The sequence below is a fragment of the Mesorhizobium sp. M0778 genome, from assembly GCF_040320105.1.
Classification (GTDB): domain Bacteria; phylum Pseudomonadota; class Alphaproteobacteria; order Rhizobiales; family Rhizobiaceae; genus Mesorhizobium.
In genome coordinates, this window is sequence record NZ_JAMYPA010000019.1 from 1 (window position 1) to 113324 (window position 113324).

Genomic DNA, 113324 nt, shown 5'->3' on the forward strand with positions numbered 1-113324 from the left:
CGAACCGTGCACTAGATAATCAGCAGACGCACGAGATGAAGGGCGCGCGTGCGAGGGAGAACTGGCCGGAGATCAGTGTCGTGCCTTGGTAGGAAATGTCGGCAGGACAGAGGGGGGTGCCTCGCGCCAATATCTCGCAATTATTTGCATTGCGGTGCGACCGAAAACGGGGCGCCGAAACGCCCCGTTTCGATTACGCCGTCGATCGCCGTTCAACCGTTGACCAGGGCCAGCAGCTCCTCGGTATAGCGCTTGCCGACCACCTTTTCCGGCGACAGCGCGTCGCCGATGGACGCCACTTCGGCCTGGCTCAGCACAATATCGGCTGCCGCCGTATTCTGCTCCAGATGGCGGATTTTTCGCGCGCCGGGGATCGGGACAATGAAGTCGCCCTGATGCAGCACCCAGGCGAGCGCCAGCTGCGCCGGCGTCACGCCCTTCTCGGCGGCCATCTTTTCCAGCACGGCGACGACCGCCGCATTGGCCGCCATGGCGTCGGCCTGGAAGCGCGGCAACCCGCGGCGCCAGTCGTCGGCGCCGAGAACATCGGGCTTGGCGATCGTGCCGGTGAGCAGGCCGCGGCCGAGCGGGCTATAGGGGACAAAGCCGATGCCGAGCTCGCGACAGACGGCAAACACCTCCTCCTCCGGATCGCGGCTCCACAGCGAATATTCGCTCTGCACCGCGGCGATCGGATGCACCGCATGCGCCCGGCGGATGGTCGCCGCACTCGCCTCCGACAGGCCGAGCGCCCGCACCTTGCCCTCGCGCACCAGCTCGGCCATGGCGCCGACCGTATCCTCGATCGGCACGTTGGGATCGACGCGGTGCTGGTAATAGAGGTCGATGACCTCCGTATCCAGCCGCTTCAACGACGCTTCGGCAACCGCCTTGACGTGTTCCGGGCGGCTGTCGACGCCGGCCATGCGCTCCATGCCGCTGCCTTCTTCCAGGATTTTGAAGCCGAATTTCGTCGCAATCGTCACCTTGTCACGCACCGGCTTCAGCGCCTTGCCAACCAGGATTTCGTTCTCGTAGGGGCCATAGACTTCGGCCGTGTCGAAGAAATTGACGCCGATGTCGACAGCGTGGCGCAGCGTGGCGATCGCGTCCGCCTCCGGCTGGCCACCATAGGCAAAGCTCATCCCCATGCAGCCGAGGCCGACCGGGTAGACGTCAAGTTCATTGCCGAGCTTGCGGGTTTGCATCACGTATCTCCTTGTTGTGATGGTTGTGATGCCGCAGAGATAGCGTCTTGCGCTGCGTTCGATAATCGGCTCTAATTTGCACAGGCTGTTCCAAAAAATAGATCAATGAAGCGAACCCATCTTTCACAGCTCGCTGTACTGGCAACGGTCGCCCAATGCGGCAGTTTTCGCGGCGCGGCCAAGGAACTGGCAATCGCGCCATCGGCGGTCAGCCACGCGGTTTCCAGCCTCGAAGCGCGCCTCGGCGTGCGCCTTCTGGCGCGCAGCACGCGCAGCGTCGCTCCGACCGAGGAGGGCGCGCAGCTGCTCGAGCGCCTCAGGCCGGCGCTGTCGGAGATCGACCTGGCGCTGGAATCGGCGATCGAGGCGCGCGACCGGCCGGCCGGCAATCTCAGGCTGACCGTGCCGCGCACCGCGGCCCACCTGACGCTGACGCCAAGGCTCGGCGCCTTTGCCGCTGCCTATCCCGACATCGTGCTGGAGATCGTCATCGAGGACCGCTTCACCGATGTGGTCGAGGGCGGCTTCGATGCCGGCGTGCGGCTGGGCGAGAGCCTGCAGCGCGACATGATCGCCGTGCGCATCGGGCCGGACCTTCGCGGCGCAGTCGTCGGCGCGCCATCCTATTTCGAGACCATGCCCAAGCCGCAGCATCCGCGCGATCTTGCCGGTCACCGCTGCATCCGCTTCCGCTTCTCCAGCGGCATTCTCTATCGCTGGGAATTCGAGAAGAACGGCGAGGAGATCGAAATCCCGGTGAAAGGGCCGCTGATCCTCGACGAGGACCATCTGATTGCCAACGCCGCGGTCGACGGCGCCGGGCTCGCCTTCGTGTTCGAGGACTATGTCCGCGACGCGCTCGCCGCCGGCAAGCTTGTTCGCGTGCTGGAGGACTGGTGCCCGCTTTTCGACGGCTTCTTCGTCTATTACCCAAGCCGCCGCCAGATGCGGCCGGCGCTCAGGGCCTTTGTCGATTTCTTCAAGGTCGGCGAGTAAGCCAACCCTCCCCATAAGGGAGAGGTGGAAGAAAGGCGACCTGGCATTCGTTCACCGACCATGTCAGCACTGCCCAAAAACCAGGCCACCGGCTACGGCTGGACGGCGATCATCCTTCACTGGCTGATCGCGGCGCTCTTTATCGGCCAGTTCGTGCTCGGCTTCGTCATGGTGCGACTGTCCAGCCAGCGCACCGCCTTCGAACTGATCCAGCTGCATAAATCCTTCGGCTTCCTGCTGCTTGGGCTGGTCATCCTGCGCATCGCCTGGCGCCTTGGCAGACCGGCCCCGCCGCTGCCGCGCTCGGTCGGCCCGTTCGAGCGCCGCATCGCGCCACTTGTCCATCTTGCGCTTTATGCGTTTCAGCTCGCTCTGCCGCTGTCCGGCTGGGCGCTGGTCTCGGTCTCGGTGCTGGAGATCCCGAGCGTGCCGTTCAATCTGTTTGTTATGCCCAATCTGCCGCTTGGCGAATCGGACGTGGCTGAAAGCTTCTGGGCAGCGACGCACTGGTATCTCGCCTATGCCGGCATCGGACTTGTCGCTTTGCATCTGGCCGCGGCGCTGCGTCATCATTTCTGGCTGAGGGATACCGTGCTGATGCGCATGATCACGGCTTCGTCACATCGCGACACGGAATAGAGCGGGCGGCTCATTCGTTCATGGGGCGAGGACGCAAGAAAGCGTTGCCTGCCAAGAGGACCATTTCCATGTACGCGCGCATCTTCGGATTTGCGGCAGCCGCCGCTTGTTTTGCTATGCCTGTTTTCGCCGCCGTCGCCCTTGGCGACGCGGCCGGCAGCTACACCATCAGCCCGGGGAGTTCCAGCATCCACTTCTCGATCGGCAAGCTCGGCGGCGGAGGGCTCGACGGTGCTTTCTCCCGCTTCAAGGGCAGTATCCTCATCGACAACAGCGATGTCGGCCGGTCCCAGGTCAATTTCACCATCTTCCCCGAAAGCGTCGGTACCGGCCAAAGTCGCATCGACGCCTTTCTTCGCTCGGACGCGGTTTTCGACGCGGCCAACAATCCGGAGATCCAGTTCCGTTCGACCAGCGTCAAACGCACCGGCGCCACGTCAGCCCTTGTCACCGGCCGGCTGACGGCGCGCGGCAAGACCTTTCAGGAAAAGTTCACGGCCGAGCTCGGCGGCCTCAGGGCGGGCACGATAAAATTCCATGTCACCGGCAAGGTGCTGCGGTCGCGCTACGGCATGGATGTCGGCACGCCGATCTATTCCAACGTCGTCGACTTCGACATGACGCTGACCGGCAAGCGGGGATAGCTTGACTTCGCGATTGGCAGAGACACGTCTCGCATCGTCAAGCCCGAGGATGACGAAAGCCCGGTTCGAAGGACCAGTCCAAGTGCCCAATTGGCTTTTCTCTTGAATTAGGGCAAACCTCCAGGCCTGCAATCGAGAGGAGAAATCTGATGTTCCGATGGGGTGTTTTGTCGACGGCCAAGATCGGCCGCGAGCAGCTTTTGCCGGCAATCGTCGAGGCGGAGAACGGCGTGCTGTCGGCGATCGCCAGCCGCGATCTGTCGAAAGCCCGGGCACTGGGCGAACGCTTCGGCGCGCGCCACGCTTTCGGCTCCTATGAGGAGCTGCTCGCCTCCAGCGACATCGACGGCGTCTACATTCCGCTGCCGACCTCGCAGCATGTCGAATGGACGGCCAAGGCGATCGAGGCCGGCAAGCATGTTCTGGTCGAAAAGCCGCTGGCGCTCGATGCCAAGGACATTCCGCCGCTGATCAAGCTGCGCGATGCCAAGAAGGTGCTGGTCTGCGAAGCCTTCATGGTCGTCTACCATCCGCAATGGATCAAGGTGCGTGAGCTGATCGCCAACGGCGCCATCGGCCGACTGCGCCATGTCCAGGGCGCATTCTCCTACTACAATGTCGATCCCAACAACATGCGCAACAAGCTCGATCTCGGCGGCGGCGCGCTGCCCGACATCGGCGTCTACCCGACGGTGTCGACACGCTTTTCGACGGGCAAGGAGCCGCTGCGCGTCCAGGCGACGATCGAGCGCGACAAGACATTCGGCACCGACATCTATTCCTCGATCCGCGCCGATTTCGGCGATTTCGAGCTGTCGTTTTACCTGTCGACGCAGATGGCGGCACGCCAGGTGATGGTGTTCCACGGCGAGAAGGGATTCATCGAGGTGTTCTCACCGTTCAACGCCGGGCTCTATGACCATCACCGCGTCGAGCTGCACAACCAGAACCACAGCGAGGCGCAGGTATTCCGCTTTCCCGGCACGCAGCAATACCGGCTGGAAGTCGAGGCCTTCGCGCGGGCGGCACAGGGCGGCAAGGACCGCGTTTTCACCCTGGAAGAATCGGTGCTCAACCAGAAGGTCATCGATGCCATCTTCCGCGCCGGCGAGAAGGAAGGCTGGGAGACAGTCTAGGCCGGCCATGATCCCAAAAAATGAGGGACCGGTTTTTGGACGAGATCATGGCCAAATAGATGCCAAACGACGCGGATGTGATCATTGTCGGCGCCGGCCTTGCCGGTCTTGTCGCGGCGGCCGAACTGACTGAGGCCGGCAAGAAGACAATCATCGTCGAGCAGGAGCCGGAGCAGTCGCTTGGCGGCCAGGCGTTCTGGTCGCTCGGCGGCATCTTCCTTGTCGATTCGCCCGAACAGCGGCGCATGCGCATCCGCGATTCGTATGAGCTGGCGCTCGAGGATTGGCTGGGCACTGCAGCCTTCGACCGCACGGAAGATCTCTGGCCGCGCCGCTGGGCTGAGGCCTATGTCGGCTTCGCCGCCGGCGAGAAGCGCTCCTGGCTCATGCAGCGCGGCCTGAAATTCTTTCCGGTGGTCGGCTGGGCCGAACGCGGCGGCGGCAACGCCGTCGGCCACGGCAATTCGGTGCCGCGCTTCCATGTCACCTGGGGCACCGGGCCTGGTGTGCTCGAACCGTTCGTGCAGCGCGTGCGCGAGGCCGAGAAGCGCGGGCTGATCAGCTTCAGGTTCCGTCACCGGGTCAACGAATTGAGCCGGACGGGTGCTGCCGTCGACGGCGTGCGCGGCGACATATTGGCGGCGAGTGATGCCGAGCGCGGCCGCAAGAGCTCGCGCGAGATCACAGCCGATTTCGAGTTGAAGGCGCAGGCCGTCATCGTCGCCTCCGGCGGCATCGGCGCCAATCACCAGCTGGTCCGGGAGAATTGGCCGCAGCGGCTGGGTGCGCCGCCGAAACGCATGATCACCGGCGTTCCCGACCATGTCGACGGCCGCATGCTGGCGATCGCCGAGGCTGCCGGCGGCAGGCTCATCAACCGCGACCGCATGTGGCACTATGTTGAGGGCGTCAGGAACTGGGCACCGATCTGGACCGATCATGCGATCCGCATTCTGCCCGGCCCGTCATCGCTGTGGCTCGATGCGCGCGGCAAACGCCTGCCGGTGCCGCTCTATCCCGGCTTCGACACGTTGGCCACGCTCAGCCACATCATGAGCACCGGATACGACTATTCCTGGTTCATCCTGACCAAAAAGATCATCCAGAAGGAGGTCGCGCTGTCCGGCTCCGAGCAGAACCCCGATCTGACGGGGAAAAGCTGGCGCCAGGTGCTTGGCCGTGCCACCAGCGGCGTGCCCGCGCCGGTCAAGGCGTTCATGGAGAAGGGTGAGGATTTCATCGTCGAGCCCGAACTGCCGGCGCTGGTCGCCCGCATGAACGCACTGGCCGGAGGCGAGCCGCTGCTCGAACTGGCGCAGGTCGAGCGCGAAATCCGCGCCCGCGACCGGCAGCTCGACAATCCGTTCTCCAAGGACATGCAGATCACCGCGCTGCGCGGCGCGCGAGCCTATCTCGGAGACCGGCTGATCCGTACCGCAAGACCGCACAAGCTGCTCGATCCCGCCAATGGCCCGCTGATCGCCGTCAGGCTCGGCATCCTGACCCGCAAGACGCTCGGCGGGCTTGAGACGGACCTCGACAGCCGCGTGCTGGGCGCCGGCGGCCAACCGGTCGAAGGGCTGTACGCGGTGGGCGAGGCAGCCGGTTTCGGCGGCGGCGGCATGCACGGCTATGCAGCGCTCGAAGGTACGTTTCTCGGCGGCTGCATCTTTTCCGGCCGCAGTGCCGGACGGGCAGCGGCGCGAGCGGTGGGGTGAAACAAGGCGCTTTAGGCGAAGGGTTGCAAATTGACGTCTTGAAGCTTGGAACCGGCAAGCAAAGTCTCGAGCACCTGCTTCTTGAGGAACAGGCACTGCGCACGGGCAAGTTTCACGATGGCGGAAACGTCGCCTGCCTCGCAGGCAAGAACCAGTTCCTTTTGCTGGGCGATGATCAACTGGGTGAAGTCGCGCGACTTGAAGCCGAGGTGGAGAACCCGCGCCGACTGGTCGAGTATCTGGTCCAGGAGATGCGCCAGCCGCAAATTTCCCGAGAGCTCCGCAAGAGCCAGGCGAAAAGCACGATCGGCTGCAAGGAAGGCAATGTGGCTGCGTAGCGTCTCCGGCTTCAGCACTTTTTGCGCTGCCAGCCTAATATCCTCGAGCCCGCGCTCGGTCATGTTCGATGCCGCCGCCCTGAACACTTCCGGTTCGATCAAGCTGCGGACATCGAAGATCTCGTTGACGTCGCGCAGGCTGAGCGTCGCAACGACGTAGCCGCGGCGCGGCTCGCTCCTGACCAGCCCTTCCTGCATCAGGCGGGCCAACGCCGCGCGGATGGTAGCCTTTTTGATCAGGTATCGATCGCCGATCTGTTTCTCGGTGAGCGCTTCGCCGGGGCGCAGCACACAGGCTATGATGTCGTTCCTCAGCTGCTCATATGCCTGTTCCCTGCGAAGGACGTCAGCGGCTGACAGTGCTGTCGCCTCGGCCGTGGCCGGCCCTGCCGGTTCGGCGGTCAACTTCGTCGTTTTCATATTCTGTCCGTCTGGCTGTCCCGTTGACGCTGGCCTCAGCATTCGCTAGCGTGAGCACCTCAGATTGATAATCTGAGCATCTCAGGGAGGATAACTGATATGCCTTTAGCCGCCAACTCACCTCTCTACGCCGTTGCCGATGATATCGTCAATGCCGCGAGAGGCCCAGATCCCCTCGAAGCGGTAAGGACGGTCCTGGGCGACTACACGAACCGTTTTCACGCATCGGGAACACTCGCTCACGAAGAAGACGACGACGAGGTGCTTCTGCATGCGAGCCCGAACCTGACGATCTATCACATCACGCTGTCGCCCGGCCTGCAGTACCCGCCTCATAACCACCTGATGGATGCCTTGATCGGCATCTACAAGGGCAGCGAGACGAACTTCATCTATCCTGTTGCCGGCAGCGAACTCGATGTCCCGGAAAGGCAGGACATCGCAGCGCCTGCCGTGGTGCACATGGCGTCAAATACCGTGCATGCGGTTGCGAATACCGGCAGCGCGCGATCGGGTGCGCTGCATGTCTATCTCGGCGATCTCACACGAACCCACCGGCAGCTGTGGAGCCCGGAAAGCAACCAGGCCGAGCCGTTTGACAATGACCGCTACCTGGCCGGCGCACGGCCCATTCGGCAGTCCGGGCGCGAATGAGCGGGGCGTCGCGGGCGGCGAAATTGGCCGTGATCAGCGAACCCGTCGGAATCGCGTCACACTTGTCACTCTCGCCAATCCGCTATCAGCCCTATCCTATCTCACGACCCAACACGTCGCGCCGGTGCGGCGACAAACCAGCAAGGGAGATGCACAATGACGGCACATCAGAATGGCACAGGCGAGCAGGGCTCGCGGCTCGCGATGAAGACACCACCGGTCGTTTCGCCTGACGCATGGGAGGCCGCGCGCCAGCAGCTGCTCGTGAAGGAGAAGACCGTGACCCGGGCTCGCGACGCACTGGCCGCCGAGCGCCGGCGGATGCCATGGGTGGCGGTGGAGAAGTCCTATACGTTCGAAGGGCCTGACGGAAAGGTGAGCCTGCTCGACCTGTTCGAGGGCCGCCGCCAGCTGGTCGTCTACCGCGCCTTCTTCGAGCCCGGCGTATTCGGCTGGCCCGACCACGCCTGCCGCGGCTGCTCGCTGGGGGCGGACCAGGTCGGCAACCTTGCCCATCTGAATGCCCGCGACACCACGCTTGCCTGCGCCTCGCGCGCACCGCAGGCCGACATTGCGCGGCTGAAGGCGCGGATGGACTGGAAGATGCCCTGGTACACCATCACCGACAGCTTCGATGCTGATTTCGGCGTTGACGAGTGGCACGGCCATAACGTGTTCATCCGCGACGGCGATCGCGTGTTCCGCACCTACTTCATCAACAACCGCGGCGACGAGGCGATGGGGACCGTATGGAGCTACCTCGACCTGACGCCGCTCGGCCGCCAGGAGGTTTGGGAGGATTCGCCCGAGGGCTATCCGCAGACGCCGACATACAAGTGGTGGAACTGGCACGACAATTACGGCGCCGAAGCCGTCCCCGACAAAAAATGGGTCGAGATATCGGACGCCGGAGAGGCCGCGTTCCGGAATCGCACCGAATAGAACATCTTTGGCGTCGCCGAAATGCGGCTAAGACAAATGGAGGAGCGGGATGCGCTGTTCATTCGAACGCATCCCGCTCACTACCAGGGACAACGGACATGAGCGAGATTCATGCAGGCGGATCCGGCGGCGATGCGAGCCCGGCCGCCCTTGGCGCAGCCGACTGGCTGTCCTTCGCCGCCGCGCCGACCTTCGCAACCATGGCGTTGCTGACACTGCTCGGCGGCGCGCCGGATATGATGTGCTCGACCGGGCAAGAAGCGTCACCGCTGGCCGGCATGGTCCCGATGTACCTGCTGATGAGCGCCTTTCATTTAGGACCTTGGCTGAAGCAGGTTTCCGGCCGGCGACGCCGCCGCAAATAGAGCTGTACCGGCCGATAAAAGCCCGTTCTGGTGAGGAGGACATCCCTCACCAGATCCATTCGCCCTTCCCCAGAACCGTCACTGCATCGACAATCCGGGTAAAGCTCGAGCGGGCGCGGCCGACCGTGTGCCTGGCGCGCAAATAGCCATGCACCAGCCCCGGCTCCTCGAGCCACCAGGCACGTCCGCCCGCGGCAACGATGCGGTCGCGATAGGCTTCGCCGTCCGACGACAGCGGGTCGCATTCGGCGGTGATCACGACGGTGGGCGGCAGATTGGCAAAGTCGGCGTCGGCGAGCGGCGACAAGGTGAGATCGCCGGTGCGGTCCTCGCCCCCGGTCCTGATGTCCCTGTAGAAAACGAGGTCACGCGCCGTCAGCATCGGCGCTTCCGCGTGGGTGACGTAGGAACCGGCGGAGCTGTGGCCGCCAAGGCCGGGATAGACCAGAATCTGGCCGATCGGCTTGCGCGCATGGCCGCGGGTCGCGTGGCTGACGGACGCGGCGAGATTGCCGCCGGCACTGTCGCCGCAGAGCAGGATAGGCCGTTCGTAGGTGGTCGACGCCCATTCGAAGGCGCTGATGGCATCGTCGAAGGCGGCCGGATGAAGGTGTTCCGGCGCCAGCCGGTAGTCGACCGAAACCACTTCGTAGCCGGTGCGGCTGCAAAGCTCGGCGCATAGGTCGTCATGGCTGTCGAGCCCGCCGAGGATAAAACCGCCGCCATGGAAATACAGCACCATCGCCGCCGTTTCCGGCGCCGGGGCGCGGTAGACGCGGGTCGGGATGTGCCAGGGTGTGGCAATGGCTGTGGTTTCCGCGGTGACGCCTTGGGGATAGCCGGCAAAGAACTCGCGGCACATCCGGTTATAGATCTCGCGCTGCTCGGCGATGGTGTAGTCGATCGTATCGGGTGGATAATAGGAATTGGTCCGCTCGATGAAGGCCCAGGTCTCGGCGTCGATGAGGGTTTTGTAGTTGGTCATGGGCGCCGAATGGGCCGCCAAGGTTGAGCTTGGACACCCCCCTCTGGCCTGCCGGCCATCTCCCCCGCAAGGGGGGAGATCGGCAGCTTTGGCCTTGCCGCTTGTCCTGCAACGCTGGAAAATTGGCGAAATCCGATGCGACATCCGATCTCCCCACTTGCGGGGGAGATGCCCGGCAGGGCAGAGGGGGGTGTGAAGGATCGCCATCATCTCCGCAGCGTCACTTCCCCTTCCACACCGGGTCGCGCTTCTCGGCGAAGGCGCGAAAACCCTCGAGATTGTCCTCCGAGCCGTAGAGTGCGTCAACCGTTGGCAGCTGCCGGCGCGTCACCCGGTTCATCGCGTCCTGGAACGTCAGCGATTCAGCGACCCTGGCCGTTTCCTTGATCGCGGCGAAGACCAGCGGCGGGCCGCTGGCGAGCAGCCGCGCGATCTCCCAGACGTGGTCCTCCAGTCTTTCCTTGGGCAGCACCTCGTTGACCAGGCCCCAGCGATGCGCCTCGGCGACATCCATCCAGCGGCCGGTGAGCAGAAGGTCCATTGCGACATGATAAGGGATGCGCTTCGGCAGCTTGATCGTCGCCGCATCGGCCAGCGTGCCGGCGCGGATTTCGGGCAGCGCGAAGGAGGAGTGGTCCGACGCATAGATGAGGTCGCAGGACAGCGCCAGCTCGAAGCCGCCGCCGACCGCCATGCCGTTGACGCAGGCTATCACCGGCTTGTTGAGGTCGCGCAGTTCCTGCAGCCCGCCGAAGCCGCCGACGCCATAGTCGCCGTCGACCGCGTCGCCGCCGGCCGCGGCCTTCAGGTCCCAGCCGGCGCAGAAGAACTTGTCGCCGGCGGTCTTGACGATGGCGACGCGCAGCTCGGGATCGTCGCGGAACGCCTTGAACGTCTCGCCCATCAGCCGCGACGTCTTCAGGTCGATGGCGTTGGCCTTGGGCCGGTCGAGCGTGACTTCGAGGATCGTGCCCTCGCGGCGGGTGGTGATGATTTCAGCCATTCTTCTTGCCTCCCAGCACCAGCAGCGCATCGGCGATCCAGGCGCCCTTGCCCTCGGCGCAGACGATCAGCGGATTGATGTCGAGTTCCTCGATCTCGCCGGCATTTTGCTGCACGAAGCCGGCAATGCCCGATATCGCCTCTATTGCCGCCGTGACATCGGCCTTCGGCCGGCCGCGATAGCCGTCGAGCAGCGGGAACAGTTTCAGCCCGCGCAAAGCGGCCTCGATGTCGTCACGGGTCGCCGGCAGCATCAGCGTGACGCTGTCGCGCAACAGCTCGACCAGCACGCCGCCGGTGCCGAGCGTCATCACCGCGCCGAACATCGGGTCGCGGGTGAAGCCGACCAGCAGCTCGGCGACGCCATCGCGCACCATGCGCTCGACATAAAGGCCGGTGCCGAGCGGGCCGAGATCATGGGCGGCGGTGCTGACGGATTCGGCATCCCTCAAATTGAGCCGGACCGCGTCGAGCTCGGATTTGTGGATGACGCCAAGAGCCTTCAGCGCTACCGGGAAGCCGAGCGCCATCGAGGAGATCACAGCCTCGACCGCGTTGCCGGCGCGCTCGCCCTTCGGCACCGGGAGCCCGGCCTCGATGAGCCGCGCTTTCGCCTCCGCCTCGTCCGGGGTGACATGGTCGCCGGCCGGCGCGCCAGACGCCGAGGTGTCGATCGGCTGCGCCAGCGGCTCGCGCCACGCCCAGCCGATGAAGGCTGCCGCCTGGGCGGCGTCCATGGCCTCGGAAATGCCGAACAGCGGCACCATGCCCCGCGCCATCAGCCCTGCAGTGTATTCCTCGGGCAGGTTCTCCGGCAGCGAGGAGACGATCGCGCCTTGCGCGCTGTTGGTCTTCAGCGCCGCTTCGAAGGCGCGCAGCGTCGCCCACCAGTCGGTGTCGGAGCAGCGGTCGGGGCGCGGAAAGTCGAGCACCAGCATGTTGAGGTCGAAGCCGCCAGACACCATGGCGGTGAAGGTGGCGGTCATCGCCGGCTCGTTGTTCCAGATGAAGGTATGGTAGTCGAGCGGGTTGGCCACCGCGACCAGCGGGCCGAGCGTCGATTTGACCTGAATGCGATGCTCGGCGGTGAGAGGCGGAAAGGTCACCCAGCGGCCTTCGGCGCTGTCGGCCATGACGGACGCCTCGCCGCCCGAACAGCTCATCGACGACAGCCGGTAGCCGGGCAGGGGACCGGTGACGTGCAGCAGCTTCAGCGCCTCGATGAAGGCCGGGATCGAATCGATGCGGGCGATGCCGAGCCGCTTCAGGAACGCGCCGGACGCTGCGTCCGAGCCGGCCAGCGACGCGGTATGCGAGACGGTCGCCTGCCGCGCCTGCTCGGAGCGGCCGACCTTCATGGCGATAACAGGCTTCTTCAGCTCTCGTGCCCGTGCCGCCAGCCTTTCGAAGCCGGCTACCGAGTCGAAGGCCTCGATATGCAGGCCGAGCGCGGTGACGCGGTCGTCCTCGATCAGGCCGAGCGCCATTTCGGAAAGCCCGGTCTGCGCCTGGTTGCCGGCGGTCATCAGAAAGGCGATCGGCAGGCCGCGCTTCTGCATCGTCATGTTGATGGCGATGTTCGACGACTGGGTGATGATGGCAACGCCGCGACCGCCTTCAGGCAGCCTGATGCCGCCATGCTGGTCGGGCCACAAAAGCGCGCCGTCGGCGTAATTGATCAGCCCATAGCAGTTCGGCCCGATGATCGGCATGGGACCCGCCGCCGCGACCAGCTCGGCCTGCAGCCGCTCGCCGTCCTCGTCATAGGCCTCGGTTTCGAGGAAGCCGGCGGCGAAGCAGACCGCACCGCCGGCGCCGCGCTCGGCCAGCGCCTTGACCACTTCGATGGTCAAGTGCCGGTTGACGCCGATGAAAGCGGCATCCGGCGCACCGGGCAATTCGGCCACCGAGCGATACGCCTTGCGGCCGGCGACCTCGTCCTTGCTCGGATGCACGGGCCAGATCTCGCCGGCAAAGCCCATCTTGATCGACTGCGCGACGACGGCAGCAGCCTGCACGCCACCGAAGACTGCGATCGTTCGTGGGCGCAAAAGCCGCTCAAGTTTGTGCATCGTCATCTTTTCGTTTGAGCATGATCTTTTCCAAAAACCGGATTCCACTTTTTGGGATCATGCTCTAGCCCCCGAACGGGCGCAGCAGCGCCCGCGAGATGATGTGGCGCTGGATTTCCGAGGTGCCTTCCCAGATGCGCTCGACGCGGGCGTCGCGCCAGATGCGTTCCAGCGGCAGATCGTCCATCAGCCCCATGCCGCCATGGATCTGGATCGCCTCGTCGGCGACGAAGGCGAGCATCTCGGTGGCCTTCAGCTTGGCCATGGCCATGTCCTGGTCGGTAACGGTGCCCTGATCGTACTTCCAGCCGGCTTCGAACACCATCAGGTCGGCGGCCTTCAGCTCGGTCGCCATGTCGGCGAGCTTGAACGACACGCCCTGGAACTTGCCGATCGGCTGGCCGAATTGCTGGCGCTGCGCGGCGTATTCGATGGCGTGGCCAAGCGCCCGTTCGGCGCGGCCGAGGCAGGTGGCGCCGACCTGCAGGCGCGTCGCGCCAAGCCATGAATTGGCGACGTCGAAGCCCTTGTGCACCTCGCCCAGAACCTGAGTGGCCGGCAGACGGCAATCGTCGAATTCGAGGATGGCATTGGTGTAGCCGCGATGCGAGACGTTGCGGTAGCCGTCGCGCACGGTAAAGCCCTTGGTGCCCTTGTCGACGAAGAAGGCGGTGATCTTCTTACGCTTGCCGCGCGCAGAATCCTCTTCACCCGAGGCCATGAAGACGATGGCGAAATCGGCGAGGTCGGCGTGGCTTATGAAATGCTTGGTGCCGTTCAGCACCCAGTCGTCGCCGTCCTGCACGGCGGTTGCCTTCATGCCGCGCAAATCGGAGCCGGCGCCCGGCTCGGTCATTGCCAGGCAATCCCATTTTTCGCCGCGAATGCACGGGAACAGATACTTCTCGCGCTGCTCCGGCGTGCCGGCAAGGAGGATGTTGGAAGGCCGCGCCACGCAGGTCCAGTGCAGCGCGTAATTGGCGCGGCCGAGCTCCTTTTCATAGAGCAGCCAGGTCACCGTATCGAGCCCGGCGCCGCCGACATCGGCCGGCATGTTGGCGGCATAGAGACCAGCTTCGATCGCCTTGGCCTTGATCTCCTCGATCAGCTCACGGCGCAGCACGCCGGTGCGCTCCACTTCGCGCTCATGCGGGTAGAGCTCGTTCTCGACGAAGGCCCGCGTCGTCTCGACGATGAGCTTCTGTTCCTCCGAAAGACCAAAATCCATGGTCTCAGCCTTTCTTCTTTTTCTTCGGCTTTTCAGCCTTGGCCTTCTCGGCAGCCTTGGAGGCGGTGGGCTTCTTCGCCGCAAGCTTGGCCAGCTGCCTGGTATAGTCCTTATGCAGGGCGCCGGCGCCCCAGCCTTTGCCTTTGTTCTGCTTCGACAGTGCCTCCATGATCGCGACCAGATTGTCGTCGCGGATCTTTTCGAGTTCGCGGATCGACAGACCGTGCGCCTGGTCGTCCGACTGGGTCGCGATCAGCTCGACCAATTCGTCGTTGAACTCCGGCACATCCATCAGCTTGGTCCATGGCCATTTCAGGCACGGGCCGAACTGCGCCATGAAGTGGCGCATGCCGGCCTCGCCGCCGGCGACACGATAGACCTGGAACATGCCCATCTGCGCCCAGCGCAGGCCGAAGCCATAGCGCATGATGTCGTCAAGCTCCTCGACCGTGCAGATGCCGTCCTTGACCAGCCACAGCGCCTCGCGCCAGGCCGCTTCGAGCAGGCGGTCGCCGACAAAGGCTTCGATCTCCTTGCGGATCACCACCGGCTTCATGCCGATCGAGGCATACATCTCCTTGGCGACTTCGATCGCCTCGGGAAAGGTCTGTTCGCCGCCGACAATTTCGACCAGTGGCAAGAGATAGACGGGGTTGAACGGATGGCCGACCACCAACCGCTCCGGATGCTTCTTCATCGCCACCTGCATGTCGGTCGGCTTGATGCCGGAGGTGGAGGAGCCGACAATGGCGTTGGCCGGCGCATAAAGGTCGATCTCGGCCAGCACGCGGTGCTTGAGGTCGAGCCGCTCCGGCACGCTTTCCTGGATGAAGTCGGCATCGGCGACCGCCTCGGCGATCGTCTTGGCGAAAGTGAGCTTGCCCTCTTTCGGCAGGCCGCCGGGCAGCATCTGCTTGTAGGCGCGTCGCGCTCCCTTCATCACCTCGCCGACCTTGCGTGACGCCTCGGGGTCGGGATCGAAGATCGACACGTCGATGCCGTTGAGCAGCAGCCGCGCGACCCAGCCGGCGCCGATGACGCCGCCGCCGATGGCTGCCGCCTTGTTGATGATGCTCATGCGGAGGCTCCGGTTCTTGTGCTGGCTGTTGCGGGGTCGGTGAGGGCGACACGCTCGCCGGCACGGATCACGGACGCGTCATAGGCCTTGCGCGCGAACACTTCGAGCACGAAGGGCCGGAAGAAATCGATCGGCAATGTCTCGTAATCCGGGTCGAAGCTCGACTGGTCCCAGCGCTCGCAAAACTCATCGCAATCGTCGAAGTAGATGTGCCCGGCGAAACGGTCGCGGGCGTGCGGGTTGCCGCCGAGGTGATGTGCGTAATAGAGGCGCTGGAAGTCGCCGTGCTTTTCCACCACCCAGGTGCATTGCTCGCGTACAAAGGGCTTCAGGATCGACGCCGCATACTCGTCGTGATTATAGGGCGCGTAGATGTCGCCGATGTCGTGCAGCAAGGCGCAGGCAATCCAGTCGGTGTCGGCGCCGTCGCGCCAGGCCCGCGTCGCCGCCTGCAGCGAATGGCCGAGCCGGGTGATCTTGTAGCCCGACAGCCCTTCGTCGAGCTGGACAAGCGCGTCGAGCAGACGCTCGCCGGTCTTTGCCGCATGGTCGATCTCATGCTCGGTGAGGAAGGCATAATCCTCGCGGTCGCCGTCCTTCATGGCGGTGAACTTCACGGTCTTCATCGGCGGCTCCTCCCAACCGGGTTCTTCCCGCCCTTGCTCAAAGCGGTGCGCGCTTCGTCAGGTTCAGCTTCTTTCGCACCTCATCCGGGCCGATGACCCTGGCGCCCATATTCGACACGATACTGACCGCCCGCTCGACCAGCTGCGCATTGGTCGCCAGCACCCCCTTGTCGAGCCAGAGATTATCCTCCAGCCCGACACGGACATTGCCGCCGGCCAGCACCGCGGCAGCGACATAGGCCATCTGGTTTCGGCCAATGGCGAACGCCGACCAGTTCCAGGTCGACGGTACATTGTTGACCATGGCCATGAAGGTGTTGAGGTCGTCCGGCGCCCCCCACGGCACACCCATGCACAATTGCACCAGCGCGTCCGGCTTCAGCACTTGTTCCTCGACCAATTGCTTGGCAAACCACAGATGCCCGGTGTCGAAGGCCTCGATCTCCGGCTTGACGCCGAGCGCCGTCATCATGCCGCCCATGGCGCGCAGCATGCCGGGCGTGTTGGTCATGACATAGTCGGCTTCGGCGAAATTCATGGTGCCGCAGTCGAGCGTACAGATTTCCGGCAAGCACTGGCGAACATGTTCCACGCGGTTGGTCGCACCGCCCATATCCGTGCCTTTTTCGTTCAGCGGCAGGGGGGTTTCCGGCGGGCCGAATACCATGTCGCCGCCCATGCCGGCGGTCAGGTTCAAAACGACATCAACGTTTGCCGCGCGGATGCGCTCGGTTACCTCGCGGTAGAGATGCACGTCGCGCCTAGGCTTGCCGGTCTCGGGATCGCGCACATGGCAGTGCACGATCGCAGCCCCTGCCTTTGCCGCCTCGATGGCCGAATCGGCGATCTGCTTGGGCGAGCGCGGCACGTGCGGGCTGCGGTCCTGCGAACTGCCGGACCCGGTCACGGCACAGGTAATGAAGACCTCACGGTTCATCGCTAACGGCATCGGACTCTCTCCCAATAGAACATAGGGCAAGAATGCCTGACTTGCCGGAAACTGTTTTGCGTTTTACGAAGATCATGTGACCAAAACCGAAAAACCGACGATCTTTCGTGCCGAACGTTTGCCGCTCAAGGTGACGCTGCTGGTATTCTCCGGCTCGTCGATCATGTGTGTTGCGTCGGCTGTCGATCCGTTGCGCGCCGCCAACCGTATTGCCGGTGAGACCCTGTTCGATTTCAGGCTGGTCTCGGTCACAGGCGAGGCGCCGGTCACCACATGCGGCCTGCCGGTGGCGGTCAGCGGCCGCTTCGATGCGGCTGACACAACCGACATGCTGGTCGTCGTCGCCGGCTTCGGCACGCAGAACTACGCCACTTCAGCCTTGCTTTCCGGACTGCGCCGGGCGGCGCGCGCGGCACGCGCCTGCGGCGGCGTCGAGGCCGGCACCTGGCTGGTGGCGCGCGCGGGCTTGCTGGAGGGGCGCAGCGCCACCACCCACTGGGAGGATATGGAGGATTTTTCTTCGGCCTTCCCCGGCGTCGACGTGCGCCCCGACCGCTACGTCATCGACGGTCCCGTATTCACCTCTGGCGGCGCCTCGCCGACCTTCGACCTGATGCTGCATCTGATCCGCACGCGGCTCGGCATGGCCGTGGCGCTCGATGTCGCGAGCGTCTTCATCTACGACCAGGCGCGCGCCGCGACGGACGCGCAGCCGCTGGTCTCGCTCGGCCGTCTTGACGGCTACGATCCCAGGCTGGCGCAAGCCATCCGGCTGATGGAAGCGCATGTCGACCAGCCCCTGACTGTCGCCGCCGTGGCCAAGCGCGCCGGGGTGACGGCGCGGACGCTGGAAAGTATCTTTCGCAAGTCGATCGGCGAAACGCCGGGCGCCTATTATCTCAGGCTGCGCCTCGGCGCCGCGCGCCGGCTGGTGGTCGATACGCGCATCGCCATGGCGGACATTGCCGGGCGAACGGGCTTTTCGTCCGCCGCGGCATTTTCCAGAGCGTTTTCAAGAGCGTTCGGCGAAGCGCCGGTCAGGCTGCGCCTGAGATAGTGGGGATCAGGCAGCGTCTTGGCGGACGCTGTTGCCGTCGATCTGCGAGCGCATCTGTCTCGCCAGATGGGTCTCGAAGCGGCTGGCGACCGCGCGATCCCATTCGTTTGCACTCAGCGCACCATGCTTGGGGTGCGGCAGCGCCATCAGCCGGTCGATGATCGATCCGGCCTCGCCAGATGAGAGCAGGGCGTCGATTTCGCGTTCGTGCTGCATATCGTTTCGCCTCCTTCTTTCTGATTCCCGCCACGAACCACACTATAGGAACTCCGTGACGGCTGTTTGAAGGCAAGAGCGAGACGATTGATGGGCGATGCCGGGCAAAGTTTTGTCCGCCGCCGCCCATCTTGGGCACGATCTTTCCGACAGATCAGGCGGTGCGTCAGCCGAGCCGCATGGACAGTTCGACATCCTCGCCGAACGGCGTGGACATGTAGCCACTCCCAGTCGAGCGCACCCGCTCGAGGTATTCGAGGCAAAGATCGGCATTGTCGGCAACGACCAAGGCGCCCGGCCTGAGGCGACTTTCAACTAGGGTCAAGACCTCGGGATAGAGCGCTTTGGCGCCGTCGAGCAGCAGCAGGTCGACGGCTTCGGGAAGATCGACGCTTAATGTTTGCAGCGCGTCTCCTTCTCGGATTTCCACCATGTCGATGAGACCGCCTGCTGTCAGATTGCTCCTCGCGCGCACCACCTTGGATGGCTCGAACTCGCTGGTGATCAGGCGGCCGCCGCCATTGTCCCGCAAGGCTGCGGCAAGGTGCAGGGTCGAGATGCCGAACGAGGTTCCAAATTCGACGATCGTCCGGGCGCCGCTGCTCCGTGCCAGCATGTAGAGCAGCGTGCCGGTCTCTCGCGAAACGGGAAGCCAGAGATCCTTTAGCCGCCCGTAGAAATCGAGGTATTCGGTCTTGCTCCGAATGAAGCGGCTCCGCTCCTCGGCGGAGAGCTCCGCCACGGCAGGGCTCGTTGCCGCAGCGGCTTCCTCGAACAGGCGGTCCAGCAGGGGCGCCAGCGGCGTTGTCGTCAGTGTGGTCATATTGGTCTCCAGTCAAAATTGAATGCGTTCTTGTGCGGCATTCAAAATACGACTAATCATTCGCATTCACTAATCGCATTGGCGCGCCTCTCAATGAGCGATCACCGAAGTCCGCGGATTTCCTCGCGAAAACAGCCCAAGCAGGCCCGCTCGGCGGAGCTCGTTGCTGCGATTTTGGAGGCTGCTGTTCAGGTTTTGGCGAGGGAAGGCGCGCAGCGCTTCACCACGGCGCGGGTGGCCGAGAAGGCCGGTGTCAGCGTCGGATCGCTGTATCAGTATTTTCCGAACAAGGCGGCGATCCTGTTCCGGCTCCAGAGTGACGAATGGCGGCAGACGACCGATTTGCTGCGCGACATCCTCGAGGATATCAGGAAACCGCCGCTTGAAAGGCTGCGCGGCCTAGTCCACGCCTTCCTCCGCTCGGAGTGTGACGAGGCCGCGGTGCGTGTGGCGCTCGACGACGCCGCACCGCTTTACCGCGACGCGCCTGAGGCGCGGGCGGCAAGGGCGTCCGGAGACCGCACCATCCAGCTCTTCATGCAGGAGGCGTTGCCCAACGCCGCGCAAGCGACGCGCGAATTGGCCGGCGACCTCGTCATGACGGCGCTGAGCACGGTGGGGAAGCAGTTCTCGGAGGCGCCCCGAACCCCGGCGGAGATCGAAGCCTACGCCGACGCCATGGCCGACATGTTCTGCGCCTACCTAAGAGGCCTCGATCACGGCTAGGGCAAATGCCAGGCCCGGTCAGCAAGCAGACCGAAAGTTTCGCAGGGGGCAAACCTTGTCGGTTTCAGCCCCGCGGAAGCCGCCTTTATCCGCGGCCGCTGAAAATGCGGCCGCGAAACGGCACGCCTCAGACGTACCGGTTGACGATGTTCTCGAGCAGTTCCTGGCGGCCGGATCGGGGCTGCGGCTCGATCTTCTCCTTGACGACGCGATCAGTAATTTCCTCCAGCGTGCGCTTGCCGGCAAGCATCGCCTTGGCCTCGGCCGAATCCCAGCCGGCATAGCGCTCGGCGAGCGGCGCCGACAGCGCCTTGTCCTCGACCATGCGTGCCGCTGCCTTGAGGCCTCGAGCGCAGCAATCCATGCCGCCGATATGACCGATCAGCAGATCCTGCGGATCGAGCGACTGGCGCCTGAGCTTGGCGTCGAAATTGGTGCCGCCGGTCTTGAAGCCGCCCGCCTGCAGTACGTGATAATAGGCGAGCGCCATCTCCGGTACATTGTTTGGGAACTGGTCGGTGTCCCAGCCCGATTGGTAGTCGTTGCGGTTCATGTCGATCGAGCCGAAAATGCCGAGCGCATTGGCCAGCGCCAGTTCATGCTCGAACGAATGGCCGGCCAGGATGGCGTGGCCTTGCTCGATGTTGAGCTTGACCTCGTTCTCCAGTCCGAAACGCTTGAGGAAGCCATAGACGGTGGCGACGTCGTAATCATACTGGTGCTTGGTCGGTTCCTGAGGCTTCGGCTCGATCAGGATGGTGCCTTCGAAGCCGATCCTGTGCTTGTAGTCGACGACCAGATTGAGAAAGCGGCCGGCCTGTTCCTGCTCGCGGGCAAGGTCGGTGTTGAGCAGCGTCTCATAGCCCTCGCGGCCGCCCCACAGCACGTAGTTCTCGCCGTTCAGCCGCTTGGTGATGTCGATGCAGTGTTTCACCGTCGCGGCCGAATAGGCAAAGACGTCCGGATCGGGATTGGTGGCGGCGCCCGACATGAAGCGGCGGTTGGAGAACAGGTTGGCCGTGCCCCACAACAGCTTGACGCCAGTCTGCTTCATCTTTCCCGAGAAATAATCGGCGATCTCGTCGAGCCGCGCCGCACTTTCGGAAAAGTCCCGGCCCTCCGGCCGCACATCGGCATCGTGGAAGCAGAAATAAGGCGCGCCCAGCAGCGAAAACATCTCGAAGGCGACGTCGGCCTTGAGCTTGGCCAGCTCCATCGTGTCGGTACCGCCGGCCTTGGGGAACCACGGCCGGTCAAACGTCTGGCCGCCGAACGGATCGCCGCCTGGCCAGGCAAAGGAATGCCAGTAGGCGACGGCAAAGCGCAGATGGTCTTCCAGCCGCTTGCCGGCGACGATCTCGTCGGGATTGTAGAACCGGTAGGCCAGCGGATTGGTCGAATCCGGTCCCTCATATTTGATCTGTTGGATGTCGCCGAAAAAACCGCTGGTCATGTTCTTTTCCTCTCGCATGGTTCGGCCTGATTACCTCAAGCGTAATTGGTTTCGCGCTGGCGTTGGTCGAAAAGGCTCATGTCAAGAGCATCCAACGAAGGAGACAGACCATGACCGACCTCAACACCATTGCCGAAAACTACATCGCCGCCTGGAACGAGAGTGACGCCGCGCGCAGGAAAGCCTTGCTCAAGACGACCTTCACCGAGGATGTCGGCTACCGCGATCCGATCATGCAGGGCGACGGCCATGACGGCATCGCCGCGCTGATCGAAGGCGTGCAGCAGCGCTTTGCCGGCTTCAGGTTCTCGCTGAAAGGCGAGCCGGACGGCTTCGCTGACGCCATCCGCTTTTCGTGGAACCTTGGGCCGGACGGCACCGAGCCCGTCATCGAAGGCACCGATATCGGCATCATCGAAAATGGCCGGCTGAAAAGCGTCACCGGCTTTCTCGACAAGGTGCCGGCGCAGTGAGGAAATCTCGGCAAAGTGGGGGCCAAGCACCCCCCTCTGCCCTACCGGGCATCTCCCCCTCAAGGGGGGAGATTGGCTGGCCTTTCCGCCTTCGCCAATCACCGATCTTGCAAGACTGGCATAGCCGTCGACGCTGCCGATCTCCCCCCTTGAGGGGGAGATGCCAAGTGGTGGCAAAGAGGGCAGGCCAGAGGGGGGTAAGCGCCAGCTCACGCGGTTACAGCCCTGATCGCCGGGTAAAGCTGGCGGTAGCGCTGATAGGCCTGCGCATAGGCGTCGCCGAGGGCGGCGACCGGCTCGACCGTGGCGTCCGTCGCCGGCGCCGTGCACACGGCGCGCGGATCGGCAGCGGTCGCCGCGATCAGGCCAAGCCGGGCCGCACCGAACGCGGCGCCGAAATCGCCCTCGGCGGGAATATCGATGGGCAGGCCAAGCGCGGTGGCGATGGCCTTCAACCAGTAGCGCGAACGCGAGCCGCCGCCGATCGCCGTCACCCGGGTCAGCGTCGTGCCGGCCTTGGCCAGAGCTTCCAGGCTGTCGCGGAAAGCGAAAGCGACGCCTTCGAGCACGGCCTGGGTCAGCGCCGCGCGGCCGGATTCGTGTGCAAGCCCCGTAAACGCGCCGCGAATGGCGGAATCATTGTGCGGCGTCCGTTCGCCTGAGAGATAGGGCAGGAAGGAGACACCGGTCGGCGCCTGCAGCGCATCGCCGAGTTCGGCGGTCAACTCGCCAGCACCTTTGCCCGCGATTGCCGATAGCCAGTTGAGCGAATCGGTTGCCGACAGGATGACGCCCATCTGATGCCAGGTGCCGGGCAGGGCATGGCAGAATGTATGCACGGCGCTTTCCGGGTTGGGCAGATAGGCCGCGTTGGCGGCAAAAAGCACGCCGGATGTGCCGAGTGAGACGAAAGCCTGGCTGGCGCCGACCGTGCCCATGCCGCAGGCCGAGGCTGCGTTGTCGCCGGCGCCGCCGGCGATCGGGATGCCCGCCTGCATACCCCATTTCGTAGCCAGTTCGCTGCGCAAGGTACCGGCCTTTGCCGTGCCTTCGACCAATGACGGCATCTGCCTTTCGTCGAGCGACGTGGCGGCGAGCAGTTCGGCGGACCAGGCTCGTTTGCCGACGTCGAGCCACGACGTGCCAGCCGAATCCGACATTTCCGAAATATGCTCGCCGGCGAGCCAGAGCCGCAAAAAGTCCTTCGGCAGCAGGACCTTTGCCACCTTGGCGAAAACAGCCGGTTCGTTGTTTTTCACCCAGGCGAGCTTTGGCGCGGTGAAGCCGGGAAAGACGATGTTGCCGGTCAGCTTGCGAAAGCGCGGGTCGGCGTCGAGTGCGGCCGCCTCGGCGTGGCTGCGTGTGTCGTTCCACAGGATGCAGGGGCGCAGCACCTGGTCGGCGGCGTCGAGCAGGGTGGCGCCATGCATATGGCCGGAAAGGCCGATGCCTTTGACCGCCGCGAGCTCCTTCGCATGCGCGGATCGCAGCTCGGCGATCGCCGCTTCGCAGGCGCGGATCCACTCAGCCGGGTTCTGCTCGGACCAGCCGGGATGCGGGCGCGACACGTCGAGCGGCGCATGGCCGGAACCGACGATGCTCTGCCTTGCATCGATCAGCAGCGCCTTGACGCCCGACGTGCCGAGATCGAGGCCGAGATACATGTTTCCTCCCATGTCCGTCAGGCCTGGCGGCGACGGTCTTTCTTGCTCCCCGCCTCTGCCTGCGACAGAGGCGGCGAAGATATCCCGGCAATCGTGCCGCCGGACAAGCGCTCCGGTCAACACGCGAAGATTTTTTCGACACTCGAAAAAATCTTGCCGGGGCAGTTTTTAAGGCAAGATTTAGTCTTGGTCAATTCGCCGCGAGAGCGGTTGCGCGCCGTGAAAACAGTGCCGATAGCGGGCTGTCCGGCCGTGCCAGCGCGCGTTCCGCCGCAAGCGCCCGCGCCAGCGCGCCATCACCGGAACGCAATGCCGCTTCGATCAGCGTCAGGTCGATGACGTCGCGTTGGGCGTGGCTGCCGCCGAAGCGATGGGCGATCGCCCGGATCGGCCGGATCAGGCGGATCGTCCCGGCATAATTACCGTCGCCGAATGCCTTGATGGCGAGCGTCAGGGGATGGCCGACATCCCTGGTGAAACCAGCGTTGTCGTCTTTGCCCTGCATCGCCTCGCGCTGCGCCTCGAGCAAGCCGCGGGCCGGCGCTTCGAGGCCGGCGCCGACAAACGCCATCATTGCGTGGGCGTCGTTGAAGGCATAATGGCCGGCGCTGGCCTTGGGCAACCAGTTGGCGGCCAGTGCCGTCCAGCGGTCGCCGACATCGACGCCGCCGAGATGCAGGCGCCACAGGATCGCCGAGGCATCGACCATGTTGAGCGCCAGCGTCGAGCGCTCGCCATAGATCGGCCCGTCGTAGAGCGCCAGCACGTCGTCGGTCTCGCCGAGGTCGTAATGGAACAGCGCCAGATGCCACCAATTGTGCACCTGCAGAAAGCTTTCCCGCGTCCACGCTTCGGGGTTGGCGCGCATCCACAGAATGCCGTCCTTCTGCCGGCTCTGCATCTCCATGACGTGGGCGACGGCATGCTGGGCCCAGCCGTCGCGCGGCTCGATATCGACCGCCGTGCGGCCAAGTTTTTCGGCGCGCGCGTAGTCGCCCATTTCCTCCAGCCCAAAGGCCTGCATGCCGAGTATGGCGTGGTAGCCCGGCATGCCGCTCTGCCAGGACGGCAGCGCGCGGCCGATGCGGTCGCGCAGCATGCGGGCGTTGCCGGTGAAGAAGTCGATCTGGTGGCCGGTCTGCAGCGCCAGCGCATCGAGCGGGAACTCGATGGCGATATCCTCCAGCACGCGGGCGGCCTCGTGCCAGCGGCCCTCCGCAAGGTGGCCAAGCGCGGCGACATGCGCCTGCTCGCGCGTCGTCGCGGCAAGCGGCAGCGCTGCCTCGTGACATGCCTTGGCCACCGCCGTCGCTTCACGCTCGGTGGCGAGGCCAAAGAGATAACCCTTGAACACATGCGCCATGACGAAGCCGGGATCTTCGGCGATTGCCCGGTCAACGGAACCGACAGGATCGCCGATGAAGCACTGCAATTCGCGCACAGCCTGGCTGTAGGACGAAAACCCGGCCTCCGTCGCGCCAGACAGCGCTAGGCCAAATGCATCCCTGACCGCCATGGCTTGTCCTCAGTTGCCCGAGCGCATCGCCACCGTGGCGATGCCGGCGCCGACCAGCAGCGTGCCGCCGGTGCGGTTGAAGATGCGGATCGCCTTTGGATTGCGCACGACGTTGCGCGCCCTTGCGGCGATCAGCGCATAACCGAAGGCATTGGCGAAGGCGAGCGCCAGGAAGGTCGTCTCGAAGATCAGCATCTGTGTCCAGAAATCCGCATGCCGGTCGAGGAACTGCGGCAGGAAGGCGACGAAAAAGGTGATGCTTTTCGGATTGAGCGCGGTAACCAGCCAGGCATGTGCCGTCATCTTGGCCGATGACACCGCATCGGTGCGCGGTTCGGCCCGCAGCGCGCCGCCGGCGCGAAACAGCTTTATGCCGAGATAGATCAGATAGCCGGCGCCGATCACCTTCAGCACGGTGAATACGGTCGCCGACGCCGCCAGCAGCGCGCCGATGCCCAGCATCGACAGTGTCATTGCGGTGAAGTCGCCGAGCGCCACGCCGACTGCCATCGGCAGCGCGGTGCGCCAGCCCTGGCCGAGCGCATAGGACACCACCAGCAGGATGGTCGGGCCCGGAATGACCAGAAGGACTGCCGAGGCGGCGGCAAATGCGGCCCAGTTTTCGAAGGACATTTTCTTCTCCTTGAGCTCAAAGAAGAGGATAAATCCTTGGCCTCGCGAAGATGTAAAGAGGCAAAAACCGAAAAAGCCCCTCGTTAACGGCAGATGGCTGGCCTTCACGCTTTTTCAACCATGATTGGTGAAAATGCCTGCTATCCGGCCGGACCGTGTTTCCCGCCGATAGCGTAGGGTTTGGGTAAATGCGTGAGTTGCCGCACGGTCTGTCGCTGCCGCATAATGGCGACGCAATCGAAACCGAAATACAGCTTTCCCGCCGCACGGTGCTGTCCGGCGCCGGTGCGCTGGCGCTGCTCGGCGTCGCCGGCTGCAGCCAGACGCTGGATCTGCCGTCGCTCCAGCTCGACGACGTCACCACCGGCTCGATCCGGCCCATCCGCCCGAGTATCAGCGTCGACAAGAACATCACCAGCCCCGACGTGATGTACGCTTCGCTCACCGACGGTGGCTTCAATGTGCCGGAAGTGCCCTATCTCAAGGTCAAGCCGGAATTCCGCCGCCAGATTGTCGTCGATCCGACCGGCGAGCAACCCGGCACGATCGTCGTGCATTCGCAAGAGCGGCTGCTCTATCTGGTGCAGCCCGGCGGCGAAGCGATCCGTTACGGCGTCGGCATCGGCAAGGACGGGTTCCGCTGGTCCGGCCGCGCCAACATCCAGTACGGCAAGGAATGGCCGGTCTGGACCCCACCGCCCGAGATGATCGTCCGCAAGCCGGAGCTGGTGAAATGGCAGAGCGGAAAGCCGGGCGGCCTCGACAATCCGCTCGGCGCGCGCGCCCTCTACATCTATCAGAACGGCAGCGACACCGGCTATCGCATCCACGGCTCGCCCGAATGGTGGAGCATCGGCCAGGCGATGTCGTCGGGCTGCGTGCGCCTGATCAACCAGGACATCATCGATCTCTACAGCCGCGTCTCCAAGAAGAATCCGGTGGTCGTCGTCTGACCGGCGGCCAAGGCTCGAGCGATTACTCTGCCGGCTAGCACTGCACACCCATGTACTACAATTTTGTGCGAATTCATGCGACGCTTCGCCTTGCCCAGCCATGTCCGCTCGTGTGACTGACAAGTTTTGGGAGATCGCGACATCGTTGCGCTGATCGAGGCGAGCGAAGCGGAGAAGCCGACCATGCGTGGTCCCTTGCAAGAAGCAAGAAAGCAATTGATGCCGCTTGTCAGGATAGCTGAACTGGAAATCGATCCTAAGCAGATCGGCAGCTACAGGGCCCTGCTTGCTGAAGAGATTGAGGCTTCTGTACGCGTCGAGCCGGGCGTGCTTTTCCTTCATGCGGTAGCAGTAAAAGGCACGCCTGAAAAGGTGCGCGTGATCGAATGCTACGCCGATCGGGCGGCCTATGAGGCCCACCTGACCACGCCGCACTTTCTCAAATACAAGGCGCAGACGGCGAGTATGGTCAGGTCACTTCGGCTCATCGAAACGGATCCTATCGCGCTGCAAGCGAAGAGTGGCGCGATTTCAAACTGACCCACTGCCTCTGCCGTTGCGCGATGCCACAAGACAGGCGAATGTGCCTGCGATTTTCATCGCCCGGGAGACGTGAACAATGGCCGGAACTTTTGTGATCGCGCAAGGCGGCGGCCCGACCGCCGTCATCAACCAGACGGTGGTGGGCGCTGCGCTCGAAATCCGCAAGCGGCATCCCGGCGCCAAGGTCCTTGGTTCCATCCACGGCGTGCGCGGCATTCGTGACGGCAATTACGTCGATCTTTCCGCCATCCCCGAGGACCGTTTGCGGCTGATCGCGGCGACGCCGAGCGCCGCGCTTGGTTCGACGCGCGACAAGCCGGATGCCGCCTATTGCGACCTCGTCCTCAACGGCTTGAAGAAAGCCGGTGCCGACGCCTTCATCTATATCGGCGGCAACGACACCTCGGGCACGCAGCAGATCCTGACCGACGCCGCCGGCGGCAAGATGGCCTTCGTGCATGCGCCAAAAACCATCGACAACGATCTCGAGGAGAACGACCATACGCCCGGCTTCATGTCGGCGGCCGAGTTCGTCGCCGGCGCGTTTCTTTCGGTCGATCTCGATTTCCGCGCTTTGCCGGGCATTTATGTCGGCATCGTCATGGGGCGGCACGCCGGTTTCCTGACGGCCGCGTCCGCGGCATGGCAGCTCGATCAGGACAGCGGCCCGCATCTCGTCTACGTGCCGGAGCGGCCGTTCTCGGCGGCCGGTTTCATCGACGACGTGCGCGCCACGCTCGACCGCCACAAGCGCTGCATCGTTGCCGTCTCCGAAGGCGTCAGCACCGCCGACGGCAAGGCACTGGTCGAAAGCCTGGTGCCGCCGGAAAGGCTGGAGCGCGACCAGCACGGCAACGTCAAGCTGTCGGGCAGCGACCTGCCGGCAGCCTTGGAGCGCGCGCTGGCCGAGGGATTGCCGGGCAAGCGGGCGCGCGTCGATGCGCTCGGCTACATGCCGCGCGGCTATGTCGGCGCCATCAGCGCGGTGGACGCGCAGGAGGCCTTCGACGCCGGCGCCTTCGCGGTCACGGTCGCCGACGAGGGCGGCGGTTCGGTGGCGCTGCAATATGACGGCAAGAAAACCGTGCTGAAGAAGGTGCCGCTGAAGAACGTCGCCGGCAAGACGCGCCATATGCCGGATGATTTCATGCTGCCCGATGTCAACCGGCTGTCCGATGCGGGGATGGCCTATCTGAAGCGGCTGGTCCCGCAAAAATACAAGGTCGGCAAGCCGTTCGTCTGATGCCGGCCTTGATCTGATGGACAACTGGTTCAGCAAAACCATCGTCGACGCAGAGACGACCATGCTGACCGAGCCCTTCGTGCATGAATTCGTGCGCGCCAACATCTGGCATTTGCGCGGCCGCGACGTCGACCTGCTGGTCGACACCGGCATGGGGATCTGCCCACTGGCGCCGCAGATCGACACGCCGGCCGGCAAGCCGCTGCTCGTCGTCGCCACGCATATCCATCTCGATCATGTCGGCTCGCTGCACGAGTTTCCGTTGCGGGCAGGGCCGCGCCACAGCGCCGCGCAGTTCGGCAGCATGGATGAAGCGATTACCTACGCCTACATGTTCCATGACCTGGAAGGGGCTGTCTCCAGGCTGCCGGCGGAGGGCTGGAAAGCCGCCGATTACAGGATTCCGCCGGCGCCGCTGACTAGGACCCTGGACGAGGGCGATAGGGTCGACCTCGGCGACCGCCAATTCCGCGTCCTGCATCTGCCCGGCCACTCTCCTGATTCGATCGCGCTGTTCGACGAGGCCGACGGCCTGTTCTTCGCCGGCGACGCCATCTACGACGCCACGCTGATCGACGACCTGCCGGATTCGGATCGTGCCGCCTACCGCCACACGATGCAGCGGCTGCTCGAGCTGCCGATCCGCATCGGCCATGGCGGTCATGGACCGAGCTTCGACGGCAGGCGGATGCGCGAGATCGCCTCGGCGTATCTCAGGCGAACGGACGGGACAGCGGCATAGGAAGCCTCGGCAGGGGCGGTGAGGGGCGGCACAAACCTGAGGCGATTTTTCTTGGGTAGCTATTTTGTTCTTGCTTTGTGCCGGCAGCTATGCTAGTAATTTGGGTATGGTGCTGATTTGCCCCAACGACCCGCCGCAAGGCGGGTTTTTGTTTTCGGCTTTCGGCGCCAGCCCGGCAAGGCGGCTGCCAGCCGGAAATTAAATCTTCGTAATATTATCTGGAAACCACGATCGGCGCCCTAGATGCGGGGCTGTCGATTCGGTCGGCCGCCGTGCCAGGCGAGACAGGCAAGGCCGACACGCCGATGGAGCGTTCCGGTGACGGAACGCTGCGGCGCCCGATCAATCTCTCGCCCGGACAACGGCCATGTCACCAATCCAGACCCTTCGCAGACATCGCGTCGCCGCTTTGCTGGGCGCCGCGCTGATCGTCAGCCCCTTCGCCCTGCCTCTGGCTCCCAGGCTGAATGATGTCCTGGCGGCAACAGTGACGCCACCTGTCACCGGCATGACCGCTCCCAGCGGTTCGTTCGCTCCGGTCGTGGCGGCCGACAAACCGGCAGTGGTGACCATCACGACGGTCATGAAAGCCCAACAGCCGGACACCATGAGCGACGCCTCTCCCTTCGGCGGAAACTCGCCTTTCGACGATTATTTCCGCCATTTCTTCGATGACCAGGGACAGCCCGCCCCCAAAACACCGCCGGAGCAGGCGCCGCGCACCGAGGCCCTCGGTTCAGGCTTCATCGTCGGCGCCGACGGCACCATCGTCACCAACAATCACGTCGTCGACGGCGCCCAGTCGATCAAGGTGACGCTCGACGACGGCACCGAGCTTCCCGCCAAATTGATCGGCCATGACGCCAAGAACGATCTTGCCGTGCTCGAGGTCAAAGCCGGCAAGCCCTTGCCGACCGTCAAATGGGGCGATTCCGACAAGCTCATGCCGGGCGATCAGGTGCTCGCCTTCGGCAATCCTTTCGGCCTTGGCACCACCGTCACGGCCGGCATCGTCTCGGCGCGCGGCCGCGACCTTCACAGCGGGCCGTTTGACGACTTCATCCAGATCGACGCACCGATCAACCGGGGCAATTCCGGCGGCCCGCTGACGGATGTGAACGGCAATGTCGTCGGCATCAACACGGCGATCTTTTCGCCGAATGGCGGCAGCGTCGGCGTCGGCTTCGCCATCCCCTCGGACCAGGCGCAAAAGGTCGTTGCCAAGCTGATGAAGGGCGGCTCCATCCAGTACGGCTATCTCGGCGTCCAGATCCAGCCGGTGACGCCTGATATGGCGAGCGCCATCGGCCTCGATCACCCCGCCGGCGTGCTGGTCGCGCAGGTCAGCGACGGATCGCCGGCCGCCAAGGCCGGCATCGAGACAGGCGATGTCATTACCAGCTTCGCCGGCCAGGACATAAAGGATCCAAGGGACCTGTCACGCGCCGTCGCCGACATTGCGCCCGGCACGAGGGAAGCGCTCAATGTCTGGCGCAAGGGGAAGGGCCTGCAGATCTCCGTCGAGATCGGGCGCAACGAAGACGATATGGCGACGGGATCGGTGGCCGGCGATCAGGGTCAGCCGTCGACGGAGCAGGGCCTTCGCGCACCGACCCTCGGTCTCGGCCTGATGGACGTCACCCCGGATGTGCGCCAGGCAATGAACATGACAGGCAACCAGCACGGCGCACTGGTCGAGCGCGTCGACCCGAACAAGGCGGCATCGGCTTCCGGCATTCAGCCCGGCGACATCATCGTCGCCGTCGACCAGCATCCGGTGAGGAGCGCCAGGCAGGCTAACCAGGCGATTTCTCAGGCTGCCAAATCCGGCACGAAATCGGTGCTGCTGCTTGTCGAGCGCGGCGACGCCCAGATGTTTGTCGCCGTGCCCTTTGCCAGTGGCTGAGGCACGCGCCGCGCTGCCAAAATAGACGTAGAGCACTGCCACCAGGCCGAGCCAAGATTTCGGTTGCCCGCGGGCGCGTCTTCGAGAAAACTGACAAGGGTCGATTGGACCTTGCGCAAACGGATATTCTCGATGGTTACCCGAGGCTTCTCTTCCGGACGAAAGCCCCCGACGGATACGAATGCACGTATCCCGCCGGGGCAGTATCTCGAGCAAGGTTTCCCGGTCCTGTCGGCCGGCCCGACGCCGCATGTGCGCACCGAGGATTGGTCGTTCACGCTTAAGCACGGGCCGCGGCCGATCAAGAAGTGGAACTGGGCCGAGTTCAATGCGCTGTCCTTGACCAAGATGACGCGCGACATCCATTGCGTGACCGCATGGACCAAGTTCGACACGGCGTGGCAGGGCGTGCTGGTCGACGACATCCTTGCCGACGCCGGCATCGAGCCGCCCACCGCCTTCACGCTGGCGCTGGGTTTCGACGGCTATTCCACCAACGTGCCGACGAAGGATCTCACCGGCGGCAAGGCGATGGTGGCACTGCTTTACGAGGGCAAGCCGATCACCCCCGATCATGGCGGGCCGGCGCGGCTGCTCGTTCCACATCTCTATTTCTGGAAATCGGCCAAATGGCTGAACGGGCTGCAGTTCACCGAGCGTGACGAGCCGGGTTTCTGGGAGCTGCGAGGCTATCATATCTATGGCGACCCGTGGCGCGAGCAGCGCTACACGAACGATCCATGAGCGACGCACCGGCGGCGCAGTCGCCCTAGCAGACAGTCACCATCACCCGCATCCAAAAGCGCACGCCGCGCGTCACCAGCTTTTTCCTGCAGCCATCGCGGCCCTTCGCTTACCGTGCCGGACAGCATGTCGACGTCAGGCTGACGGCGCCTGACGGTTATCAGGCGCGCCGCTCCTATTCCATCGCCTCGGCGCCGGAGACCGGCGAGACCATCGAACTGGCGATTGAAAAACTCGAGGACGGCGAGGTCTCGCCGTTCTTTCACGAGATTGCGGCGGTGGGCGACGACGTCGAATTGCGCGGGCCGCTCGGCGGCCATTTCGTCTGGTCCGACAGCGATGGCGGACCGCTCCTGCTCGTCGGCGGCGGGTCGGGCGTGGTGCCGCTGATGTCGATGGTCCGTCACCGGGCGATGCAGGGGTCGCTGGTCGCCGCCGCCTTGGTATTTTCCGCGCGGGTCTGGGACGAGGTGATCTTTCGCGACGAGTTGATCGACCTCGCCGAGCGCCGGGATGGCTTCGACCTGGTGCTGACGCTGACGCGCGAGCCGGCCCGCCGTCCGGCGGATTATGCGCGGCGGATCGACGCCGCGATGATGGTGCAAGCCATGACGAGGCTGCCCGCGCCGCCGAAGCTGGCCTTCGTCTGCGGCTCGAACGCATTCGTGACGGCCGCCGCCGAGGCACTGATCGATGCCGGCGTCCCGGCGGCACTCATCCGCACCGAACGCTACGGGGTCTGATCCGGTTCTGCTTGCTCCGTTGCAGTCTTCGCTGCCCGGCATAAACGGGCCGAAAACAGGTAGAACGGCAAGGTCGCGTTTGGCTGAAATGGTTAACGATTCGACAAACAACCCCCTGCTGCTACTTTTATCGGTTTAAAAAATCGAACCGAACGGTTCGTTTCTGTTGACAATGCGTGCAGGACCCTGTGAACGCTGCCTCTCCAAGTCACCTTGCGGCCAGACCGATGCTATGGGCTATCTACTTGATGTTTAGCAATAAAATTGTGGCGAAGGGAATCTCTGGCACAATTTCAAGGTGTAGATTCTTGGTCCACACCAAACAACTTCGTGATTGGAAACTGGCCATTGGCTTTCCCACATCGGGGCTGTCCGGACGACGCGAATTCCTCCGACGCGAATTCCTCCCAAGACACGCCGCTAGACGGACCGAAAACTAAGATACTGGAGTACTAAAAATGAAAAAGATCGCTCTTGCCGCCGTCGCCGTTTTGGCCATCACCGGCAGCGCCTTCGCTGGCAGCGACAACTTTGGTTCCAAGGGTGCGAACCAGCCTGCCGCTTCGGTCGACAGCTCGTACACGGCTTCCATTCAGAAGCCGGCTCATGCTGACGAGCAGCCTGTCCAGGGCGCCGACCGCAACCTCTTCGGCAACAACTAACAGCCGATCCCAGCATCAAAGCGGCGGGCATTATCCGCCGCCCGGGACCCGAGAAATTCAGGAGTATTAAAATGAAAAAGATCGTTCTTGCTGCCGCCGCCGTTCTGGCCATCACCGGCAGCGCTTTCGCCGCTAGCGACAATTATGGTTCCAACGGTGCCAACCAGCCTACTGTCTCGGTCGACACCTCCTACACGGCTTCCGTCAAGACGTCGGACCAGGCTGAAAAGCAGCCGGTCGTCCAGGGCGCCGACCGCAACCTCTTCGGCAACAACTAACAGCCGATCCCAGCATCAAAGCGGCGGGTGAGCCCGCCGCTTGATTCGAAAATCCAGGAGTACCCAAATGAAAAAGATTGTTCTTACTACCGCCGCTCTCTTGATTGCCGCCGGCAGCGCCTATGCCCGCAACGATAATGTTGGCGGGACCGACATCAACAAGCAGTCGACCGTCAACGTCGACAACACGCAGACGTATTCAGTGCGTGACAGCAATTCGCCGATCTACAAACTGCTGAATTCGTCTGGCGATGTGCCCAAGTCCGCGCCTCAGGGCGCCGACCGCAACCTCTTCGGTAACAACTAACAGCCGAACTGGAATTCCAAACAAGAGCGGCGGGCCATGCCCGCCGCTCTTGTCTTTGTATGGCGGAAAAACGCCTGCTTCAAGCCGCCTTTGCTTCTGCTTCATGGAGCGCGAAAGAGCGCCCGTCCGCGTCGAAAATATGCAGGTCGCCTGCGTCCGCCGTCAGCCGCAGCGTCGCTCCGCGCTTGACCTCGACATTGCCCGGCAGCTTGGTCACCAGCGGCAGGTCGGCGCGGCCGATGTCGACATAGACGAGCTGGACCTCGCCGAGCTGCTCGACATAATCGACCGTCCCTTCGAACAAATAGTCGGCGCCGGTGGCAATCATCAGATCCTCCGGCCGCACCCCGAAGCTCACCGCAGCGCCTTTCGCCGAGGCAGGCGTTGCGATCGGCACCGTTGCCTTGCGGCCGCCGACATGGCTGACGACGGTGGGGTTGCCGGTCCTGTCGATCGTTGCCGGCAGGATGTTCATCGCCGGCGAGCCGATGAACTGGGCGACGAACAGATTGCCGGGCCGCTTGTAGAGCTCCATCGGCGTGCCGACCTGTTCGATATGGCCTTCCTTCAGAACCACGATGCGGTCGGCCAGCGTCATCGCCTCGACCTGGTCGTGGGTGACGTAGATCATCGTTGTGGCCGGCATCGATTCCTTGAGCTTGGCGATCTCGATGCGGGTAGCGACGCGCAGCGCCGCGTCGAGGTTGGACAGCGGCTCGTCGAACAGGAAGACCTTGGGATTGCGCACGATGGCGCGGCCGATAGCGACGCGCTGGCGCTGGCCGCCCGACATCGCCTTGGGCAGACGGTCGAGATATTTGGTCAGCTGCAGGATCTCGGCCGCCTGGCGCACCCGCTTGTCGATCTCGGCCTTGCTTTCCTTGCCGATCTTCATCGAGAACGCCATGTTGTCGTAGACGGTCATGTGGGGATAGAGCGCATAGGACTGGAACACCATGGCGATGCCGCGCTTCGACGGCGGCACGTCGTTGACGATTTCGCCGTCTATCTTGAGCTCGCCCGAGGTGATCTCCTCCAGCCCGGCGATGCAGCGCAGCAAGGTCGACTTGCCGCAACCAGACGGACCGACGAAGACGATGAATTCGCCCGACTTTATGTCGAGGTCGACGCCGTGCAGAATGTTGAGATTGCCGTATGATTTCTTCACTTGCCTTAGCGTGACATCGGCCATGGTACCCTCCAGTTCTTCCTTGAATTCAGTCGATACGCCCGAACCAGGCGCCGTAGCCGCCCAGGCGGATAGTGCCGGCGTCAGTCTGTCCCGAAAACCCGTGCCCCGGCAAGGGCTGCAGTGAGCGGCCGCCAAGATCGACCTCGGCCGGCTTTGCGCCGAGATTGAAGGCGCAGACGATCTGCTCGTTGCCTTCGCGGCGCGTGAAGGCGACGGTGTCGTCGTCGCTTTCGATGAACTCGATATCACCCTTGGCCAGTGCCGGATGAGCGCGGCGGAAAGCCAGGAAGCGCCGGTAGTGCTCGAGCAGCGAGCCGTCGTCGCCCTGCTGCACATTGACCGCTTGCGCAAGATGCTTGCTGGGCACCGGCAGCCAGGGCTTTGCCGTCGAGAAGCCGCCATTGCGGGCAGCGCCGTCCCAAACCATCGGCGTGCGGCAGCCATCGCGGCCCTTGAATTCCGGCCAGAAGCGGATGCCGTATGGGTCCTGCAGATATTCAAAGCTGAGCTCGGCCTCGCTAAGCCCGAGCTCCTCGCCCTGATAGATGCAGACCGAGCCACGCAACGACATCAGCAGCGCCGAGATGACCTTGAGGTAGGCGGTCGGGTCGGGCTCGCCGGCAGCCCAGCGCGAGGCAGGGCGCATCACGTCATGGTTGGAGAAGGCCCAGCACGACCAGCCGTCGCTGGCCACCTTGCCGAAGGTTTCCAGCACCGAGCGTACCTTTGCCGCGCTGATCTTCTCCGGCGCCAGGAAGTCGAAGGAGTAGCACATGTGCACGCGCTTGCCGCCGGCCGTATAGGCCGCCACTACTTCCAGCCCACGCTGCGAATCGCCGACTTCGCCAACCGCGGCCGTCGCCGGATATTCGTCGAGCAGGGCGCGGAAGCGTTCGAGGAAGCCGAGGTTTTCAGGCCGGCTCTTGTCGTAGAGATGGTCCTGGTAGTTGTAGGGGTTGACGGCCGGCGCCGTCTGGTCGTTGCGCTGCTCGGGCGGCAGCGGCGGATTGTCTTCCAGCCCTTGGCTGTGGAAGTAGAAATTGATGGTATCGAGGCGAAAGCCATCGACGCCGCGCTCCAGCCAGAAGCGGGTGACATCGAGCAGCGCGTCCTGGACCGCGCGGTTGTGGAAATTGAGGTCGGGCTGCTCGGCCAGGAAATTATGCAGGTAATATTGCTGGCGGCTGGTGTCCCACTGCCAGGCCGAGCCGCCGAAGATCGACAGCCAGTTGTTGGGCGGCGTGCCGTCCGGCTTGGCATCCGCCCAGACATACCAGTCGGCTTTTGGATTGCTGCGGCTCGAACGGCTTTCCTTGAACCATGGATGGATGTCGGCGGTGTGCGACAGCACCTCGTCGATCATCACCTTGAGGCCAAGCCGATGCGCCTCGGCGGTCAGCGCGTCGAAGTCGGCGAGCGTCCCGAACATCGGATCGACGTCGCAATAATCCGACACGTCGTAGCCAAAATCCTTCATCGGCGATTTGAAGAATGGCGAGATCCAGATGGCGTCGACACCGAGCGAGGCGATATAGGGCAGCCGGCCGATGATGCCCCTGAGGTCGCCGATGCCGTCGCCGTTCGAATCCTGGTAGCTGCGCGGGTAGATCTGGTAGATCACGGCACCTCGCCACCAGTCGCGATCGATCGCGAGATCGGGCTTCGGGGTCGCCTTCAAAGCGGATTGCATGATCTCAACCTCCTTTCACCGAGCCGGCAAGCAGCCCGCGGACGAAATAACGCTGCAGCGAGAAGAACACGATCAGCGGCACGATGATGGTGACGAAGGCCGATGTCGTCAGGATCTCCCAGTCGCCGCCGCGCGAACCGAGCAACGCATTGAGCTTGGCGGTCAGCACGATCTGGTCGCCCTCGGTACCGAGGAAAACCATCGCCACCAGCAGATCGTTCCACACCCAGAGAAACTGGAAGATGGCGAACGAGGCCAGCACCGGGAACGACAATGGCAGCACGATCTTGACGAAGATCTCGAAATCGCTGGCGCCATCGATGCGCGCCGATTCCATGATCTCGCGTGGCAGGCCGGCGATATAGCTCCTCAACAGATAGATGGCGAAGGGCAGGCCGAAGCCGGTATGTGCCAGCCAGATGCCGAGATAGGTTTTCGACGGCACGCCGAAGAAACTGCCGACGCCGTTGTAGAGCTTCAACAGCGGGATCAGCGACATCTGCAGCGGCACGACCAGGAGGCCGATGATGACGGCGATGAGCAGCGCCCGGCCGGGAAAGCGCATCCACGCCAAAGCGTAGGCGGCGAACGCGGCGATCAGGATCGGGATCACGGTCGCCGGAATGGTGACGGTCAGCGAATTCATGAAGGAGCGGCCGATGCCTTCCGAAAACAGCACCGTGTCGTAGTTGTCGGTGGTGAATTTCGGCGGCGCCGACGAGGCGTAATAGACGCGCTGGCCGCGTTCGCTTTCGAAAGCCTTCGGCGAGGTCATGACGAAACTGCCGTCGGCATTGAGCTGCAGGGTCACGCCGTCGCCGAGATCGGCTGTCGTGCCGGCGGGATATTGCGTCGGTGCGGCCGACTTGACGCCGAAGGCGCTGATGTTGCGGGCAGGACCGTCGCCGAAGATATTGCCTTGCAGGACGAACTTGCCGTCCTTCTCGACCTGCGCCGAAGCGGGCGGCAGCCGTCCGGCTTCCGTCTGGCTGGAACTGGTGAACGAGTTCCACCAGCCCGAAGCGATGATCTGGTCCTTGTCGCGCAGCGACGAGACCAGGATGCCGAGCGTCGGGATCGTCCAGATCGCAACGAAGATGAAGACGGCGATATGGACGCCGAAACGGCTGACAAAGGACTTTCCGGTCGCCACGGCCATCTCAATGTCCCTCCGTCTCTTTGTTCGCCTGGCGGATGTTCCAGACCATGATCGGAATGACCGCGATCATGATGATGATGGCGATGGTGGCGCCGCGGCCGAAATCGCCGCCGCCGCGGAACATCCAGTCGAACATCAGATTGGCCAGCACCTGGCTGTTCCACTGGCCGTTGGTCATGGTCAGCACGATGTCGAAAACCTTCAGCACCAGGATGGTGATGGTGGTCCAGACTACGGCGATGGTGCCCCAGATCTGCGGCACCATGATCTTCCAGAAGATCTGGAAAGGATTGGCGCCGTCGATGACGGCGGCTTCCAGCGTCTCTTCCGGAATGCCGCGCAAGGCCGACGACAGGATGACCATGGCAAAGCCGGTCTGGATCCAGATCAGGATGATCATCAGGAAGAAGTTGTTCCAGAACGGCAGCGATATCCAGACCTGCGGCTGGCCGCCGAAATACTGGATGATGGCGTTGAGCAGGCCGATCTGCGTCTGGCCGTCGCCGCGATACTCGTAGATGAATTTCCAGATGACGCTGGCGCCGACGAAGGAGATGGCCAGCGGCAGGAAGATCAGGCTCTTGGCGATGGTGCCCCACCAGATCTTGTCGGTGAGCACGGCGATGATCAGCCCGAGGAAGGTGCAGGCGGCCGGCACCACTGCCAGCCAGATGATGTTGTTGAGGATCGAGTTGCGGAACTCGCGGTCGCCGAACGCCCATTGATAGTTGGCCAAGCCGACGAAATGGCCACCGCCGCGATCGAGGAACGACAGCCTCAGCGTCTCCACCACCGGGTAGATCAGGTAGATGGTGAGGATGATCATCGCCGGCCCGACGAACAGCCACGGCCGGATCACCCCCTGCCGCCGCAGATTGTTAATCGCCGCCTTGCCGGAAACGCCGCGTGCCGGAAAGATCGTATCGAGTGCCTTGTTGGCGCCCCAGAAATAGGCGACGCAGCCGCCCACGCCGATGATGATGACGAATATCGCCGAAAAAATCTGAGCCGCCATGGGTCCCTCCCCCTGCGCACGGATCCGCCAGTCGAGAATGGCTTTGGCGACGGGATCATGCGCCGATTCAGTTGTCTGGAGCGCGACCAGCCGAAAAGCAGGTCACTGGGCGCGCATCATGCCGGAATGCGTTGTGCTCACGACAATCGACGCGACGCCAAGCACCGGATAAGGTCCGGGCCGTTTGAGGCCCGGACCGCATCACATTGGGAACGCAAGCCGGCCGCTTACTTGATCGCGTCCCAGCTTTTCTGGATATCGGTGGCGACGTCCTGGGCGGACTTGCCGCCGACCAGGTCGATCATGCCGGTCCAGAAGGCGCCGGCGCCGATCTTGCCCGGCATCAGGTCGGACCCATCGAAGCGGAAGGTCGAGGCGTTGGCCAGGATTTCGCCCTGCTTCTTCAGCGCGTCGCTGGCATAGGCGTCCTTGTTGACCGACTTGAACGGCGTCACGAAGCCACCCTGCGCCATCCAGATCTCATGAGCGAGCGGCAGCTTCAGGAATTCGATGAACGCGCGGGCACTCTTGCTATCCTTGGTGATCATGGCGAGCGTGCCGGCGCCCAGCACCGGAGTGCCGAGATCGGGCTTGGAGGCGTAGGGCGGGTAATAGAAGAAGTCGGCATCCTCGCCGATCTTGGTGCCTTGCGGGAAGAAGGTCGGGATGAATGATGCCTGGTGGTGCAGATAGCATTTTGGCGGCACCGAGAAGAGGCCCTTCGGGCTGTCGCGGAAATCGGTCGCCGCAACCGCCTTTGCACCGCCCTCGACCATTTTGTCGTCGGTCGCGATCTTGCCGAAAATGTCGATGGCGTTGACCACGGCCGGATCGTTGAACGGAATTTCGTTCTTCACCCATTTGTCGTAGGTCTCGGGCGTCTGGGTGCGCAGCATGATGTCTTCGACCCAGTCGGTCGCAGGCCAGCCGGTGGCGCCGCCCGAACCAAGCCCGATGCACCATGGCGTGCCGCCGTCGGCGATGATCTTCTTTTCGAGCTCGGCAAGCTCTTCCTGCGTCTTCGGCACCTTGTAGCCGGCTTCCTCGAAATTATCCGGCGAGTACCAGACTAGCGATTTCACGTCGGCCTTGTAGGGGAAGGCGAAGAAACCGGGCTTGCCGTCCTTGTCCTTGAAGGTGCCGAGGTCGACCCAGGATTGGCCGGCGCCGTAATTGTCCTTGACCCAGTTGGCGGTGTCGTCGCCGAGCGGCGTCAAAAGCCCCTTCGATGCCAGATCCTGGATCAGACCCGGCTGCGGCAGCACGGCGATGTTGGGCGGGCTGCCGGCCTGCGTGTCGATGACGATCTGCTGCTCGTAATTCTCCGACGACGAGTACTTGATCTCGGCGCCGGTGGCTTCGGAGAAATAATCGAGAACGGTGCGGACAAGCCCTTCGTCCTCGCCGCGCCACGGTCCGAAGATCGTCAGCGTCTCACCCTTGAGGTCGACCTTCTTGAGCTCCTCGTAGTTGGCCCAGTTGAAACGGGGATCTTCGCCCGGCTTGAACTTCAGTTCGGCTTGCGCCGGCATGGCCAGGGCGAGCGTGGCAAACGCAGCGCCCCGCAGAAGCATTTTCTTCATCGGTATTCCCTCCCAGTGGTGACAAACACCGAACGAAACCTCCATTCCGTCCGCCGGCGCTGCAGGACTGTGACTCAGTCGGAAAGGAACTGCAACCTTTCGTAGAGTCTTCCAAAGCGCTTTGGTGATTTTGATCACGCCACTGAATTGATCCGGAGTCAAGAGAAAGCCGCGCTAATCGATTTAATTTCTGCGGCCGAGTGCCAGCGAAAGTGCGCTGCAGCACAGTTTTCTGGCGGTGCAGCAGCAAATTCGGCTTCAAACCGGTCCGAACCGTGCGTATGGTCATTGCGCTCGGCAAGGCGGTTCGTAGCGGCCAGCTCGATTCAGATTAAAAGCGCTTTGAGGTTTTGGAGGCCTCCGGTGAACCTCAAGCAGCTCTCCCACATGCTGGCGCTTTCGCAGACCACGGTCAGCCGCGCATTGAACGGCTACCCGGAAGTCAACGAGGAAACGCGCCGGCGGGTGGTCGATGCCGCCAAGCGTCACGGCTATCGCCCCAATCCGAGCGCGCGCCGGCTGGCGACCGGCAAGACCGGCATGATCGGCTATGTGCTGCCGACGGGGACGACCGTCGACATCGACCCGCATTTCGTCGAGTTCCTGTCCGGCCTCGGCGACTATGCGCGTTCGCACGAGCTCGACCTGGTGCTGTCACCGGCCGATGCCGACGACCAGGAGACGACCTACCGCCGTATTGTCGCCAACCGGCAGGTCGACGCGGTCTATATCTCGTCGCCGAGGCCGGCCGACCGCCGGGTGGCGCTGGTCAATACGCTCGGCATTCCTTTCATCGTCCATGGCCGCAGCGAAGGCTTCGATTTCGACTATCCCTTCACCGACATCGACAATGAGGGCGCCTTCCACGAGGCGGCGCGGCTTCTCGTCCAGCTCGGTCACAGGCGTCTGGCGCTGATCAATGGCGACGATCGCGAGACCTTCGCCATCCACCGCGAGCGCGGCGTTCGGCGCGCGCTAGCGGCAAGCGGCCTGGTGCTTGGTGATCAGCATGTCTGTTCCCTCACCATGACCGAGGAGAATGGCTACCGCGCTGCCCGGCGCTTGCTGGAACAAAGCGACGCGCCGACGGCGATCGCCTGCTCCAGCCTGATCATGGCGCTCGGCGTGGTGCGCGCGGTGCGCGATCTCGGCCTGACCATTCCGGGCGACCTGTCGCTGATCGCCCATGACGACGTCTTTCCCTGGCTGAAGCCGGAGAATTTTTCGGTGCCGCTGTCGACGACGCGTTCGTCGATCCGCCTGGCCGGCGCGCGCATCGCCGAACGGCTGGCGGCGCGGATTTCCGGCCTGGAGGAGGGGGCTCGCGGCGAGGTCTGGCCGGTCGACCTGGTGGTCAGGGGATCGGTCGCCGGCGCACCGGCCTAGAGGCAATCACTCTGAACGGCCGAGGTCGACTCTTGGCGGCTGTTGGCCAGCACCAGCGAGTGCGTCCTGATCTCAGGCCGCAGATTTGAGGTGATCGATGAAGGCGCGCAGCTTCGGCAGGACTTGGCGCTTGCCTGGATGATAGAGGAAGACACCCGGCGTCGTCGTGGCGATGCTGTCCAGCACCGACTTGAGTTTTCCTTCTTCTATCAGACCTTCGGCGAGTGGTCGTGGTGTCTGCGCCAGCCCAACGCCCCGCGTCGCAGCCCCGACCAATGTCGAATAGTCGTGCGCGATCAGCGGGCCTGAGACGATCGCTTCGATCGCGCCATTGCCGTCGACGAAGGACCAGGGCGCGATAGCGCCATTCGAGCGGCGCAAGCGTAAGCAGGCGTGGTGGCGCAAGTCGTCGACACGCTCGGGACGGCCGTGGTGCTCGAGATAATCAGGGCTGCCGACGACCACGAACGAGAACGGCGCTGTCAGCCGCACCGCGACCATGTCGGCGGCGATGAGCTGGCCGAGGCGGATGCCGGCATCGAACCCGCCGGTCGCCAGATCGACCATCTGGTCGCTCACGGCGATCTCCAGTTCGATCTCAGGATAGGCTTTGCAGAACGACGCGAACAGCGGCTCCAACATCAGCGGCACGATAGCGCGGGGCACAGACAGGCGCAGCAGACCTGTCGGCCGCTTGCCGATATCGCGGGCGGCCTCGCCGGCCGCGACAAGCTCTTCGAATGCCGGGCCGGCACGGTCTAGGAACCGCTGGCCAGGCTCGGTCAAACCGACGCTCCGCGTCGTGCGGACGAACAGCGCCGTACCCAGGCGAGCTTCCAGCGCGCGCACCGCTTGGCTCACAGCGGACGGCGTCACGCCGAGATCGGCGGCAGCACGGCGGAAGTTGCGGCGCCTGGCGACGGCCAGGAACGCCTCGACGCCCTCCAGCGCACCATGTCGGACTGTGTAGTTCTGCTTCATAGGTTGTTGTGATTACACCGGATAGTCGAATTGCGGTAGCGGGCTTAAAGCCGCGTGAACCAACTGTTGAGAGAAGGCTAATGTCCACGGAAATGGTGTTCCAAACCCATCTTGTTCTCGGCTATGTCGCGTGGCTGCTTTGCTTCGGCGCGTACGGTTTGCCGTGGCTCAGGTCGATGGACCGGGTCGCAGCGGAACGCGCTATCGCTACGCTCCACAGCTTCCGCTTCTTCGGGCTCGTCTTCATCGTCCCAGGCGTTGTAAGCCCCAATCTGCCCGCCGATTTCGCCGTGTTCGCCGCCTACGGCGATTTCGCGACTGGCGTGCTGGCCATGCTGGCGCTGCTCACGGTGAGGATACGCCCGCTCTTCTGGCCGTTGGTCGTCGCCTTCAACGTCGTCGGGACGGTCGACCTCATCGTCGACTATTACCACGCCATTCAGATCGGGCTTCCTGCACGCGCGGGGGAACTGGGCGCCACCTACGCGATCCCGATCATCTACGTACCGCTGCTGATGATCACGCACATCGCCGCGTTCTATTTTCTGGCGCGTCCTCGGCAAAACGCGACTTGAGCCGTCGTAGTCGATCCGCCTGGCCGGCGCGCGCATTGCCGAACGGCTGGCGTCGCGGATCTCCGGCCGGAGCAGGCCGCGCGCGGCGAGGTCTGGCCGTTCGACCAGTGGTCAGGGCATCCAGGGCCGGCGCGCCGATGTAAAGGTCAAAACTCGATCGCTCCCGGCAACCGAGTTCGACCCAGAGCGGCCGTCGACCCTGCGAGCCCGATGACGCGGGCCAACCCTTAGCAGAGAACGGACTGAAGAATAGCCGCGCTGCAGCAGCAAAGGAGATCGATCGCTTCCCCAATACCACAACCGCTATCGGAGTACCGAATCGGCCGGCTGAGCCGTCGTTATCGGATCGGCATGACGATGCACAATCTTCCACAGACCATCTTCTGGGCGAAAGACGCTCGTCGCGCGTAACGCAAGAGGCGTGACATCGCTCCGACCGCCAACCTTGGACCTGAGCCGCTCCACTTCGACGATGTATGCCAGCTCAGACGTCACACACTTCGCTATGTTCTCGAAGCCGCTAGCGTCGCCGTCCCTGTAGTTCGATGCCGCCTGCTCCATCGTCTCAACGACCTGCTTCCATCCATGAGCGAAAGGGCCAAAGGGATTGCCCAGTGTTACATCGTCTCGTTGGGAAAAGAGCTTCTTCGCTGGCGCGGGGTTTCCTTTCATGAACTCATCCAGAGCCAGGTGGTATTCTTCAACTGCTTGATCGAAGCCACTGGCGTCGAGGGACACGTCATCCTCCCTGTCGTTTTTATTTCTGATCCGGACTGGCGACCACAGGTCTACATTCTGTGCGCCCGCAGCGGTGAAGCATTTTCCCTACGGCGGCGTAGTGCAGGTTGGCTTGGTCATTATAGCACGGCGTGAGACAAGTTTCGCGACAGCGTTATGAGACGGCTCGGTTCAAACACGAGACTTAGTCCTTGGCCGCCTCGGCCGCCTTGGTGTCCAGCAGCCCAAAGCCGAAATCATTGTCCCGCCCCTTGGGGCCGAGATCCTTTGCCGTGGCGGCCAGTGCTTTCTCGACCCAGTCGGCCGAACGGTCGGGCGCGGCATGCAACAGGTTGGCGACCGCGCCGGTCACGATCGCCGCTGCAAAGGACGTCCCGGTCACCACATCCGAGCCGGCGCCGCTTGGCGCCACCATCTCGACGCCGGGAGCGGAGATGAAGACGTAGGCGCCGCGATTGGCCTGCGGCATCAGCCCGTCCTTGGCATCGGTGGCCGTCACCGCGATCACGCCGTCGAAGGCGGCCGGATAACCATAGGGCGCCTTCGGCCCGTTATTGCCGGCGGCGGCGACCAGCACGATGCCGAGCGCGCGCGCATTGCGGCAGGCGATGCCGAGCAGGTCGTTCTTCGGGCCGACGAAGCTCATATTGATGATACGGACATCCTGCTCCGCCGCCCAGTCGAGCGCCGAAAGGATGACGTCCATGGTCGACTTGCCGCCCTCGAAGGCGCGGGCGTGATAGATCCTGGCGCCCGGCGCCATGCCTTTGAACGCGCCGGTGCCGGCGATCAGTCCATCGACCGAAGTACCGTGGTCGCGTGCCTTGATCGGCACGTCGGGCATGGCATCGAACTGCTCGGCGATGACACCGGAGAGCGCGGGATTGCTGTCGTCGATGCCGGTGTCGATGACGCCGACGCGGACATTCTCGCCGCTGGCTTCCTTGGCGTCGAGCGCGATGCGCTCGAACGCATAATTGACGATGCTGGCCGCCTGCTGCAGCGAATAGACGTGGTTGGCCTCACGCCCCAAAGTGCGGCCGTCGGCGGCAAGCTGCGCCAGCACGACGCCGACTGGGCGGCCATCGGGAATGCCGAAGCGCACCAGCGTGTTGCCGAGCAGCCGCGACTGCCGCTGCGAGCGTATTTCGAGGCCGAACGAGGCGGCGATCTGCTGGACCGCGCCGGCATCGCCATTGACCGTGACCAGCACCTCGTCGGGCACGAAATCGCCGATCACGGCGCGCGGCGGCTCGGTTGCGACAAGATCGGTGGGTGCTACGATCGGACCGCCCGGCGCGGCCGCCGGTATTGCCGGCAGGCCCGAAGGCGGAGCGGTCGGCGGGGCCGCGGTATTGCCGAGAGGTATCGGCGCCTCGGTGACTAGGGTAGGATTGGGGAACAAGTCGACGATCAGCGCGGGAAGAAACACGGCACTCACCGTTGAAGCCTTAGCCGGCGTTTTGCCGCCGCTATCCTTCCCGTCGTCGCCGTCCTTGGCGCAGTCGGTGCCGGCGGCACTTGCCCGGTTCAGGCAGTCGATCTCCGCCTGGGTGAGGTTCGGGTCGTTGGTCTGCGCCATCGCGGACGTGGCGAAGATTGTCATCGCCGCCGTCAATCGAATGACCGCCTTAGCCGCCATCAGCCGGTTTCCTTCCCTCCAGGGCAGCTTCGGTGAAAGGCTGGGCGGCAATAAGGCCAAGCAGCTTCTGATAGTCGGCGGCGGTCTTGGCCGGAACGCCGAGGCGGAAGACACCGTCGGCGGTCGGCCCGCCGGCGATCTTCAACTGGTTCTGGTCGAGAAAAGCGACGATATCGGACAGCTTCGCATCCGGTTTGAACTTCACCAGTGCAAACGGCATTTTGGCCAGATCGTCTGCCGATCCGGCAATCTTGAAGTCGCCACCTCTGCTGCCGGTCTGGACAAAGGATTGCGCGACGACCAGGGCCAGCAGCACCGCGGCCGCGGCCCAGGCGACGCCGGCCGGCACCGCCATGAAGCGGCTCCAGGCCTGCGCCAGCCAGGGCGACGCCGCCGGCGCGCGGGCCGGGCCGGCCTCGGCGTCGAGCGCCTTGGCAAAGCGGCTGAGCGCATCGGCCGGCGGGCGGATTGCCTCGTTTGCGGCAGCAGTGCCGGAGAATTCGGCCTCGGCCTCGCCAAGCGCGGCCATCGCCGCCGGATCGCTCTCCAGCCATTCCTCGATGGCTTCCAGCTCGGCGCCTTCCAGCGAGCCGTTCAGATAAAACGGCAGCAGCATTTCCATTTCGTCGCGGCGTGACATTTTTTCAGCGGCGCTCATGGCCACCCCCTGTCGTAACCGGCGGCCTTGAGAGCTTCGCCGAGTTTCTTGCGGGCGTAGAACATCCTGGTCTTGACCGTGGCGACCGGAATACCGAGCACCTCGCCGATCTCGCTCACCGATTGCCCGTGATAATAGGCAAGGTCGATCACCGTGCGATGCTCTTCCGGCATGGCATCGATGAAGCGTCGCAAGGCAGCGGCCTTGTCTTCCTTCATCGTCACGACTTCCGGCGTGTCGGCACCGTCGGCGACCTGGGCCGCGTCATCGTCGTCGATCCAGTCTTCCTTCTTCCTGCGTAGCAGGGACAGCGCCTTGAAGCGGGCAATGCCGAGCAGCCATGTCGAGACCTCCGAGCGCCCCTCGAAGGCCGGCGCCTGCCGCCAGAGCTCGAGGAACACCTCGTTCGCGATATCGTCGGCCATCAGTTCCGATCCCGTCTGGCGTGCCACGAAGCGGTAGACCCGCGCGTGGTGGCGCATGAACAGGAGCCGCACGGCTGCACGGTCGCCCTTCGCGACCCGCTCGACGAGCGCGCGATCGGTCTCCGCGGCTGTCATCGCCGGTCGAGCCGCCTGGCTCCTGCCTGCTCTGTCGCTGATCGGCCCAAAAAGGTTCACCGCCTCCGCCGGATATTTGCGGAGGCTAACCGAAGAGCGGAGAGGTTGCCAGAGGTGCGCTTTCTCCTTCTCCCTGCGGGGGAGGGAAGACGCCGCCTTTGCAAACATCGCTGCAGCGAATACGCTCCGCAAATGATCAGGAATCCCACAGTTACGGTCGGTGCATTGCTGGTGAACCACGACCGGAAGGTCTTGATGGGTCTTCGCGCTGCCTGGAAGAGCGCGTGGCCTGGGCATTGGGACACGATCGGCGGCCGCGTTGAAGCCGGAGAGACGCTGGAAGAGGCACTCGTTCGCGAGATTCAGGAAGAAATTGGAGTGACGCCAACAGATTTCGGTTGGATGCGGTGCATTGGAGAGCGCCATCCCGAGCTCTATGGGAAGGCGTTGCACCACGTTTTCAAGGTCATCGGCTGGGAAGGCGGGGATCCAAGCAACATTTGCGAGGAACACACCGAGATCCGGTGGTTTGATGTCGAGGAACTTCAGCGCCTCCCCAATCTGGTGGATTGCGATTATCGCCGGCTCGCAAAGCTCGCCGCGACGTGACCTCCCGAAAGTACCCGTTCTCGCACGTGATCCGCGCACCGATCCTCGGCATTTCCCGTGACGCGAGGGAATCCCTAGGTGCTCAATTTCCCGCGCTTGCCATCCGCCGTCCCTTGATTCGCCTTCTCCAGCCCGCCGATCTCCACTTCGGGCATCTGTCGCTGATCGGCCCAAAAAGGGTTCACCGCCTCCGCCGGATATTTGCGGAGGCTAACCGAAGAGCGGAGAGGTTGCCAGAGTGTACCGTTCTCCCCCTTTTTAGCGATACTGTCTCGGCCGTCAGGCTCGCAATGACGGCGGCCACAAGGCGGCTCATAACCATCGGGTAAGGTGCAGTCGTTCAGCCTCGGGCGAGGCGTAATTGGACGCCATCGCCGTGCAGGGATTCCCGACAGTTTTGTAACTCAACAGTCCGCTGCCGGGCGACTAAGGTCCCGATCGCAAATGGCAATCCAGCCTGAAGAAACGAAATGTTATGACCAACAACAGCTTTGCGGCCGCGATTCTCGTGGATCAGTCGCCCATGGCGGTGTTCGCCGCGGTCAAGCGTCCACGCGAGTGGTGGGGCGCATGAAGCCTTGCGCGGTCGGAAGGAGCTTTCCATGAGATTGATTAGGCTGAAAGCGCCGGGAGGCTTGGAAAATCTCAAGCTGGTCGAGGAAGATTGCCCAGAACCAGGGCCGGGTGAGTTGCTTGTCAGGATACGAGCGTGTTCGTTGAATTTCCACGACAGTATGGTGGCGCTGGGAAAGAAACCGTGCGCCGATGGCCGTATCCCGCTGTCCGATGGCGCCGGAGAGGTGGTTGCGGTCTCAGACGATGTCCAAGAATTCAAGGTCGGAGATGCCGTCGTCAGCACCTATTGGCCCCATTGGCTGGCAGGCGAACCGACGCCAGCCAATAAGAAGGGCGAATTGGGAGATGATGTTGACGGCTATGCCCGCGAGTATGTGTGCATGCCCTGGCATGCCTTCACAAGGGCACCGGCAGACTTCACGCATGTGGAGGCGGCAACGCTTACTTGTGCCGGCGTCACCGCCTGGAAAGCCCTGATGGTGTGCGGCCAGGTGAAGCCTGGTGATACGGTGCTGGTCCTTGGCACGGGAAGTGTATCGCTGTTCGCGCTGCAATTCGCAAAAATTGCAGGCGCTCGGGTTATTGCCACCTCCTCATCGGAGGAGAAGCTGGAAAAGTTAAAGCGATTTGGAGCCGACATTGTCGTCAATTACAAGGCGGTGCCGGATTGGGGCCAGAAGGCAAGGGTATTGACGGACGGACGCGGCGTCGATCATGTGATCGAGGTTGGCGGGCCCGGCACATTGGCGCAGTCGATAACAGCTTGCAGGATGGGCGGCCACATCGCACTGATCGGTGTCTTGACTGGTTTTGCCGGGCAAGTTTCGATCCCGGCCCTGTTTTCCAATCAGATCAGGATCAGCGGAATCTCGATTGGCAGCAGGGCAGACCAGAACGACATGATCCGTGCCATAGAGGCCAACCGTTTGAAGCCTGCGATCGACCGCGGTTTTCCCCTGCAGGAGATCGCCAATGCCTTCAAGCACTACGAGTCCCAAAAGCATTTTGGCAAGGTCTGTCTCGAACTTTGACTCCTGTATCTGGCCTCCATTTGGCGTCGCGCATTTCGACCGGCTTTATGTTCTCCGCAAGCAAAGCAGGCCAGGCACCAATCAGTCGAGAAATGGCTTTGCCTTCATCGTCGCCGGCACCGGCACGCCGAGGCGCGCAAGCACCGTTGGCGCGAGCTGCAGCTGATCGAGCAGCGTCTTGGCTTCCGGACCCTCGCCGGATCCGAAGTAGTAAAGTGCGAAATCCTGCATCTCCTCGTCGTGGCCGCCATGATGGCCGCGATCGGTCTGGCCATGATCGGCGGTGACGATCACCTCGTAGCCGGCCTCCCGCCAGCGCGGCAGGAAGCCGGCGAGCATGGCGTCCATTGCATAGACGGCATGATCCATCTCATGGCAGTCATGGCCGAAGCGGTGGCCCATCGAGTCCAGCGTGCAGCTGTGCAGGATGCCGTAGTCGATGCCGTAGCGCCTGGTCAGCATGGTCAAGGTAGCGAACAGGTCGACGTCGCTCGGCGTCATCTGGTTCCTGGCATTATAGCCGGTCATGGTGTGGAACCGGCCGTGGCCGATCGGCCCGCCCGGCTCGTCGAACTCCATGTCCTCGACCAGGTCGAACGGATAGGCCCGGAAGAATTCGGACCAGTAGGAATGGGTGACCGCACCCGTCTTGCCGCCGGCCCTGCTGACTTCGGAAAAAATATCAGGCTGTTCGACGCGAAACCGGTTCTCGTTCGACAGGATACCGTGCACTTGGGGCGGCACGCCGGTGTGGATCGAGGCGTAGCAGGATGCCGAGGTCGACGGCAGGACGGAGCGCATTTTCCATACGCGGGCTTCGCCTGATTGCACCCAGCCTTCGAGATTGCCCATCAGCCGCCGCCAGTTCCGGTAAGGCACGCCGTCGAGGATGATGACCAAAAGTTTTGTCTTGAGCGCCACGGGAGTGTCTAATTTCCCGCGCTGGCCATGCGCCGTCCCTTGATCGCCTTTTCCAGCCAGCCGATCTCCATTTCGGGCACCGACGACAGCAAAAGATCGGTGTAGGCATCGAAGGGTGGCGTCAGCACGGTGCTCTTGGCGCCGTAGCGCACCACCTCGCCGCGATACATCACCGCGATTGAATCGGCGATCGACTTGACCGTGGCCAGGTCGTGGGTGATGAACAGATAGGCGACGTTTTCCTCTTTCTGCAGCCCGAGCAGCAGCTCCAGTATGCCATGGGCGACCAGCGGGTCGAGCGCCGAGGTCACCTCGTCGCAGATGATCAGCTTCGGCTTGGCGGCGAGCGAGCGGGCGATGCAGACGCGCTGCTTCTGGCCGCCCGAAAGCTCGGCCGGATAGCGGTCGATATAGCCTTTGCCCATTTCAATCTTGTCGAGCAGTTCGGCGACGCGTTTGTCGCGCTCGCGCCCGCGCATCCCAAAATAGAATTCCAGCGGCCGGCCGATGATGGTGCCGACCGTCTGGCGCGGGTTCATCGCCACATCGGCCATCTGGTAGATCATCTGCAATTGGCGCAGATCCTCTTTCGGCCGGTCGGCAAGCCGGTTGGCGAGCGGCCGCCCGTCGAAGGTGACGGTGCCTTGTTCGGGCGGCAAGAGGCCGGTGATGGCGCGCGCCAGCGTCGATTTGCCGGAGCCGGACTCGCCGACCACCGCCAGCGTCTGGCCCGGGAAAATATCGACCGAGACGTTCTTCAACACCTTGATGTGGCTGCGGCCATAGGCGGCGGTGATGTTCTTGACCGACAGGAACGGGCTCGTGCCGGGCTTCTGCTCCTGATGTTCGATCTCATGCACTGAAACCAGCGCGTTGGTGTATTCCTGGCGCGGCTCCTTGATGATCTGGCGCGTGCCGCCCCATTCGACCAGCCGGCCGTGGCGCAGCACCATGATCTCGTCCGATACCTGGGCGACGACGGCAAGATCGTGGGTGATGTAGAGCGCCGCGACATGCGTGTCGCGGATGGCATCCTTGATCGCCGCCAAGACGTCGATCTGCGTCGTCACGTCGAGCGCCGTGGTCGGCTCGTCGAAGACGATCAGGTCGGGCTCCGAGCACAGCGCCATTGCCGTCATCACGCGCTGCAGCTGACCGCCCGACACCTGGTGGGGGAAGCGCTCGCCGATGCTTTCGGGGTTCGGCAGGCTGAGCTTCTTGAACAGCGCCACGGCGCGCTTTTCGGCTTCGGCCCGCGTCGCCGTGCCGTGCAGCAGTGCTGCCTCGACCACCTGGTCCATCAGCCTGTGCGCCGGGTTGAAGGCAGCTGCCGCCGATTGCGCGACATAGCAGACCTCGCGGCCGCGCAATTTGCGGAACCCTTCGTTGCCGCCCTTCAGGATGTCGCGGCCATTGAGGATGACCTCACCGCCGGTGATGCGCACGCCGCCGCGGCCGTAGCCCATCGACGACAGGCCGATGGTCGATTTGCCGGCGCCGGACTCGCCGATCAATCCGAGCACCTTGCCCTTTTCGAGCGTCAGCGAGACATCGTGCACCAGCACGATGTTCTTCGGCGCCTCGCCCGGCGGATATACCGTGGCCTCGATGCGCAGATTGCGGATGTCGAGCAGCACGCCGGACCTCGGTTGCCCGGGCTTCGGTTGCTTGTCAGCCATTACCCGCGTCCTCCCTTCAGGCTTGTCGTGCGGTTGAGCACCCAGTCGGCGACGAGATTGACGGAAATCGCCAGCGCTGCGATCGCCGCCGCCGGAATGAGGGCGGCGCCTATGCCGAAGACGATACCATCCTTGTTTTCCTTGACCATACCGCCCCAATCGGCGTCCGGCGGCTGTACGCCAAGCCCAAGGAAGGACAGCGTCGACAGGAACAGCACGGCATAGATGAAGCGCAGGCCGAGTTCCGAAACCAGCGGCGACAGCGCATTGGGCAGGATTTCGCGGAAGATGATCCAGCCGCTGCCTTCGCCGCGCAATTTGGCCGCCTCGACGTAATCCATGACGTTGATGTCGACGGCGACCGCCCTCGACAGGCGGTAGACGCGGGTCGAATCCAGAACGCCCATGACCAGGATCAGCGTCACCAGATTGGATGGCAGCACCGAAAGCACGACAAGGGCCATGATCAGCGTCGGGATCGACATCAGGAGATCGACGAGACGCGACAGAAGCGTGTCGAACCAGCCGCCGAAAACCGCCGCCGAGAAGCCGAGTATGGCGCCGAGCGAGAACGATAGCGCGGTCGCCAGCACCGCGATGAACAGGGTGATGCGGGCGCCATAGATCATGCGCGACAACAGATCGCGGCCCAGATTGTCGGTGCCCAGCCAATGCGCCGCCGACATCGGTTCCCAAGGGACGTCGCTGACGATCTCGGCATTGCCATGCGGCGCGATCCACGGCGCAAAAATCGCCGCCAGAACGAACAGCGCCGTCAGCACGATGCCGATCAATGCCGGGATGGGGATGCGTTTGATGACGAGCATACCCGACCCCTTCATTTCGGATGTCTAAGGCGCGGATTGGCGACGATTGCCGCTATGTCCGCGATGATGTTCAGGCTGATGTAGACGGCGGCGAAGATCAGCCCGACCGCCTGCACCACAGGCACGTCACGCTTGGTGACGTGGTCGACGAGATATTGGCCCATACCCGGATAGACGAAGATCACCTCGACAACGACGACGCCGACTATGAGATAGGCCAGGTTGAGCATTACGACGTTGATGATCGGCGCAATAGCATTGGGGAAGGCATGCCTGCGGATGACCGCGAAGGCGGAAAGCCCCTTGAGTTCGGCGGTTTCGACATAGGCCGACTGCATGACATTGAGGATCGCGGCGCGCGTCATGCGCATCATATGGGCGAGCACCACCAAGGTCAGCGCCGCCGCCGGCAGTGCTATGGCCTGGATGCGCTCGCCGAACGGCATTCCGTCATAGACGGTGGAAATGGCGGGAAACCATTGATGTTGCACCGCGAAGAAAAAGACGAGCACATAGCCGACGAAGAATTCCGGGAAGGACGTCGAGGCCAGCGCCAGTCCCGAGATCAGCTTGTCGACCCAGCCATTGCGGTAGCGCACCGCGATCAGCCCGAGGATGATCGCCAGCGGCACCGCGACGACCGCCGCCCAGAAGGCGAGGAACAGCGTGTTCCACAGCCTTCCCTTGATAGAGGTTGCGATATCCTGACCGCTCGACATAGCCGTGCCGAGATCACCGGTCAGAATGCCGCCGAGCCAGCGAAAATAACGGATGTAAGCCGGATCGTTGAGCCCGAGCTGTTCGCGCAGATTGGCGAGCGACTCCGGTGTCGCCGACTGCCCGAGAATGGCTTGCGCAACATCGCCGGGCAGGATCTGGGTGCCGGCGAAGATCAGGACCGAAACGGCCAATAGAAGGATGATGCCCAGCGCAATGCGCTGGGCCACCAGTTTCACGATGGGTGAGGACATATCCGCAAGGCCGGGCTCAGGCTTCGAGCCAGCACTTCGCGAGAGCATATCCGTTCATCAACTCCTGATGCGGATCATCCACCCAGCCGGCAACCTTGGCGCCCGTCGCGTCGATGAACTGATTGAACATCGGCAGGATCAGGCCGCCCTCGTCGCGCACCATCACAGCCATGTCGTGGTACATTGCCTTGCGCTTGGCCTCGTCGAGCTCGGCGCGAGCCGCCAGCACCATCTTGTCGAAATCCGGACGCTTGAACCGTGTGTCGTTCCAGTCGGCCGTCGACAGATAGGCAGTCGAGTACATCTGGTCCTGCGTCGACCGGCCGCCCCAGTAGGAGGCGCAGAAGGGCTGCTTGTTCCAGACTTCCGACCAGTAGCCGTCGCCCGGTTCGCGCTTGATCTCCAGCTTGATGCCGGCCTTGGCCGCGCTTTGCTGGAACAGCTGTGCGGCATCGACGGCACCGGGGAAGGCGACGTCCGACGTCCGGAGCAGGACGGCACCGTCATGGCCCGACTTCTTGTAGTGGAACTTGGCCTTGTCGGGATCGTATTTGCGCTGCTCGATCTCGGTGAATAGCGGGTACGATGCATTGATCGGGAAGTCGTTGCCGAGCGAGCCATAGCCACGCAGCACCTTGTTCAGCATCTCCTCGCGGTCGATCGCCAGCTTCAGCGCCATGCGCAAATCGTTGTTGTCGAACGGCGCGGTGTTGCAGTGCATGATGAAGACGTAGTGGCCGGGTCCCGAATGGTTGCGGATGGTGACGCCGGGCACACGCTTGATCAGGTCGACGATCTTCGGCTCGACGCGGTTGATCATGTGGACCTGGCCGCCCTGCAGGGCCGCCGTACGCGCCGTGGCGTCGTTGATGACGATGATCTCGATCTGGTCGGCATGGCCCATCTTGTCGCCCTGCCAGTAGTTGGCGAAGCGCTCGCCGCCATGGCGCACGCCGGGCTCGTTGGTGGTGACCTTGTAAGGACCCGCCGAGATGCCGGCATCGGCCTTGTCCTTGCCGCCGTTCGGCTGGATGATCAGGTGATAGTCGCTAAGCAGATAGGGAAGATCGGCATTCGGCTCCTTCAGCGTTAACACCACTTCCTTGCCGCTGGCCTTGATGCTCTCGATGCCTTTCATATAGCCGAGCGCGCCGGATTTCGACTTCTCGTCCGAATGGCGTTCGAGGGTGGCGGCCACGTCCTCTGCAGTCACTTTCTTGCCGTTGTGGAACTCGACGCCGTCGCGGATCTTCAGCGTCCAGGTCTTGGCGTCGTCCGACGAGCCGATCTCCTCGGCAATGCGGTTCTCGAGCTTGCCTTCGGGAGACAGCTCGACGATCAGTTCGCCCCACATCTTGCCGAAGGCGAACGGCACCTGCGTCATGAATAGCGCCGGATCGAGGCTGTTGGTGGATTCGCCGCCGACCAGGCCGGCCTTGAGCGTGCCGCCCTTGACCGGACCCGCCGCGCGGGAAGCGCTGGAAAGCAGCGAATTGGCGAACGTTGCGGTGACGCCGAGCGCTGCCGCCCGGCCGAGAAAATCGCGACGGCTCAGCTTGCCGGACGCAACGCGCCGGCTCAGATATTCCAGTTCGTTCGACATGTTGAGTTCCTCACTCTGTTGGTCCGACCTTATGGTCGTTTTTTCTCATTTCAATCGGGAGAATAATGACCGTAAGGGAAAGCGGTAAGCAAGACCGAATGCGACATGCCGTGGCGTAAATCGTGCGTCGCAATTGGACCAATCGCTATAAGCGCTCAAAGCAGTACCCGCGGGATTTTCTCCTCGAAGTCGCGCTCGAAGACCAGTTTCTCGCCTTCATAGGCTTCAATTCTGGCGCTAACCATGAAGCTTTGCGCGTCGGAGCGCATTTCGGCGAAGGTTTCGGTGCGCACCGACCATTCATTTCGCGACAGCGTCTGGGTCCAATGCGTCTTGCCCAAGGCTGACAGCGGATTGTCAGGACGGATCGCCCATGTCTCTCTGGCGATGCTCCCGTGGGCGAGGCCATGCTCCAGGTCGCGCACCTCACCGAAATCGTCGACGATAGAAAGCGTGATCATTCCGGTCTTTTCGTCGCGATCGACATGACGCTCGGAATTGGCGGCGCGGACCGTTTCGGTTGCCCAGGGCGTGGCGCCCTCGGGAGCGGGGAAGACCACTTCGTCACCTGGCGCCAGCGGGCGCAGCGGCAGCATCAATGTCGCGGCCGACAATTCCAGCCGGACCGGCTCCGGCGACGGCCAGATCATCGGCCAATAGCTGTTGGAGATGGCAACACGCAAGCGGTGGCCGGCCGGCACGCGATAGGCGCATTGGTCGAGGACCACCCGGGCGCTGACGGTTTCGCCGGGCACCAGCGCTTCGGGAAATTCGTGCGAGTTGCGATGCGTCAGGTTGAGCACGCCGTAGGAGATCAACTCCGACGCTCCGTCCGGATGGACGTCGCACAGCCGAACCGCGATGTTCGCCTGGCGCCGGTCCGACGAGACCCTGACCACAACTTCGGGAGCACCGACGATGTCGACCGCTTCGGTCAGCACCGGCTGGTCGAAGCACACCGACAGCGCATCGTCGGTGCGCTGGTCACCCGGCAGTTCCGGTCCAAAGGTGAAGGGGAAATATTCGCCACCGGCAAGGCCGCAGCTTTGCGGCGAAGTGACGATAGCGTGGTTGCCTTCAGCGATAAGCTCAACCTCTTGCGTCTTGATGTTGGGTGACGGCCATTCCGTTTCAGCGACCCAGCGGCCCGGCCGCTCGGGATGCCAGCGCGCCGGACGCACGCTGTCCATCACATAGGCGCGGTAGGCCGGGTCGGCCTCTACGCCGGTGTCGAGGTCCTTCAGCCAGCGGTCCCACCAGCGCAACGCCTCCTGCAGGAAGCCGATGCGCGGTTCGGGCGCGGCGTACTGCGGGTATTTGTGGATCCACGGGCCGACGATGCCCTTGACCGGCGCCTCGATATTGGCGGCGAGATGGGAAATCGTATTGCGATAACCGTCATGCCAGCCGCCGATCGACAGCACCGCGGCATGAATGGCGGAATAGTCCTCGCAGATCGAGCCGCGCTTCCAATAGGCGTCGCGATGCTGGTGCTTCAACCACAGCGGCGCCAGGAAGGGCTGGTTCTCCAGCCGGGTCAGCCACAGCTCGCGCCATCTGTTGTCGCCGGCCAGCAACGGATCCGGCGGCCGCGACGAATAGGACAGCATGGTCGAAGCCCAGCCGAAATTCTCGATCAGCAGGCAGCCGCCCTTGTAGTGGATGTCGTCGGCGTAGCGGTCGACTGTCGAACAGAGACTGATAACCGCCTTCAGCGCCGCCGGCTGCTTGGCTGCTACCTGCAGGCAGTTGAAGCCGCCCCACGAAATGCCCATCATGCCGACATTGCCGTTGCACCAGGGCTGCGCCGCCGCCCAGGCTATGACGTCGCAAGCGTCCTGCAATTCCTGCTCGGAATATTCATCGTCCATCAGCCCTTCGGAATCGCCGTTGCCGCGCATGTCGACGCGGATCGAGGCGTAGCCGTGGCCTGCGAAATAGGGATGCGTCAGCTGATCACGATAGATCGTGCCGTCGCGCTTGCGATAGGGCAGATGTTCGAGGATTGCCGGCACCGGATCGTCGGCGGCATCGGCCGGCATCCACACCCGCGCCGACAGCCGGCAGCCGTCCGGCATGACGATCCCCATATCCGGAAATTCGACGATCTTTCGTGGGAATTCAGTGACGATTTTCATGCCGGCAGACTCCAGGAGCGCCAGATGATGGAGTCCGCAGGATGTCGTCGTGGGCCAGCCAACGAATTCGGCTGGTCAATCCGCGTCAATTCAACGGGATGTCGTTTTCGACCTTGCTCGCCTGGTAAGCGCCGGACAGTTCGTCGTAGATTGCCGAGATGGCGCTGATCCGCGCCTCCAGCGGCTCGCGCTCAGGCCCCGACAGCGATTGTACCAGTCTGCGGATCGAAAAGCTCTTCCAATAGGCATTCTCGGCATTGTAGCCGCCGGGATCGAGGGTGAAGACCTCTTTCAGGATCTTCAAATCGTGCGGGATAGCGAAACTGTCGCGCGAATCCTCGTGGCTGAACAGATAGTAGAAATTGTCGAAGCCGGTCCAGGTGATCGCCGACAGGCAGAGCGAGCAAGGTTCGTGCGTGGCGAGAAAGATGGCATCCGCGGTGTCGACGCGCTCGGCCTTCGGCATTTCGTAGAAGCGCTTCAGGCAATGCACCTCGCCGTGCCACAGCGGGTTTTCCGTCTCATTGTTGGTTTCGGCAAGCACCAGCGAGCTGTCGTCCTTGCGCAGGATCGCCGCGCCGAACAACTTGTTGCCGTGCGCGACACCCTTCGCCGTCTTCGGCACGATGTCGTGCTCGATGACGTCGAGCAGGCGGTCGATCAGCGAAATGTCAGCCATCACCGGCTCCCATCGGGAAGATGAATCTCGTAGGCGTGCGAGAAGTGGCACTCTTCGAGGTTGGAGCCGTCGCCGCCACGGTCGACGACCAGGAAATCCTGGGGCTCGCCGATCGGCGTCAGCACGCCGTGCCACAAATTGCGCGGATAGTTGACGCCTTGCCCGGGCGCGGTGATGAAAGCATGCGGCTCGCCCGGGCCTTCATCGCCGTCGTGGCAGACGACGACCAGGAACGGCCGTTGTGACAGCGGGATGAAGGCCTGGCTGCCGAACGGATGGCGCTCGACCATGGTCAGCTTCAACGGCAGCTCATAGGGCGTGCCACGCACCATCGAGATCAGCACGTGCGCATTCGGCCCTCGTGCTTCAGCGGTGGCGAGATCGTGATAGCGCTCGGCCTTGCCGCCATTGATCGGATAATGGTTGTCGCCGCCCATATCGATGACGTCGCCGAATTCGGCGAAATTCTCGCGGGTCAGCGGCCGCGCGACGATGCGGATCACCGCGCGCGACCCTCGATGCCCACACCGCCGAGCTTGGCGTGGCGGTTCACGTCCTTGTAGAGGAGATAGCGGAACTTGCCTGGCCCGCCGGCATAGCAGGCCTGCGGGCAGAAGGCGCGCAACCACATATAGTCGCCGGCCTCGACCTCGACCCAGTCTTGGTTGAGACGGTAGACCGCCTTGCCCTCCAGCACATAAAGCCCGTGCTCCATGACGTGCGTTTCGGCAAACGGGATGACGGCGCCCGGCTCGAGGGTGACGATAGTGACATGCATATCGTGGCGCATGTCGGCCGGATCGACGAAGCGCGTTGTTGCCCAGCGGCTTTCGGTACCCGGCATCGGCGTCGGTGCGATATCCTGTTCGTTGGCGAAGAACGCTTGCGGCAGCTCGATGCCGTCGACCGCATCGTAAGCCTTTCGGATCCAGTGGAACCGGACGGCAGCGCCGCTTTCGTTGCGCACCGTCCACCCGCTCGCTGGCGGCAGAAACGCGAACCCGCCCGGCCTGAGCACATGCTTCTTTCCGGCTAGCGACACGCTCAGCTCGCCTTCAACCACGAATATCGCGCCCTCGGCATCATCATCCGGTTCTGGCCGGTCGCTGCCGCCGCCGGGCGCGAGCTCGACGATGTATTGCGAAAACGTCTCGGCAAAACCCGACAGCGGCCGCGACAGCACCCAGACCCGTGTCCCATCCCAGAACGGCAAGGCGCTGGTGACGATGTCCTGCATCACGCCTTTGGGGATTACGGCATAGGCCTGTGTGAACACGGCGCGTCCGGTCAGCAATTCACTCTGGCCGGGATGTCCGCCCTGCGGCGCATAATAGGTTCGCTCGGCCATTTTCATCATATCCATAAATTCAAGCCTGTTGCGGAAGCCAGGGCCCATCGCGGCAGCCAAAGCCTATTGTGGAAGCATGTCCTTGAGACGAAGCAGCGCGATGCGCTCGACCTGTCTGCAGGCGGTTTCGAATTCGACATCGCGGCTGTTGCCGATACGCGTTTCGAACTCGGCCAGGATGTCCTCCTTGGTCTTGCCCTTCACCGCAATGATGAACGGGAAACCGAAACCGGTGACGTAGGCGGCATTGAGCTTTGCGAACAGCTCGCGCTCGTTGTCGGTCAGCGCGTCTAGCCCGGCCGAAGCCTGTTCCCTGGAGGATTCCGCGGTTAGCCGCTTGGCCTGCGCCAGTTTTCCGGCAAGGTCGGGGTGGGCATTGAGCACGGAAAGCCGCTCGGCCTCGCTGGCCGCGCGAAAGACGCGGCAGAGCGCGTTGTGCAGGCCGCCGGCACTGTCATGCGCCGGGCCGAGTTCCAACTCGTAGGCGCGCTCGGCAATCCACGGCGAATGTTCGAAGACGCCGCCGAATGCGTGGACGAAGGCCTCGAATTCCATTTTCGACGGGCGCAATGCCGGCAACCGGAACGGATGCGTCTCCTGCCAATGTTTTGCAATGTCGATGCGCCGTGCCAGCCAGACCTTGTCGTGTGATTTGACGTAGTCGATGAAGCGCTTCAGTGCCGCGACCCGGCCCGGCCGCCCAACCAGGCGGCAGTGCAGGCCGATATTCATCATGCGCGGCCGCCCTGCCTTGCCCTCGGCATAGAGCGTGTCGAAACTATCCCTGAGATAGGCAAAGAACTGGTCGCCGGAGTTGAAGCCCTGCGGCGTGGCAAAGCGCATGTCGTTGGCGTCGAGCGTATAGGGGATGACCAGCTGCGGCTTCGCCGACCCGTTCGGTGTCACATGCTCGAACCAGTAGGGCAGTTCGTCGTCATAGGTGTCCGACACATAGTCGAAGCCGCCTTCTTCCGCCGCCAGACGCACCGTGTTGATCGACGTGCGGCCGGTGTACCAGCCGGTCGGCCGCGCGCCTGTCACCTCATAATGCAGCCGTATCGCCGCTTCCATGTCGCGGCGCTCGTCTTCTGGCGCGTGGTCGCGGTAGTCGATCCATTTCAGCCCGTGCGAGGCGATCTCCCAGCCGGCCTCCTGCATCGCTGCGACCTGGTCGGGCGAGCGCGCCAGGGCCGTGGCGACGCCGTAGCAGGTGACCGGCACCTGTGCCGCGCTGAACAGGCGCAGCAATCGCCAGAAGCCGGCGCGGGCGCCGTATTCGTAGATCGATTCCATGTTCGAGTGGCGCTGGCCGGGCCAGGGCGCGGCGCCGACGATCTCCGACAGGAAAGCCTCCGAGGCCTTGTCGCCGTGCAGGACGCAATTCTCGCCGCCCTCTTCGTAATTGACGACGAACTGGACCGCGACATGCGCCCCGCCGGGCCATTTCGGATCCGGCGGATTGGCTCCGTAGCCGCGCATGTCTCGTTCGTAACGCATTCTCGCTCCTGCCGGAAATTGTGATCAGGATAGTCGAAAGGAGTGCCTGCGCATTCCCCCGAAATTTTTGAAAGTGTTTTTGTCGCGCTCCGCTCGACCGGGACTTATGCATCGCCTTTAATTGGCGCACAATTCATGAATAGTGTTCGACTGTGCAGGGAATGGAGCAGCCAGTGGCGGAAACGTCGAAAGCCGAAGGCGGGCGCCTGACGACCCATGTCCTCGACACCGCGGCCGGCAAACCGGCGGCCGGTCTGTCGATTGAGCTCTATCATCTTGACGGCCAGGCCCGGACGCATCTGAAAACGGTCGTCACCAATGATGACGGCCGTTGCGATGCTCCGTTGCTTGCCGGCGCGGAGTTCCGTACCGGCGAATACGAATTGGTCTTTGCGGCCGGCGATTATCTGCGCCGGCAGGGGACAAAACTGCCGGAACCGGCCTTCCTCGACCATGTGCCCATCCGCTTCGGTATGGCCGAGCCGATGCACTATCATGTGCCGCTGCTTCTGTCGCCGTACGGCTATTCGACCTACCGGGGAAGCTGAGATGGCCGGGATCAAGACACGCAACGAAATCCGGTTCATCCTCAATGGCGAGGACGTCGCGCTCGGCACGGTTGCACCCGACCAGACACTGCTCGACTGGCTGCGGCTCGACCGCTCGCTGCGCGGCACCAAGGAAGGTTGCGCCGAGGGCGACTGCGGCGCCTGCACGGTGCTGGTCGGCAGGCTCTCCGGTGGAACACTGGTCTATGAAAGCGTCAATGCCTGTATCCGCTTCCTTGGCTCGCTAGACGGCACGCATGTCGTGACCATCGAGCATCTGCGCGGCGACGCAGGAAAACTGCACCCCGTGCAGCAGGCGATGATCGATTTCCACGGCTCGCAATGCGGCTTCTGCACGCCGGGTTTCGTCATGTCGCTTTATGCGCTGTGGATGCGGTCGCCGGAGCCGTCGGACGCCGCCATCGAAAAGGCACTGCAAGGCAATCTCTGCCGCTGCACCGGCTACGAGGCGATCATGCGCGCCGCACGTGCCATCTCCAGCTACGGCAAGGCGGCAAAGGATCCGTTGGCGGCCGAGCGCAAGGCAGTCACGGCCAAGCTCGACGCGATGAAGGACGGTTCGCGCATTGAGATCGGCTCCGGCAACAAGCGGCTGATCGTGCCGGCCAATGCCGACGATCTCGCCAGCGTGCTGGTCGAGGAGCCGGGCGCCACTATCGTCGCCGGTTCGACCGATGTCGGCCTTTGGGTGACCAAGCACATGCGCGATATTTCGCCGGCGGTTTTCATCGGCAATCTCGATGGTCTGTGCGGGATGTCCGAGGACAAGGGCGTCATCTCGATCGGCGCCGGTGTCACCTATAGCGAAGCCTTCTCGACGCTGGCAAAATGCATCCCGGCGCTAGGCCCGCTGTTCGACCGCATCGGCGGCGATCAGGTGCGCAACATGGGCACCATCGGCGGCAATATCGCTAACGGTTCGCCGATTGGCGACACGCCGCCGCCGCTGATCGCACTCGGTGCCCGCATGACGCTGCGTCGCGGCCACAAGCGGCGGACGATCCCACTCGAAGATTTTTTCATCGCCTATGGCCGACAGGACCGGCAGCCCGGCGAATTCGTCGAGGCCGTGCATGTTCCGCTGCCGGGCAGCGAGACGAAATTTGCCGTCTACAAGATCACCAAGCGCCGCGACGAAGACATCACCGCAGCGCTAGGCGCGTTTTTCCTGACGCTGGCCGCGGACGGCACGGTGGCGGAGATACGCATCGCCTATGGCGGCATGGCGGCAACGCCGAAGCGCGCCTTTGGCGTAGAAAAGGCATTGCTTGGCAAGCCCTGGACGGAAGCGACGGTCGAGGCGGCGATGGCCGCGTACGCCGGCGATTTCACCCCGCTGACCGACATGCGGGCAAGCGCCGAATACCGGGCGCTGGCGGCGCGCAACCTGCTGCTGCGCTTCTTTGCCGAAACCACGGGCACCCGGGCGCCGATCCAGGTATCACGGCACGAGGCGGCATGATGAACAAGCACGCCACTCCGAACTTGAAGGCGCAAAAAATCGCCGGCGGCGTCGCCACCGATCAGCGCCATGATTCCGCGCACAAGCATGTCAGTGGCACGGCCGTCTATATCGACGACATGCCGGAACCGGCCGGCACGCTGCACGGCTGTCTTGGGCTTTCGGCGGCGACGCATGCCACCGTCACCAGCATGGACCTGTCGGGGGTCCGCGCCGCACCCGGCGTCATCGACGTGCTGACGGCGAGCGACGTGCCCGGCGAAAACGATATTTCGCCGACCGGCCGCCACGACGAGCCGGTGCTTGCCGACGGCAAGGTGCAATTCTTCGGCCAGCCGATCTTCTGCGTCATCGCCGAAACCCGCGAGCAGGCGCGCCGGGCGACGGGGCTGGCCAAGCTCGAATACAAGGAATTGCCGTTCGTCGCCGATATTGGCGAGCTCGATCCCCGGAAAGACAAGCTGGTCACGCCGCCGCTGACCCTGAAGCGCGGTGATGCAGCGGCTGCGATCAAGGCAGCGCCACGCCGGCTGAAAGGGCAGATGCGCATCGGCGGCCAGGAGCATTTCTATCTCGAGGGTCATATCGCCTTGGCCATCCCTGGCGAGGACCACGACGTCACCATCTATTCCTCGACCCAGCACCCGAGCGAAATCCAGCACATGGTCAGCCATGCGCTCGGTGTTCCGAGCCACGCGGTGACGGTGGAAATCCGCCGGATGGGGGGCGCTTTCGGCGGCAAGGAAACGCAAGGCAATCAGTTTGCGGCATTGGCCGCTATCGCCGCGAAGAAACATCATCGGGCCGTGAAAATCCGGCCCGACCGCGACGACGACATGATCGCCACCGGCAAACGCCACGATTTCCTCGTCGACTACGAGGTCGGCTTCGACGATGAGGGCAATATTCTCGGCGTAGATTTCATGTTCGCGGCGCGCTGCGGCTTCTCGGCCGACCTCTCCGGCCCGGTCACCGACCGCGCGCTGTTCCATTGCGACAACACCTATTTCTGGCCGGCGGTGCACGCGCAATCGGCGCCGCTCTACACCAATACGGTATCGAACACCGCCTTTCGCGGCTTCGGCGGCCCGCAAGGCATGGTCGGCGCCGAGCGCGTCATCGACGAAGTCGCGTTTGCCGTCGGCAAGGACCCGCTCGAAATCCGCAAGAAGAATTTCTACGGCACCAGCGACCGCAACATCACGCCCTACCACCAGACGGTCGAGGACAACATCATCCACCGCATCGTCGCCGAGCTGGAGGCGAGTTCCGACTATGCAAGGCGCCGCCGCACCATCGATGCTTTCAATGCCAACAGCCGCTTCATCAAGCGGGGACTGGCGCTGACGCCGGTCAAGTTTGGCATCTCGTTCACCGCCACCCATTACAACCAGGCCGGCGCGCTGGTGCATGTCTATACCGATGGTTCAGTGCACCTGAACCACGGCGGCACCGAGATGGGGCAGGGCCTCTATGTCAAGGTGGCGCAGGTTGTGGCGGAAGAGTTCCAGATCGACCTCGATCAGGTCAAGATCACCGCGACGACGACCGGCAAGGTGCCGAACACCTCGGCCACTGCCGCGTCTTCCGGCTCCGACCTCAACGGCATGGCGGCGCAGAACGCCGCCCGCCAGATCAAGGACCGGCTGACCAATTTCGCCGCCGAGAAATTCCAGGTGCCGCGCGACCAGGTGCTGTTCCTGCCAAACCGGGTGCGCATCGGTAACCAGGAGATCGCCTTCGCCGATCTCGTCAGGCAGGCCTATATGGCGCGCATCCAGCTTTCGGCGGCTGGCTTTTACAAGACGCCGAAAATCCATTGGGACCGCGACAAGGGCGAGGGTCGCCCCTTCTATTATTTCGCCTATGGCGCGGCTTGCTCGGAAGTTTCGGTCGACACGCTGACCGGCGAATATGTCGTCGAGCGCACCGATATTCTGCACGAAACCGGGCGTTCGCTGAACCGCGCCATCGACCTCGGCCAGATCGAGGGCGGCTTCATCCAGGGCATGGGCTGGCTGACCACGGAGGAACTGTGGTGGGACGACAAGGGGCGGCTGCGCACCCATGCGCCGTCGACCTACAAGATCCCGCTCGCTTCGGACCGGCCGAAGATTTTCAACATCACGTTGGCCGACTGGGCGGAAGCAGGCGAGCCGACGGTGCACCGCTCCAAGGCGGTCGGCGAGCCGCCCTTTCCGCTCGCAATGTCGGTGCTGCATGCGCTGTCGGATGCGGTGGCGAGCGTTGCTGGCCACAAGATCTGCCCGCGCCTTGACCCGCCTGCCACGCCGGAACGGGTGCTGATGGCGATCGAACGGCTGAAGCGAGAAGCCAGGACCGGCACTTGAATCCCGGAAAACGTGCAATTCAGGCCGAAAAACTCTATATTTCCCAACAGGGAACGCGAATGATGAACGCGAAAATGCAGAGCCTGAAAGCCTTTCTTGCCGGTGCCTGCCGGGTCGCCTTGGTTGAGGTGGCCGGGACAAAAGGCTCGACGCCGCGCGAGAGGGGTGCCTTCATGCTCGTCTCAGGATCGGCCACTTTCGGCACGATCGGCGGCGGCCAGCTCGAATATATGGCGATCGACAAAGCGCGGCAGATGCTTGGTCGATCGGCCTCAGGTTCTGGCGAATCTGTCGAGGCTGGCGCCGCCCCTCATCCGCCTGCCGGCCCCTTCTCCCCGTATAGTTACGGGGAGAAGGGGGCTGGCCGCAACGCTGTCGCGACGCTCGACGTCGCGCTCGGCCCGGAGATCGGGCAGTGCTGCGGCGGCAGGGTCGAGGTGCTGATCCGGCTGGTTGACGCCGCGCTTGAGGCCAAGTTGGTCGCGGCGGCGGAAGCCGAGGAGGCGCAGCTGCCGCATGTCTACATCTTCGGCGGCGGCCATGTCGGCCATGCGTTGGCCTCGGCGGTGGCTTTGCTGCCGGTGCATGTCGTCATTGCCGAGACGCGAGCCGAAGCGCTGGAGGGCATGCCAGACACGGTCGAAACCTGTTTGACGCCGATGCCTGAGGCGATGGTGCGCGAAGCCCCGGCTGGATCCGCCTTCGTCGTCCTTACCCATGACCACGCGCTGGATTTCCTGATCGTCGCCGAGGCGCTGAAACGCCGGGATGCCGCCTATGTCGGCATGATAGGCTCCAGAACCAAGAAGGCGACGTTTCGGAACTGGTTCCTTAAGTCGGCGGACGGAAGCGAGGCGGAATTTGACCGCCTCGTCTCGCCGATCGGCGGCGATGCCGTCAAGGACAAGCGCCCGCAAGTGATCGCCGCACTCGCCGCAGCCGAGATCATGACGGCGTTGGCCGCCCACGCGATAGAACCGGCAGCTCCGTCCAAAGCACGTCGTGGCAAGGCGATGGCGGGCTGACGTTTCCTTCTATTCCTGTTCCTGCGTGTGTGCCTCGAGGAACCACAGCAATTTGTCGAGCGAGCGTGAATAGGCGGTGAAGATGTCGGCGGTGTCGGCGTCGCCCGCTCCCGCCGCTTCGTCGATCGCCGCGCGTGCCCGCTTGGCGGTCGCGGCATAGCGGTCGATCAGCGCCGCCAGATGATCTCGGGTCTTGTGGATGTCGGTCGGATAGGCCTCGAGCATAGTCGCCTTCGACACCTCCTGCGATGTGCCGAGCGCCGTGCCGCCGAGCTGTACGGCGCGCTCGGCAATGGTGTCGACATGTCCGTCGATCTCCTCGCGGAACGTGTCGAGCATCTCATGGATGGCGATGAATTGCGGCCCCTTGACGTTCCAGTGCGCCTGCTTGGTGATCAAGGCCAGATCTATGGCGTCGGCGAGGCGGGCGTTGAGAAGATCGATACACTCTTTCTTGGCATTGGATTGCAGGTCGTTGCGGGTGGCGATGGCATCCATGATCGGCTCCTGTGGCGGTTGCGTCCGCGTGGTTTGAAGAGGGCGAAGGTTGTGGAAGGTCAATCGAACATGCGCGCAGACGCCCTCATCGCCGCGGCACAGCATCCCAAAACGGCGATCTCCGACTTTCGTTCCGCTCGTCGTTTACGCTGGCCTTTTCAAGCCCAGATGGTCGCGCAGCGTGCTGCCGTCATAATCCGTACGGAACAGACCGCGCCGCTGCAGCTCCGGCACGACAAGCGTGGCAAAGGCATCGAGTTCGCCGGGAAAATAGGATGGCATCAGGTTGAAACCGTCTGCCGCGCCGCCCTCGAAGCGTGCTGCGAGCTGGTCGGCGATCTGGGCCGGAGTTCCGACGACGCGCCAATGGCCGCGCGCGCCGGCGAAATGACGGGCAAGCTGGCGAATGGACAGGTTGTCGCGGCGCGATTGCTCGATGACGAGCGCCTGCCGGCTCTGCATGCCTTCGCTGGCCGGCAGCTGCGGCAGCGGTCCGTCGATGGGATAGCGCGAGAGATCGGATATGCTGAGATAGCTGGAAAGCAGCGCAACGCCGACATCGTCCGGTATCAGCTCCTGCAGTTCATCATGTTTTGCCCGGGCTTCCGCTTCGCTTGCCGCGACGACCGGCGCCACCCCAGGCATGATCTTGAGGTCGTCCGGCTTGCGCCCATAGGCAGCCAGCCGTCCCTTGAGGTCGTCGTAGAAGGCCTTCGCTTCCTCGAATGTCTGCGCCGCCGTAAAGACCACGTCGGCGGTCCGGGCGGCGAGGTCACGACCCTCGTCCGACGCTCCCGCTTGCACCATGACCGGTGCACCTTGTGGCGAGCGCGGCAGATCGAGCGGGTCACGCACCGAAAAACTTCTGCCTTCGTGTCCACCCTGGCCTCGCCAAAGGCCGGCAACCACGGCAGCGAATTCGCGCGCCCGCCCGTAACGGTCCGCATGCGGGCGCAGACCGGTCGAGCCGAAATTGGCGGCCTCGATCTGGCTGGCCGAAGTGACAAGGTTCCAGCCGGCACGCCCGCCGCTCAGATGGTCGAGCGACAGGAAGGTCCGCGCCAGCCCGTAAGGCTCGTTGTAACTCGTCGATGCCGTGGAGACGAGGCCGATGCGCTCCGTCTGCACCGCGAGCGCCGCAAGCAGGCTGATCGGCTCGAAGCCAATCGAGCGCGACGTTTGGCTGGCGATGTCGACATTGGCCTCGCGCACACCGGCGGCGTCCTCGCAGAAGATCATGTCGAACTTCGCCGCTTCCGCCGTCCGCGCCAGCTGGATGTAATGATCGATGTCGATGCCAGCCGTGACATGCGCCTGCGGATGGCGCCAGGCGGCGATGTGGTGGCCTGTCGCCCATAGGAAGGCGCCGAGCTTCATCTGGCCTCGACCGGCGCTCATTGCCGATCCTCCCCTGCAAGCCCGAGATGGGCCCGCAGTGTCGCCGCGCTGTAGCCGGACCGGACAAGGCCGCGGCGGCGAAGCTCCGGCAGCACGAGACCGATGAAATCGTCGAGCGCCGACGTGAGCGGCACGGCGATGTTGAAACCGTCGCAGGCTTTCGAGCGAAAGCACTCTTCGAGCCTATCCGCAAACATATCCGGCATGGCGGCCATCTCGCCATCCGTGACAACATTCATCAGCACCTTCAGCCCCTCCAGCCTGCGCCCGAAGGCAAGCGCACGGCGCTTCAGATCGTCAGCCCAGTCGATCGATCGCTGGTCTAGCAGGACAACATCGGCGGTGCGGGCTGCGATATCCATGTCGGGCTCGGACAGGCCGGACATGACCAGCACCGGCGTGTCCTGCGGCGACCGCGCCACGTTGAGCGGCCCGCGCACAGAAAAATATTCGCCCCTGTGGTCGAGAAGGTGCATCTTCTCGGGATCGAAGAAGCGGCCGCCACTTTTGTCGAACAGAAGCGCGTCTGCGTCCCAGCCTTTCCACAAGCCTTGCACGATGCCGACGAATTCCTCGGCGCGCAGGCGGAATGCGTCGCCGGAAAACCCTTCCGGTCGGCTGAAATTGGCCGCCTCGCGCGGGTCGGGCATCATGCTGGCGTTCCAGCCGGCGCGGCCATGGCTGATAATGTCGAGCGAAGCGAAACGGCGCGCGAGATTATAGGGCTGGTGGGCGACCATTGACGCCGCGGCGATGAGACCGATCCTGCTTGTCACCGTCGCCAGCGCTGCCAGCAAGGTCGTTGCTTCGAAGCGCATTTGCCGGTTCGGTCCGCCTGCAACCGGCGCGGAATCGGCGAGCAACACCATATCCAGGCCGGCCGCTTCGGCTTTTTGCACGGACCGCGTCAGCAGACTGAAATCCGGAACGACGTCGGACGGAGAGGAGGGAGCAGTTTCCGGAGCTAGTGAAACGGCTAGATGCATTGTGGCGCCGCTGGCCATCGGTCTTCCCTGGTGAGTGAGATTCCATAAGAAATATCTTCGCCGGCTGGACGGAAAGCAACCGGCCAGCCGGCGATCATTTGCCGGCCAGAATATCCCTGATCAGCCGCTGGCAGCGCTCGGCCATGAAGTCGAGCAGCAGCCGCACCTTCGGATCCTGCAGCTTCTTATGCGGGTAGACGGCGGCGAATTGCACCGGCGTCGGCGGCGTTTTGCTCAGGATCACCTTCAGCCGCTGGTCGCGGATAAACGGCTCAACCTCGAAGCGCGGCTTGTTGATGATGCCGCGGCCGGACAGCGCCCAGCCGGTCAGCACGTCGCCGTCATCGGTATCGTAGGGGCCGTGCACCTCGAACTTTTGCGGCCCGTTCCGCGTCTGCAGGGTCCAGACATATTCGCGCGCGCCGGAATAGCGCAGCATCAGGCAATCGTGCTTCTTGCCGATCAACTCGCTCGGCTCGCTCGGCTCGCCGCGCGCCTCCAGATATTGCGGAGCCGCCACCAGCACTCGCTCGCAGTCCATGATGCCGCGCATCCTGAGGCTGGAATCCTCGATGATGCCCAGCCGGAACGCAACGTCGATGCCTTCCTTCATGATATCGACATTGTGGTCGGAAAGCCGGAGCCGCACCTCGATATCTGGGTATCTGTCGTGGAAATCCGGGATGCCGGATGCCACCAGTCTCCGCCCGAGGCCGAGCGGCGCTGTCACCTTTATGGTGCCGCGCGGCTGGCCGGATAACGCGCTGACCGCAGCTTCGGCCTCGGTGACCGCCTCGAGCACCTGCTTGGCGCCGGAATAGAACACCGTGCCGTGCTCGGTCGGCATCAACTGCCGCGTCGTGCGGTTGAACAGCCTGACACCGAGATGCTTCTCGAGCTCCTTGATCCGGTTGGAAGCGACCGCCGGCGAAATGCGCATGTCGCGCCCAGCCGCCGACAAATTGCCGAGTTCGACGACGCGAACAAAAACGGCGATGTTATTGAGATAGGCCATGCGGCTTTCGGGCTCTCATGTGGCTGCGTATGATCAGCCTAGTATTTTCCAATTTTTTTTGAAAGTCATCGTGCACCTCAGCCCTTTCCGTTTGCGCTCCAGTCCGTAAAGTCAGTCGATCGGCAGGGACGATTTTTCATGATGGATTTCGCGATATTCTGGGATTGGCTGAGTTTCGCCGTGCGCTGGCTGCACGTCGTCACCGGCATCGCCTGGATCGGCTCGTCCTTTTATTTCGTCGCGCTCGACCTCGGCCTGCGCCAACGCCCGGGCATGCCTGCAGGCGCTTTCGGCGAGGAATGGCAGGTGCATGGCGGCGGCTTCTACCACGTGCAGAAATATCTGGTGGCACCGGCCGAAATGCCCGAGCACCTGACCTGGTTCAAGTGGGAATCCTACGCCACCTGGCTGTCAGGCTTCGTGATGCTGTGCGTGGTCTATTATGCCGGAGCGGACCTGTTCCTGATCGATCCGAATGTGCTTGCCATGTCGGTGCCTACAGGCATCTTGCTGTCGCTGGCGACGATCGGCGTCGGCTGGGTGGTCTACGATCTCCTGTGCCGTTCGCCGCTCGGCAACAGCGACACCGGCCTGATGCTGGTGCTGTATGGGGTGCTGGTATTCATGGCCTGGGGACTGACCCACCTGTTCACCGGCCGCGCCGCCTTCCTGCATCTTGGCGCCATCACCGCGACGATCATGTCGGCCAACGTCTTCATGGTCATCATCCCCAACCAGAAGATCGTCGTCGCCGACCTGATCGCCGGCCGTAAGCCCGATCCGAAATACGGCAAGATCGCCAAGCAGCGCTCGCTGCACAACAACTACCTGACGCTGCCCGTTTTGTTCCTGATGCTGTCGAACCATTATCCGCTGGCGTTCGGGACAGAGTTCAACTGGGTCATCGCCTCGCTGGTGTTCATCATCGGCGTGCTGATCCGGCACTATTTCAACACCAGGCATGCGCGCAAAGGCAATCCGACCTGGACCTGGCTGGCGGCGGCCGTGCTGTTCTTGGTCATCATCTGGCTGTCGACGGTGCCGAAGTTGCTGACCGGCGAGGTGAAGGCGTCGGCGGCGGCCCAGGTCTACGTTGCCTCGGCGCATTTCCCTGCCGTGCGCGATACGGTGCTTGGCCGCTGTTCGATGTGCCACGCCGCGGAGCCGTCCTACGAGGGCATCTACCACGCGCCGAAGGGCGTGATGCTCGACACCGATGCCGGCATCGCCGAGCACGCCGGCGAGATCTACCTGCAGGCCGGCCGCAGCCACGCCATGCCGCCCGCCAACGTCACCCAGATCACCGACAAGGAACGGGCGCTGCTGGTGGCATGGTTCGAAGGCGCAAGGAAATGACCAGCACGCTCCTGCGCGGCCGCACGCTGTCGTTTTTGCGCTGGCCCGAAACCGTCGACGACCATTCCGCCTGGCGCTACGAGCAAGATGGCGGCCTGCTGCTCCGCGATGGTAGGATCGTTGCCGCGGGCGCCTATGCCGAGGTCGAGAAAAAGGCGGGCGAGGGAACGAAAAAGATCGACCACCGGCCGCATCTGCTGCTGCCCGGGTTTATCGATGCGCACGCGCATTTTCCGCAGATGCAGGTCATCGCTTCCTTCGGCGCCGAGCTGCTCGACTGGCTGAACACCTACACTTTTCCGGAAGAGACAAAATTCGGGAACGCTCAGCATGGCCGCCGTATCGCCAGGCTGTTCCTGGATGAAGTATTGCGTCATGGCACGACGACTGTCGCCGCCTATTGCTCGGTACACAAGGAATCGGCCGAGGCGTTCTTTGCCGAGTCGCATGACCGCAACATGCTCAACATCGCCGGCAAGGTGATGATGGACCGCAACGCGCCGGACGGCGTGCTCGACACGCCGCAATCGGGTTATGACGACAGCAAGGCGCTGATCGAGGAGTGGCACGGCAAGGGGCGCCAGCACTATGCCATCACCCCACGCTTCGCCATCACCTCGTCACCCGAGCAATTGGAAACGGCGGGCGCGCTCTGCCGCGAATATCCGCACTTGCATATGCAGACGCATCTGTCGGAAAACCACGCCGAGATCGCCTTTACGCAGCAATTGTACCCGCAGACGCGGGACTATACCGACATCTACGAGCAGTATGGACTGCTCGGCCGCAAAAGCCTGTTCGGCCACTGCATTCATCTGTCGGAACGCGAGGCGGATGTGCTTTCGGATAGCGGCTCGGTGGCGGTGTTCTGCCCGACCTCCAACCTGTTTCTCGGCTCGGGCCTGTTCGATTATCAGCGCTATCGCCGCCGCGAGAAGCCGCTCCGCATCGCCGCCGCCACCGATGTCGGCGGTGGCACCAACTATTCGATGCTGCGCACCATGGACGAGGGCTACAAGGTGATCGCGCTGAATGGCGAGAAGCTCAATCCGTTTCAGTCATTCTGGCAACTGACCCGCGGCAATGCCGAGGCCTTGTCGCTTGCGGAAAAGATCGGCACTCTGGAGGAAGGCAGCGACGCCGATATCGTCGTGCTCGACGCCCGCGCCACGCCGGCGATGCGGCTGCGGGTGGAGACGGCGGACACGCTCGCCGAGGAATTGTTTCTGCTGCAGACGCTAGGCGACGACCGCGCCGTGCACGAGGTCTATGTCGCCGGTCGGGCAGTTAAGGCGGACATGGCGACCTAGCTGGTCCCGGCGTCCCGGCTTGACCGAACGGCAGCCATCGGCCAAAGCGTGCGACGAGATTGACAGGGGAACGACATGGCCGTTGCGGACGACATCGCTCTGATCAAGAAACAGGAAGCCGCGCTTGTTTTCTCCGCCTTTGACGAGGCTGTCGCTTTCGAGATCGGCTCGGCGATCCGCGACCGGGCTTTGACCGAGAACCTGCCGATCATCGTCGATATCAGAACCTTCGATCGGCCGCTGTTCTATGCGGCAATGCCCGGCTCGAACGCTTCCAATCCGGACTGGGCGCGGCGCAAGATCAACGTCGTGCGGCGGTTCCTGAAAAGCACCTACCGCATGGTGCTGGAGCAGCAGCGCCCCGACCGCAGCTTCAAGCCTGGCGAGGGGCTGGACATTGTCGACTACGTGCTGGCCGGCGGCGGCTTTCCCATCACTGTCAAGGGCACCGGTGTCATCGGCGTGATCGCCGTCTCGGGCCTGCCGGAGCGTGAGGACCATGGCGTGGTCGTCGATGCGCTGTGTAGCTACTTGGGCGTCGATAGCCAGGAGTTGGTCCTGCCGCCGGAAGCAACATCGTGACGTTGGCGCCGCCCCTCATCCGCCTGCCGGCACCTTCTCCCCGTGTAGCGACGGGGAGAAGGGAAGCGCTCCAACGCTGGCGTGTCCAGTTGATAGATGGGTGGCGACCCCCTCTCCCCGTCTCTAGACGGGGAGAGGGTAAGGGTGAGGGGCAGCGCAGACGCCGCAGAAGTTCGCAGAACGTCGGTGGCAGCTCAGTATGACCATTCTCGACCCGAAATCCTTCCTTATATCCATCTTCAACGCCGCCGTTGCCGCCGCCGATCCCCAGAGGACGATCAAGAATCATTTGCCGGCAAGGCCGAAGGGCCGCACGATCGTCATCGGTGCAGGAAAAGGCTCGGCGCAGATGGCGGCTGCTTTCGAGGAAGCGTGGGACGGGCCGATCGAAGGGCTGGTCGTCACCCGCTACGGCTATGGCGCGGTCTGCCGGCGCATCGAGATCATCGAGGCGGCGCATCCGGTGCCGGATGCCGCCGGGCTGGAAGCTTCGCGGCGGCTGCTCGAAAAAGTCCAGGGACTGACTGCGGACGACCTTGTCGTGGCGCTCATTTCCGGCGGCGGCTCGGCGCTGCTGCCGTCACCCGCCGAAGGTCTGACGCTGGCCGATGAGATCGCCGTCAACGAGGCGCTGCTCGCCTCCGGTGCGCCGATCACCGCGATGAACACGATCCGTAAGCACCTTTCCACCATCAAGGGCGGCAGGCTGGCGGCCGCCGCATATCCGGCCAAGGTGGTCTCGCTGGTGGTATCAGACATTCCGGGCGACAATCCGGCTCTGGTCGCTTCTGGTCCGACCGTGCCGGACATAGGCAGCCGTGAGGACGCACTGGCGTCGATCGCTGCCTATGGCATGAAGCTGCCGGCTTCGGTCATGGCGCATATCAAGTCGCCGGCGGCCGATGCGCCACGTCCGGACGATCCGCGTTTTATCCGCAACGAGGTGCATCTGATCGCTTCGGCCGGCGTCTCGCTGGAAGCAGCAGCGGCCGAAGCGAAGCGCCGAGGTATTCAGGCCGTCATTCTCTCCGATTCCATCGAGGGCGAGGCACGCGAGGTCGGTGGCATCCACGCCGCAATCGCGCGCGAGGTGGCGACGCGCAGCCGGCCATTTGCAAAGCCGGTGCTGATCCTGTCGGGCGGCGAGACGACGGTGACCCTGCGCGCGAAAGGCAAAGGCGGCCGTAACTCGGAATTCCTGCTCGCCTTCGCCATCGGCATCACCGGCATGGCGGGCGTGCACGCACTGGCCGCCGACACCGACGGCATTGACGGTTCGGAAGACAATGCCGGCGCCTTCGCCGACGGCTCGACAGTTTCGCGGATGCGCGCGGCGGGCGTCGAAGCCAAGGCCATGCTTGCCGGCAACAACGCCTGGACGGCATTCAATGCCGTAGATGACCTTTTCGTACCCGGTCCGACCGGCACAAACATCAACGATCTCCGGGCGATATTGATCAAATAGCTCAGGCCGCCATCAGCCTTTTCACCGCTCTCATATCCTGCAGGAACCGCTCGCGTTCGGCCCGCTTGTCCGCCGGCTCGCGAATGCGCAGAATGAAGGACGGGTGGATGGTGACGAAGACACGCAAGCCATCGTCGCGCTCCACTACCGCCCCGCGCATCTTCATGATCGGCACCACCTTGCCGAGCAGCGCCTGCGCTGCAGTGGCGCCGAGTGCCACCGCCAGGTTGGGCTTGATCAGATCGATCTCTTTGTCCAGCCACCAGCGGCAAGCCTGCACCTCGCCGGCATTCGGCTTGGAGTGGATGCGCCGCTTGCCGCGCGGCTCGAACTTGAAATGCTTAACCGCGTTGGTGACGTAGACTTTCAGCCGATCGACGCCGGCATCATCCAGGATCGCGTCGAACACCTTGCCGGCCGGACCGACGAAAGGCTTGCCCGCCAGGTCCTCTTGGTCGCCCGGCTGTTCGCCGACGAAGATCACCTTGGCTTTATCAGGACCCTCACCGAACACGGTCTGCGTGGCATCGCGCCATAGCGGACAGCGGCGGCAGATCTTGGCCGTTTCGCGCAGTTCAGGAATCGTCCTGGCGTCGATTTCTGTCGTGTCCGGGGACTTGCTTGCAGGCAAGCCTCTCGACTGCACCTTGGCATGGTGCGGCGTCGGGGTTGTCTGCATCCTGGCGATCATGACTAAGGCGGCCTTGTTCGCTCCTGCAATCAGACACGCAATGAGCAAAGCCCGCCGAAGGTTCCGCTGAAATTATTTCGCATGGGCCTTCACCGGCAGATGGCCGACGATGTGAAGCCCTAAACCTCGTGCAGATAGAGGTGATAATCCAGTTCGCTGACCGTGCGCGCCACGCGCAGATATTCCGACTGCTTGATCGCCACGAATGTCCGGTGCAGGTCTTCGCCCAATGCGCCCTTGAGGAAGGTCGACGCCCTTGCCGCCTCGATCGCGGCACGCCAGTCGACCGGCATCGTCGTGCGCGTGACGGCGGATTCGTAGCCATTGCCGGTGGTTTCAGGGCCGGGGTCAAGACCTTCGTCGAGACCCCTAGTGATGCCGGCCAGCACCGTTGCCGCGACTAGATAAGGGTTGGCGTCGACGCCCGATGGCCGGTGCTCGATGCGGCGGTTCTTGGCATCGCCGGCCGGCACACGCAGCGCCACCGAACGGTTGTTGACGCCCCAGGTCGGCGCCACCGGCGCATAGGATTGCGATACGAAGCGCCGCCATGAATTGGCGTGCGGCGCGAACACCAGCATCGATTCCGCCATCGTCTGGATCAGTCCGCCGAGACCGCGCAGCAGCGGAAGCGACCAGCTTTCGCCGCCGGCTTCGGCAAAGACGTTCTTGCCGGCATCATCCAGCAGCGAGACATGAAAATGCATGCCAGAGCCGGCATACTTCTCGATCGGCTTGGCCATGAAGCAAGCGGTGACACCATGACGGCGTGCCTGCGCCCGCACCAGCCGCTTGAGCATGACGAGATCGTCGGCCGCCCGCATCACGTCCTTGCGGTAATTGAGCGTCAGTTCGTACTGGCCGGGCGCATATTCCGAGATGACCGTCTCGGCCGGGATGCCTTGCACCTTGGCCGCGGCATAGATGTCGGAAAACAGCGGCTCCATGCCGTGCAGATGGTCGACGGAATAGACCTCTGTCTTGGCCGAGCGGCGGCCGTCGAGCACCGCATGCGCCGGCTGCACCTTGCCTTCGGCATCGCGCTCATTGGCGAGCAGGAAGAACTCGAGCTCGAAGGCGCCGGCCGGATGCAGGCCCTTGGCCGCGAGGATATCTACCTGGCGGGCGAGCGCCAGCCGCGGGTCGGACGACATCGGCTGGCCATCGAGATGGTACATCGCCATCAACACCTGGCCGCGCGGCGGCTGGGTGCCGAACAGCGGCACCAGCGTGCCGGGGATCGGCCACGCCCGCAGGTCGCCGTCGCCGGTCGTCCAGATCAGCCCGGTCTCGTGAACATCCTCGCCGGTGATGTCGAGGCCGAGGATCGAGATCGGCATGTGCCGGCCGCCCTCGAAGATGCTCATCAACTCATGTCGGCGCACGATCTTGCCGCGCCCCACGCCATTGGCGTCGGTCAGCACGATGTCGAACGCTTCGATCTCCGGATGGGCGTCGAGAAAGGCCTGCGCCTCGGCGGGCGTCGAGCCCGAAGGGGATGCCGTGACCAGGTTCAAACTTTGCTTGGGCGCTTGTTTCATGCTGCCAGCTTGTCTCATGCCGTAAGCTTTGCCGCAACCGCGCCGAAGGCGGTGATCAGCCGGTTCACCTGGGCGGCGCGAGTTGCCGGCGAGATCAGCATCATATTGTGGAACGGTGCGATCAGCACGCCGCGATTGACCAGCGCGACATGCATCGCCGCTTCGAGCTCCGGCGCATGCGCCCTCTCGGCTTCGCCGCCATTCCTCAGCGGGCCTGGCGCGCAGATGAACTCGACGCGGGCGCCGACCCGAGCAACATGCCAAGGCAGGCGATAGCGATCGATAACGGCAGTCAGCCCGGCGTCGAGCCGCCGCGCCAGATGGTCCATATGGCTGTAGTTCTCGTCGGTCATGACGTCTTCGAGCGTGGCACGCATCGCCGCGAATTGCAGCGGATTGGCCGACAGCGTTGTCCCCATGCCGGAATAGCCGGGCTCTTTCCGGCTGATATAAGCGGCATAGCGCGCCGCAACGCCTTCGCTCATGCCCCACACACTCGCCGGTATGCCGCCGGCAATCGGCTTGCCGAGCACGAACAGGTCCGGCTCCAGCCCGTATTTGCTTGTATAGCCGCCGGGACCGGTCGAGATCGTATGCGTCTCGTCGATTAGAAGCAGCGTGCCGGTCGCACGGGTGAGACGCCGCAAGCCGTCATGAAAGCCGGCTTCGGGCAGCACCATGCAGGAATTGGTCAGCACCGGCTCGGCGATGACGCAGGCGACATCGTTGCCCTGAAGTGCGGCCTCAAGCGCCGGCAGATCGTTGAACTCGACGATATCAGTTGCCCGCGTCAGGTCGCGGAATTCGCCGGCCAGTCCCGGTCGGTTCACCGCTTTGCCGTCGACCAGCCGGACCATCGTCTCGTCGACCGAGCCATGATAGCAGCCGTTGAAGACCAGGATCTTCTCCCGGCCGGTAACGGCACGGGCAACCCGCAGCGCGAAGCGGTTGGCGTCGGTTGCCGTCGTCGCGATCTGCCACAACGGCAGACCGAAGCGCTGTTGCAGCAGCGGGCCGATGGCGAGCGCGTCCTCGGCAGGCAGCATGTAGGTCAGACCGCGTCCGGCCTGCCGGCGGATGGCGCGGGCGACCGGCGGCGGCGAATGACCGAACATCGAGCCGGTGTCGCCGAGGCAGAAATCGTCGAGCCGGTTGCCGTCGATATCTCTGATGGCGGTGCCTTTGGCCTTATCAACGAGGATCGGGAACGGCGTCGGCCAGTCGTTCATCCAGTGCATCGGCACGCCGCCGAAGAAGCCGGGCAGGCCATTGCCGATTTTCGCCATCGATTTCGGCCGCGCCTGGCGGAAGGCTTCTGCCTCGGTCTCGCGCAACTCGGCAATCCGGGCCGGGCCGATGCCGCCGATGGAGGTCTTTGAATGGTCGATGACGTTCATGGCGGCCCTCTCCGCCGCACTTTAGACAATCGGCATCCGCCACCGCAATTGGCGGGCGGCTGCCCTGTGTTGGGTCAGCGGTCATTTGAATGGAACAGGCGCTTGACCGCGAGCCGCCTTCGGGCGCCAATGGCACTTCGGCTGGAGGGGACACGATGGTGCGGGCGATCATCTGCGCGGCAACGCTGCTGTCGTCGGTTGGTGCGGCTTTGGCATCCGGCGGCATCTGGTGTTCCGCCGAGGATGCAGCCGTCAAATTTGAGGTCGATGCCGGGGTCACCAGAGGCATGGGCGGGCCGACCTTCAATTTTCGCGGCGAGCTCGAAATTCTGGGCAGGCCAGTCGGCGACAGTCTGCGCAAGACTGTGTTCGAGGATCAGAACCTCACGCAATATTGGCTCGACAACAAGGAATTGCGGCTGCTCGTCTATCGCGAACGGCAGGTCGAAAACGCCTACGACTATGTCGAACTGGCGATCCTGACCAAGGCCAGCGACGAAGGCGTCTATGACGGCCGCTATTTGCTCTCAATCTATGATGTAACGGACGATGCCGAAAAGGATGGCAAGCCGGCTGAATTGACCGGCAAAGTATCTTGCGGAGCCGACTAACGGGCTAGGCGGAAATGTCGATGACGCCGCAATCGCCGGCGGCGCTGCCGAACGCGACGCGGCGCTCTTCCTTGTCCCACATCATCGATGTGATGGCGCCCTTGCCTGGCCGGCGCAGCAGCACTTCCCTGGCGTCGGCGAAGCGCACCGCCATCACCATGCCGTCATCATACCCTACCGCCACTACATCTTGGCTCGGATGGCAGGCGACGGAGGTGACCATCGCATTGCCGCGCGTGCCGAGTTCCAGCGGCGCCTTGCCCATCGGCCCATCCTTGCCCGAAAACGGCCAGACGATCGCCGCCGGCGCGCCGGAACTCGCCAGCCATTTGCCCTTGGCGCTCCACGACAGGCTTTTGACCTTGCCGGGATAGCCGGACATCCGCATGTGCTTGCCGTCGGCGAGTTTCCAGCCATGCAGCGCGTTTTCCTGCATTGTGGTGACGACGAAGCCGCCGTCCGGCGAAAACGTGATGCCGGTGTGGGCGCCGGCCCATTCGAGCTCGACCGGCTTGCCGTCGGCGGCCGGGAAATGCAGCGTCGCGCCATTGTAGCGGGCAACGCCGAAGCGCATGCCCTTGGGCGAGAAGGCCAGCCCCTCGACCGAGCGCGGATGCGAGAATTCCCTGGTCTTGCCGTCAGCAAAACGCACATAGGCAATTTTGCCCGAAGCATAGGCAACAGCGCCTTGCGGCCCGGCGGCGACGCTGGTGATCCATTTTTTGCCTGCGGTCGCCAATTCCGCAGTATTGCCGCCTGCGGTCACGGCAAAGATCTTGCCGTCCTCACCGCCGGTGATCAGCCGGTCGTTTGCGCCATCGTGAAGGGCGGCGAGCAGCCCGTCATTGGCCTGCACCGTCTTGTGCCCATGGTCGAGCCGATGGATTGTGCCGTCGGCCAGCGCGAAATGCGGCACGTCGCCAAGGAACACGGCGGCGAGGCAGTGGCCTTCGAGATCGAGCGGGGCGACTGTCGGCATGAGAGACCATTCCGTTCGAGATTTCTGCTGCCCCACCCTTAAGGGGTTGAGCTGCGGGTCTCAACCCGTGCTTCGGATCGTCGTGAGGAGAGAGCGCCAGCGTTGCGGGCGCCCTTCTCCCACAAGGGGAGAAGGGGGAAAGGGCAGCTAAATCAAGCGGCGTGGCAGGCCTGGAAGCTTGTCTTCAGCCGCTCGGCGTCGAGTTCGCGGCCGATGAACACCAGCCGGCTCTCGTGCTTCTCGCCGTCCTTCCAGGCGCGTTGGTGGTCGCCTTCGATGATCATGTGCACGCCCTGGATGACATAGCGCTCGTCATCGCCTTTCAGCGCGATGATACCTTTCAGCCGCAGGATGTTCGGGCCTTCCATTTGGGTGACCTTCTCGATCCACGGGAAGAACTTTTTCGGGTCCATCTCGCCGCCGCGCAGCGACACCGACTGCACCGTCACATCATGGATGTCGGAAGGGTGCGCGTGATGATGGTCATGCCCGTCATGATCGTGATGATCATGGCCCTCGTGATCATGGTGATCATGATCATGATGGTCGTGATCGTCATGCGCCTCGAGGAAGTGCGGATCGTTCTCCAGCGCCCGGGACAGGTCGAACGCACCGCGATCGAGCACCTCGGACAGCGCCACGCCGGCGCGTGTGGTGCGATGGATGCGTGCCGCCGGGTTGATGGCGCGGATCGTCGCCTCCACCTTGCTCAGCTCTTCGGGGGTGACCAGGTCGGTCTTGTTGAGCACGACGACATCGGCAAAGGCGATCTGGTCCTCGGCCTCGCGGGAATCCTTGAGGCGCAGCGGCAGGTGCTTGGCGTCGACCAGCGCCACCACCGCATCGAGCCTGGTCTTGGAACGCACATCGTCGTCCATGAAGAAGGTTTGCGCTACCGGCACGGGATCGGCGAGGCCTGTGGTCTCGACGACGATGGCGTCGAAGCGGCCGGGCCTGCGCATCAGACCTTCGACGACGCGGATCAGGTCGCCGCGCACGGTGCAGCAGATGCAGCCATTGTTCATCTCGTAGATTTCCTCGTCGGATTCCACGATCAACTCGTTGTCGATGCCGATCTCGCCGAACTCATTGACGATGACGGCGTAGCGCTTGCCATGGTTTTCCGAAAGGATGCGGTTGAGCAGTGTCGTTTTGCCGGCGCCGAGATAGCCGGTAAGGACGGTAACGGGGATCTGCGTCTGTGCGTCGCTCATATTGTGCCTCGAATAGGGATTGTCGGCTCCATATAGGATGTGTGCTCGGCTTTTGCACGAGGCAAACCGATGGGCCAAAGAGGCCGGTATTGCCGAACTTTCCTCACATTGCCGAACGTTCATTGGCGCGGGCTGGCGGTGGGGCCTAGATAGGGCGAGGGGTTGTTCGCACTGAGGAGGCGCCAGATGTCCGACAAGTCCTTGCCATTAAGCCGGCGGCAGGCTCTCGGTCTTGTAGCGGTCACCACGGGCGGCATATTCCTGCCCGCCGGCGCAAGGGCCGGGCAGGTCTCGCCCTATGCCGGGCTTGCTTTGTTCGAAGCCGGTGCCGGCGTCTGCACCATGACGCCCGAGGTCACCGAAGGACCGTTCTATTTCGACCCGAAGCTCGAACGCGCCGATATCACCGAGGGCAAGAAGGGCGTCGCCCTCAATGTGCGGCTGCAAATCGTCGACGCCGCCTGCCGGCCGCTTCCCGGCGCACGCGTCGATATCTGGCATTGCGACGCCCAGGGCGCCTATTCCGGCTATCCCGGACAGGGCGACGGGCAGGATATCGACACGTCCGGCCAGAGCTTTCTGCGCGGCTGGCAGAGAAGCGATGGAAGCGGCATCGCTTCTTTCGCCACCATCTATCCCGGCTGGTATCGCGGCCGCACCACCCACATCCATTTCAAGATCTTCCCCGACGACCGCTCGGCAATGACCGGCCAGATGTTCTTCCCCGACAGCTTGAGCGAGCAGATATTCGCCACCGTCGCGCCCTATAACGATCGCCCCGGCAAACGCGATACATCGAACATGCGGGACGGCATTGCGCGGCAGGCCGGGCCGCCGTCGCAGGCAGCGCTGCGGGAAATGGCGGACGCCTATCAGGCCTTGATGGTGGTCGCGGTGAGGGCCGGTTGAGGACACCTCGTCACGTCGCCATCCAGCCGTCGCGGAAAGTCGTTTGTCATCTAACTGAAATAAACATCTGGCATTAGCCACGGCGAACACCGCGATGCTTGCCGGCAAAGCTATTTTCCGAGCCGGAATGTTTTCGATCGTCATTGCCAATCGGCGGCCTGCTTCTATGCTGTCCGCACCGGTTCGGCCGAGGAGGGAATGAGCATGGCCAAGGCGGACAAGACTGCAACAATGAGCCGGCTGCATTCGGCGGCGCGGCTGGCGCGCACGGCGCTCGCCGCCCGGCTTCTGGCGCATGGCTTCTATGCCGGCCAGGACCAGATCATGCTGGCGCTCGATCGCGAGGACGGGCAGACGCCCGGCAATCTTGCCGGCCGCCTCGGCGTGCGTCCGCCGACCATCACCAAGACCATCAACCGGCTGCAGGCACAGGGTTTTCTGGAAAAGCGCGCCTCCTCCGCCGATGCCCGCCAGGCTCATATTTTCCTCACCGACACCGGCCGCGAAATCATCCACGCCATCGAGAAATCGGTGAAGAAGACCGAAAAGCAGGCATTGAAGGGTCTCGACAAGAAGGATCAGAAATCGCTGTTCAAGCTGCTTGCACGTGTCGAAGCGAATCTTTCGAACGGCGAAATGGTGCTCCCCGATGACGAACTGGATATCGAGGACAAGATCCTTGAATAGGTCACGCGTTCGCCGCTGACGGCCGCCGCGTCAGTGCCGACCAGCGTCCGGGTGTGACGCCGAACGCCTTCTTGAAATGCCGATTGAAATGGCTTTGGTCACTGAAGCCGGCTGCGATGGCGATTTGCGCCAGCGGCTCGTCGGCTTCGATCATCCGACGGGCTCGCTGAAGCCGGCGCATCAACAAGAACCGGTGCGGGCTGGTCGAGAAGGTGGCGCGGAAATGCCGCGACAGGGCATAACGGTCCAATCCGGTGATCGCCTCCAATTCATCCGAACGTACAATCCGCGCGACATTTTCCTCCAGATAGTCGCGCGCTAGGCTGGCGGCGCGCCACGCAGTTTTCGCAACCGGTTTCCCCGGCCGACCGGCGTGCCGGGCCAGGCTTTGCATAAGCTGCGTCATGAAATCGACGACAAACAGCTCGTCCAGTTCCTGATTCAGCGGCCCGAGCGCCGAAAGCAGCGTCGCGCGGAGATCGCGGTCTGTCACCACGGCATTCCCGACGAATGGCAGTGATCCGCCGCCGAGACAATCGAGCATCAGGGACGGCTCCAAATACAGCATTCTGTATCGCAAGCCGTCTTCTGTGCCGGCGCCGCCATCGTGCATTTCGTCGGGATGAAGGATAATGATCTGGCCAGGCAGGCTCTGATGCGTCGCGCCGCGATAGCGGAAGCTCTGTACGCCATAAAGCGTCACCCCGATTGCATAGGTGTCGTGGCGATGGAGATCGAAGGCGTTGCCGTGGAACCGGGCCTCGATGCGTTCCATGCCGGCAGTACCGGGTGCCGATACGATGCAGTTCTCGGCTGCATCCACGCACAAACGTCCAAGACCCTGAAAGGCTTCCCCGTCTAGACCGTGCGGCATCGCTTCACTCGCAGCCTCGGATTGGCCCCCTTTCGGATTGGAAACTGTCGCATGTTCGATACGAAATTTGCAATCGTGCTCAGGGACGATCTTCCCGTCTGGCAGAAGCTCAACGTCACCGCCTTTCTGACCAGCGGCATCGTCGCGCAGTTTCCCGAGCTCATCGGCGAGCCCTACCGTGACCGCGCCGGCAATATCTACAACCCGCTATCGATCCAGCCGGTCATCGTGCTTTCGGCAGACGGCCAGGCGCTCGGAACGATCCAGCGGCGGGCGCTGGAGCGTGGTGTGAGGGTTTCGCTCTATGTCGAGGAAATGTTTTCGACTGGGTACGATCTGGCCAACCGTGCCGTCTTTGCCGAATTTGCGCCGGAGGATGCCAAGGTGGTCGGCATCGCGCTTCGCGCCGAAAAGAAGCTCGTCGACAAGATCACCAAGGGTGCCCGCATGCACACCTGACTCTCCGGCCACCAGGAACAAAACTGAGCCTGTCGTCGCCTGTCGGTGTGCCAGCCTCTTTTGGCTTGCCCGCTGGCGACAATTCCCGCATTGGTGAGGGACTGCCTTGCTTCCCGTCCGGCCTGAAATTGAATGCTCCCCCAAGACAAGACGAAAGCGCGACGTCGCCGGCGGCGATCCTGTGCATGCTTTCCGTCTATGTGTTTTTCACCTTCCTCGACACCAGCAGCAAGTACCTTGTGCTGGCTGGCGTCTCGGCGCTGATCGTCGCCTGGACCCGCTTCGCGGTCCATGTCCTGCTTGTCGGCGTCTTTCTGCGCGGATGGCGTGAGCCGTTGCGTTTTCGTCCCGCCAACCTGCCGGCGCATCTCACGCGCGGTCTGCTCCTGTTCGGATCGACCATGTTCAACATTCTGGCGCTGCGGACGCTGCAGCTGGCGGAAACCACCTCGATCTACTTCTTCGGCCCGATGGTGATCACCGCGCTTGCCGGTCCGTTGCTCGGCGAATGGGCCGGCTGGCGGCGCTGGCTGGCGATCATGAGCGGCTTTGTCGGCGTCCTCATCATCACCCGGCCGGGCATCGGGGTTTTTGGCGTCGGCCATCTCTTTGCGCTCGGCTCGATGCTATCGAACAGTTTCTACGTCATCATGACGCGCCGTATGTCGGCGACGGAAACCTCGGAAAGTCTCATCCTGTTTTCGGCGCTGGCGCCGGCCGTGCTGCTGCTGCCGACACTGCCGTTTTCGCTTTCGCTGCCGCAGGATGGCTGGCACTGGTTCATATTGCTGATGCTTGGCGTCTTCGGCGCCATCGGCCATTGGCTTCTTGTGCAGGCCTATCGCCTTGCCACCACCACGGCCCTGGCTCCCTATCCCTATTCGCAGATGATCTGGATGATCATCTCCGGCCTGATCGTCTTCAACCAGTTTCCCGACCGCTGGACGCTGGTCGGTGCCACCGTCATCGTCGCCAGCGGCCTCTACATCGTCCACCGCGAGCACCGGCTTCGCTTGCACAACCGCGCGACGCTGGACGCGGAGGCGGAAGCGCTGGCAAAAAAACTTTGATTTGCTCGGGATCGATGGCATAAGAGCCGGCCTTTAAACAGTTTAAATTGCTTCGGGAGCGCAGGGCGCTGGCACAGAAGATCAAGCTTTCGACCATCGCGGATGCGCTCGGCGTGTCCACGGCCACGGTCTCGCTGGCCTTGCGCGACAGCCCGCTGGTCGCCGGCGGCACCCGCGACCGTATCAAGGAACATGCACGCGCCATCGGCTACATCTACAACCGCCGCGCCGCCAGCCTTCGCACCTCACGCTCGGGCATTGTCGGCGTCGTCGTCCACGACATCATGAACCCGTTCTTTGCCGAGATACTGCGTTCGATCGAGAGCGAACTCGACCGCAGCCGGCAGACCTTCATCCTGTCGAACCACTACGACCAACTCGAGAAACAGCGCACCTTCATCGACACGCTTCTGCAGCTCGGCGCTGACGGCGTCATCATGTCGCCAGCCATCGGCACGCCGCCCGAAGACATAATCATGGCCGAGGAGAACGGTCTCCCGGCAGTGCTGATTGCACGCACCGTCGAAGGTGCCGACGTGCCGGTGTTTCGCGGCGACGATGCCTATGGCACCGGGCTTGCTACCAATCATCTGATCTCGCTTGGCCACAAGCGCATCGCCATGATCGGCGGTACCGACCAGACGTCGACCGGCCGCGACCGTTATCAGGGATATGTCAACGCCATGGAGGCGGCAGGGCTCGAGGTCAGGCCGTCATGGCGTATCGCCGGCCCGCGCACCAAGCAGGCCGGCTTCGAGGCTGCCGGGCAGTTCTTGGCGCTGAAAGACAGGCCTACCGCGGCCTGCTGCTGGAACGACCTCGTCGCCATCGGCCTGATGAACGGCATTGCGCGCGCGGGGCTGGTGCCGGGCATCGACATCTCCGTTACCGGCTATGACGACCTCGAGGAAGCGGCGATCGCGACGCCGGCACTGACCACGGTCTGGAACGGCCAGCGCGAGGTTGGCCGCCGCGCCGCCAGCGCGCTGCTCGACAAACTCAACGGACAGACGGTGCGGCCGTCGCAGGAACTGATCAAGCCGGAACTGCATGTGCGCCAGTCGACCGGCAAACCGGTGGAACGTGCATGACAAAAACCGAACAGCAAGCTGTCGCCATTCTGGTGCCGGGCCAGTTCAACGACCATGCGGTCGGCCGCATCGACGGGGCGTTCAGCCGCGTCCGGATCGAAGGCGCCGATCCGTCGCTGGTCACCGACGACATGCGCCGTACGGTGCGCGGCATAGCCGCCTTCGGCGGCATAAGCGCCGCGTTGATGGACGCGCTGCCAAAGCTCGAGATCATCGCCAATTTCGGCGTCGGCTATGATTCTGTCGATGTCCGCCACGCCGTACAGCGCGGCATCATGGTCACCAACACCCCGGATGTGCTGACCGAAGAGGTCGCCGATACGGCGCTCGGCTTGCTGATCAACACCATCCGCGAACTGCCGCGCGCCGAGGCCTGGCTGCGCGACGGAAGTTGGCTGCGCAAAGGCAACTATCCGCTGAGCCGGCTGACCCTGCGCGGGCGCCATGTCGGTATCTTTGGCATGGGCCGCATCGGCCTCGCCATTGCCCGCCGGCTCGACGCTTTCGGGCTGCCCATCGCCTACCACAACCGGCGCCGCGTCGAAGGCCTGTCCTATGACTATCACCCGACGCTGAAAGGTCTCGCCGAGGCGGTCGACACACTGATCTCGGTGGCGCCCGGCGGGGCCGCGACGGAAAGGGCAGTCAATGCCGAAATCCTCTCGGCTCTTGGGCCGAACGGCGTCTTCGTCAATATCGGCCGGGGCAGCACGGTCGACGAGCCAGCCCTTGCCGCCGCACTTGCCAGCGGCAGCATCGCCGCTGCCGGGCTAGACGTCTTTGCCGACGAGCCGAATGTGCCAGCGGCGTTGCTTGCCGCGCCCAACACCTCGCTTTTGCCACATGTCGGCTCCGCCTCGCAGCACACCCGCCGCGCCATGGCGGACCTATGCGTCGACAATCTGGTCTCGTGGTTTTCGCAGCGCAAGGCACTGACGCCGGTGCCGGAGACGGCAAATGTCAAGGCAAGGCCGTAAGCGGGCTGCCATATCTATTAACTTCAGCTTAACCCTTCGGAATCATTCTGGTCCCTTCCTAGTGTCTGTCCGCCTGACAGCACATGACAGCAAGATGAAGCGCGCCTCCTGATCTCTTCGAACGCGGCGCGCTTGAAATGCGCGGAGAAACAGGATGAAAACGCTTCCTGCATTGATGGCGGTTGCTGTGCTGTTCGGCAGCGTCCAGCTGTTTTATGCCGGTAGCGGTGAAAGCCGTGCAGCCAGTGAGTCACCACCTTCATCCGGCAACTACCGGCTGGTAGCCCATGGTGACGAGGCGTCTTGTGCGGTCAGCCGTGGCGCCGAGATTTCGCAAGGCTTGTCGCTGTTGACGGTCGCCGCGAATTGCCGCCGGGTGTTGCCCGGTGTCGAGCAGGCGAGGTTCTGGCGAGAGCAGAATGACGGCACGGTCACATTCAGCGCCAACGGCACCGATCCAATCGTCATGTTCTCAGTCGCCGATGGCGACGGTTACGAATCCTACGCGCCGGCGCTGCCGCTGCTATCGCTGGCGTCGGCCGGCAACTGACGAGCGCTATTCTGCCGCTGCGCGCGCGCCCGATTTCGCCGCCTGATGCAGACGTACAGCGTCGCCGAAGGCGCGGAAAATCTTTGCCGAGATGTTGTCAGATTCGACCCAGTACTCTGGATGCCACTGCACGCCAACAGCGAAGGCGCGGGCGTCCTTGACCGAAACCGCCTCGACAGTGCCGTCGGCGGCGACCGCTTCGACCTGCAGCTTCGGGCCAAGCCGATCGATGGCCTGGCGATGCACCGAATTGACCAGGATGTCGCCGGCGCCGAAGACCCCGGCCAGGCAGCTGCCGGGTTTTATCGACACGCTCTGGCGGATGGCGAAGCGTTCGTCCTGATTGTCGCTTGCCGGCGCACGATGGTCGAGCGAACCGACGCGTTCCTGGATTTCGGTCGCCAGCGTGCCGCCCAGTGCCACATTCATCTCCTGGATTCCGCGGCAGATGGCAAGCAGCGGTACCCCGCGCTCCACCGCCCGGCGGATCAGTGGCAACGTCGTCGCGTCGCGGGCGGAGTCGTAAGGACCATTGGCTTCGCTGGCGTCACCGCCATAGAGCGAGGGATGAACGTTGGACTTCGAACCGGTGACCATGACGCCGTCGACGGCGGAAAGCAGTTCATCGAAGTCGAGCCGGTCGCCGAAGGACGGTACCAGCAGCGGGAACACGCCTGCACCCGAAAGCGCCGCTTCAAGATATTGCTGTGGCGCGGCATGCCAGATGTAATTGTCGAACTGGCGGACGTCGGTCGATATGGCGACGAGCGGCTGGTGCATTTGGTCCGGATCCCATCGGGTGCAACGAATTATCTGCCTGCAAAATAGGCGATCCGAAGGCGCATTTCCATGGCAAGTTTCGGCGTGTCGCGTAGGCCAGTTAATCGACCTTAGACTATAGTTGCAAGATCTGCCCCAACGCCGTGAATTTCCCCGAAATGCGCCACTCAAACCGGGCTGCCACGCTGGACTCGACTCCTTGCCTGTGTATTGTCGGGCTCGAAGCCGATCCGGGCCCCGAAGCGTCCCGAATGTCGGTCAGTTGATCCAAAAGGGAGGAACTTCATGGATCGTCGTTCGTTCATCCGCAAGGCCGGCACCACCGGTTTCGGCGCCGCGGCCGCTGCCGCGACACTTGCTGCGCCGGCCATCGCCCAGTCCAACCCGAAAGTGACCTGGCGGCTGGCGTCGTCCTTCCCGAAGTCGCTCGATACGATCTATGGTGGCGCCGAAGTGTTTTCCAAGATGCTGTCGGAGGCGACCGACGGCAACTTCCAGGTCCAGGTCTTCGCCGCCGGCGAACTCGTTCCCGGCCTGCAGGCCGCCGACGCCACCACTGCCGGCACCGTCGAGGCCTGCCATACGGTGGCATACTATTACTGGGGCAAGGACCCGACTTGGGCGCTGGGGGCGGCGGTTCCGTTTTCGCTCAACGCGCGCGGCATAAACGCCTGGCACTATCATGGCGGCGGCATCGATCTGTTCAACGAGTTCCTGGCGACGCAGGGTCTGTTCGGGCTGCCGGGCGGCAATACCGGCGTGCAGATGGGCGGCTGGTTCCGCAAGGAGATCAAAACGGTCGCCGACCTTTCCGGCCTCAAGATGCGTATCGGTGGTTTTGCCGGCAAAGTGGTGCAAAGGCTCGGCGTAGTTCCGCAGCAGATCGCCGGTGGCGACATTTATCCGGCGCTGGAAAAAGGCACGATCGACGCCGCCGAATGGGTTGGCCCCTACGACGACGAGAAGCTCGGCTTCTACAAGGTTGCGCCCTATTACTACTATCCCGGCTGGTGGGAAGGTGGACCGACCGTCCATCTGATGTTCAACAAGGCGAAATACGACGAACTTTCGCCGGCTTACAAGTCGCTGGTGCACACTGCCGCCCAAGCGGCCGACGCCAACATGCTGCAGAAATACGACTACCTCAACCCGGCGGCGGTGAAGCGGCTGGTTGCCGGCGGCGCCAAGTTGAGCCCGTTCAGCCAGGAGATCATGGCCGCCTGTTTCGAAAAGGCCAACGAAGTCTATGCCGAGATGGAAGCCTCGAACGCGCCGTTCAAGAAGATCTGGGACTCGATCAAGGCGTTCCGCAAGGAGCATTATCTCTGGGCGCAGGTGGCCGAGTACAATTACGACACCTTCATGATGGTCCAGCAGCGCAACGGCAAGCTCTAGAATATTCTGCGACGCCGAGTGGCTCCACTCGGCGTCGCAGAAAAGGGCTAAAACAAAGCGGATGTCCCGTTTGGTTTGAATGCATTCCGCTCCAGGCGTTTGATGGATCTCGTCAAAGGACCGCGAGCCACGCCCCGCGGTCCTTCCCTGTCAGCCTTCGGACGCACTGACTTCGACCAGTACTCCACCCGGCGCATGGCAATAGAACGTCGTCGACTGGATGCGGCCGCGCATTAGCTGCTGGACCTCGCCCGGTTGCAGGCCGGCATCGGCAAGCCCGGCTCGCTTTGCATGCACAAACTCCGGCTTGCCGACGAAGAAGCCAACGTGAAAGCCGTCCGGATAGCTGGCGGGCTCGCCTTTCCCCGGCTTCATCAGATTGAGGATGAAGCCATCGATGCCACGCAGAACCGCGAAGGCGTCCTTGCCGCGCACGGCGACAAATTCAAAGCCGAAATGGCTGGTGAAGAAGCGGGCAAGGCCGGCAACTTCGGTGGTGACGAGATTTATGTGGTTCAGTTTCATGATGCGTCTCCTGCCACGGGTTGAATGCGGACAGGCTTCGACCGAAGAGCGCAAACCGGCGGGACCGCTACATCCGAAAATCCGGACGTGACCCGACCGGCTCGCGAGTTTCGCCTCGCTTGCCGGCCGCGGGTTCTCCCACAAGTAATGTGGCGAACAGGCTTCCCCGAGCATCGTGCTCAGGACGGGAAGAGCCGGACTACCGAACCGGCAATGTCTTTTTCGGCGTAGTTTCTGTAACCGGTCGCCCCGCCGGTGGCAACTGGCCCGATCGATCAGCCCTGAGGCACTACCAGGACCTTGACCTCACCTGGTGCCGACGGGTTGGCAATGATCGCCACCGCCTCGTCGAGGTCGACTTGTCGGGATATCAGCCGGTCTACCTCGATCGCACCCGAGGCGATGAGATCGGCGGCCCGGCGATGGGTAAAGGGATTGAGGAAGGAGCCCAGGACCTTCAACTCGCGGAACAGCAGGTCGAACGGTTCGAACGCCGCTTTCATGCCTTGCGGCATGACGCCGACGACGACAATTGTGCCGCCCGCCTTGGCCAGCCGCATCGCCTGCTCGACGGTGTCTTTCACGCCGGCGCATTCGAACACCACGTCGACGCCGCCCGGCATCAAACCCGACCGGCCGACGATCGCGTCGGTGATGTCGGAAGCGCTGGGATCGACCGTCGCCGTTGCGCCAAGTTCCTCGGCAAGGGCGCGCCGCGAGGCCTGGCGCGTCGACAGGATGATGGTCGTCGCACCGGCGAGCTTTGCCAGTTGAACGGTGAGCAGGCCGATCACGCCGCCGCCGAGCACGGCAACCGACGAACCTGGTCTGATCGCGGCAAGGTCCACGCCATGCAGGCAGCAGCCGAGCGGCTCGCAGAACGCACCATGCGTCGGCGTCAGATCGCCTGGCAGGACGAAAGCCTGTTTCTGCGGCAGGGCAAGATATTCGGCAAAGCCGCCATCGCGATGGATGCCGATGGCACGCAGATTGCCGCAGAGGTTGACCCGGCCGGCCTGGCAATGCGCGCACCGGCCGCAGGCGATGTTGGGATCGCCGGTGACGCGGTCGCCGACGGCAAAGCCGGATACGGCAGGTCCGATCGCCTCGACGATGCCGGAGAATTCATGGCCGAGAGTCACCGGCGGCGTGCACGGGAATTCGCCATGGAAAAGATGCCGGTCGGTGCCGCAGACGCCGCACGCCTCGATCCGCACCAGCAGCTCGTCCGGTCCGGCAGTCGGTTTCTCGACCTCGCACACGGCGAGGCCGCCCACTCGCTCCAGTCGCACCGCCTTCATGGCTGCCGGGCCTTCGTCAATTGAAACTCGGTGGTTGCGACAGATCGGTTGCCGGTGCCGCCGGTTTCGCGGGCGGCTTTTCGTCGAAGCTTGGCGGCTGCGACAGGTCCTGCGCGCCGGGCGCAGCGGGTGCCGTGCTGCCACCGGCCGGCGGCGTGCCGAGCGGCGACAGGCTGGGCATCTCCGGCACCTTGATGTCGATCGTCGCTGGATCGACGACGGCGCCTTTGTAGTGCATCACCATCTGCGGGAAGGCGATGGTCAGGCCGATCATGATCACCTGGATACAGACGAACGGCACTGCGCCCCAATAGATCTGCCCGGTGGTGACGGGCGCGATCTGTTTGCCGGTGAGCCGGTCGAGATAGGGCACGCGTGCGGCGACCGAGCGCAGATAAAACAGCGCGAAGCCGAACGGTGGATGCATGAAGCTGGTCTGCATGTTAACCCCGAGCAGCACGCCGAACCAGATCAGGTCGATGCCGAGCTTGTCGGCCGCCGGCGCCAAAAGCGGCACGATGATGAAGGCGAGCTCGAAGAAATCGAGGAAGAAGGCGAGCACGAAGACGAGGATGTTGACGCCAATCAGGAAACCGACTTCACCGCCCGGCAGCGACGTCAACAGGTGCTCGACCCAGATGTGGCCATTGACGCCGTAGAAGGTCAGCGAGAACACCCGCGCGCCGATCAGGATGAACAGCACGAAGGACGACAGCCGCGTCGTTGAGGCCAGCGCCTGCTTGACCACGTCGAGCGACAGCCGCCCCTTCATCGCCGCCATCGCCAGCGCGCCGACGGCGCCCATGGCGCCGCCCTCCGTCGGCGTGGCGATGCCGAGGAAAATGGTACCCAGCACCAGGAAGATCAGCGCCAGCGGCGGGATCAGCACGATGATCACCTGCTGTGCCAACCTCGACATCAGGTTGATCTTCAGGCGCTGGTCGATGATCGCCACGACATAGATGAAGATCACGCCGATGGTGGCGCCGAGGATATCGGCATTGCCGCCATGGTTTGGCGCGAGGTAGCGATACGCGGCATAGGAAACCACCACCGCCGCCAGCAGCGCCGCCAGCAGCGACAGCACACCGTGACCGAGCGTGCGGGCCTCCAGCGGCAGTGCCGGCATCGACTTCGGCCGGACGATCGACATGAGCAGGATGTAGAGCATGTAGATGCCGGTCAAAATGAGCCCGGGGATCAGCGCCCCCTTGTACATATCGCCGACCGAGCGGCCGAGCTGGTCGGCCAGCACGATCAGCACCAGTGACGGCGGGATGATCTGGGCGAGCGTGCCCGATGCTGCGATGACGCCGGATGCCAGCCGCCGGTCGTAGCCGTAGCGCAGCATGATCGGCAGCGAAATCAGCCCCATGGCAATGACGGAAGCCGCCACCACGCCGGTCGTCGCGGCCAGCAGCGCGCCGACGAAAATCACGGCATAGGCCAGGCCACCACGAACCGGTCCGAACAACTGGCCGATCGTGTCGAGCAGGTCTTCGGCCATGCCGGATCGTTCGAGCACGATGCCCATGAAGGTGAAGAACGGGATCGCCAGCAGCGTGTCGTTCGACATCACCCGGCTGCCGTAGAAATTGTCCGGCAACGCGTGCAGCAACGGCCAGGCGAGGTTGATCGAGCCGCCCGAATAGGGCGACAGCAGCACGCCGATGAAGAAGAACATCAGGCCGTTGGCGGCAAGCGAGAAGGCGACGGGGTAGCCGATCAGCAGGAAGAAGATCAGCGAGGCGAACATGATCGGCGCCATGTTCTGGGCGATGAACTCGATCACGAGCGCACCTCTTCGACGAGCGCCTTGGCTTCTAGCTCGGCCTGTTCATGCACCGATATGAATGGAGTGGGATCGTCCATATGACCGCGCATGATGGCGATTTTCTTGATGATTTCGGAAATGCCCTGCAGCGCAAGCAGGAAAAAGCCGACCAGCAGGATCGCCTTCGCCGGCCAGATGATCAGCCCGCCGGAATTGTTCGACATCTCGCCGCTGCGATACGACAGCGACACATAGGGAACGAAATAGACCACCATCAATGTCACGAACGGCATCAGGAAGAAGACGTGACCGAAAAGGTCGATCCAGTGCTGCACGCGGCGCGAGAACATTCCGTAGACGATGTCGATGCGGATATGGTCGTTCTGCTTCAGCGTGTAGGCGGCGGCCAGCATGAAGGCGGCGCCGAACAGATACCACTGCAATTCCAGCCAGGCGTTCGAGGACATGTCGAACAGCTTGCGGATGACGGCGTTAGCGGCGCTTACCAGAATTGCGAGCAGGATCAGCCACGATACCCATTTGCCGATGAATTCGTTCAAACGGTCAATGGTTCTGGAAAGAGCGAGAAGCCCTGCCATGCATTCCTCCCTTGTGTCAGAGCGCGGCGGTTCCCTGTCCGTTGCGCCGCTGTGGACCAACGGTATGCAGTGCGTGGTTCGGCGGGTCAACACGGGCCTGCCCGCATAAACACAGTTGTGAGGTGACGACCGGCAAAAAAGCTGCCGCGTCCTTTGCATGTCCAAGGACATGCGGCTCTTTCACCAACCAAAGTCGGGTGCGGCTCAGGCGATCTTCTGTTGGTCGCGGCCGGCGCCGATCAGCACAAGCATGGCGACGAGGAACAGGTACATCCAGGCATCGCGCCATTCGAGCGGGAAATAGCCGGCCCATAGCGATTCGGCCATGCCGAAAGCGGCGGCGCCCAGTGCCGCCCGCAGCGGCGAAAGATAGCCGCCTACTGCCGTCACGAACAGGATCTTCAACCCGTAGACCAGGCCGGTGCCGAAGCTGATGTTGCCGTAGTAGAAGCCGGCGAGCACGCCGGCCAGCGCAGCGCAAAGGCCGCCGAAAAGCACCGCACGCCGAAACACCGCGCGGACATCGACACCGCACATCGCAGCAGCCTTGGGATCGTCGGAAACGGCGCGCCAACTGCGGCCGAAGCTCGAATGTGTGAAGCCCCACGCAGCCAGCGCAATGGCCGCCAGCACGGCAGCGCAATCGAGCAACTGGATCAGCGTCAACGTCGCCTTGAAGCTGGCACTCTGCGCGAAGACGATGGTCTGGGCCAGCATCGGTGGCAACCACAGATCGTGGGTGTTGGCGGCGATGCGGCTGGCTTCCGACAAGACCAGCAATATACCGAGCGTTGTCACCACGATCGCATTGGGCGAGCGGTCGGCCAAGGGTTCGAAGATGCTTCGTGACAGAACGTGGCTGATCAGCGCCGCGTAGAGAAACGCCGCAACTATGCCGAGCGCGACCGATGCAAGCAGCGTCAGCCACAGTGCCTGATAGCCGAATGCCGCGGTGAGGATCATCGTTTGCCCGCAAAAGGCGAACAGCGCGCCATAGGCAAGATTGGTGCGGTGCAGGATGCCGTTAGTCAGCACATAGCCGAAGGCAAGCAGTGCGTAGAGCGCGCCCGAATGCAGCCCGTTCAGAACCTGCTGGAAGAAATAGAGCATGCAAAATCCTCGGTGCATGGCTCCGAATAATCGGAAATCGACTTTCGCTGGGATCATGCACAAAATCAAAGTGCTACAAGCCGCGGCGCTCGCAGCCGTGAAGAGCGTTGCACTCGGAATCTAACTTGTCAAATGCGATTTATCGGTTAGATTTCATCGCATGACGGTATCCTGGACTCCGCACCGCTTCACCGGCGGCATGCTTGCGCTCGACACGGCGAACACCGTTGTGCTGCGGCACCATCCGGAGAAGACCTTCGACCGTTTCGACGATCCCGCCGAGATTGCCCGCTTTGCCGAAGCCGCCAGCGGCTTTCGCGCCGCCGAGCTCGGCGGCAGGCGGCTGGAGGCCCCGTCGCCGGACAAGATCGCGCCGGTGGTACTGTCGATCCGCGAAACCACCGATCGGCTGTTTCGCCGCGCGGTGTCGAAAGGTGCGATCGCCACCGCCGACATGCCTGAATTCCTGGAAGCCTGCGCCGACGGCCTCGCCCATGGCCGCACCGAAATCGGGACGCTTGGAAAACCGTTCGGCGACCCGGCGACGCCGATCGCCTTTGAGGCGGCATTGGCGGTCTCGGCGCTGTCGCTGCTGCGCGGCGACACCATCGCCAGGCTGAGGATTTGTCCCAACTGCAGCTGGCTGTTTGTCGACCGAAGCCGCAATTCCAGCCGCCTTTGGTGCGACATGGCGGTATGCGGCAACCGCCAGAAGGCAAACCGTCACTATCGCCGCCGGACGGCGGCGAACGAGGTCCACAATGGCGAGGTCCAGAATGGCTAGGCTGTTTTCGCGCTCGATCGTTGTCGGGGTTGCGCTGATTGTGGCTGCAGCGCTCGGCGCCTGTCGCGAGACGGGCACGGACGACAACGGCGATGGCAAATTGTTCGAGATTTCAGGCAAGATATTCGTGTTCAACTATCGCCTCGCCAGGGCGACCTACCTCGTTACGCTGCGGCCGTTGCGGCCGATGGGGGAGGGGCAGGTCGCGGTCGCCAGCTTCCAAAACCCGGCCGGCGGCGAGCCGCTGGCAGTCGAGCAGAAAATCTGGCCGAAGCTCGACAAGGTGACGCTGGAGAGTCCGGCGCTTCAATGCGTCGTCAAGGACAAGCCTTACGCGATCGCGATCAGCATCAAGGACGCTGACGGCACGATCCTCCAGAAGATCGACACCACTCTGATGTCGACGGAGGACCAGTCCGTCCTGCCCGACCGGCCGCTGGTCATCGATCAGCTTTATACGCCCAATCCGGACCTTGCCGGCCACCCGGACGGCAAGTTGCCGAACGAACCTAAGCCCGACTGTTCGAAAGGTCTCTGACGCATTTTTCGACGGCATCGGATGGCGCGGAATTTTATTGCTGTCGAAAACAGCCGACGCGCGGTTTCTTACGCCGGCGGGCGCGGCGTTGATGATTTGTTGCGGACCGCCTGGCGCTTCGATTTTGTTTGACCTCCCCGGCAAGGGAAGAAAGACTATAGGTACTTGACTCCGACGTTGGCCGCGCACCCTCCAGGTGCGGCTTCCGCACAGGAAATGCCTGATGACGCTGCACAATGTCGCGCTCGACGACAAGTTCGACCTGGCAAAGGAGCGCATCTTCCTGTCGGGTGCCCAAGCAGTCATCCGCATGCTTCTGATGCAACGCGAGCGCGACCGCCGGGCTGGCCTGAACACCGCCGGTTTCGTCTCCGGTTATCGCGGCTCGCCGCTCGGCGGCCTCGACATGCAGCTGTGGAAGGCCCGGGACCAGCTCGCGCAGTCGGACATCGTCTTCCAGCCCGGTCTCAACGAGGAGCTCGCCGCCACCGCCTGCTGGGGCTCGCAGCAGGCCGAATTGCTGGGCGAGGGCACTCGTGACGGCGTTTTTTCGGTCTGGTACGGCAAGGGTCCGGGCGTCGACCGCTCCGGCGACGTGTTCCGTCACGCCAATCTCGCCGGCTCGTCGAAACATGGCGGCGTGCTGGCCCTGATGGGTGACGACCACATGGCCGAATCCTCGACCAACGCGCATGCCACCGAGTTCCTGTTTGTCGACACCATGGTGCCGATCCTCAATCCGGCCGGTGTCCAGGAGATCATCGACTACGGCCTCTACGGCTTTGCCATGTCGCGTTATGCCGGCACCTGGGCGGCGATCAAATGCGTCAAGGACAACATCGAATCGACGGCCTCGGTCGATGCCGCGCTCGACCGGCTAGATATCGTCATCCCGGACTTCGACATGCCGCCCGGCGGCCTCAACATCCGTAACGAGATCGACATGCTCGGCCAGGAGGAGCGGTTGCATGAATACAAGCGCGCCGCTGCTTCGGCCTTCATCCACGCCAACGGGCTGAACCGGATCGTCTATTCAGGCGGCAGCAGCGCGAAGCTTGGCATCGTCACCATCGGCAAGAGTTATCTCGACGTTCGGCAGGCGCTCGAAGACATAGGCATCGACGAAGTGGCCGCCAATCGTATCGGTATCAGGCTGTTCAAGGTCGGCTGCCCGTGGCCGCTCGACCTGCAGCACATCGCCGACTTTGCTCGCGGCCTAGACACCATCGTTGTCGTCGAGGAGAAACGCTCGCTGATCGAGGTGCAACTGCGCGAGAACCTTTACGGCACCGCCACGCAGCCGGTCATCGTCGGCAAGAAAAACGAACGCGGCGACTGGCTGTTCCCGGCCAAGGGCGCGCTCGACCCCAACGACATTGCCATCGCACTCGGCGAGAGGATCTTGCTAACGATCGGCCCGTCGGAAGAAATTGCCGCGCGGGTGGCGAAATTGCGCCAGTTCCAGGCGATGCTGGCCGACACGTCAGACATCGCCTCGCGCACGCCCTTCTTCTGCTCCGGCTGCCCACACAATTCCTCGACCAAGGTGCCGGACGGCTCGCTCGCCGCCGCCGGAATCGGGTGTCATTTCATGGCGCTGTGGATGGACCGCAACACCGTCGGCTTCACTGCCATGGGCGGCGAGGGCGCGCAGTGGGTCGGCCAGGCGCCGTTCTCGAAGCGCGAGCACATCTTCCAGAATCTGGGCGATGGGACCTACAACCACTCGGGTGTGCTGGCGATCCGCTTCGCGCTGTCGACCGACGCCAACATCACCTACAAAATCCTCTACAATGACGCCGTCGCGATGACCGGCGGGCAGCCGCACGAGGGCGGCCTGACGGTGGACATGATCGCCAGGCAGGTGCGCGCCGAGGGCGTCGAGCGCATCGCCATCGTCACCGACGAGCCGGACAAATATACCGGCAAGGTGGAATTTCCCGCCGGCGCCACCATCCACCACCGCGACGACCTCGATCTCGTCCAGCGCGAGTTGCGTTCGGTCAAGGGCGTCTCGGTGCTGCTCTACGACCAGACCTGCGCCGCCGAGAAGCGCCGCCGCCGCAAACGCGGCACCTTCCCCGATCCCGACAAGCGCATCTTCATCAACGAGCTGGTCTGCGAAGGTTGCGGCGATTGCGGCGTGCAGTCGAATTGCGTCTCGATCCAGCCGGTCGAGACCGAATTCGGCCGCAAGCGCAAGATCGACCAGTCGAGCTGCAACAAGGACTTCTCTTGCGTCAATGGTTTCTGCCCGTCCTTCGTCACCGTCCACGGCGCCAAAATCAGGAAAGCCGAAGGCATAGCCGGCACGGCCGACCCGCTCGCTGGGGTGCCGGCGCCGGCGCAATTTACACTCGGTGAACAAGGCTGGGCGGCGATCATAGACGGTGTCGGCGGCACCGGCGTCGTCACCATAGGCGCGGTGCTCGGCATGGCAGCCCACCTCGAAGGCAAGGGCTGCGGCATGATCGACATGGCCGGCCTCGCCCAGAAGGGCGGCTCCGTGTTCACCCATGTCCGTATTGCCCGCACGCCGGACGACATCCACGCCATTCGCGTATCGGCCGGCAAGGCCGATCTCGTGCTTGGCTGCGATCTCGTCGTTTCGGGTGCAAAGAAGGTGCTGGCCGCGGTGCGCGAAGGCCATACCATCTTCCTCGCCAACACCGCCGAGATCATGCCGGGCGAGTTCGCCCGTTCGGCCGATTTCTCGCTGCCTATCGAGCGGCTGAAGAAAGCGATAAGAACTGCCGCGGGCGACGACAAGGCGCATTTCTTCGACGCGACCCACACCGCCACCGCGCTGTTCGGCAGTTCGCTCGGCGCCAACATGTTTATGCTCGGCTTCGCCTTCCAGCACGGCGGCTTGCCGCTGTCGGACGAGGCGGTCGAGAAGGCAATCGAGCTCAACGGCGAGGCGGTGGCGATGAATATCGCGGCATTTCGCTGGGGTCGCCGCGCCGCCCACCAGCCGGATTTCGTGCGCGGCCTTCTCACCCAGCCGGGCAAGGCCACGCAGCCTGCCGCGATTGCCGAGACGCTGGACGACATCATTGCCCGCCGCGTCGCCTTCCTGACCGCCTATCAGAACGCCGCCTATGGTAAGCGCTATGCCGACAGACTGGCAGCGCTGCGTAAGGCCGAAACCAAGCTCGTGCCCGGTTCGACCGTGGTGACCGAAGCTGCCGCAAAGAACCTGTTCAAGCTGATGGCGATCAAGGACGAATACGAGGTGGCGCGGCTCTATACCGACGGCTCCTTTGCCGCAGATCTCGCAAAGCAGTTCCAGAGTTACGACAGGCTCGAATTCCATCTCGCACCGCCGATCATGGGCAGGCGCGGCAGTGACGGCAAGCCGAAGAAATCGAGCTTTGGTCCGTGGATGATGAACGGGTTCCGCCTGCTGGCGGCGATGAAGGGCCTGCGCGGCACCGCTTTCGACCTGTTCGGCTACAGCGCCGAGAGGCGTATGGAGCGGCAGCTTCTTGCCATCTATGAGGCCGACCTGGAGCTTGTCGCCGGCGCGCTGGCACCGGGCAAGATCGAGGCCGCTGCCGCGCTTGTCGCGGTGCCGGCGCTCATCCGCGGCTATGGCCACGTCAAGCGGGCCAGTGCCGAAAAAGCCGCCGGCGAACGCCAGCGTCTGCTCGACCGCCTTTCGACGGCGCCGCTCCGGCCGCAGCTTCAAGCCGCCGAATGATTCAGCGCTGCGATACCCGTTGTTTACCTGAACTGTAGTTTCCCTGTTTCCGCAGCGTCAACGATGGACGCCGGCAGGGCTCGAACCGCCTCTCTAAACCTTTCTTAAGGCGAATGTGACACTGCTGGGTTCCCCAGGGTTGGGATCCAGGCGTGAATCTGAGACGAAAAAACGAGATTCCGGTCGACGTTTACATTCCGTTCGTGGAAACCCTGTTTCGCGACGGCGTGACGCTTTCGATCGGCATTGTCGCGCAAAGCTTCCTGATTGCCCTAGTCTGGTGGAAGAACGGCGACCCGCTTTATCTGCTTGTCGCGATCGTGATGGTTCTCGTCGGCATCTTCCGCATGAGAAACTTCCGGAAATACAACAGCTTGCCCCCGCCGACGACCTGGGAAGAGGCGCACAAGCGCGAGAACGACTATATCCTCTACGGCTCCTTACACGGGCTCACGCTTGGCGCCTTCTGCCTGCTTGGCATCTATTTTGCGCGCGATAATTTCGCCGAGATCGCCTCCGTCTGCCTGACGCTGGCCACGGCGACCTCCATTGCCGGGCGCAACTACGGCTCTCCGCGCATGGTCACTATTCTCACGCTTGCCTTGACATGGCCGATCTCGTTGGGGTTCCTTTTACGTGGCGATATCTACCACATCCTTCTCGGCCTCCTGTCCGCGCCATTCCTGTTTGCGATTCGCAAATTCGCCGACACGGTCCGCGATGTGCTTTTTGCCGCCGTCTCGGAGGAAAAAAAGGCGAACCGCATCGCTCAGCGTTTCAACCGTGCGCTCAACACCATGTCGCATGGTCTTGTCATGCTCGGTCCCGACGGCCGTGTAGCGGTGGCCAATGCCGAAGCCGCGCACCTGATGTCCCTCAAATCGCCCGACGCGCTGCTTGGCCGCTCGATCCACGGTCTGCTGATGCGCGGCGTTGCCGGCGGCATGCTGGCGCCGAAGGATTGCCGCTACATCGAAGCCCAACTGACGCGCGCGTTGCGCGAGGGTCGTGACCGAAAGGTTTTGGTCTCGCTCGCTAACGGCCAGCACTATGAATTTTCGGCGCGCGAGGGCAGCCAGGAACTGGGCGTCGTCACTTTCGAGGACGTGACCGCCCGCGTCGAGGCGGAAGACAAGATCCGCTTCATGGCGCGTTACGACAATCTCACTGGTCTGCCCAACCGCGCCTATTTCCATGAGCTGGTGGTGGAGGCGATGGCCTCGGGCGATCCAGACCGTCTCTGCGGGCTGGTCGTTCTCGACCTCGACGATTTCAAGAGCGTCAACGATACGCTCGGCCATCCGGTCGGCGACGGTTTGATCTACGCCGTTGCCGAGCGGCTGGCGGCAGTCGCCGGGCCAGGCATCACCGTCAGCCGCTTCGGCGGCGACGAGTTCATGATCTTCTTCGAGCGCATCGAGGATGAAAGCCACCTGACCGGCCAGGTCGACGAGATCTTCGTCGACCTGCAGGGCGAGGTCGATGTCGCCGGCCACGGGTTGCGCATCCAGGCCAGCGGCGGCGCGGTGCTGTCGCGGGTCAAGGACACCGATGTCGACGCCATGATCGTCAAAGCCGACCTTGCACTCTACAAGGCCAAGGAGCTTGGCAAGAATGGTTGGCGGCTGTTCGAGGCCTCCATGGACGCTGCCTTCCGCAGCCGTCAGCTGATGAAGGCGGACCTGCGCAGCGCAGTGGAAAACAACGAATTGCGGGTTGTCTATCAGCCGATCGTGGCGATGAGCACGATGCGTATCGCCAGTTGCGAGGCGCTGTGCCGCTGGGATCATCCAGATCTGGGACCGATCTCGCCCAGCATCTTCATTCCGCTGGCGGAGGAAATGGGGATCATTTCCGACATCAGCACCTTCGTCCTGCATGCGGCCTGCACGGAATGCGCCAAATGGCCGGCCCAGACCAGCGTGTCGGTCAATCTCTCGGCTAAGGATTTTCGTAACCGTGACGTTATCCAGAAGGTTCGCGAGGCACTTGCCGGTTCCGGTCTGCCGGCCGGCCGCCTCGAGATCGAGGTCACCGAGACGGCGCTGCTCGACGACAAGTCGCTGACACGCCAATATATCGAGGAATTGAAGCGGCTCGGCGTGCGTATTGCACTCGACGATTTCGGTACCGGCTATTCGAGCCTGAGCTATCTCCATAAACTGCCGCTCGACAAGATCAAGATCGATCGCTCGTTCCTGATCGACGTCACCCAGAACAGCCGGTCGCTCGAATTGCTCAAGGGCATCGTCAACCTGTCACGGCCGCTGGGACTTTCTGTCACCGTCGAAGGCGTCGAAACCTTCGAACAGCTCAAGATCCTGGCATTGCAGGTCAAGCCCGACCTGGTCCAGGGCTTTCTGTTCGGGTCGGCGCTCAGCGCGTCCGGCATCGAGACGATGTCGAGCACGGTCTGGCCCTTTGCCAAGGACATCAAAACAGCGAGGAAGGCGACGCGGCGTTGATTTTTATGTCGAAAAACCGCGCAAATTTAGTACAATTTGGTCGATTGTTAACCTTAACGAGCGGTAAACAACCTCCTGCTTATTTTCATCTTTACATCTCAGGACCCTGCCTTAGTGTCGGCTGGTGGCGGTAATTCGCGGGGATAGAGTTCATGTGTGCCCAGTTGACTTCGCTCGGCCATGCGGCGAGCGCGGGCGGGGAAAATTCGTCCGAAACCATGTCCAGTTTCGCCAGGAATGTTTCGGCGATGCTAGAGCGGACGGAATACCGCCGTTGCGACAAGGGCGAGGATCTCGAGGACATCTATCGCCTACGCTACAAGTCGTACCGTTCCAACGATATGGTTCCCGACAACGAGAACCACACCATTCACGACGAACTCGACGAGGTGCCTAACGTCTTCCGGTTCGGTGTCTACATCGACCAGGAACTCGTCAGCACGCTGCGTATTCATCACGTCACGCTGTCGACGCCAAGATCGCCTTCCACCAAGGCTTTCGGTGACATCGTCAGGCCGATGCTGGGGGAGGGCATGAGCTTCATCTGCCCCAGTCGGTTCGCCTCCGACCCGGAATGGTCGCGCGTCTATCCGCAGATACCTTATCTCACGCTGCGGCTCGCCGGCATGGCATGTTTTCACTTCAACGCGCCCTATTGCCTTTCGACCATCCGTGAGGATCACGCCGGCTTCTACAAGCGGATCTACTACGCCGAGAAGATCAGTGAGCCCCGTGCCTATCCTGGCGTCTATAACAAGGTCGTGCTCTACCGTGCTGATGTTGGCGCTATTCGCGAACGGTCGCTGTCGCGCTTTCCATTCTTCCGTTCGACGCCAATGGAGCAGCGTATGTTATTCAATGCGCCCGGTGCCGGCGAACTCGCTCCGCTGACCATCCTGCCTACCGCCAAGTATTTTCGCGAAGCCGCCTGAACGAGCCCATGGAGCCTTCCGGTAGCTTCGGCGTTCTGGGCAAGGTGCTGGTGGTAGGCTGGCATCCGCCAAGCATCGCTTCGATAGCGATCCGATCCAAGGAACCGATATGACCATTTCGACACTCGCCCTTACCCCGCTTATCTCGCTGATTGCAGGCGTGCTGATCCTGGTGATGCCGCGGCTGCTCAATTATATCGTCGCCCTTTATCTGATCGTTGTCGGCCTGCTCGGGCTGTTCCCGCATCTCGCCAGCTAACGACATCGGCAATAGCGGACCTGCCATCCATTGTGATTGGTATCGCCGCGCTCCGACCCGCCTCGTTTCAGGGGTTGGGTCAGTCATAGCCGCTGCGCACGTTGCGGCACATCATTGACGCAGCGATTTCAAGTTTCGCTTGAGACTGTTGGCTGCGGCGCTGCGGCGATGCGGCAATAGCGCCATTGCCCTTAACGCGGCTTTTCGCTATGTGCCTGAAAGATGTCTTCGAAGGGGTATTCCTATGGCTGAACACACGCCGACCGGTCCTGTCGAACTGGGCGCGAAGATGGATTATGCCGAGCACGACCGCACCTATGCCGGCTTCCTGATGCTGGCCAAATACGGGTCGCTGTTTTGCGCCGCAGTGCTTCTGGCCATGGCGTTCGGCTTCTTTGTGGGCGGCTTCTTCTCGGGGACCATCCTGTTCGTTCTGATCCTGGCCGTCGGCGCCTTTATTCTCCGATAACTCCTCCAATTTTTGTCGAGGACGCCGGGCGTCTTGCGGTAACGGGTTGCGGCCGAAAGGATCATGCGGTGGGACAGACGGTTTTCATCCCTCGTGAGCTCGACGCGAACGAGCCGCGCGTCGCGGCCTCGCCCGACACGGTGAAGCGGCTGGCGGCGCTGGGTTTCGACGTGGTCGTCGAAGCTGGCGCCGGCGCGGCGTCGCGCATTCCCGACGAGGAGTTTGCCAAGGCCGGCGCCGCGATCGGCAAGGCCGGCGATGTTTCCAGGGCTGATGTCGTGCTGAAGGTGCGCCGGCCGAGCGATGCCGAGCTGAAAGTCTATCGGCCGGGCACTGCCGTGATCGCCATCATGGATCCCTATGGCAACGATGCCGGCGTCGCCGCGTTGGCCAGGGCCGGTGCTACTGCTTTTTCCATGGAGTTCATGCCGCGCATCACCCGCGCCCAGTCGATGGACGTTCTATCCAGCCAGGCGAACCTCGCCGGCTATCAGGCGGTGATCGACGCGGCTGCCGAATATGACCGGGCGTTGCCGATGATGATGACGGCGGCTGGCACGGTACCGGCGGCGAAGGCCTTCATCATGGGCGTCGGCGTCGCCGGTCTGCAGGCCATCGCCACCGCGCGCCGCCTCGGCGCCGTGGTCACCGCCACCGATGTGCGCCCGGCTGCCAAGGAGCAGGTTGCTTCGCTCGGCGCAAAGTTCCTGGCGGTCGAGGACGAGGAATTCAAGGCGGCCGAGACGGCCGGCGGCTACGCCAAGGAAATGTCCAGGGAGTATCAGGCCAAGCAGGCGGCGCTGACCGCCGAGCACATCGCCAAGCAGGACATCGTCATCACCACCGCGCTGATACCGGGCCGGCCGGCGCCGAAGCTGGTTTCTGCGGCAATGGTCGCCTCGATGAAACCCGGCTCGGTGATCGTCGACCTTGCGGTCGAGCGTGGCGGCAACGTCGAGGGCGCCGTTCCGGGGCAGGTGGTGACCACCGCCAACGGGGTAAAGATCGTCGGCCATCTCAACGTTCCCGGTCGCGTCGCCGCCTCCGCCTCGCTGCTCTATGCGAGAAACCTCTATGCCTTCCTCGAGACGCTGGTTGACAAGGCGACGAAGACGCTTGCCATCAACCGCGACGACGAGCTGGTCAAGGCAACCATGCTGACCGATGCCGGCAAGGTCGTGCATCCCGCCTTCGTCAGGGCTGAGCAGGAGCCGCCAAAGGGCCAACATGTCGAACCGCCGGCCATTCCGGCCAAGACGATGGTTGCCGAGGCTTCGGCGAAGCCGGCTGCGAAGAGGCCGGCCGCTTCGAGGAAGCCCAAGACCACCGGAGGGATCGCGTGATGGATCAGACCCTGCAGAAAGCCCTCGACCAGCTCGACCAGGCCACAGCTGCCGTCCGCCTTGCGGTACAGAACCTGGCCACCGCGCCCGGCACCGAGGCCGCTGGTGACGCCGCGCACGCGCTGTCCGGCGGCGCGATCGATCCCTTCGTCTTCCGCTTCGCCATCTTCGTGCTGGCGATCTTCGTCGGCTACTACGTCGTCTGGTCGGTCACGCCGGCGCTGCACACGCCATTAATGGCGGTCACCAACGCCATTTCCTCCGTCATCGTCGTCGGCGCGTTGCTTGCCGTCGGCATCTCGGCCTCGGGCATCGCCACCGGCTTCGGCTTTGTTGCGCTGATGCTGGTATCGGTCAACATCTTCGGCGGCTTCCTCGTCACCCAGCGCATGCTGGCCATGTACAAGAAGAAGGAAAAGTAGGCCGCTATGAACGCCAACTTCGCCTCCTTCCTCTATCTGGTCTCCGGCATCCTGTTCATCCTGGCATTGCGCGGCCTGTCGCATCCGACCACCAGCCGCCAGGGCAACATGTACGGCATGATCGGCATGGGCATCGCCATTGTCACGATGCTGGCGCTGGCCACCCCTTCCGCCGGCCGCTTTGCGCTGATCGTGCTCGGCCTCGCCATCGGCGGCTCGGTCGGTGCGGTCACGGCACGGCGCATTGCCATGACCTCGATGCCGCAGCTGGTCGCCGCCTTCCACTCGCTGGTCGGTCTTGCCGCGGTCATGGTGGCGGCCGCCGCCATCTATGCGCCGGAAAGTTTCGGCATCGGCACCGTCGCCGATATCCATGCCCAGGCGCTGATCGAGATGAGCCTCGGCGTTGCCATCGGCGCCATCACCTTCACCGGCTCGGTCATCGCCTTCTTGAAGCTCGACGGCCGCATGTCGGGCAAGCCGATCATGATCGGCGGCCGTCACTTCATCAACGCAGCCCTGGGCATAGCGCTCATTGTGCTGATCATGCTGCTCGTCACCACCGAGTCCAAGCTGGTGTTCTGGCTGATCGTTGCCGCCTCGCTCGTGCTCGGCGTCCTTCTCATCATCCCGATCGGCGGCGCCGACATGCCGGTGGTCGTATCGATGCTCAATTCCTATTCGGGCTGGGCAGCGGCGGCACTCGGTTTCACGCTCGGCAATCTGGCGCTGATCATCACCGGCGCGCTGGTCGGCTCATCGGGCGCCATCCTGTCCTACATCATGTGCAAAGGCATGAACCGAAGCTTCATCTCGGTCATCCTCGGCGGCTTCGGCGGCGAGACATCAGCCGCTGCCGACGACGGCATCGAGCGCACCGTCAAGCAGGGCTCTGCCGAGGATGCCGCCTATCTGATGATGAATGCGCAAAAGGTCATCATCGTGCCGGGTTACGGCATGGCCGTCGCCCAGGCGCAGCACGCGCTGCGCGAAATGGCCGACAAGCTCAAGGCCAACGGCGTCGACGTCAAATACGCCATCCATCCGGTGGCCGGCCGCATGCCCGGCCACATGAATGTGCTCTTGGCGGAAGCCAACGTGCCTTACGACGAAGTGTTCGAGCTGGAGGACATCAACTCTGAGTTCGCGCAGGCCGATGTCGCCTATGTCATCGGCGCCAACGACGTCACCAATCCGTCCGCCCGCGACGACAAATCGTCGCCGATCTATGGCATGCCGATCCTCGACGTCGACAAGGCGCGCACCTGCCTGTTCGTCAAGCGCTCGCTCGGGTCCGGCTATGCCGGCATCGACAACACGCTGTTCTACAAGGACGGCACCATGATGCTGCTCGGCGACGCCAAGAAGATGACCGAGGAGATCGTCAAGGCGATTGATCACTGAAACGGCGTCGTTGCCAACTCACTGCCGGTCGTCGAAATACAGCCCTGGCTCCGCGCCGGGCTTTTTCTTGGCTGTTACCGGTTCTGAAGCTACGATAGCGACCCGTCGTCTTGTCTAACGGCGTCATCGGTGGAGGTGCTGGTGCCCGACCCTGGTTCTGCCGCGTCGCCGGCCGCCGATCTGACCGCAGCAGAGAAGGTGCCGCGCAAGCGCAGCCAGGCGGTGGTGGTCGTGCACGGTATGGGCGAACAGCGGCCCATGGACACGTTGAGGGGATTTGTCCAGGCCGTTTGGAGCCACGATCCGGCCCGTGCTCCGTTCTATGCCCATGTCGCTGATCCGGCCGACCCAATGGGTGCGAAGATCAACCAGAGCTGGATCACGCCCGACAGCCGGACCAATTCGCACGAGCTTCGCCGGATCACCACACCGTATGATGTCGATGGCCGCCGCACCGATTTCTACGAGCTTTACTGGGCCGACATCACCCAGGTCACGACCCGGAGCCGCCTTGCTGCCTGGGTGACGACCCTGCTCTGGCGCAAGCCCGCCGATATTCCGCGCGATGTGCGCAAACTCTATGTCGTCACGCTTTTGGCCACCATCGTCGTCCTTGGCGCGGCGCTGGCGCTCGCAACGTCGGCCTGGCAAGGCTATATCTCCTGGACGACCGGCGTGCTTGTCACCGTCCTGGCGTCGTTCGTTATCTGGTCGGTGGACCAGTTTGGCCTGCCCTATTTCGGCGATGTCGCCGCCTATGTGCGGGCCGAAGCGGCGACGGTCGAGAAGCGCGCGCTGGTCCGCGAGCGTGGCCTCAAGCTGCTGAAGCGCCTTATGGTGGACGACGCCTACGACCGCATCGTGCTGGTCTCGCACAGCCTGGGGTCGATCATAGCCTATGATCTGTTGCAGATATTATGGGCCGATTTCAGGCCTCGAAAGCTGGAAGCCATTCGCGACAGAGCGAGGCTGAAGGCGATCCACGCCGTCGATAAGGCGACGCTGGCCGCCGATGCTTCCGCCTGGCCCGACCGCCTCGATGACCTCCCCGCATTCCGGCGCGGCCAATGGGAACTCTACCGGCAGCTTCGCGACAGTGACGCCGATCATCCGCTGCCGTGGAAGATCAGCGATTTCGTCACGCTCGGCAGTCCGCTGACCCACAGCGAGTTTCTGGTGACCTACAATCTTGCCGAGTTCAGGCGCGGCATCGCCGAGCGGCTGTTCTCGGCATGCCCGCCGATCGCCGACAGGGCGGCGGGCGGGACTATGCTCTATCAGGAAGGCCGCAGCCATTCGGGCAAGCCACAGCGGGCGGTGCATCATGGCGCGATGTTTGCCGCGATGCGCTGGACCAACATTTTCGACAGAGGCAATGGCTGGTTGACCGGCGACCCGATCTCCGGGCCGATGACGGAGAACTTTGGTCCGGGCGTGGAAAACATCCAGGTCGAGCTGCGCGGCTCGCTCGGCCGCGTCTTCACACACACGCTCTACTGGTCGTTGACGGCGAGCGGCGTCGAGGCCAACGCACCGTCCGGCGTGCCGCGCTCGCACCTTGCCGTGCTGCGCGATGCGGTCGATCTCGGCCGCAAGCTGGGGGACTGAGCTGTCGGTGGCGAGCAACGCACGACAATGCTGCGCCGACAGCTCAAAGCAAGGTCCGCTTCGGGGTAATCTTCGAAGCGGACCGAGTTCGCTTAGGCGCCGATCAACGATTGGTCAGGAAAATCGCTTCCTCGTCGTCGCGCTGCCTGCCGCCAAGTGCTGCAGCCGCACTGGCAATGAAAGCCCCGACGACCAGCGACAGCGCGCCAATCAATGAGAAGGTGGCGCCTGCCTTTCTGGCGGTGTCGGCCGCCTGCTGGGCCTTGACCTTGGCCTCCTGCGCTTTGGCGATTACCGCATCGACGCGAGCGGTGGCATCCGCTTCCGACAGGCCTGTGCGGGCGGCCACCAGCCGCGACAGATAGGTCTTATCATCGGCCGATATTTCGCCTGCTGCCGCACTCGCGATCAGAATGCGCGAAGCCTGGGCCGTTGCCGCGGCATCGCTCTCCGGATTGGCGGCAGCGAGCCTTGCCGGATCGGCGGGGCGGAACAGCGTATCGACGAAATACGATGTGGCGTTGTCAGTCGAGGCGCCACCCGCGTTTGCAGTGGCACCTGCCGAAGCACCCATTGCCGCGCCGGATGCCACAGTCGAAGCAGCCTGCACACCGGTACCTATCGCGGCCGAAAGCGCCGTGCCGAGCACGCCGGCGACGAGCAGCGTCGCCAGCGCCCAGGCCAGGAAGCCGTGAGCGGTATCGCGGAAGAAGACTTCATCGGTGTGGATACCAACCCATTTGGTGCGCAGGCGCCCGGCTAGGTAGCCGCCGAGGGCCGATGACAGCCACTGCACAATGATCAGCCAGACGGCGGTGGAAACGGCGAAAGTGGTGACTGACGCACCCGAGCCGGACCATGGCGACACCATACTCAGCCCAAGCCCGGACCCGAGCAGCATCAAAATGAAGGTAAGTGTCGACGCAGCAAAGGCGCCGGCGACGATTGGTCCCCAGCTGACGGCGGGGGATGAGGATTCCGTCGGTGCGGAAACCTCGGTAGTCGTTAGGGTGGACGGCATGGAAGCCTCCTACCTTGCAAAAAGCAGAATCAGAATAATGATCGGAATCGGGACTCCGAGAAGCCAGAGCAAAATGCCACGTCCCATGAATGCCTCCTGCGGCGATTGTGATCAACTACAATGCCTTGAAAGACTTTCCGTTCCGGGAGATCCTCGGTGATCTTTGTTGCGGTGCAGCAGTCGGCGTCGGTGCGCCAAGATGCACCAATGCACTTCATGCCTGCAGGCTGGGTATTCTGGATGGCGGCTCAGATGTCCAGATTGGCGACCGACAGCGCGTTTTCCTGGATGAATTCGCGCCTTGGCTCAACCTCGTCGCCCATCAGTCGCGAAAACAGTGAGTCCGCGTCAGTCGCGTCATTGACCTTGACCTGTAAGAGCGAGCGCACATTCGGGTCGAGCGTCGTTTCCCAGAGCTGCTCGGCGTTCATTTCGCCAAGGCCCTTGTAGCGCTGCATGGTCAGACCCTTGCGGCCGGTGGCAAACACGGCATTGAGCAGTGCCAGCGGCCCCGAAATTGTTTCGGAGACATCCTTGCGGCGCAGCACCGGCGGCTCGCCATAGATTTCTGCCAGGCGCGGCGCATAGCGGTCGAGCTGGCGTGCGTCGGCGGAATTGATCAGCGCCAGGTCGAGATGCGCGAACTCCTTGACGCTGCGCACCGTGCGCTCGAATACATAGCCGCCGACGCCCTCGTTGGAGGTCGACATGCGGCCTGTCCAGCCGCGCTCGGTGTCCTCGGCGATAATGTCGAGACGGCGGGCAACGCGCTCGGCCATCTCGTTGGCGCGACCGAGGTCGGTGAAGATTTCGGGGTTGAGCGCGCCGGCAATCGCTGCCTGCTCCACCACGCCTCTGTTATAGCGCGTATGCAATCCGTTGATGAGCTGGCGGACAGCCAGGGCATCGTCGATGGCGCTGCGCAGATCCTGTCCGGCCCGCACCTCGCCCGTGCTGAGCGCAAGCGACGCTTCTTCCAGCCCCGAGCCGATCAGGAATTCCTCGAAGGCGGCTTCATCCTTGATATATTGCGAGCTCTTCCCTCGTGTCACCTTATAGAGCGGCGGCTGCGCGATATAGAGATGACCGCGTTCGATCAGTTCCGGCATCTGGCGGAAGAAGAAGGTCAGCAGCAAGGTGCGGATATGGGCGCCATCGACATCGGCGTCGGTCATCAGGATAATCTTGTGGTAGCGCAGCTTGTCGGCATTGAACTCGTCCTTGCCGATCGAGGTGCCGAGCGCGGTGATCAGCGTGCCGATCATGTCGGAGCCGAGCATGCGGTCGAAGCGGGCGCGCTCGACATTGAGGATCTTGCCGCGCAGCGGAAGAATGGCCTGGTTCTGGCGCGAACGGCCGCCCTTGGCCGAGCCGCCCGCGCTGTCGCCCTCGACGATGAAGATTTCGGATTTCGCCGGATCGCGCTCCTGGCAATCGGCCAGCTTGCCGGGCAGCGAAGTGACGCCGAGCGAGCTCTTGCGGGTGATGTCGCGTGCCTTGCGCGCGGCTTCACGCGCGGCGGCGGCCTGGATGACCTTCTCGATGACCGCCTTGCCCTCGGTCGGGTGCTCCTCGAGCCAGGTGCCGAGCGCCTCGTTGACGAGCCCTTCGACCACCGGGCGAACCTCGGACGACACCAGCTTGTCCTTGGTCTGCGAGGAGAATTTCGGGTCGGGAACCTTGACCGACAGCACCGCGGTCAGGCCTTCGCGGCAATCGTCGCCGATCAGCGCCACTTTTTCCTTCTTGGTCAGGCCCGAGGAGTCGCCATAGCCGGTTATCTGGCGTGTCAGCGCACCGCGGAAACCGGCGAGATGCGTGCCGCCGTCACGTTGCGGGATGTTGTTGGTGAAGGCCAGCACGTTCTCGTGGTAGCTGTCGTTCCACCACATGGCGACTTCGACGGTGATGCCGTCGCGCTCAGCGCGGATCGAAATCGGCTTGTCGAGCAACGGCTTCTTCGTTCGGTCGAGATATCGGACGAACTCTTCCAGCCCGCCATCATAGTGCAGTTCATGGCGCACGATGTCGGCATGGCGGGCATCGGTCAAAACGATGCGCACGCCGGAGTTCAGGAAGGCGAGCTCGCGCAGCCGGTGCTCCAGCGTACCATAGTCGAACTCGACCATGGTGAAGGTCTCGGACGACGGCAAGAACGTGATTTCGCTGCCGCTGCGCCCTTCATAGGTGCCGGGGACCTTGTCTTGTTCATAACTGCCGGTGATGCGCAGCGGTGCGTCGGCGTCGCCATGCGTGAAGCTCATCTCGTAGATCTGGCCGTTGCGGCGGATCTTCAGTTTCAGCCAGGCCGACAGTGCGTTGACGACCGACACGCCGACGCCGTGCAGGCCGCCCGACACCTTGTAGGAGTTCTGGTCGAACTTGCCGCCGGCATGCAGCTGCGTCATGATCACTTCGGCCGCCGAAATGCCTTCGCCGGTGTGGATATCGGTCGGAATGCCGCGGCCATTGTCGATGACCGTCACCGAGCCGTCCGGATTGAGCGTCACCGTCACCAGGTCGGCATGGCCCGCCAGTGCTTCGTCGATGGCGTTGTCGACCACCTCATAAACCATGTGGTGCAGGCCCGAGCCGTCGTCGGTGTCGCCGATATACATGCCCGGCCGCTTGCGAACGGCGTCCAAGCCCTTCAAAACCTTGATGGAATCGGCGCCGTATTCGGCTTCAACGCCGTTGGCGATGTCGGTCTGGTCGCTCATGAAAACCTGTCTGATTGGTGCCGTGTGCAGAGCGCGAAAAATCGGCGTCGAATCGCGCATTCCTAATGTCGTAGATATAGGCGCAAAAGGCGGTTTTTCCAAGGTTTGCAGGCATTTCCGAACGGAATGACCGTCGCGTGAACCCGCTACCGGCGCCTGGCTTCGATCCTGGCCAGCCGCTCACGCAAAAACTTGATCATGAACTTGTATCGCGGCGCCAGCCGACCGGTCCGGTCGAGCTCCAGCGTCATGTCGAGTGCCTTGGAAAGGACGGCTTTCGGGTCCTTTGCGACTTGGGCGTAGTCGATATAGGCAACCACCAGGTCGCGCTGCCAGGTGGCGTTGTCCGGATCTGACTGGGCAAG

General features: G+C 63.3%; 107 protein-coding genes (1 of these 107 running past the window's edge). 53 read left to right on the forward strand and 54 right to left on the reverse strand.

Annotated elements, in window-relative coordinates:
* Positions 1-212 precede the first annotated feature (212 nt).
* The gene (locus NKI22_RS23260; RefSeq protein ID WP_023718302.1) at positions 213-1208 is read right to left on the reverse strand and encodes an aldo/keto reductase; all 996 of its coding nucleotides are present in this window, start codon (positions 1206-1208) and stop codon (positions 213-215) included.
* 105 nt (positions 1209-1313) lie between these two features.
* On the opposite strand from NKI22_RS23260, the gene NKI22_RS23265 reads away from it, so the two are divergent.
* The 5 genes from NKI22_RS23265 (at position 1314) to NKI22_RS23285 (ending at position 6341) form a co-directional block, all read left to right on the forward strand.
* On the forward strand, positions 1314-2204 hold the full coding sequence (locus tag NKI22_RS23265) for a LysR family transcriptional regulator (protein WP_352484687.1): 891 nt from the start codon (positions 1314-1316) through the stop codon (positions 2202-2204).
* A gap of 60 nt (positions 2205-2264) precedes the next feature.
* A complete protein-coding gene (locus NKI22_RS23270; protein ID WP_352484688.1) occupies positions 2265-2843 on the forward strand; it encodes a cytochrome b in 579 nt (192 codons plus the stop codon).
* Positions 2844-2911: 68 nt separating this feature from the next.
* Positions 2912-3487, forward strand: a complete 576-nt coding sequence (locus NKI22_RS23275; protein ID WP_352547979.1) for a YceI family protein — start codon at positions 2912-2914, stop codon at positions 3485-3487.
* A gap of 149 nt (positions 3488-3636) precedes the next feature.
* Positions 3637-4623 carry a Gfo/Idh/MocA family protein gene (locus NKI22_RS23280; RefSeq protein WP_023718306.1) on the forward strand — a complete coding sequence of 329 codons (987 nt, stop codon included), beginning with the start codon at positions 3637-3639 and terminating at the stop codon, positions 4621-4623.
* Positions 4624-4682: 59 nt separating this feature from the next.
* Positions 4683-6341, forward strand: a complete 1659-nt coding sequence (locus NKI22_RS23285; RefSeq protein WP_023718307.1) for an FAD-binding dehydrogenase — start codon at positions 4683-4685, stop codon at positions 6339-6341.
* A gap of 11 nt (positions 6342-6352) precedes the next feature.
* Here the strand turns inward: NKI22_RS23285 and NKI22_RS23290 are convergent, their stop codons facing one another.
* Positions 6353-7099 carry a GntR family transcriptional regulator gene (locus tag NKI22_RS23290; RefSeq protein WP_352817091.1) on the reverse strand — a complete coding sequence of 249 codons (747 nt, stop codon included), beginning with the start codon at positions 7097-7099 and terminating at the stop codon, positions 6353-6355.
* 99 nt (positions 7100-7198) lie between these two features.
* Between NKI22_RS23290 and NKI22_RS23295 the strand changes: the two genes are divergently transcribed.
* The 3 genes from NKI22_RS23295 (at position 7199) to NKI22_RS23305 (ending at position 9060) form a co-directional block, all read left to right on the forward strand.
* Positions 7199-7753 carry an autotransporter gene (locus NKI22_RS23295; RefSeq protein WP_352817093.1) on the forward strand — a complete coding sequence of 185 codons (555 nt, stop codon included), beginning with the start codon at positions 7199-7201 and terminating at the stop codon, positions 7751-7753.
* Between the two features lie 156 nt (positions 7754-7909).
* Entirely contained in the window at positions 7910-8695 is a 786-nt protein-coding gene (locus NKI22_RS23300) for a DUF899 domain-containing protein (RefSeq protein ID WP_352817096.1), read from the forward strand.
* 98 nt (positions 8696-8793) lie between these two features.
* Positions 8794-9060, forward strand: a complete 267-nt coding sequence (locus NKI22_RS23305) for a hypothetical protein (protein ID WP_023718311.1) — start codon at positions 8794-8796, stop codon at positions 9058-9060.
* 46 nt (positions 9061-9106) lie between these two features.
* Here NKI22_RS23305 and NKI22_RS23310 read toward each other — a convergent pair whose 3' ends face one another.
* The 7 genes from NKI22_RS23310 to bcoG all read right to left on the reverse strand — a co-directional run bounded on the left by NKI22_RS23310 (position 9107) and on the right by bcoG (position 17000).
* Positions 9107-10045 carry an alpha/beta hydrolase gene (locus NKI22_RS23310; RefSeq protein ID WP_352958927.1) on the reverse strand — a complete coding sequence of 313 codons (939 nt, stop codon included), beginning with the start codon at positions 10043-10045 and terminating at the stop codon, positions 9107-9109.
* A 220-nt stretch (positions 10046-10265) separates the two neighbouring features.
* The gene (locus tag NKI22_RS23315; RefSeq protein ID WP_352484699.1) at positions 10266-11048 is read right to left on the reverse strand and encodes a carnitinyl-CoA dehydratase; all 783 of its coding nucleotides are present in this window, start codon (positions 11046-11048) and stop codon (positions 10266-10268) included.
* Positions 11041-13119 carry an acetate--CoA ligase family protein gene (locus NKI22_RS23320; protein ID WP_352484700.1) on the reverse strand — a complete coding sequence of 693 codons (2079 nt, stop codon included), beginning with the start codon at positions 13117-13119 and terminating at the stop codon, positions 11041-11043. Before NKI22_RS23320 ends, NKI22_RS23315 begins: the two co-directional genes overlap by 8 nt.
* Before the next feature lie 64 nt (positions 13120-13183).
* The gene (locus tag NKI22_RS23325) at positions 13184-14347 is read right to left on the reverse strand and encodes an acyl-CoA dehydrogenase family protein (RefSeq protein ID WP_352484702.1); all 1164 of its coding nucleotides are present in this window, start codon (positions 14345-14347) and stop codon (positions 13184-13186) included.
* Positions 14348-14351: 4 nt separating this feature from the next.
* Positions 14352-15425 (reverse strand): carnitine 3-dehydrogenase, encoded by a 1074-nt coding sequence (locus NKI22_RS23330; protein ID WP_352716482.1) that lies wholly within the window; start codon positions 15423-15425, stop codon positions 14352-14354.
* Positions 15422-16051 carry an HD domain-containing protein gene (locus tag NKI22_RS23335; RefSeq protein ID WP_352484703.1) on the reverse strand — a complete coding sequence of 210 codons (630 nt, stop codon included), beginning with the start codon at positions 16049-16051 and terminating at the stop codon, positions 15422-15424. Before NKI22_RS23335 ends, NKI22_RS23330 begins: the two co-directional genes overlap by 4 nt.
* Before the next feature lie 37 nt (positions 16052-16088).
* Positions 16089-17000 carry a 3-dehydrocarnitine:acetyl-CoA trimethylamine transferase BcoG gene (bcoG, locus tag NKI22_RS23340; RefSeq protein WP_352817101.1) on the reverse strand — a complete coding sequence of 304 codons (912 nt, stop codon included), beginning with the start codon at positions 16998-17000 and terminating at the stop codon, positions 16089-16091.
* A gap of 76 nt (positions 17001-17076) precedes the next feature.
* Between bcoG and NKI22_RS23345 the strand changes: the two genes are divergently transcribed.
* Complete coding sequence (locus tag NKI22_RS23345; RefSeq protein ID WP_352591840.1) at positions 17077-18057, forward strand: GlxA family transcriptional regulator; 981 nt, start codon at positions 17077-17079, stop codon at positions 18055-18057.
* 6 nt (positions 18058-18063) lie between these two features.
* Here the strand turns inward: NKI22_RS23345 and NKI22_RS23350 are convergent, their stop codons facing one another.
* Together NKI22_RS23350 and NKI22_RS23355 are read right to left on the reverse strand one after the other, a co-directional pair.
* Positions 18064-18273 (reverse strand): hypothetical protein, encoded by a 210-nt coding sequence (locus tag NKI22_RS23350; protein WP_023718320.1) that lies wholly within the window; start codon positions 18271-18273, stop codon positions 18064-18066.
* 166 nt (positions 18274-18439) lie between these two features.
* A complete protein-coding gene (locus tag NKI22_RS23355; protein ID WP_352817104.1) occupies positions 18440-19096 on the reverse strand; it encodes an O-methyltransferase in 657 nt (218 codons plus the stop codon).
* Between the two features lie 93 nt (positions 19097-19189).
* Between NKI22_RS23355 and NKI22_RS23360 the strand changes: the two genes are divergently transcribed.
* Positions 19190-19822, forward strand: coding sequence for a TetR/AcrR family transcriptional regulator (locus NKI22_RS23360; protein WP_023718322.1), 633 nt, complete (start codon positions 19190-19192; stop codon positions 19820-19822).
* A gap of 127 nt (positions 19823-19949) precedes the next feature.
* On the opposite strand, the gene xylA is transcribed toward NKI22_RS23360, so the two are convergent.
* Complete coding sequence (xylA, locus tag NKI22_RS23365; protein WP_352817107.1) at positions 19950-21275, reverse strand: xylose isomerase; 1326 nt, start codon at positions 21273-21275, stop codon at positions 19950-19952.
* A 110-nt stretch (positions 21276-21385) separates the two neighbouring features.
* Between xylA and NKI22_RS23370 the strand changes: the two genes are divergently transcribed.
* Positions 21386-21748 carry a nuclear transport factor 2 family protein gene (locus NKI22_RS23370; protein ID WP_352484709.1) on the forward strand — a complete coding sequence of 121 codons (363 nt, stop codon included), beginning with the start codon at positions 21386-21388 and terminating at the stop codon, positions 21746-21748.
* Between the two features lie 209 nt (positions 21749-21957).
* On the opposite strand, the gene xylB is transcribed toward NKI22_RS23370, so the two are convergent.
* The 3 genes from xylB to NKI22_RS23385 form a co-directional block, all read right to left on the reverse strand.
* Positions 21958-23412 (reverse strand): xylulokinase, encoded by a 1455-nt coding sequence (xylB, locus tag NKI22_RS23375; protein ID WP_352817110.1) that lies wholly within the window; start codon positions 23410-23412, stop codon positions 21958-21960.
* A 190-nt stretch (positions 23413-23602) separates the two neighbouring features.
* Entirely contained in the window at positions 23603-24928 is a 1326-nt protein-coding gene (locus tag NKI22_RS23380; RefSeq protein WP_352817113.1) for a tetratricopeptide repeat protein, read from the reverse strand.
* Between the two features lie 9 nt (positions 24929-24937).
* Positions 24938-25561 (reverse strand): LysE family translocator, encoded by a 624-nt coding sequence (locus NKI22_RS23385; RefSeq protein WP_023718327.1) that lies wholly within the window; start codon positions 25559-25561, stop codon positions 24938-24940.
* A gap of 188 nt (positions 25562-25749) precedes the next feature.
* Between NKI22_RS23385 and NKI22_RS23390 the strand changes: the two genes are divergently transcribed.
* The 10 genes from NKI22_RS23390 (at position 25750) to NKI22_RS23435 (ending at position 33682) form a co-directional block, all read left to right on the forward strand.
* On the forward strand, positions 25750-26514 hold the full coding sequence (locus NKI22_RS23390; RefSeq protein ID WP_352817116.1) for a L,D-transpeptidase: 765 nt from the start codon (positions 25750-25752) through the stop codon (positions 26512-26514).
* A gap of 219 nt (positions 26515-26733) precedes the next feature.
* Positions 26734-27054 (forward strand): putative quinol monooxygenase, encoded by a 321-nt coding sequence (locus tag NKI22_RS23395; protein ID WP_031193766.1) that lies wholly within the window; start codon positions 26734-26736, stop codon positions 27052-27054.
* A gap of 79 nt (positions 27055-27133) precedes the next feature.
* Entirely contained in the window at positions 27134-28300 is a 1167-nt protein-coding gene (locus tag NKI22_RS23400; RefSeq protein ID WP_352484717.1) for a diphosphate--fructose-6-phosphate 1-phosphotransferase, read from the forward strand.
* Positions 28301-28316: 16 nt separating this feature from the next.
* Complete coding sequence (locus tag NKI22_RS23405; RefSeq protein ID WP_352817119.1) at positions 28317-29042, forward strand: MBL fold metallo-hydrolase; 726 nt, start codon at positions 28317-28319, stop codon at positions 29040-29042.
* Between the two features lie 367 nt (positions 29043-29409).
* Positions 29410-30948, forward strand: a complete 1539-nt coding sequence (locus NKI22_RS23410; protein WP_352851544.1) for a DegQ family serine endoprotease — start codon at positions 29410-29412, stop codon at positions 30946-30948.
* A gap of 132 nt (positions 30949-31080) precedes the next feature.
* Entirely contained in the window at positions 31081-31692 is a 612-nt protein-coding gene (locus NKI22_RS23415; protein ID WP_352817125.1) for a molybdopterin-dependent oxidoreductase, read from the forward strand.
* Between the two features lie 41 nt (positions 31693-31733).
* Positions 31734-32435, forward strand: coding sequence for an FAD-binding oxidoreductase (locus NKI22_RS23420; RefSeq protein WP_502897714.1), 702 nt, complete (start codon positions 31734-31736; stop codon positions 32433-32435).
* Positions 32436-32893: 458 nt separating this feature from the next.
* Entirely contained in the window at positions 32894-33097 is a 204-nt protein-coding gene (locus NKI22_RS23425) for a DUF680 domain-containing protein (RefSeq protein ID WP_023718335.1), read from the forward strand.
* 71 nt (positions 33098-33168) lie between these two features.
* Complete coding sequence (locus tag NKI22_RS23430) at positions 33169-33375, forward strand: DUF680 domain-containing protein (protein ID WP_352817130.1); 207 nt, start codon at positions 33169-33171, stop codon at positions 33373-33375.
* A gap of 67 nt (positions 33376-33442) precedes the next feature.
* Entirely contained in the window at positions 33443-33682 is a 240-nt protein-coding gene (locus NKI22_RS23435; RefSeq protein ID WP_352817133.1) for a DUF680 domain-containing protein, read from the forward strand.
* 79 nt (positions 33683-33761) lie between these two features.
* On the opposite strand, the gene NKI22_RS23440 is transcribed toward NKI22_RS23435, so the two are convergent.
* The 5 genes from NKI22_RS23440 to NKI22_RS23460 all read right to left on the reverse strand — a co-directional run bounded on the left by NKI22_RS23440 (position 33762) and on the right by NKI22_RS23460 (position 40321).
* Complete coding sequence (locus NKI22_RS23440) at positions 33762-34874, reverse strand: ABC transporter ATP-binding protein (RefSeq protein WP_352817136.1); 1113 nt, start codon at positions 34872-34874, stop codon at positions 33762-33764.
* Between the two features lie 25 nt (positions 34875-34899).
* Positions 34900-36564 (reverse strand): beta-galactosidase BglA, encoded by a 1665-nt coding sequence (gene bglA, locus NKI22_RS23445; RefSeq protein ID WP_352591831.1) that lies wholly within the window; start codon positions 36562-36564, stop codon positions 34900-34902.
* 4 nt (positions 36565-36568) lie between these two features.
* Positions 36569-37723, reverse strand: a complete 1155-nt coding sequence (locus NKI22_RS23450; RefSeq protein WP_023718340.1) for a carbohydrate ABC transporter permease — start codon at positions 37721-37723, stop codon at positions 36569-36571.
* Between the two features lies 1 nt (position 37724).
* A complete protein-coding gene (locus NKI22_RS23455) occupies positions 37725-38738 on the reverse strand; it encodes a carbohydrate ABC transporter permease (protein ID WP_023718341.1) in 1014 nt (337 codons plus the stop codon).
* A 227-nt stretch (positions 38739-38965) separates the two neighbouring features.
* On the reverse strand, positions 38966-40321 hold the full coding sequence (locus NKI22_RS23460) for an ABC transporter substrate-binding protein (RefSeq protein WP_352817138.1): 1356 nt from the start codon (positions 40319-40321) through the stop codon (positions 38966-38968).
* A gap of 363 nt (positions 40322-40684) precedes the next feature.
* Here NKI22_RS23460 and NKI22_RS23465 point away from each other — a divergent pair, with 363 nt between their 5' ends.
* On the forward strand, positions 40685-41707 hold the full coding sequence (locus tag NKI22_RS23465) for a substrate-binding domain-containing protein (protein WP_352495219.1): 1023 nt from the start codon (positions 40685-40687) through the stop codon (positions 41705-41707).
* A gap of 72 nt (positions 41708-41779) precedes the next feature.
* Here the strand turns inward: NKI22_RS23465 and NKI22_RS23470 are convergent, their stop codons facing one another.
* Positions 41780-42688, reverse strand: a complete 909-nt coding sequence (locus NKI22_RS23470) for a LysR family transcriptional regulator (RefSeq protein ID WP_352817141.1) — start codon at positions 42686-42688, stop codon at positions 41780-41782.
* An 80-nt stretch (positions 42689-42768) separates the two neighbouring features.
* Between NKI22_RS23470 and NKI22_RS23475 the strand changes: the two genes are divergently transcribed.
* Complete coding sequence (locus NKI22_RS23475) at positions 42769-43263, forward strand: DUF8737 domain-containing protein (RefSeq protein ID WP_352817144.1); 495 nt, start codon at positions 42769-42771, stop codon at positions 43261-43263.
* A gap of 303 nt (positions 43264-43566) precedes the next feature.
* Here the strand turns inward: NKI22_RS23475 and NKI22_RS23480 are convergent, their stop codons facing one another.
* The 4 genes from NKI22_RS23480 to NKI22_RS23495 all read right to left on the reverse strand — a co-directional run bounded on the left by NKI22_RS23480 (position 43567) and on the right by NKI22_RS23495 (position 46861).
* Positions 43567-44001 (reverse strand): YybH family protein, encoded by a 435-nt coding sequence (locus NKI22_RS23480; protein WP_023718345.1) that lies wholly within the window; start codon positions 43999-44001, stop codon positions 43567-43569.
* Between the two features lie 184 nt (positions 44002-44185).
* Positions 44186-45643, reverse strand: coding sequence for a S8 family serine peptidase (locus tag NKI22_RS23485; RefSeq protein ID WP_352938682.1), 1458 nt, complete (start codon positions 45641-45643; stop codon positions 44186-44188).
* A complete protein-coding gene (locus NKI22_RS23490; protein WP_352484363.1) occupies positions 45633-46301 on the reverse strand; it encodes an anti-sigma factor in 669 nt (222 codons plus the stop codon). The genes NKI22_RS23485 and NKI22_RS23490 overlap by 11 nt, the downstream gene beginning before the upstream one ends.
* Positions 46298-46861, reverse strand: a complete 564-nt coding sequence (locus NKI22_RS23495) for a sigma-70 family RNA polymerase sigma factor (RefSeq protein WP_352484364.1) — start codon at positions 46859-46861, stop codon at positions 46298-46300. The genes NKI22_RS23490 and NKI22_RS23495 overlap by 4 nt, the downstream gene beginning before the upstream one ends.
* A 192-nt stretch (positions 46862-47053) precedes the next feature.
* Between NKI22_RS23495 and NKI22_RS23500 the strand changes: the two genes are divergently transcribed.
* A complete protein-coding gene (locus NKI22_RS23500) occupies positions 47054-47470 on the forward strand; it encodes an NUDIX hydrolase (RefSeq protein WP_031193706.1) in 417 nt (138 codons plus the stop codon).
* Positions 47471-48072: 602 nt separating this feature from the next.
* Positions 48073-49077, forward strand: coding sequence for a zinc-dependent alcohol dehydrogenase family protein (locus NKI22_RS23505; protein WP_352547952.1), 1005 nt, complete (start codon positions 48073-48075; stop codon positions 49075-49077).
* An 81-nt stretch (positions 49078-49158) separates the two neighbouring features.
* Here NKI22_RS23505 and NKI22_RS23510 read toward each other — a convergent pair whose 3' ends face one another.
* The 10 genes from NKI22_RS23510 to puuE form a co-directional block, all read right to left on the reverse strand.
* Positions 49159-49998: an alkaline phosphatase family protein gene (locus NKI22_RS23510; RefSeq protein WP_023718089.1), complete on the reverse strand. Its 840-nt coding sequence runs from the start codon at positions 49996-49998 to the stop codon at positions 49159-49161.
* A gap of 8 nt (positions 49999-50006) precedes the next feature.
* On the reverse strand, positions 50007-51677 hold the full coding sequence (locus NKI22_RS23515; RefSeq protein ID WP_352847758.1) for an ABC transporter ATP-binding protein: 1671 nt from the start codon (positions 51675-51677) through the stop codon (positions 50007-50009).
* On the reverse strand, positions 51677-52504 hold the full coding sequence (locus tag NKI22_RS23520) for an ABC transporter permease (RefSeq protein ID WP_023718087.1): 828 nt from the start codon (positions 52502-52504) through the stop codon (positions 51677-51679). Before NKI22_RS23520 ends, NKI22_RS23515 begins: the two co-directional genes overlap by 1 nt.
* Before the next feature lie 11 nt (positions 52505-52515).
* The gene (locus NKI22_RS23525) at positions 52516-53475 is read right to left on the reverse strand and encodes an ABC transporter permease (protein WP_023718086.1); all 960 of its coding nucleotides are present in this window, start codon (positions 53473-53475) and stop codon (positions 52516-52518) included.
* A 16-nt stretch (positions 53476-53491) separates the two neighbouring features.
* Positions 53492-55078, reverse strand: a complete 1587-nt coding sequence (locus tag NKI22_RS23530) for an ABC transporter substrate-binding protein (RefSeq protein ID WP_352464554.1) — start codon at positions 55076-55078, stop codon at positions 53492-53494.
* Positions 55079-55233: 155 nt separating this feature from the next.
* On the reverse strand, positions 55234-57216 hold the full coding sequence (locus NKI22_RS23535; RefSeq protein WP_352817150.1) for a CocE/NonD family hydrolase: 1983 nt from the start codon (positions 57214-57216) through the stop codon (positions 55234-55236).
* Between the two features lie 85 nt (positions 57217-57301).
* A complete protein-coding gene (locus tag NKI22_RS23540) occupies positions 57302-57895 on the reverse strand; it encodes a nucleoside deaminase (protein ID WP_352958930.1) in 594 nt (197 codons plus the stop codon).
* Positions 57895-58398, reverse strand: a complete 504-nt coding sequence (locus NKI22_RS23545; protein WP_352817155.1) for an ureidoglycolate lyase — start codon at positions 58396-58398, stop codon at positions 57895-57897. The genes NKI22_RS23540 and NKI22_RS23545 overlap by 1 nt, the downstream gene beginning before the upstream one ends.
* Positions 58395-59243, reverse strand: a complete 849-nt coding sequence (locus NKI22_RS23550) for a bifunctional allantoicase/(S)-ureidoglycine aminohydrolase (protein WP_502897713.1) — start codon at positions 59241-59243, stop codon at positions 58395-58397. The genes NKI22_RS23545 and NKI22_RS23550 overlap by 4 nt, the downstream gene beginning before the upstream one ends.
* Before the next feature lie 63 nt (positions 59244-59306).
* Positions 59307-60740 carry an allantoinase PuuE gene (gene puuE, locus NKI22_RS23555; protein ID WP_352817160.1) on the reverse strand — a complete coding sequence of 478 codons (1434 nt, stop codon included), beginning with the start codon at positions 60738-60740 and terminating at the stop codon, positions 59307-59309.
* Between the two features lie 173 nt (positions 60741-60913).
* Here puuE and uraH point away from each other — a divergent pair, with 173 nt between their 5' ends.
* The 4 genes from uraH to xdhC all read left to right on the forward strand — a co-directional run bounded on the left by uraH (position 60914) and on the right by xdhC (position 66147).
* Positions 60914-61288 (forward strand): hydroxyisourate hydrolase, encoded by a 375-nt coding sequence (gene uraH / locus NKI22_RS23560; RefSeq protein ID WP_023676223.1) that lies wholly within the window; start codon positions 60914-60916, stop codon positions 61286-61288.
* A gap of 1 nt (position 61289) precedes the next feature.
* Positions 61290-62771 (forward strand): xanthine dehydrogenase small subunit, encoded by a 1482-nt coding sequence (xdhA, locus tag NKI22_RS23565; protein ID WP_352817163.1) that lies wholly within the window; start codon positions 61290-61292, stop codon positions 62769-62771.
* Positions 62771-65122 carry a xanthine dehydrogenase molybdopterin binding subunit gene (gene xdhB / locus NKI22_RS23570; RefSeq protein WP_352817207.1) on the forward strand — a complete coding sequence of 784 codons (2352 nt, stop codon included), beginning with the start codon at positions 62771-62773 and terminating at the stop codon, positions 65120-65122. Before xdhA ends, xdhB begins: the two co-directional genes overlap by 1 nt.
* Positions 65123-65184: 62 nt before the next feature.
* A complete protein-coding gene (xdhC, locus tag NKI22_RS23575) occupies positions 65185-66147 on the forward strand; it encodes a xanthine dehydrogenase accessory protein XdhC (RefSeq protein WP_023718077.1) in 963 nt (320 codons plus the stop codon).
* Between the two features lie 9 nt (positions 66148-66156).
* Here xdhC and dps read toward each other — a convergent pair whose 3' ends face one another.
* The 4 genes from dps to NKI22_RS23595 form a co-directional block, all read right to left on the reverse strand.
* Positions 66157-66645 carry a DNA starvation/stationary phase protection protein Dps gene (gene dps / locus NKI22_RS23580; protein ID WP_023718076.1) on the reverse strand — a complete coding sequence of 163 codons (489 nt, stop codon included), beginning with the start codon at positions 66643-66645 and terminating at the stop codon, positions 66157-66159.
* 144 nt (positions 66646-66789) lie between these two features.
* Positions 66790-68043: an LLM class flavin-dependent oxidoreductase gene (locus NKI22_RS23585; protein ID WP_023718075.1), complete on the reverse strand. Its 1254-nt coding sequence runs from the start codon at positions 68041-68043 to the stop codon at positions 66790-66792.
* Positions 68040-69047 (reverse strand): LLM class flavin-dependent oxidoreductase, encoded by a 1008-nt coding sequence (locus NKI22_RS23590; protein WP_352817165.1) that lies wholly within the window; start codon positions 69045-69047, stop codon positions 68040-68042. The genes NKI22_RS23585 and NKI22_RS23590 overlap by 4 nt, the downstream gene beginning before the upstream one ends.
* 76 nt (positions 69048-69123) lie before the next feature.
* On the reverse strand, positions 69124-70044 hold the full coding sequence (locus NKI22_RS23595) for a LysR family transcriptional regulator (RefSeq protein WP_352958933.1): 921 nt from the start codon (positions 70042-70044) through the stop codon (positions 69124-69126).
* 138 nt (positions 70045-70182) lie between these two features.
* Between NKI22_RS23595 and NKI22_RS23600 the strand changes: the two genes are divergently transcribed.
* The 4 genes from NKI22_RS23600 to NKI22_RS23615 all read left to right on the forward strand — a co-directional run bounded on the left by NKI22_RS23600 (position 70183) and on the right by NKI22_RS23615 (position 74757).
* The gene (locus NKI22_RS23600) at positions 70183-71400 is read left to right on the forward strand and encodes a urate hydroxylase PuuD (RefSeq protein WP_352851556.1); all 1218 of its coding nucleotides are present in this window, start codon (positions 70183-70185) and stop codon (positions 71398-71400) included.
* The gene (gene guaD / locus NKI22_RS23605) at positions 71397-72710 is read left to right on the forward strand and encodes a guanine deaminase (RefSeq protein ID WP_352817171.1); all 1314 of its coding nucleotides are present in this window, start codon (positions 71397-71399) and stop codon (positions 72708-72710) included. The genes NKI22_RS23600 and guaD overlap by 4 nt, the downstream gene beginning before the upstream one ends.
* A gap of 75 nt (positions 72711-72785) precedes the next feature.
* Entirely contained in the window at positions 72786-73292 is a 507-nt protein-coding gene (locus NKI22_RS23610; protein WP_352817174.1) for a heme-degrading domain-containing protein, read from the forward strand.
* Positions 73293-73491: 199 nt separating this feature from the next.
* Complete coding sequence (locus tag NKI22_RS23615; RefSeq protein ID WP_352817177.1) at positions 73492-74757, forward strand: glycerate kinase type-2 family protein; 1266 nt, start codon at positions 73492-73494, stop codon at positions 74755-74757.
* Between the two features lies 1 nt (position 74758).
* Here the strand turns inward: NKI22_RS23615 and NKI22_RS23620 are convergent, their stop codons facing one another.
* From NKI22_RS23620 to NKI22_RS23630, 3 genes are all read right to left on the reverse strand, one after another.
* Positions 74759-75481, reverse strand: a complete 723-nt coding sequence (locus tag NKI22_RS23620) for a UdgX family uracil-DNA binding protein (RefSeq protein ID WP_280940411.1) — start codon at positions 75479-75481, stop codon at positions 74759-74761.
* A gap of 86 nt (positions 75482-75567) precedes the next feature.
* Positions 75568-76989, reverse strand: coding sequence for a glutamine synthetase family protein (locus tag NKI22_RS23625; RefSeq protein WP_352547943.1), 1422 nt, complete (start codon positions 76987-76989; stop codon positions 75568-75570).
* A 14-nt stretch (positions 76990-77003) separates the two neighbouring features.
* Positions 77004-78386 carry an aspartate aminotransferase family protein gene (locus NKI22_RS23630; protein WP_023718066.1) on the reverse strand — a complete coding sequence of 461 codons (1383 nt, stop codon included), beginning with the start codon at positions 78384-78386 and terminating at the stop codon, positions 77004-77006.
* Positions 78387-78475: 89 nt separating this feature from the next.
* Here NKI22_RS23630 and NKI22_RS23635 point away from each other — a divergent pair, with 89 nt between their 5' ends.
* Positions 78476-78997, forward strand: coding sequence for a hypothetical protein (locus tag NKI22_RS23635; RefSeq protein ID WP_348633211.1), 522 nt, complete (start codon positions 78476-78478; stop codon positions 78995-78997).
* A gap of 4 nt (positions 78998-79001) precedes the next feature.
* On the opposite strand, the gene NKI22_RS23640 is transcribed toward NKI22_RS23635, so the two are convergent.
* Both NKI22_RS23640 and NKI22_RS23645 read right to left on the reverse strand, forming a co-directional pair.
* Complete coding sequence (locus NKI22_RS23640; protein WP_352817178.1) at positions 79002-79976, reverse strand: WD40 repeat domain-containing protein; 975 nt, start codon at positions 79974-79976, stop codon at positions 79002-79004.
* A 152-nt stretch (positions 79977-80128) separates the two neighbouring features.
* Positions 80129-81190: a CobW family GTP-binding protein gene (locus NKI22_RS23645; protein ID WP_023718063.1), complete on the reverse strand. Its 1062-nt coding sequence runs from the start codon at positions 81188-81190 to the stop codon at positions 80129-80131.
* A 186-nt stretch (positions 81191-81376) separates the two neighbouring features.
* On the opposite strand from NKI22_RS23645, the gene NKI22_RS23650 reads away from it, so the two are divergent.
* Both NKI22_RS23650 and NKI22_RS23655 read left to right on the forward strand, forming a co-directional pair.
* Complete coding sequence (locus NKI22_RS23650) at positions 81377-82099, forward strand: intradiol ring-cleavage dioxygenase (protein WP_352716444.1); 723 nt, start codon at positions 81377-81379, stop codon at positions 82097-82099.
* A 204-nt stretch (positions 82100-82303) separates the two neighbouring features.
* A complete protein-coding gene (locus NKI22_RS23655; RefSeq protein WP_023718061.1) occupies positions 82304-82786 on the forward strand; it encodes a MarR family winged helix-turn-helix transcriptional regulator in 483 nt (160 codons plus the stop codon).
* Between the two features lies 1 nt (position 82787).
* On the opposite strand, the gene NKI22_RS23660 is transcribed toward NKI22_RS23655, so the two are convergent.
* Entirely contained in the window at positions 82788-83660 is an 873-nt protein-coding gene (locus NKI22_RS23660) for an AraC family transcriptional regulator (protein WP_352640552.1), read from the reverse strand.
* A gap of 51 nt (positions 83661-83711) precedes the next feature.
* Here NKI22_RS23660 and NKI22_RS23665 point away from each other — a divergent pair, with 51 nt between their 5' ends.
* The 5 genes from NKI22_RS23665 to NKI22_RS23685 all read left to right on the forward strand — a co-directional run bounded on the left by NKI22_RS23665 (position 83712) and on the right by NKI22_RS23685 (position 87807).
* A complete protein-coding gene (locus NKI22_RS23665) occupies positions 83712-84119 on the forward strand; it encodes a DUF2000 family protein (RefSeq protein WP_352640551.1) in 408 nt (135 codons plus the stop codon).
* Positions 84120-84304: 185 nt separating this feature from the next.
* The gene (locus NKI22_RS23670; RefSeq protein WP_352484377.1) at positions 84305-85189 is read left to right on the forward strand and encodes a DMT family transporter; all 885 of its coding nucleotides are present in this window, start codon (positions 84305-84307) and stop codon (positions 85187-85189) included.
* A gap of 68 nt (positions 85190-85257) precedes the next feature.
* Positions 85258-86280, forward strand: coding sequence for a LacI family DNA-binding transcriptional regulator (locus NKI22_RS23675; protein ID WP_023676245.1), 1023 nt, complete (start codon positions 85258-85260; stop codon positions 86278-86280).
* Positions 86277-87257, forward strand: a complete 981-nt coding sequence (locus tag NKI22_RS23680) for a 2-hydroxyacid dehydrogenase (protein WP_023718057.1) — start codon at positions 86277-86279, stop codon at positions 87255-87257. Before NKI22_RS23675 ends, NKI22_RS23680 begins: the two co-directional genes overlap by 4 nt.
* A 154-nt stretch (positions 87258-87411) precedes the next feature.
* A complete protein-coding gene (locus tag NKI22_RS23685; protein ID WP_352958935.1) occupies positions 87412-87807 on the forward strand; it encodes a hypothetical protein in 396 nt (131 codons plus the stop codon).
* A gap of 6 nt (positions 87808-87813) precedes the next feature.
* On the opposite strand, the gene NKI22_RS23690 is transcribed toward NKI22_RS23685, so the two are convergent.
* Positions 87814-88587 (reverse strand): gamma-glutamyl-gamma-aminobutyrate hydrolase family protein, encoded by a 774-nt coding sequence (locus NKI22_RS23690; RefSeq protein ID WP_352484379.1) that lies wholly within the window; start codon positions 88585-88587, stop codon positions 87814-87816.
* Positions 88588-88872: 285 nt separating this feature from the next.
* Between NKI22_RS23690 and NKI22_RS23695 the strand changes: the two genes are divergently transcribed.
* Positions 88873-89982 carry a TRAP transporter substrate-binding protein gene (locus tag NKI22_RS23695; RefSeq protein WP_023718055.1) on the forward strand — a complete coding sequence of 370 codons (1110 nt, stop codon included), beginning with the start codon at positions 88873-88875 and terminating at the stop codon, positions 89980-89982.
* 150 nt (positions 89983-90132) lie between these two features.
* Here the strand turns inward: NKI22_RS23695 and NKI22_RS23700 are convergent, their stop codons facing one another.
* The 5 genes from NKI22_RS23700 to NKI22_RS23720 form a co-directional block, all read right to left on the reverse strand.
* Positions 90133-90507 carry a VOC family protein gene (locus NKI22_RS23700; RefSeq protein ID WP_352484380.1) on the reverse strand — a complete coding sequence of 125 codons (375 nt, stop codon included), beginning with the start codon at positions 90505-90507 and terminating at the stop codon, positions 90133-90135.
* Between the two features lie 275 nt (positions 90508-90782).
* Positions 90783-91808 (reverse strand): zinc-dependent alcohol dehydrogenase family protein, encoded by a 1026-nt coding sequence (locus NKI22_RS23705; RefSeq protein WP_023718053.1) that lies wholly within the window; start codon positions 91806-91808, stop codon positions 90783-90785.
* Between the two features lie 16 nt (positions 91809-91824).
* Positions 91825-93597 (reverse strand): TRAP transporter large permease, encoded by a 1773-nt coding sequence (locus NKI22_RS23710; protein WP_031193698.1) that lies wholly within the window; start codon positions 93595-93597, stop codon positions 91825-91827.
* Entirely contained in the window at positions 93597-94181 is a 585-nt protein-coding gene (locus tag NKI22_RS23715; protein ID WP_023718051.1) for a TRAP transporter small permease subunit, read from the reverse strand. The genes NKI22_RS23710 and NKI22_RS23715 overlap by 1 nt, the downstream gene beginning before the upstream one ends.
* Before the next feature lie 204 nt (positions 94182-94385).
* Positions 94386-95291, reverse strand: a complete 906-nt coding sequence (locus NKI22_RS23720; protein ID WP_023718050.1) for a branched-chain amino acid ABC transporter permease — start codon at positions 95289-95291, stop codon at positions 94386-94388.
* Between the two features lie 160 nt (positions 95292-95451).
* Here NKI22_RS23720 and NKI22_RS23725 point away from each other — a divergent pair, with 160 nt between their 5' ends.
* The 11 genes from NKI22_RS23725 (at position 95452) to NKI22_RS23775 (ending at position 109218) form a co-directional block, all read left to right on the forward strand.
* On the forward strand, positions 95452-96075 hold the full coding sequence (locus tag NKI22_RS23725; protein WP_023718049.1) for a CGNR zinc finger domain-containing protein: 624 nt from the start codon (positions 95452-95454) through the stop codon (positions 96073-96075).
* Complete coding sequence (locus NKI22_RS23730) at positions 96068-96613, forward strand: hypothetical protein (RefSeq protein ID WP_023718048.1); 546 nt, start codon at positions 96068-96070, stop codon at positions 96611-96613. The genes NKI22_RS23725 and NKI22_RS23730 overlap by 8 nt, the downstream gene beginning before the upstream one ends.
* A gap of 223 nt (positions 96614-96836) precedes the next feature.
* On the forward strand, positions 96837-100316 hold the full coding sequence (locus NKI22_RS23735; RefSeq protein ID WP_352817187.1) for an indolepyruvate ferredoxin oxidoreductase family protein: 3480 nt from the start codon (positions 96837-96839) through the stop codon (positions 100314-100316).
* Positions 100317-100468: 152 nt separating this feature from the next.
* The gene (locus NKI22_RS23740; protein WP_352817190.1) at positions 100469-102781 is read left to right on the forward strand and encodes a putative bifunctional diguanylate cyclase/phosphodiesterase; all 2313 of its coding nucleotides are present in this window, start codon (positions 100469-100471) and stop codon (positions 102779-102781) included.
* A gap of 152 nt (positions 102782-102933) precedes the next feature.
* Complete coding sequence (locus NKI22_RS23745; RefSeq protein ID WP_352817193.1) at positions 102934-103713, forward strand: N-acyl amino acid synthase FeeM domain-containing protein; 780 nt, start codon at positions 102934-102936, stop codon at positions 103711-103713.
* A 109-nt stretch (positions 103714-103822) separates the two neighbouring features.
* Entirely contained in the window at positions 103823-103972 is a 150-nt protein-coding gene (locus tag NKI22_RS23750; protein ID WP_023718043.1) for a DUF3096 domain-containing protein, read from the forward strand.
* Positions 103973-104216: 244 nt separating this feature from the next.
* The gene (locus NKI22_RS23755) at positions 104217-104441 is read left to right on the forward strand and encodes an aa3-type cytochrome c oxidase subunit IV (protein ID WP_023718042.1); all 225 of its coding nucleotides are present in this window, start codon (positions 104217-104219) and stop codon (positions 104439-104441) included.
* Between the two features lie 68 nt (positions 104442-104509).
* On the forward strand, positions 104510-105784 hold the full coding sequence (locus NKI22_RS23760; RefSeq protein ID WP_352484384.1) for a Re/Si-specific NAD(P)(+) transhydrogenase subunit alpha: 1275 nt from the start codon (positions 104510-104512) through the stop codon (positions 105782-105784).
* Complete coding sequence (locus tag NKI22_RS23765) at positions 105784-106206, forward strand: NAD(P) transhydrogenase subunit alpha part 2 (RefSeq protein WP_036244434.1); 423 nt, start codon at positions 105784-105786, stop codon at positions 106204-106206. The genes NKI22_RS23760 and NKI22_RS23765 overlap by 1 nt, the downstream gene beginning before the upstream one ends.
* Positions 106207-106212: 6 nt before the next feature.
* The gene (locus NKI22_RS23770) at positions 106213-107610 is read left to right on the forward strand and encodes an NAD(P)(+) transhydrogenase (Re/Si-specific) subunit beta (protein WP_352958938.1); all 1398 of its coding nucleotides are present in this window, start codon (positions 106213-106215) and stop codon (positions 107608-107610) included.
* Between the two features lie 141 nt (positions 107611-107751).
* Positions 107752-109218, forward strand: a complete 1467-nt coding sequence (locus NKI22_RS23775) for a hypothetical protein (RefSeq protein ID WP_352817198.1) — start codon at positions 107752-107754, stop codon at positions 109216-109218.
* Positions 109219-109321: 103 nt separating this feature from the next.
* On the opposite strand, the gene NKI22_RS23780 is transcribed toward NKI22_RS23775, so the two are convergent.
* The 3 genes from NKI22_RS23780 to NKI22_RS23790 form a co-directional block, all read right to left on the reverse strand.
* On the reverse strand, positions 109322-110239 hold the full coding sequence (locus tag NKI22_RS23780; RefSeq protein ID WP_352640545.1) for a hypothetical protein: 918 nt from the start codon (positions 110237-110239) through the stop codon (positions 109322-109324).
* A 248-nt stretch (positions 110240-110487) separates the two neighbouring features.
* Positions 110488-112959 carry a DNA topoisomerase (ATP-hydrolyzing) subunit B gene (gyrB, locus tag NKI22_RS23785; RefSeq protein WP_023718036.1) on the reverse strand — a complete coding sequence of 824 codons (2472 nt, stop codon included), beginning with the start codon at positions 112957-112959 and terminating at the stop codon, positions 110488-110490.
* A gap of 146 nt (positions 112960-113105) precedes the next feature.
* Positions 113106-113324 carry the 3' end of a caspase family protein gene (locus tag NKI22_RS23790; protein WP_352958940.1) on the reverse strand. It continues 2448 nt past the right edge of the window, so the window shows 219 of its 2667 coding nt (coding positions 2449-2667); the start codon falls outside the window, past its right edge; the stop codon is at positions 113106-113108.

Coding starts and splice junctions, on each gene's coding strand:
- guaD (WP_352817171.1), top strand. CDS start 71,397: ATGACCAGCACGCTCCTGCGCGGCCGCACGCTGTCGTTTTTGCGCTGG.
- NKI22_RS23720 (WP_023718050.1), bottom strand. CDS start 95,291: ATGCTCTATTTCTTCCAGCAGGTTCTGAACGGGCTGCATTCGGGCGCG.
- NKI22_RS23750 (WP_023718043.1), top strand. CDS start 103,823: ATGACCATTTCGACACTCGCCCTTACCCCGCTTATCTCGCTGATTGCA.
- NKI22_RS23715 (WP_023718051.1), bottom strand. CDS start 94,181: ATGGCAGGGCTTCTCGCTCTTTCCAGAACCATTGACCGTTTGAACGAA.
- NKI22_RS23430 (WP_352817130.1), top strand. CDS start 33,169: ATGAAAAAGATCGTTCTTGCTGCCGCCGCCGTTCTGGCCATCACCGGC.
- NKI22_RS23745 (WP_352817193.1), top strand. CDS start 102,934: ATGTGTGCCCAGTTGACTTCGCTCGGCCATGCGGCGAGCGCGGGCGGG.
- xdhA (WP_352817163.1), top strand. CDS start 61,290: ATGGCCGGGATCAAGACACGCAACGAAATCCGGTTCATCCTCAATGGC.
- NKI22_RS23780 (WP_352640545.1), bottom strand. CDS start 110,239: ATGCCGTCCACCCTAACGACTACCGAGGTTTCCGCACCGACGGAATCC.
- NKI22_RS23390 (WP_352817116.1), top strand. CDS start 25,750: ATGCGTGAGTTGCCGCACGGTCTGTCGCTGCCGCATAATGGCGACGCA.
- NKI22_RS23755 (WP_023718042.1), top strand. CDS start 104,217: ATGGCTGAACACACGCCGACCGGTCCTGTCGAACTGGGCGCGAAGATG.
- NKI22_RS23320 (WP_352484700.1), bottom strand. CDS start 13,119: ATGCACAAACTTGAGCGGCTTTTGCGCCCACGAACGATCGCAGTCTTC.
- NKI22_RS23455 (WP_023718341.1), bottom strand. CDS start 38,738: ATGGCGGCTCAGATTTTTTCGGCGATATTCGTCATCATCATCGGCGTG.
- bglA (WP_352591831.1), bottom strand. CDS start 36,564: ATGCAATCCGCTTTGAAGGCGACCCCGAAGCCCGATCTCGCGATCGAT.
- NKI22_RS23685 (WP_352958935.1), top strand. CDS start 87,412: ATGAAAACGCTTCCTGCATTGATGGCGGTTGCTGTGCTGTTCGGCAGC.
- NKI22_RS23735 (WP_352817187.1), top strand. CDS start 96,837: ATGACGCTGCACAATGTCGCGCTCGACGACAAGTTCGACCTGGCAAAG.
- xdhB (WP_352817207.1), top strand. CDS start 62,771: ATGAACAAGCACGCCACTCCGAACTTGAAGGCGCAAAAAATCGCCGGC.
- NKI22_RS23335 (WP_352484703.1), bottom strand. CDS start 16,051: ATGAAGACCGTGAAGTTCACCGCCATGAAGGACGGCGACCGCGAGGAT.
- NKI22_RS23635 (WP_348633211.1), top strand. CDS start 78,476: ATGGAACAGGCGCTTGACCGCGAGCCGCCTTCGGGCGCCAATGGCACT.
- gyrB (WP_023718036.1), bottom strand. CDS start 112,959: ATGAGCGACCAGACCGACATCGCCAACGGCGTTGAAGCCGAATACGGC.
- NKI22_RS23540 (WP_352958930.1), bottom strand. CDS start 57,895: ATGGCTGACATTTCGCTGATCGACCGCCTGCTCGACGTCATCGAGCAC.
- NKI22_RS23515 (WP_352847758.1), bottom strand. CDS start 51,677: ATGGCTGACAAGCAACCGAAGCCCGGGCAACCGAGGTCCGGCGTGCTG.
- NKI22_RS23520 (WP_023718087.1), bottom strand. CDS start 52,504: ATGCTCGTCATCAAACGCATCCCCATCCCGGCATTGATCGGCATCGTG.
- NKI22_RS23630 (WP_023718066.1), bottom strand. CDS start 78,386: ATGAACGTCATCGACCATTCAAAGACCTCCATCGGCGGCATCGGCCCG.
- NKI22_RS23765 (WP_036244434.1), top strand. CDS start 105,784: ATGGATCAGACCCTGCAGAAAGCCCTCGACCAGCTCGACCAGGCCACA.
- NKI22_RS23670 (WP_352484377.1), top strand. CDS start 84,305: ATGCTTTCCGTCTATGTGTTTTTCACCTTCCTCGACACCAGCAGCAAG.
- xylB (WP_352817110.1), bottom strand. CDS start 23,412: ATGTATCTCGGCCTCGATCTCGGCACGTCGGGCGTCAAGGCGCTGCTG.
- NKI22_RS23495 (WP_352484364.1), bottom strand. CDS start 46,861: ATGACAGCCGCGGAGACCGATCGCGCGCTCGTCGAGCGGGTCGCGAAG.
- NKI22_RS23660 (WP_352640552.1), bottom strand. CDS start 83,660: ATGCCGCACGGTCTAGACGGGGAAGCCTTTCAGGGTCTTGGACGTTTG.
- NKI22_RS23435 (WP_352817133.1), top strand. CDS start 33,443: ATGAAAAAGATTGTTCTTACTACCGCCGCTCTCTTGATTGCCGCCGGC.
- NKI22_RS23470 (WP_352817141.1), bottom strand. CDS start 42,688: ATGAAGCAGAACTACACAGTCCGACATGGTGCGCTGGAGGGCGTCGAG.
- NKI22_RS23330 (WP_352716482.1), bottom strand. CDS start 15,425: ATGAGCATCATCAACAAGGCGGCAGCCATCGGCGGCGGCGTCATCGGC.
- NKI22_RS23310 (WP_352958927.1), bottom strand. CDS start 10,045: ATGACCAACTACAAAACCCTCATCGACGCCGAGACCTGGGCCTTCATC.
- puuE (WP_352817160.1), bottom strand. CDS start 60,740: ATGCGTTACGAACGAGACATGCGCGGCTACGGAGCCAATCCGCCGGAT.
- NKI22_RS23260 (WP_023718302.1), bottom strand. CDS start 1,208: ATGCAAACCCGCAAGCTCGGCAATGAACTTGACGTCTACCCGGTCGGC.
- NKI22_RS23475 (WP_352817144.1), top strand. CDS start 42,769: ATGTCCACGGAAATGGTGTTCCAAACCCATCTTGTTCTCGGCTATGTC.
- bcoG (WP_352817101.1), bottom strand. CDS start 17,000: ATGCCGTTAGCGATGAACCGTGAGGTCTTCATTACCTGTGCCGTGACC.
- NKI22_RS23425 (WP_023718335.1), top strand. CDS start 32,894: ATGAAAAAGATCGCTCTTGCCGCCGTCGCCGTTTTGGCCATCACCGGC.
- NKI22_RS23530 (WP_352464554.1), bottom strand. CDS start 55,078: ATGTCGAACGAACTGGAATATCTGAGCCGGCGCGTTGCGTCCGGCAAG.
- NKI22_RS23690 (WP_352484379.1), bottom strand. CDS start 88,587: ATGCACCAGCCGCTCGTCGCCATATCGACCGACGTCCGCCAGTTCGAC.
- NKI22_RS23325 (WP_352484702.1), bottom strand. CDS start 14,347: ATGGATTTTGGTCTTTCGGAGGAACAGAAGCTCATCGTCGAGACGACG.
- NKI22_RS23415 (WP_352817125.1), top strand. CDS start 31,081: ATGGTTACCCGAGGCTTCTCTTCCGGACGAAAGCCCCCGACGGATACG.
- NKI22_RS23640 (WP_352817178.1), bottom strand. CDS start 79,976: ATGCCGACAGTCGCCCCGCTCGATCTCGAAGGCCACTGCCTCGCCGCC.
- NKI22_RS23355 (WP_352817104.1), bottom strand. CDS start 19,096: ATGACCACACTGACGACAACGCCGCTGGCGCCCCTGCTGGACCGCCTG.
- NKI22_RS23305 (WP_023718311.1), top strand. CDS start 8,794: ATGAGCGAGATTCATGCAGGCGGATCCGGCGGCGATGCGAGCCCGGCC.
- NKI22_RS23485 (WP_352938682.1), bottom strand. CDS start 45,643: ATGGCGGCTAAGGCGGTCATTCGATTGACGGCGGCGATGACAATCTTC.
- NKI22_RS23500 (WP_031193706.1), top strand. CDS start 47,054: ATGATCAGGAATCCCACAGTTACGGTCGGTGCATTGCTGGTGAACCAC.
- NKI22_RS23525 (WP_023718086.1), bottom strand. CDS start 53,475: ATGTCCTCACCCATCGTGAAACTGGTGGCCCAGCGCATTGCGCTGGGC.
- NKI22_RS23385 (WP_023718327.1), bottom strand. CDS start 25,561: ATGTCCTTCGAAAACTGGGCCGCATTTGCCGCCGCCTCGGCAGTCCTT.
- NKI22_RS23450 (WP_023718340.1), bottom strand. CDS start 37,723: ATGGCCGTGGCGACCGGAAAGTCCTTTGTCAGCCGTTTCGGCGTCCAT.
- xylA (WP_352817107.1), bottom strand. CDS start 21,275: ATGACCAGCGGTTTTTTCGGCGACATCCAACAGATCAAATATGAGGGA.
- NKI22_RS23700 (WP_352484380.1), bottom strand. CDS start 90,507: ATGAAACTGAACCACATAAATCTCGTCACCACCGAAGTTGCCGGCCTT.
- NKI22_RS23410 (WP_352851544.1), top strand. CDS start 29,410: ATGTCACCAATCCAGACCCTTCGCAGACATCGCGTCGCCGCTTTGCTG.
- NKI22_RS23655 (WP_023718061.1), top strand. CDS start 82,304: ATGGCCAAGGCGGACAAGACTGCAACAATGAGCCGGCTGCATTCGGCG.
- NKI22_RS23730 (WP_023718048.1), top strand. CDS start 96,068: ATGGCTAGGCTGTTTTCGCGCTCGATCGTTGTCGGGGTTGCGCTGATT.
- NKI22_RS23645 (WP_023718063.1), bottom strand. CDS start 81,190: ATGAGCGACGCACAGACGCAGATCCCCGTTACCGTCCTTACCGGCTAT.
- NKI22_RS23315 (WP_352484699.1), bottom strand. CDS start 11,048: ATGGCTGAAATCATCACCACCCGCCGCGAGGGCACGATCCTCGAAGTC.
- NKI22_RS23280 (WP_023718306.1), top strand. CDS start 3,637: ATGTTCCGATGGGGTGTTTTGTCGACGGCCAAGATCGGCCGCGAGCAG.
- NKI22_RS23650 (WP_352716444.1), top strand. CDS start 81,377: ATGTCCGACAAGTCCTTGCCATTAAGCCGGCGGCAGGCTCTCGGTCTT.
- NKI22_RS23295 (WP_352817093.1), top strand. CDS start 7,199: ATGCCTTTAGCCGCCAACTCACCTCTCTACGCCGTTGCCGATGATATC.
- NKI22_RS23400 (WP_352484717.1), top strand. CDS start 27,134: ATGGCCGGAACTTTTGTGATCGCGCAAGGCGGCGGCCCGACCGCCGTC.
- xdhC (WP_023718077.1), top strand. CDS start 65,185: ATGAACGCGAAAATGCAGAGCCTGAAAGCCTTTCTTGCCGGTGCCTGC.
- NKI22_RS23290 (WP_352817091.1), bottom strand. CDS start 7,099: ATGAAAACGACGAAGTTGACCGCCGAACCGGCAGGGCCGGCCACGGCC.
- NKI22_RS23665 (WP_352640551.1), top strand. CDS start 83,712: ATGTTCGATACGAAATTTGCAATCGTGCTCAGGGACGATCTTCCCGTC.
- NKI22_RS23585 (WP_023718075.1), bottom strand. CDS start 68,043: ATGAGCGCCGGTCGAGGCCAGATGAAGCTCGGCGCCTTCCTATGGGCG.
- NKI22_RS23610 (WP_352817174.1), top strand. CDS start 72,786: ATGGCCGTTGCGGACGACATCGCTCTGATCAAGAAACAGGAAGCCGCG.
- NKI22_RS23505 (WP_352547952.1), top strand. CDS start 48,073: ATGAGATTGATTAGGCTGAAAGCGCCGGGAGGCTTGGAAAATCTCAAG.
- NKI22_RS23770 (WP_352958938.1), top strand. CDS start 106,213: ATGAACGCCAACTTCGCCTCCTTCCTCTATCTGGTCTCCGGCATCCTG.
- NKI22_RS23615 (WP_352817177.1), top strand. CDS start 73,492: ATGACCATTCTCGACCCGAAATCCTTCCTTATATCCATCTTCAACGCC.
- NKI22_RS23440 (WP_352817136.1), bottom strand. CDS start 34,874: ATGGCCGATGTCACGCTAAGGCAAGTGAAGAAATCATACGGCAATCTC.
- NKI22_RS23460 (WP_352817138.1), bottom strand. CDS start 40,321: ATGAAGAAAATGCTTCTGCGGGGCGCTGCGTTTGCCACGCTCGCCCTG.
- NKI22_RS23600 (WP_352851556.1), top strand. CDS start 70,183: ATGATGGATTTCGCGATATTCTGGGATTGGCTGAGTTTCGCCGTGCGC.
- NKI22_RS23265 (WP_352484687.1), top strand. CDS start 1,314: ATGAAGCGAACCCATCTTTCACAGCTCGCTGTACTGGCAACGGTCGCC.
- NKI22_RS23680 (WP_023718057.1), top strand. CDS start 86,277: ATGACAAAAACCGAACAGCAAGCTGTCGCCATTCTGGTGCCGGGCCAG.
- NKI22_RS23300 (WP_352817096.1), top strand. CDS start 7,910: ATGACGGCACATCAGAATGGCACAGGCGAGCAGGGCTCGCGGCTCGCG.
- NKI22_RS23270 (WP_352484688.1), top strand. CDS start 2,265: ATGTCAGCACTGCCCAAAAACCAGGCCACCGGCTACGGCTGGACGGCG.
- NKI22_RS23590 (WP_352817165.1), bottom strand. CDS start 69,047: ATGGCCAGCGGCGCCACAATGCATCTAGCCGTTTCACTAGCTCCGGAA.
- NKI22_RS23625 (WP_352547943.1), bottom strand. CDS start 76,989: ATGAAACAAGCGCCCAAGCAAAGTTTGAACCTGGTCACGGCATCCCCT.
- NKI22_RS23595 (WP_352958933.1), bottom strand. CDS start 70,044: ATGGCCTATCTCAATAACATCGCCGTTTTTGTTCGCGTCGTCGAACTC.
- NKI22_RS23380 (WP_352817113.1), bottom strand. CDS start 24,928: ATGGCGGTCAGGGATGCATTTGGCCTAGCGCTGTCTGGCGCGACGGAG.
- NKI22_RS23550 (WP_502897713.1), bottom strand. CDS start 59,243: ATGGCCGAGCGAACCTATTATGCGCCGCAGGGCGGACATCCCGGCCAG.
- NKI22_RS23275 (WP_352547979.1), top strand. CDS start 2,912: ATGTACGCGCGCATCTTCGGATTTGCGGCAGCCGCCGCTTGTTTTGCT.
- NKI22_RS23535 (WP_352817150.1), bottom strand. CDS start 57,216: ATGAAAATCGTCACTGAATTCCCACGAAAGATCGTCGAATTTCCGGAT.
- NKI22_RS23405 (WP_352817119.1), top strand. CDS start 28,317: ATGGACAACTGGTTCAGCAAAACCATCGTCGACGCAGAGACGACCATG.
- NKI22_RS23360 (WP_023718322.1), top strand. CDS start 19,190: ATGAGCGATCACCGAAGTCCGCGGATTTCCTCGCGAAAACAGCCCAAG.
- NKI22_RS23395 (WP_031193766.1), top strand. CDS start 26,734: ATGCCGCTTGTCAGGATAGCTGAACTGGAAATCGATCCTAAGCAGATC.
- NKI22_RS23285 (WP_023718307.1), top strand. CDS start 4,683: ATGCCAAACGACGCGGATGTGATCATTGTCGGCGCCGGCCTTGCCGGT.
- NKI22_RS23370 (WP_352484709.1), top strand. CDS start 21,386: ATGACCGACCTCAACACCATTGCCGAAAACTACATCGCCGCCTGGAAC.
- NKI22_RS23705 (WP_023718053.1), bottom strand. CDS start 91,808: ATGAAGGCGGTGCGACTGGAGCGAGTGGGCGGCCTCGCCGTGTGCGAG.
- dps (WP_023718076.1), bottom strand. CDS start 66,645: ATGGATGCCATCGCCACCCGCAACGACCTGCAATCCAATGCCAAGAAA.
- NKI22_RS23725 (WP_023718049.1), top strand. CDS start 95,452: ATGACGGTATCCTGGACTCCGCACCGCTTCACCGGCGGCATGCTTGCG.
- NKI22_RS23695 (WP_023718055.1), top strand. CDS start 88,873: ATGGATCGTCGTTCGTTCATCCGCAAGGCCGGCACCACCGGTTTCGGC.
- NKI22_RS23350 (WP_023718320.1), bottom strand. CDS start 18,273: ATGCAGCACGAACGCGAAATCGACGCCCTGCTCTCATCTGGCGAGGCC.
- NKI22_RS23490 (WP_352484363.1), bottom strand. CDS start 46,301: ATGAGCGCCGCTGAAAAAATGTCACGCCGCGACGAAATGGAAATGCTG.